The sequence below is a fragment of the Kitasatospora sp. NPDC092039 genome, assembly GCF_044756065.1.
Lineage (GTDB): Bacteria > Actinomycetota > Actinomycetes > Streptomycetales > Streptomycetaceae > Kitasatospora.
Genome location: NZ_JBIVSD010000001.1, coordinates 555,469 through 666,959, shown reverse-complemented (window position 1 = coordinate 666,959; position 111,491 = coordinate 555,469). Strand labels below are relative to the sequence as shown.

The 111,491-nt window shown below is 75.1% G+C and carries 101 protein-coding genes and 2 pseudogenes (1 of these 103 running past the window's edge); 51 read left to right on the top strand and 52 right to left on the bottom strand.

The window, feature by feature from the left end; genetic code table 11:
• Positions 1-376 carry the 5' portion of a DUF5685 family protein gene (locus ACIQI7_RS02965; protein ID WP_401104335.1) on the bottom strand. 890 nt of this gene lie to the left of the window's left edge, so 376 of the gene's 1,266 nt are visible here — the first part of the coding sequence; it begins with the start codon at positions 374-376; its stop codon lies off the left edge, out of view.
• A gap of 242 nt (positions 377-618) precedes the next feature.
• Between ACIQI7_RS02965 and ACIQI7_RS02960 the strand changes: the two genes are divergently transcribed.
• From ACIQI7_RS02960 to ACIQI7_RS02950, 3 genes are read left to right on the top strand one after another with little or no spacing between them, the layout of a single operon-like run.
• Positions 619-1,182 (top strand): helix-turn-helix domain-containing protein, encoded by a 564-nt coding sequence (locus ACIQI7_RS02960; protein ID WP_401104332.1) that lies wholly within the window; start codon positions 619-621, stop codon positions 1,180-1,182.
• A complete protein-coding gene (locus ACIQI7_RS02955) occupies positions 1,179-2,705 on the top strand; it encodes an MFS transporter (protein ID WP_401104329.1) in 1,527 nt (508 codons plus the stop codon). The genes ACIQI7_RS02960 and ACIQI7_RS02955 overlap by 4 nt, the downstream gene beginning before the upstream one ends.
• A 28-nt stretch (positions 2,706-2,733) precedes the next feature.
• Complete coding sequence (locus ACIQI7_RS02950) at positions 2,734-3,429, top strand: alpha/beta fold hydrolase (protein ID WP_401104326.1); 696 nt, start codon at positions 2,734-2,736, stop codon at positions 3,427-3,429.
• Positions 3,430-3,448: 19 nt separating this feature from the next.
• On the opposite strand, the gene ACIQI7_RS02945 is transcribed toward ACIQI7_RS02950, so the two are convergent.
• Positions 3,449-4,954, bottom strand: a complete 1,506-nt coding sequence (locus ACIQI7_RS02945; RefSeq protein ID WP_401104323.1) for a DUF2252 domain-containing protein — start codon at positions 4,952-4,954, stop codon at positions 3,449-3,451.
• 146 nt (positions 4,955-5,100) lie between these two features.
• Between ACIQI7_RS02945 and ACIQI7_RS02940 the strand changes: the two genes are divergently transcribed.
• Positions 5,101-5,544, top strand: coding sequence for a DUF2809 domain-containing protein (locus tag ACIQI7_RS02940; protein ID WP_401104321.1), 444 nt, complete (start codon positions 5,101-5,103; stop codon positions 5,542-5,544).
• A gap of 7 nt (positions 5,545-5,551) precedes the next feature.
• Here ACIQI7_RS02940 and ACIQI7_RS02935 read toward each other — a convergent pair whose 3' ends face one another.
• On the bottom strand, positions 5,552-6,334 hold the full coding sequence (locus tag ACIQI7_RS02935; RefSeq protein WP_387753669.1) for an SGNH/GDSL hydrolase family protein: 783 nt from the start codon (positions 6,332-6,334) through the stop codon (positions 5,552-5,554).
• 216 nt (positions 6,335-6,550) lie between these two features.
• Between ACIQI7_RS02935 and ACIQI7_RS02930 the strand changes: the two genes are divergently transcribed.
• Both ACIQI7_RS02930 and ddaH read left to right on the top strand, forming a co-directional pair.
• A complete protein-coding gene (locus ACIQI7_RS02930) occupies positions 6,551-7,444 on the top strand; it encodes a 4Fe-4S domain-containing protein (RefSeq protein ID WP_401104318.1) in 894 nt (297 codons plus the stop codon).
• Positions 7,445-7,660: 216 nt separating this feature from the next.
• Positions 7,661-8,488: a dimethylargininase gene (gene ddaH, locus ACIQI7_RS02925; RefSeq protein WP_401104315.1), complete on the top strand. Its 828-nt coding sequence runs from the start codon at positions 7,661-7,663 to the stop codon at positions 8,486-8,488.
• Here the strand turns inward: ddaH and ACIQI7_RS02920 are convergent.
• The 5 genes from ACIQI7_RS02920 to ACIQI7_RS02900 form a co-directional block, all read right to left on the bottom strand.
• Entirely contained in the window at positions 8,475-9,194 is a 720-nt protein-coding gene (locus tag ACIQI7_RS02920) for a lactate utilization protein C (RefSeq protein WP_401104312.1), read from the bottom strand. The genes ddaH and ACIQI7_RS02920 overlap by 14 nt on opposite strands.
• Positions 9,191-10,636 (bottom strand): lactate utilization protein B, encoded by a 1,446-nt coding sequence (locus ACIQI7_RS02915; protein WP_401104310.1) that lies wholly within the window; start codon positions 10,634-10,636, stop codon positions 9,191-9,193. Before ACIQI7_RS02915 ends, ACIQI7_RS02920 begins: the two co-directional genes overlap by 4 nt.
• Complete coding sequence (locus ACIQI7_RS02910; protein ID WP_401104308.1) at positions 10,633-11,397, bottom strand: (Fe-S)-binding protein; 765 nt, start codon at positions 11,395-11,397, stop codon at positions 10,633-10,635. The genes ACIQI7_RS02915 and ACIQI7_RS02910 overlap by 4 nt, the downstream gene beginning before the upstream one ends.
• A gap of 228 nt (positions 11,398-11,625) precedes the next feature.
• Positions 11,626-12,807 (bottom strand): globin domain-containing protein, encoded by a 1,182-nt coding sequence (locus ACIQI7_RS02905; RefSeq protein ID WP_401104305.1) that lies wholly within the window; start codon positions 12,805-12,807, stop codon positions 11,626-11,628.
• A gap of 73 nt (positions 12,808-12,880) precedes the next feature.
• Entirely contained in the window at positions 12,881-13,387 is a 507-nt protein-coding gene (locus tag ACIQI7_RS02900; protein ID WP_401104302.1) for an RrF2 family transcriptional regulator, read from the bottom strand.
• A 305-nt stretch (positions 13,388-13,692) separates the two neighbouring features.
• Between ACIQI7_RS02900 and ACIQI7_RS02895 the strand changes: the two genes are divergently transcribed.
• A complete protein-coding gene (locus tag ACIQI7_RS02895) occupies positions 13,693-15,342 on the top strand; it encodes a beta-propeller fold lactonase family protein (RefSeq protein ID WP_401104299.1) in 1,650 nt (549 codons plus the stop codon).
• A 158-nt stretch (positions 15,343-15,500) separates the two neighbouring features.
• Here ACIQI7_RS02895 and nagB read toward each other — a convergent pair whose 3' ends face one another.
• A complete protein-coding gene (gene nagB, locus ACIQI7_RS02890) occupies positions 15,501-16,283 on the bottom strand; it encodes a glucosamine-6-phosphate deaminase (RefSeq protein ID WP_401104296.1) in 783 nt (260 codons plus the stop codon).
• Between the two features lie 299 nt (positions 16,284-16,582).
• Entirely contained in the window at positions 16,583-16,990 is a 408-nt protein-coding gene (locus tag ACIQI7_RS02885) for a hypothetical protein (RefSeq protein WP_401104293.1), read from the bottom strand.
• A 416-nt stretch (positions 16,991-17,406) separates the two neighbouring features.
• Here ACIQI7_RS02885 and ACIQI7_RS02880 point away from each other — a divergent pair, with 416 nt between their 5' ends.
• From ACIQI7_RS02880 to ACIQI7_RS02870, 3 genes are all read left to right on the top strand, one after another.
• Complete coding sequence (locus ACIQI7_RS02880; RefSeq protein ID WP_401104290.1) at positions 17,407-18,168, top strand: serine/threonine protein kinase; 762 nt, start codon at positions 17,407-17,409, stop codon at positions 18,166-18,168.
• The gene (locus ACIQI7_RS02875) at positions 18,165-19,727 is read left to right on the top strand and encodes a protein kinase (protein WP_401104287.1); all 1,563 of its coding nucleotides are present in this window, start codon (positions 18,165-18,167) and stop codon (positions 19,725-19,727) included. The genes ACIQI7_RS02880 and ACIQI7_RS02875 overlap by 4 nt, the downstream gene beginning before the upstream one ends.
• A 90-nt stretch (positions 19,728-19,817) precedes the next feature.
• On the top strand, positions 19,818-20,918 hold the full coding sequence (locus tag ACIQI7_RS02870) for a calcium:proton antiporter (RefSeq protein ID WP_401104285.1): 1,101 nt from the start codon (positions 19,818-19,820) through the stop codon (positions 20,916-20,918).
• 377 nt (positions 20,919-21,295) lie between these two features.
• Here the strand turns inward: ACIQI7_RS02870 and ACIQI7_RS02865 are convergent, their stop codons facing one another.
• Positions 21,296-22,321, bottom strand: coding sequence for an LPXTG cell wall anchor domain-containing protein (locus ACIQI7_RS02865; RefSeq protein ID WP_401104282.1), 1,026 nt, complete (start codon positions 22,319-22,321; stop codon positions 21,296-21,298).
• A 433-nt stretch (positions 22,322-22,754) separates the two neighbouring features.
• Here ACIQI7_RS02865 and ACIQI7_RS02860 point away from each other — a divergent pair, with 433 nt between their 5' ends.
• The 7 genes from ACIQI7_RS02860 (at position 22,755) to ACIQI7_RS02830 (ending at position 27,678) form a co-directional block, all read left to right on the top strand.
• Positions 22,755-24,098 carry a geranylgeranyl reductase family protein gene (locus ACIQI7_RS02860; protein WP_401104280.1) on the top strand — a complete coding sequence of 448 codons (1,344 nt, stop codon included), beginning with the start codon at positions 22,755-22,757 and terminating at the stop codon, positions 24,096-24,098.
• 212 nt (positions 24,099-24,310) lie between these two features.
• Positions 24,311-24,967: a TNT domain-containing protein gene (locus ACIQI7_RS02855; protein ID WP_401104278.1), complete on the top strand. Its 657-nt coding sequence runs from the start codon at positions 24,311-24,313 to the stop codon at positions 24,965-24,967.
• Positions 24,968-25,125: 158 nt separating this feature from the next.
• The gene (locus ACIQI7_RS02850) at positions 25,126-25,725 is read left to right on the top strand and encodes a GNAT family N-acetyltransferase (RefSeq protein WP_401104276.1); all 600 of its coding nucleotides are present in this window, start codon (positions 25,126-25,128) and stop codon (positions 25,723-25,725) included.
• Positions 25,726-25,855: 130 nt separating this feature from the next.
• Complete coding sequence (locus ACIQI7_RS02845) at positions 25,856-26,302, top strand: HAD family hydrolase (protein WP_401104274.1); 447 nt, start codon at positions 25,856-25,858, stop codon at positions 26,300-26,302.
• Positions 26,303-26,367: 65 nt separating this feature from the next.
• Entirely contained in the window at positions 26,368-26,781 is a 414-nt protein-coding gene (locus ACIQI7_RS02840; RefSeq protein WP_401104565.1) for a DUF3040 domain-containing protein, read from the top strand.
• A 4-nt stretch (positions 26,782-26,785) separates the two neighbouring features.
• Entirely contained in the window at positions 26,786-27,082 is a 297-nt protein-coding gene (locus ACIQI7_RS02835) for a PRC-barrel domain containing protein (protein WP_401104271.1), read from the top strand.
• Positions 27,083-27,093: 11 nt separating this feature from the next.
• Positions 27,094-27,678: a type 1 glutamine amidotransferase domain-containing protein gene (locus ACIQI7_RS02830; protein ID WP_401104270.1), complete on the top strand. Its 585-nt coding sequence runs from the start codon at positions 27,094-27,096 to the stop codon at positions 27,676-27,678.
• A 39-nt stretch (positions 27,679-27,717) separates the two neighbouring features.
• On the opposite strand, the gene ACIQI7_RS02825 is transcribed toward ACIQI7_RS02830, so the two are convergent.
• The 3 genes and pseudogenes from ACIQI7_RS02825 to ACIQI7_RS02815 form a co-directional block, all read right to left on the bottom strand.
• Positions 27,718-28,572 (bottom strand): DNA ligase, encoded by an 855-nt coding sequence (locus tag ACIQI7_RS02825; RefSeq protein ID WP_401104563.1) that lies wholly within the window; start codon positions 28,570-28,572, stop codon positions 27,718-27,720.
• A 102-nt stretch (positions 28,573-28,674) separates the two neighbouring features.
• Positions 28,675-29,544, bottom strand: a pseudogene (ligD, locus tag ACIQI7_RS02820) (non-homologous end-joining DNA ligase); the annotation flags it as partial.
• A gap of 64 nt (positions 29,545-29,608) precedes the next feature.
• Positions 29,609-30,043, bottom strand: a complete 435-nt coding sequence (locus ACIQI7_RS02815; protein ID WP_401104268.1) for a VOC family protein — start codon at positions 30,041-30,043, stop codon at positions 29,609-29,611.
• 250 nt (positions 30,044-30,293) lie between these two features.
• Here ACIQI7_RS02815 and ACIQI7_RS02810 point away from each other — a divergent pair, with 250 nt between their 5' ends.
• Both ACIQI7_RS02810 and ACIQI7_RS02805 read left to right on the top strand, forming a co-directional pair.
• Positions 30,294-30,728 (top strand): CBS domain-containing protein, encoded by a 435-nt coding sequence (locus ACIQI7_RS02810; RefSeq protein WP_387753613.1) that lies wholly within the window; start codon positions 30,294-30,296, stop codon positions 30,726-30,728.
• A gap of 196 nt (positions 30,729-30,924) precedes the next feature.
• Entirely contained in the window at positions 30,925-31,509 is a 585-nt protein-coding gene (locus ACIQI7_RS02805) for a pyridoxamine 5'-phosphate oxidase family protein (RefSeq protein ID WP_401104264.1), read from the top strand.
• 73 nt (positions 31,510-31,582) lie between these two features.
• Here the strand turns inward: ACIQI7_RS02805 and ACIQI7_RS02800 are convergent.
• Positions 31,583-31,906 (bottom strand): annotated as a pseudogene (locus ACIQI7_RS02800) (transglycosylase family protein); the annotation flags it as partial.
• Positions 31,907-32,568: 662 nt separating this feature from the next.
• Between ACIQI7_RS02800 and ACIQI7_RS02795 the strand changes: the two are divergent.
• The 4 genes from ACIQI7_RS02795 to ACIQI7_RS02780 all read left to right on the top strand — a co-directional run bounded on the left by ACIQI7_RS02795 (position 32,569) and on the right by ACIQI7_RS02780 (position 37,285).
• On the top strand, positions 32,569-33,051 hold the full coding sequence (locus tag ACIQI7_RS02795; RefSeq protein WP_401104560.1) for a universal stress protein: 483 nt from the start codon (positions 32,569-32,571) through the stop codon (positions 33,049-33,051).
• Between the two features lie 159 nt (positions 33,052-33,210).
• On the top strand, positions 33,211-34,665 hold the full coding sequence (locus ACIQI7_RS02790) for a PLP-dependent aminotransferase family protein (protein ID WP_401104261.1): 1,455 nt from the start codon (positions 33,211-33,213) through the stop codon (positions 34,663-34,665).
• A gap of 170 nt (positions 34,666-34,835) precedes the next feature.
• Positions 34,836-35,351: a hypothetical protein gene (locus tag ACIQI7_RS02785; RefSeq protein WP_401104258.1), complete on the top strand. Its 516-nt coding sequence runs from the start codon at positions 34,836-34,838 to the stop codon at positions 35,349-35,351.
• A gap of 527 nt (positions 35,352-35,878) precedes the next feature.
• Entirely contained in the window at positions 35,879-37,285 is a 1,407-nt protein-coding gene (locus ACIQI7_RS02780) for a family 2B encapsulin nanocompartment shell protein (RefSeq protein ID WP_401104255.1), read from the top strand.
• A 953-nt stretch (positions 37,286-38,238) separates the two neighbouring features.
• Here ACIQI7_RS02780 and ACIQI7_RS02775 read toward each other — a convergent pair.
• Positions 38,239-38,913, bottom strand: coding sequence for a hypothetical protein (locus ACIQI7_RS02775; RefSeq protein ID WP_401104252.1), 675 nt, complete (start codon positions 38,911-38,913; stop codon positions 38,239-38,241).
• A 213-nt stretch (positions 38,914-39,126) separates the two neighbouring features.
• Between ACIQI7_RS02775 and ACIQI7_RS02770 the strand changes: the two genes are divergently transcribed.
• On the top strand, positions 39,127-39,894 hold the full coding sequence (locus ACIQI7_RS02770) for a hypothetical protein (RefSeq protein WP_387753595.1): 768 nt from the start codon (positions 39,127-39,129) through the stop codon (positions 39,892-39,894).
• A 170-nt stretch (positions 39,895-40,064) separates the two neighbouring features.
• On the top strand, positions 40,065-40,622 hold the full coding sequence (gene yidD / locus ACIQI7_RS02765) for a membrane protein insertion efficiency factor YidD (protein ID WP_401104250.1): 558 nt from the start codon (positions 40,065-40,067) through the stop codon (positions 40,620-40,622).
• Positions 40,623-40,734: 112 nt separating this feature from the next.
• Here the strand turns inward: yidD and ACIQI7_RS02760 are convergent, their stop codons facing one another.
• Positions 40,735-43,083: a glycosyl hydrolase family 18 protein gene (locus ACIQI7_RS02760; protein WP_401104247.1), complete on the bottom strand. Its 2,349-nt coding sequence runs from the start codon at positions 43,081-43,083 to the stop codon at positions 40,735-40,737.
• Positions 43,084-43,368: 285 nt separating this feature from the next.
• Here ACIQI7_RS02760 and ACIQI7_RS02755 point away from each other — a divergent pair, with 285 nt between their 5' ends.
• Positions 43,369-44,025, top strand: coding sequence for a class I SAM-dependent methyltransferase (locus tag ACIQI7_RS02755; RefSeq protein ID WP_401104244.1), 657 nt, complete (start codon positions 43,369-43,371; stop codon positions 44,023-44,025).
• 102 nt (positions 44,026-44,127) lie between these two features.
• Positions 44,128-45,207 carry a TolB family protein gene (locus ACIQI7_RS02750; protein WP_401104242.1) on the top strand — a complete coding sequence of 360 codons (1,080 nt, stop codon included), beginning with the start codon at positions 44,128-44,130 and terminating at the stop codon, positions 45,205-45,207.
• On the opposite strand, the gene ACIQI7_RS02745 is transcribed toward ACIQI7_RS02750, so the two are convergent.
• A complete protein-coding gene (locus tag ACIQI7_RS02745) occupies positions 45,204-47,441 on the bottom strand; it encodes a hypothetical protein (RefSeq protein ID WP_401104241.1) in 2,238 nt (745 codons plus the stop codon). The two genes, ACIQI7_RS02750 and ACIQI7_RS02745, sit on opposite strands and share 4 nt — an antisense overlap.
• 394 nt (positions 47,442-47,835) lie before the next feature.
• Between ACIQI7_RS02745 and ACIQI7_RS02740 the strand changes: the two genes are divergently transcribed.
• Positions 47,836-48,423 (top strand): TerD family protein, encoded by a 588-nt coding sequence (locus ACIQI7_RS02740; protein ID WP_401104238.1) that lies wholly within the window; start codon positions 47,836-47,838, stop codon positions 48,421-48,423.
• Positions 48,424-48,528: 105 nt separating this feature from the next.
• Here ACIQI7_RS02740 and ACIQI7_RS02735 read toward each other — a convergent pair whose 3' ends face one another.
• Positions 48,529-50,187 (bottom strand): ABC transporter permease, encoded by a 1,659-nt coding sequence (locus ACIQI7_RS02735; RefSeq protein ID WP_401104235.1) that lies wholly within the window; start codon positions 50,185-50,187, stop codon positions 48,529-48,531.
• The gene (locus ACIQI7_RS02730) at positions 50,184-51,110 is read right to left on the bottom strand and encodes an ABC transporter ATP-binding protein (RefSeq protein ID WP_401104233.1); all 927 of its coding nucleotides are present in this window, start codon (positions 51,108-51,110) and stop codon (positions 50,184-50,186) included. The genes ACIQI7_RS02735 and ACIQI7_RS02730 overlap by 4 nt, the downstream gene beginning before the upstream one ends.
• Before the next feature lie 96 nt (positions 51,111-51,206).
• Here ACIQI7_RS02730 and ACIQI7_RS02725 point away from each other — a divergent pair, with 96 nt between their 5' ends.
• Entirely contained in the window at positions 51,207-51,716 is a 510-nt protein-coding gene (locus ACIQI7_RS02725) for a GbsR/MarR family transcriptional regulator (RefSeq protein ID WP_401104230.1), read from the top strand.
• Between the two features lie 127 nt (positions 51,717-51,843).
• On the opposite strand, the gene ACIQI7_RS02720 is transcribed toward ACIQI7_RS02725, so the two are convergent.
• The gene (locus ACIQI7_RS02720; RefSeq protein WP_401104227.1) at positions 51,844-53,247 is read right to left on the bottom strand and encodes a lytic transglycosylase domain-containing protein; all 1,404 of its coding nucleotides are present in this window, start codon (positions 53,245-53,247) and stop codon (positions 51,844-51,846) included.
• Between the two features lie 545 nt (positions 53,248-53,792).
• Between ACIQI7_RS02720 and ACIQI7_RS02715 the strand changes: the two genes are divergently transcribed.
• Complete coding sequence (locus tag ACIQI7_RS02715; RefSeq protein WP_387753569.1) at positions 53,793-54,203, top strand: hypothetical protein; 411 nt, start codon at positions 53,793-53,795, stop codon at positions 54,201-54,203.
• A 17-nt stretch (positions 54,204-54,220) separates the two neighbouring features.
• Positions 54,221-54,547: a hypothetical protein gene (locus ACIQI7_RS02710; RefSeq protein ID WP_401104224.1), complete on the top strand. Its 327-nt coding sequence runs from the start codon at positions 54,221-54,223 to the stop codon at positions 54,545-54,547.
• A 12-nt stretch (positions 54,548-54,559) separates the two neighbouring features.
• On the opposite strand, the gene ACIQI7_RS02705 is transcribed toward ACIQI7_RS02710, so the two are convergent.
• The 3 genes from ACIQI7_RS02705 to ACIQI7_RS02695 all read right to left on the bottom strand — a co-directional run bounded on the left by ACIQI7_RS02705 (position 54,560) and on the right by ACIQI7_RS02695 (position 57,938).
• Positions 54,560-56,185, bottom strand: a complete 1,626-nt coding sequence (locus tag ACIQI7_RS02705) for an alpha/beta fold hydrolase (RefSeq protein WP_401104222.1) — start codon at positions 56,183-56,185, stop codon at positions 54,560-54,562.
• A gap of 107 nt (positions 56,186-56,292) precedes the next feature.
• Positions 56,293-56,934: an NAD(P)-dependent oxidoreductase gene (locus ACIQI7_RS02700; protein ID WP_401104219.1), complete on the bottom strand. Its 642-nt coding sequence runs from the start codon at positions 56,932-56,934 to the stop codon at positions 56,293-56,295.
• A 44-nt stretch (positions 56,935-56,978) separates the two neighbouring features.
• Positions 56,979-57,938, bottom strand: a complete 960-nt coding sequence (locus tag ACIQI7_RS02695) for an EamA family transporter (RefSeq protein ID WP_401104216.1) — start codon at positions 57,936-57,938, stop codon at positions 56,979-56,981.
• A gap of 110 nt (positions 57,939-58,048) precedes the next feature.
• On the opposite strand from ACIQI7_RS02695, the gene ACIQI7_RS02690 reads away from it, so the two are divergent.
• Positions 58,049-58,546 carry a MarR family winged helix-turn-helix transcriptional regulator gene (locus tag ACIQI7_RS02690; protein ID WP_401104213.1) on the top strand — a complete coding sequence of 166 codons (498 nt, stop codon included), beginning with the start codon at positions 58,049-58,051 and terminating at the stop codon, positions 58,544-58,546.
• Between the two features lie 134 nt (positions 58,547-58,680).
• Here ACIQI7_RS02690 and ACIQI7_RS02685 read toward each other — a convergent pair whose 3' ends face one another.
• A complete protein-coding gene (locus ACIQI7_RS02685; protein ID WP_401104210.1) occupies positions 58,681-59,535 on the bottom strand; it encodes a methyltransferase domain-containing protein in 855 nt (284 codons plus the stop codon).
• Positions 59,536-59,564: 29 nt separating this feature from the next.
• On the opposite strand from ACIQI7_RS02685, the gene ACIQI7_RS02680 reads away from it, so the two are divergent.
• The 5 genes from ACIQI7_RS02680 (at position 59,565) to ACIQI7_RS02660 (ending at position 63,955) form a co-directional block, all read left to right on the top strand.
• The gene (locus ACIQI7_RS02680) at positions 59,565-61,121 is read left to right on the top strand and encodes a PLP-dependent aminotransferase family protein (protein ID WP_401104207.1); all 1,557 of its coding nucleotides are present in this window, start codon (positions 59,565-59,567) and stop codon (positions 61,119-61,121) included.
• 104 nt (positions 61,122-61,225) lie between these two features.
• Positions 61,226-62,428 carry a glycoside hydrolase family 3 N-terminal domain-containing protein gene (locus ACIQI7_RS02675; RefSeq protein WP_401104204.1) on the top strand — a complete coding sequence of 401 codons (1,203 nt, stop codon included), beginning with the start codon at positions 61,226-61,228 and terminating at the stop codon, positions 62,426-62,428.
• A 300-nt stretch (positions 62,429-62,728) separates the two neighbouring features.
• On the top strand, positions 62,729-63,187 hold the full coding sequence (locus ACIQI7_RS02670; RefSeq protein ID WP_401104202.1) for a hypothetical protein: 459 nt from the start codon (positions 62,729-62,731) through the stop codon (positions 63,185-63,187).
• A 236-nt stretch (positions 63,188-63,423) separates the two neighbouring features.
• Positions 63,424-63,765, top strand: a complete 342-nt coding sequence (locus ACIQI7_RS02665) for an ArsR/SmtB family transcription factor (RefSeq protein WP_401104200.1) — start codon at positions 63,424-63,426, stop codon at positions 63,763-63,765.
• A gap of 43 nt (positions 63,766-63,808) precedes the next feature.
• A complete protein-coding gene (locus ACIQI7_RS02660; RefSeq protein WP_401104197.1) occupies positions 63,809-63,955 on the top strand; it encodes a DUF6126 family protein in 147 nt (48 codons plus the stop codon).
• A gap of 31 nt (positions 63,956-63,986) precedes the next feature.
• On the opposite strand, the gene ACIQI7_RS02655 is transcribed toward ACIQI7_RS02660, so the two are convergent.
• A complete protein-coding gene (locus ACIQI7_RS02655; RefSeq protein WP_401104194.1) occupies positions 63,987-66,548 on the bottom strand; it encodes a cytochrome P450 in 2,562 nt (853 codons plus the stop codon).
• Positions 66,549-66,889: 341 nt separating this feature from the next.
• Here ACIQI7_RS02655 and ACIQI7_RS02650 point away from each other — a divergent pair, with 341 nt between their 5' ends.
• The 5 genes from ACIQI7_RS02650 (at position 66,890) to galE (ending at position 72,839) form a co-directional block, all read left to right on the top strand.
• Entirely contained in the window at positions 66,890-67,654 is a 765-nt protein-coding gene (locus tag ACIQI7_RS02650; protein WP_401104192.1) for a sigma 54 modulation/S30EA ribosomal C-terminal domain-containing protein, read from the top strand.
• A 52-nt stretch (positions 67,655-67,706) separates the two neighbouring features.
• Positions 67,707-68,168 carry a hypothetical protein gene (locus tag ACIQI7_RS02645; protein WP_401104189.1) on the top strand — a complete coding sequence of 154 codons (462 nt, stop codon included), beginning with the start codon at positions 67,707-67,709 and terminating at the stop codon, positions 68,166-68,168.
• A gap of 400 nt (positions 68,169-68,568) precedes the next feature.
• Positions 68,569-70,770 (top strand): RICIN domain-containing protein, encoded by a 2,202-nt coding sequence (locus tag ACIQI7_RS02640; protein ID WP_401104187.1) that lies wholly within the window; start codon positions 68,569-68,571, stop codon positions 70,768-70,770.
• Between the two features lie 204 nt (positions 70,771-70,974).
• On the top strand, positions 70,975-71,682 hold the full coding sequence (locus ACIQI7_RS02635; RefSeq protein ID WP_401104185.1) for a hypothetical protein: 708 nt from the start codon (positions 70,975-70,977) through the stop codon (positions 71,680-71,682).
• Positions 71,683-71,822: 140 nt separating this feature from the next.
• The gene (gene galE, locus ACIQI7_RS02630; protein WP_401104182.1) at positions 71,823-72,839 is read left to right on the top strand and encodes a UDP-glucose 4-epimerase GalE; all 1,017 of its coding nucleotides are present in this window, start codon (positions 71,823-71,825) and stop codon (positions 72,837-72,839) included.
• A gap of 13 nt (positions 72,840-72,852) precedes the next feature.
• On the opposite strand, the gene ACIQI7_RS02625 is transcribed toward galE, so the two are convergent.
• Both ACIQI7_RS02625 and ACIQI7_RS02620 read right to left on the bottom strand, forming a co-directional pair.
• On the bottom strand, positions 72,853-73,560 hold the full coding sequence (locus tag ACIQI7_RS02625; protein WP_401104179.1) for a lytic transglycosylase domain-containing protein: 708 nt from the start codon (positions 73,558-73,560) through the stop codon (positions 72,853-72,855).
• Positions 73,561-73,632: 72 nt separating this feature from the next.
• Positions 73,633-73,839 (bottom strand): antitoxin, encoded by a 207-nt coding sequence (locus ACIQI7_RS02620; protein ID WP_387753520.1) that lies wholly within the window; start codon positions 73,837-73,839, stop codon positions 73,633-73,635.
• Between the two features lie 313 nt (positions 73,840-74,152).
• On the opposite strand from ACIQI7_RS02620, the gene ACIQI7_RS02615 reads away from it, so the two are divergent.
• From ACIQI7_RS02615 to ACIQI7_RS02605, 3 genes are all read left to right on the top strand, one after another.
• Positions 74,153-74,683: a DUF6542 domain-containing protein gene (locus ACIQI7_RS02615; protein WP_401104177.1), complete on the top strand. Its 531-nt coding sequence runs from the start codon at positions 74,153-74,155 to the stop codon at positions 74,681-74,683.
• Entirely contained in the window at positions 74,676-76,310 is a 1,635-nt protein-coding gene (locus ACIQI7_RS02610; RefSeq protein ID WP_401104175.1) for an LCP family protein, read from the top strand. The genes ACIQI7_RS02615 and ACIQI7_RS02610 overlap by 8 nt, the downstream gene beginning before the upstream one ends.
• Positions 76,311-76,439: 129 nt before the next feature.
• Positions 76,440-77,306: a GNAT family N-acetyltransferase gene (locus tag ACIQI7_RS02605; RefSeq protein WP_401104171.1), complete on the top strand. Its 867-nt coding sequence runs from the start codon at positions 76,440-76,442 to the stop codon at positions 77,304-77,306.
• 207 nt (positions 77,307-77,513) lie between these two features.
• Here the strand turns inward: ACIQI7_RS02605 and ACIQI7_RS02600 are convergent, their stop codons facing one another.
• Positions 77,514-78,503, bottom strand: a complete 990-nt coding sequence (locus ACIQI7_RS02600; protein ID WP_401104168.1) for a zinc metalloprotease — start codon at positions 78,501-78,503, stop codon at positions 77,514-77,516.
• Positions 78,504-78,956: 453 nt separating this feature from the next.
• On the opposite strand from ACIQI7_RS02600, the gene ACIQI7_RS02595 reads away from it, so the two are divergent.
• Positions 78,957-81,143: an SdrD B-like domain-containing protein gene (locus ACIQI7_RS02595; protein WP_401104165.1), complete on the top strand. Its 2,187-nt coding sequence runs from the start codon at positions 78,957-78,959 to the stop codon at positions 81,141-81,143.
• A gap of 108 nt (positions 81,144-81,251) precedes the next feature.
• Here ACIQI7_RS02595 and ACIQI7_RS02590 read toward each other — a convergent pair whose 3' ends face one another.
• The 5 genes from ACIQI7_RS02590 to ACIQI7_RS02570 form a co-directional block, all read right to left on the bottom strand.
• A complete protein-coding gene (locus ACIQI7_RS02590) occupies positions 81,252-82,988 on the bottom strand; it encodes a leucine-rich repeat domain-containing protein (RefSeq protein WP_401104162.1) in 1,737 nt (578 codons plus the stop codon).
• Positions 82,989-83,109: 121 nt separating this feature from the next.
• Entirely contained in the window at positions 83,110-83,244 is a 135-nt protein-coding gene (locus ACIQI7_RS02585) for a hypothetical protein (protein WP_401104159.1), read from the bottom strand.
• A gap of 150 nt (positions 83,245-83,394) precedes the next feature.
• Positions 83,395-84,249, bottom strand: coding sequence for a phosphotransferase family protein (locus tag ACIQI7_RS02580; protein ID WP_401104156.1), 855 nt, complete (start codon positions 84,247-84,249; stop codon positions 83,395-83,397).
• A gap of 117 nt (positions 84,250-84,366) precedes the next feature.
• On the bottom strand, positions 84,367-84,855 hold the full coding sequence (locus tag ACIQI7_RS02575) for an isochorismatase family protein (RefSeq protein ID WP_401104153.1): 489 nt from the start codon (positions 84,853-84,855) through the stop codon (positions 84,367-84,369).
• A 123-nt stretch (positions 84,856-84,978) separates the two neighbouring features.
• Entirely contained in the window at positions 84,979-85,788 is an 810-nt protein-coding gene (locus ACIQI7_RS02570) for a nucleotidyltransferase domain-containing protein (protein WP_401104150.1), read from the bottom strand.
• Between the two features lie 120 nt (positions 85,789-85,908).
• On the opposite strand from ACIQI7_RS02570, the gene ACIQI7_RS02565 reads away from it, so the two are divergent.
• Positions 85,909-86,331: a DUF4259 domain-containing protein gene (locus ACIQI7_RS02565; protein ID WP_401104147.1), complete on the top strand. Its 423-nt coding sequence runs from the start codon at positions 85,909-85,911 to the stop codon at positions 86,329-86,331.
• 22 nt (positions 86,332-86,353) lie between these two features.
• On the opposite strand, the gene ACIQI7_RS02560 is transcribed toward ACIQI7_RS02565, so the two are convergent.
• Entirely contained in the window at positions 86,354-87,613 is a 1,260-nt protein-coding gene (locus ACIQI7_RS02560) for an MFS transporter (protein ID WP_401104145.1), read from the bottom strand.
• 141 nt (positions 87,614-87,754) lie between these two features.
• Here ACIQI7_RS02560 and ACIQI7_RS02555 point away from each other — a divergent pair, with 141 nt between their 5' ends.
• The gene (locus ACIQI7_RS02555) at positions 87,755-88,198 is read left to right on the top strand and encodes a winged helix-turn-helix transcriptional regulator (RefSeq protein ID WP_401104142.1); all 444 of its coding nucleotides are present in this window, start codon (positions 87,755-87,757) and stop codon (positions 88,196-88,198) included.
• A gap of 96 nt (positions 88,199-88,294) precedes the next feature.
• Here the strand turns inward: ACIQI7_RS02555 and ACIQI7_RS02550 are convergent, their stop codons facing one another.
• Positions 88,295-89,536 carry a DUF6777 domain-containing protein gene (locus ACIQI7_RS02550; RefSeq protein WP_401104139.1) on the bottom strand — a complete coding sequence of 414 codons (1,242 nt, stop codon included), beginning with the start codon at positions 89,534-89,536 and terminating at the stop codon, positions 88,295-88,297.
• 530 nt (positions 89,537-90,066) lie between these two features.
• On the opposite strand from ACIQI7_RS02550, the gene ACIQI7_RS02545 reads away from it, so the two are divergent.
• Positions 90,067-91,422, top strand: a complete 1,356-nt coding sequence (locus ACIQI7_RS02545; protein ID WP_401104136.1) for a streptophobe family protein — start codon at positions 90,067-90,069, stop codon at positions 91,420-91,422.
• A gap of 79 nt (positions 91,423-91,501) precedes the next feature.
• Here ACIQI7_RS02545 and ACIQI7_RS02540 read toward each other — a convergent pair whose 3' ends face one another.
• The 5 genes from ACIQI7_RS02540 to ACIQI7_RS02520 form a co-directional block, all read right to left on the bottom strand.
• A complete protein-coding gene (locus ACIQI7_RS02540) occupies positions 91,502-91,915 on the bottom strand; it encodes a hypothetical protein (RefSeq protein WP_401104134.1) in 414 nt (137 codons plus the stop codon).
• Between the two features lie 172 nt (positions 91,916-92,087).
• Complete coding sequence (locus ACIQI7_RS02535) at positions 92,088-92,462, bottom strand: DUF1304 domain-containing protein (RefSeq protein WP_401104131.1); 375 nt, start codon at positions 92,460-92,462, stop codon at positions 92,088-92,090.
• Positions 92,459-93,457 (bottom strand): serine/threonine-protein kinase, encoded by a 999-nt coding sequence (locus ACIQI7_RS02530; protein ID WP_401104557.1) that lies wholly within the window; start codon positions 93,455-93,457, stop codon positions 92,459-92,461. Before ACIQI7_RS02530 ends, ACIQI7_RS02535 begins: the two co-directional genes overlap by 4 nt.
• 86 nt (positions 93,458-93,543) lie before the next feature.
• Positions 93,544-94,104, bottom strand: coding sequence for a hypothetical protein (locus ACIQI7_RS02525; RefSeq protein WP_401104129.1), 561 nt, complete (start codon positions 94,102-94,104; stop codon positions 93,544-93,546).
• A gap of 7 nt (positions 94,105-94,111) precedes the next feature.
• A complete protein-coding gene (locus ACIQI7_RS02520; RefSeq protein ID WP_401104128.1) occupies positions 94,112-96,538 on the bottom strand; it encodes an FHA domain-containing protein in 2,427 nt (808 codons plus the stop codon).
• Positions 96,539-96,696: 158 nt separating this feature from the next.
• Between ACIQI7_RS02520 and ACIQI7_RS02515 the strand changes: the two genes are divergently transcribed.
• Positions 96,697-98,046, top strand: coding sequence for an acyltransferase (locus ACIQI7_RS02515; RefSeq protein WP_401104126.1), 1,350 nt, complete (start codon positions 96,697-96,699; stop codon positions 98,044-98,046).
• Between the two features lie 68 nt (positions 98,047-98,114).
• On the opposite strand, the gene ACIQI7_RS02510 is transcribed toward ACIQI7_RS02515, so the two are convergent.
• The 11 genes from ACIQI7_RS02510 to ACIQI7_RS02460 form a co-directional block, all read right to left on the bottom strand.
• Positions 98,115-98,900, bottom strand: coding sequence for a DUF3050 domain-containing protein (locus ACIQI7_RS02510; protein WP_387753421.1), 786 nt, complete (start codon positions 98,898-98,900; stop codon positions 98,115-98,117).
• A 61-nt stretch (positions 98,901-98,961) separates the two neighbouring features.
• Positions 98,962-99,930, bottom strand: a complete 969-nt coding sequence (locus ACIQI7_RS02505) for an alpha-ketoacid dehydrogenase subunit beta (RefSeq protein WP_401104123.1) — start codon at positions 99,928-99,930, stop codon at positions 98,962-98,964.
• Complete coding sequence (locus ACIQI7_RS02500; protein ID WP_401104555.1) at positions 99,927-100,946, bottom strand: thiamine pyrophosphate-dependent dehydrogenase E1 component subunit alpha; 1,020 nt, start codon at positions 100,944-100,946, stop codon at positions 99,927-99,929. Before ACIQI7_RS02500 ends, ACIQI7_RS02505 begins: the two co-directional genes overlap by 4 nt.
• An 89-nt stretch (positions 100,947-101,035) precedes the next feature.
• Positions 101,036-103,084, bottom strand: coding sequence for a 4-hydroxyphenylpyruvate dioxygenase (gene hppD / locus ACIQI7_RS02495; protein ID WP_401104121.1), 2,049 nt, complete (start codon positions 103,082-103,084; stop codon positions 101,036-101,038).
• An 81-nt stretch (positions 103,085-103,165) separates the two neighbouring features.
• Complete coding sequence (locus ACIQI7_RS02490; protein WP_401104118.1) at positions 103,166-104,422, bottom strand: beta-ketoacyl-[acyl-carrier-protein] synthase family protein; 1,257 nt, start codon at positions 104,420-104,422, stop codon at positions 103,166-103,168.
• 150 nt (positions 104,423-104,572) lie between these two features.
• Entirely contained in the window at positions 104,573-106,189 is a 1,617-nt protein-coding gene (locus ACIQI7_RS02485; protein WP_401104115.1) for a class I adenylate-forming enzyme family protein, read from the bottom strand.
• Between the two features lie 210 nt (positions 106,190-106,399).
• Complete coding sequence (locus tag ACIQI7_RS02480; RefSeq protein ID WP_401104112.1) at positions 106,400-106,969, bottom strand: beta-ketoacyl synthase N-terminal-like domain-containing protein; 570 nt, start codon at positions 106,967-106,969, stop codon at positions 106,400-106,402.
• A gap of 11 nt (positions 106,970-106,980) precedes the next feature.
• Positions 106,981-108,138: a beta-ketoacyl synthase N-terminal-like domain-containing protein gene (locus tag ACIQI7_RS02475; RefSeq protein WP_401104111.1), complete on the bottom strand. Its 1,158-nt coding sequence runs from the start codon at positions 108,136-108,138 to the stop codon at positions 106,981-106,983.
• Positions 108,135-108,401 (bottom strand): acyl carrier protein, encoded by a 267-nt coding sequence (locus tag ACIQI7_RS02470; protein WP_401104108.1) that lies wholly within the window; start codon positions 108,399-108,401, stop codon positions 108,135-108,137. The genes ACIQI7_RS02475 and ACIQI7_RS02470 overlap by 4 nt, the downstream gene beginning before the upstream one ends.
• Positions 108,398-108,673, bottom strand: coding sequence for a phosphopantetheine-binding protein (locus ACIQI7_RS02465; RefSeq protein ID WP_380449672.1), 276 nt, complete (start codon positions 108,671-108,673; stop codon positions 108,398-108,400). Before ACIQI7_RS02465 ends, ACIQI7_RS02470 begins: the two co-directional genes overlap by 4 nt.
• A 100-nt stretch (positions 108,674-108,773) precedes the next feature.
• A complete protein-coding gene (locus tag ACIQI7_RS02460; protein WP_401104104.1) occupies positions 108,774-110,201 on the bottom strand; it encodes a class I adenylate-forming enzyme family protein in 1,428 nt (475 codons plus the stop codon).
• Between the two features lie 180 nt (positions 110,202-110,381).
• Between ACIQI7_RS02460 and ACIQI7_RS02455 the strand changes: the two genes are divergently transcribed.
• Positions 110,382-111,482: an alpha-hydroxy acid oxidase gene (locus ACIQI7_RS02455; protein ID WP_401104101.1), complete on the top strand. Its 1,101-nt coding sequence runs from the start codon at positions 110,382-110,384 to the stop codon at positions 111,480-111,482.
• The last annotated feature ends 9 nt before the right edge of the window (positions 111,483-111,491 follow it).

The window sequence follows — 111,491 nt, the reverse complement described above, 5'->3', positions numbered from 1 at the left end:
CGGCCCGGGCCCCGGCGGCGACCGGGCGGCGGGCGAAGACGCCGTCGCGGTCCTCGACGTGGTCGCGGATCTTGACCGAGGCGAGCGCCAGCGAGACGGCGGCGGCGAGCCGGGCGCCCTCGCCCTTGGCGACGGAGGCGGTCCGCATGCCGCGCAGCGGGCACGGCCCGGCGGTACGGCGCCAGGAGGCGTCCTCCTCGGCGGCCTGGGCCTCGACCAGCACGGAGATGATCAGACCGTCGTAGTTCGTCGCCGTCCGGGCGAGCTGTCCGTGGTCGTCCCGCAGTGCGAGGCAGAGCCCGCACAGGTGGGCCATCCAGGAGGTCTGCAAGCTCTCGGACAATCGGTGCCTGCACGGTTTGATGATGCCGAACACGCTGGTCCCCCTCGCCTCACGGGCCGCCGACCGGCCCCGATTCGCCGCACATCATATGATCAGCGCCCGTTTGGGGCCGAGCGCCCGTCAAACCGTGACCCGGCGGCCGACGGCGGCCCGCGTGCCCCGGCCCGGGCCGCGGCGTACGCCGCGGTGCGGCGGCCGGAGGGAGGCTCCCGGTGGTCGGGGTCCCGCGCCCGACCCCGGTGAGTGGATCTCATATCCGGGATAGCATCGCGAATATGGGAATCGAAACGGCCGCCGACGAGCGGTTGGCGCAGAGGCTCGCCGAGCTGAGGCTGGAACGCGGATGGACCCTGGAGGAGCTGGCGCGGCTGGCGGACGTCAGCCGGTCGACGCTGTCCCGGGTGGAGCGGGCCGAGGTCAGCCCGACGGCCGCGCTGCTCGGTCGGCTGTGCGCCGTGTACGGGCGGACCATGTCGCGGCTGCTCGCCGAGGTGGAGTCCGGCCCGGCCCGGCTGGTGCGGGCCGGGGAGCAGCAGGTCTGGCGGGACGGGACGACCGGGTTTGTCCGCCGCTCGGTCTCGCCGCCGCACGGCTCGCTGCGGGCGGAGATCATCGAGGGCCGGCTGCCGGCCGGTGCGGACATCGCCTACGACCGCGCCTGCACGCCCGGCCGGGAGCACCACCTCTGGCTGTTCGAGGGGAACCTGGAGCTGACCGTGGACGGCGAGCCGCAGCCGCTCGGCCCCGGCGACTGCCTGCGCTACGCCGGCGGCACCAGCCGCTTCCGCAGCCTCGGCCCGGACCAGGCCCGCTACGCGCTGGTGGTGGTCGAGCCGTGAGCGCCGCCACCGGGCCGATAGCCGACGAGCCCGACGAGCCCGGAAAGCCCGGAAAGCCCGGGGAGGCCGAGGGGCCCAAGGAGCGCTTCGACGCCGCCGGGCGCCGGGTCCTGTTGGTCTGCGTCGCGGGCGGCTTCACCACCCTGCTCGACCAGTCCGTCCTCAACACCTCCATCCCCGCCCTGCGCGAGACCCTGCACGCCGGCCCCGCCGACCTCCAGTGGATCGTCGCCGGCTACTCGCTCGCCTTCGGCCTCGCGCTGATCCCCGGCGGGCGGCTGGGCGACGTCAAGGGCCGCAAGTGGTTCTTCGTCACCGGCCTCGCCCTGTTCACCCTGGTCAGCCTGGTCTCGGCGACCGCCACCGAGCCCGGGGCGCTGATCGCCGCCCGGCTGCTCCAGGGCGCGGGCGCCGGCCTGGTCAACTCCCAGATGATCGGCACCCTCCAGGACGTCTTCGACGGGCAGCTGCGGGCCCGCGCACTCGGCATGTACGCCGTCACCGGCGGCCTCGCCTTCGCCCTCGGCCCGCCGGTCGGCGGCGCCGTGCTGGCCCTGGCCGGCCCCGAGGACGGCTGGCGGCTGACCTTCCTGCTCAACGTCCCGTTCGGCCTGGCCACCGTCGCCCTGGCGGTCCGTCACCTGCCGAGGCCCCGCCCCAGCGCCCGGCACGCGGACCTCGACATCCTCGGTCTGCTGCTGGTGGGGGCGCTCACCCTGGCCCTGATGCTGCCCTTCGTCCGGCCGCCCGGCTGGGCGGGCTGGCTCGCCTTCGCGGCCGCCGCCCTGCTGCTGTTCGGCGCGCTCGCCTGGTGGCAGCGCCGCTACGCCCGCGGCGGCGGCCACCCGCTGATCCACCCGGCCCTCACCCGCTCCGCGCCGTACGCGCTCGGGACGGCCACCGCGATGGCCCAGTTCGGCTCCTCGCTCGCCGCCTCGCTGGTCCTGACCATGTTCCTCCAGGACGGCCTGGGCCTCTCCCCGATGGGCGCCGCCCTGGTCGCGCTGCCCTCCGCCGTGGCCATGGGCGTGGCCTCCGCACTCGCCTGGCGGGTCGTCCAGCGCTTCGGCCGACGCACCGTCACCGCCGGGATGGTGGGCTCCGCGCTCGCCATGCTGCTCAGCGGACTGCTCGCGCACTGGGCGCCCGCCGCCGTCCTGCCCTGGCTGCTGGCGCTGCTGCAACTGCTCGCCGGTGCCTCGGTCGGCCTGATGGGCTCCACCAACCAGGCGTACGTGCTGCGCCACGCGCCCGCCGAGGCGGCCGGGGTGGGCGGGGCGATCCTGCAGATGGCCCAGCGGATCGCGGCGGCCGTCGCGATCTCGGCCCTGTCCGGGGTCTACCTGCGGGAGACCGCCGCGGGCGGCGGGCACCGCTCGGCCTACCTGACGGCGAGCGCGGTGTGCGCCGCGGTGGCCGGACTGGCCGTCCTGGCCTCGGTGTTCGCCGGCCGGGCCACGGCGCGGGAACAGCGCGAGGGCGAACCGGCCGCGATGAGCCGAGGGCGAACGCCGGTCCGCTAGCCGGTGGTCGGTGCGTACCGTGGCGGGCATGACCCACGACGTACGGAACCTGACCGTGGACCTGCCCGAGGTGACGCTCGCCTACCGCGAGAGCGGCCGGACCGGCGGCCCGCCGCTGGTCCTGCTGCACGCCCTCGGCGAACGCGCCGCCGACTGGGACACCGTCCTGCCCGACCTCGCCCCCGGCCACCACGTGTACGCGCTCGACCTGCGCGGCCACGGCGACAGCGCCCGCACCGCCTCCTACTCGGTGGAGGCGATGCGGGACGACGTGCTGGCCTTCCTCGACGCCCTCGGGCTCGCCCGGGTCGACCTGGTCGGCCACTCGATGGGCGGCGTGGTCGCCTACCTGCTGGCCCAGGCCGCGCCGGAGCGGATCGACCGGCTGGTCCTGGAGGACATCGCCGCGCTGTACCCGCGCCCGGCCGGCCCGCTGCCCGAGGAGCCGGACCCGGCGGTGCACTTCGACTGGACGATGGTCCGGGCGGTCAAGGCCCAGTTCGACGACCCCGACCCGGCCTGGCGGGAGGGGCTGGCCCGGATCACCGCCCGCACCCTGGCGGTGGCCGGCGGGCCGACCAGCCACGTCCCGCAGGAGCGGATCGCCGAGCTCGCCCGGCGGATCCCGGACTGCCGCCTGGTCACCGTCGAGGCCGGGCACCTGGTGCACGGTGCCCGGCCCGCCGAGTTCGTCGCCGCGGTGGCGCCGTTCCTGGCCCGTTGAGCCGTGGCCGCCGGGTGGGTCAGACGCCGTGCTCGGCGGGCAGCCGCCCGTTGCGCACGGCCGTCAGCAGGTCGGCGTGGTCGGCCTCGGTGCGGTCCGCGTAGGCCACCGCGAAGGCGGCGACCGCCTCGTCCAGCGCCTCGCTCTTGCCGCAGTACCCGGCCAGCAGGCTCGGGTCGGCGGTGTGCGAGTGCGCCCGGGCGAGCAGGGCGCCGGTGATCCGGGCGTAGTCGTCCAGCTGGGACGGCTGCAGTGCGGCCGGGTCGACGCTGCCCTTGCGGTTGCGGAACTGCCGCACCTGGTAGGGGAGTCCGTCGACGGTGGTCCAGCCCAGCAGGGTGTCGCTGACCACCTGCATGTGCTTCTGCCCGAGCACCACCCGGCGGCCCTCGTGCCCGTCCGCCGCCGGCCGGGACCCGCTCGGCAGGTACGGCAGCAGCGCGGACGGACGGGCCTCCTTCACCTGCAGCACCAGCGGCTGGTCCCGGTGGTCGGTGAGCAGCACCACGTACGAGCGGGTGCCCACGCTGCCGGTGCCGACCACCCGGAACGCCACGTCCTGCACCCGGTAGCGGGACAGCAGGGTGCGCACCTCGGCCGGCACCGTCTCCACGTACGGGCCGAGCGCGTGGGCGACGGCGCGGGCGGTCGCGTCGGTCACCTCGGTGAGCACCGGGGGCGCGGCCGTGAAGCGCCAACCGCCGTCCGCGGTACGGTCGGTGCTGCGGGCGGCGAACCGCGCACTGGTGTTGCCGAGGGCCTTCGCGCCGACCTTGCGCAGCACCTCGGTGAGGTCGTGGGCCTCGGCGAAGGAGACCAGCTGCTCGTCCGCGACGGCGTTCCAGGCGTCCAGCGAGGGCAGCTTGGCGAGCGTGCGCACGGTCCGGCGGTACGAGCCGGCCGCGTGCTGGGCGGCCTCGCGCGCGATGGACTCGCCCGCCCCCGCCTCCCGGGCGGCCAGCACCAGGCTGGCGGCGAGCCGCTTGAGGTCCCACTCCCAGGGGCCGGGGACGGTCTCGTCGAAGTCGTTGATGTCCAGCACGATCTGGCCGCGGGCGTCGCCGTACAGGCCGAAGTTCGCGGCGTGGGCGTCCCCGCACAGCTGCGCGCCCACCCCGGTCACCGGGGTGCCGGCGAGGTCGGCGGCCATCAGGCCGGCCGAACCGCGCAGGAACGCGAACGGGCCGGCCGCCATCCGGCCGACCCGGATCGGCACCAGCCGGTCTATTCGGCCGGTGTTGGAGGCCTCCAACGCGGTCACGGCCGTCGGCCGGTCGGGCGCGGGCGTGAACTCCGCGTGCCGCTCCCGGGGCAGCCGCGTCCGCAGCTCCTTGCCGCGCTCCCGCGCCCGCCCGTCCTGCGCCGGGGCGAACCCGGCCACCGCGAACCCGCGCCGGGTCCGTCCGTCCCGCCCCGCCGCCGACTCCGGCCGCGCCCCGGCCACTTCGGCCCCACCCACGTGCGCCACTCGTCCCGCCCGTCCCTTCCGGTCCTCACCCCGCCCGCGACCTGCGCGGACGTTCATCGGGGGGAGTGACGATACGGCGTGGTACGGCGGTTCCGGGGGGCGGGGGTCCGCTTGCGGGCGTGCGGGAACGCCCCCTCCGACGCTGCCCCTGCGCCCCGGCGCCCCGGCACCCTCCACCGGGGCGACCGGGTAACGTGGGCCGGATGAACGATCTCGGGGGGAACGGCCTTCGGGCACGCCGGCGCACGCGCCTGGCGGCCGCCGTGGCGGCGGTGCTGACCGTGGCGGCCGGGCTGGGGGTGCGGGCGGTGCTGGGCGGGGAGCTCGCCAAGTACGCCGGGGACGCGCTCTACACCGTCCTGCTGTACGCGCTGCTGGTGCTGGTCGCGCCGAGGGTCCGCCCCGGCCGCGCCGCCGCCGTGGCCGCCGCGCTCAGCTGGGCCGTGGAGCTGTTCCAGCTGACCGGCCTGCCGGACGACTGGGGGCGGCAGAGCACCCTGGCCCGGCTGGTGCTGGGCTCCACCTTCAACCCGCCGGACCTGCTCTGGTACCTGGTCGGCGCCGGCTGCGCCGGGGTGCTCCACCGGGTGCTGCGGACCTCCCGAGTCGCAGCACCCGGCGGAGCCGTCCGGGACGGCGCGAACTGACCCGGCGTCAGAGCGGAAGCAGGTCCGGACGCTTGGGCTCGACGTGGTCGCCCGAGGACTCCCCGCGCAGGCGCCGACCGACCCAGGGCAGCAGGTGCTCGCGGGCCCACTGGATGTTCTCCCGCCGCTGGTCGGCGGGGGTGAGCACGCGGGTGTCCGGCCAGGGGGCCTCCGGGTCCTGCTCGGTGCGCAGGCCCAGCGAGCGGGCGGCCAGCAGGGCGACCCGCTGGTGGCCCTCGCCGGACAGGTGCAGGCGGTCCTCGCTCCACGCGCGGCGGTCCTGCACCGCGCGCAGCGACCAAAGGTCGGCCACCTTGCAGCCGTTGCGGTCGGCGACGGCGCGCATGTGCCCGTTGTAGGTGGCGATCTTGCCGCGCAGGTGCTTCAGCAGCGGCACGTCCTTGGTGTCGAAGCCGGTGCAGATCAGCACCGTCCCGGCGTTCTCGGCGAGTTGGACGACGGCGGCCTCGAAGCGCTCGGCCACCTCGTCCGGGTCGCTGCCCGGTCGGAGGATGTCGTTGCCGCCCGCGCAGAAGGTGACCAGGTCGGGCTGGAGGCGCCGGACCTCCGGCACCTGCTCGGCGGAGATCTGGTCCAGCAGTCGTCCGCGCACCGCGAGGTTGGCGTAGCGGAAGGCGCCCGGCGGGCGTCCGTCGGCGAGGAGCCCGGCGAGGCGGTCGGCCCACCCGGCGAACCTGCCGTCGACGCCCGGGTCGTTCAGGCCCTCGGTGAAGCTGTCCCCGAGGGCGGCATACGAATCGAGGTCAAGGGTCTCCTGGAGATTCGGCATGAAAGAGATAGTTCACCCAATCAAGTGACCTACGCCACCGTAGGTGGCTCCGGCGGCACGTGAGATGGGCCACGTACCCCCGCCGGCCGCTGCGCCCGCAGATGGACGGCTCCCGGAAAGCACAAGATCGCCACCCCCTTCCGCTTTCCGGCCCGCCCGGCGGATGCTCGAAGGGAGCGGCCGCTCCGGCCGCCGTCCCTCTGGGGGAGGACATCCATGACCACCGACCCGCGCGCCGACGTGTCCGAGAACTGGTCCATCGACGACCGGTGCACCAACTGCGACGTGGCCCGGCAGCTCGCGCCCGACCTGGTCCGCGAGCACGAGGGCCGCTCCGAGCTGGTCCGCCAGCCGCGCGACGCGGCCGAGCGCGGGCAGCTGCTCGCCGCCGCCCACGCCTGCCCGACCCGCTCCATCCGTCCCGGCACCGGGCCGCTGGACCCGGCCGAGGACCCGTTCCCGCTCGCCCTCGCCGACGACCTGCTGCTGCTCGGCCAGAACTCCCGCCACACCGCGGGCGCCAACTCCTACCTCTGCCGCCGGCCGACCGGCTGGGTGATGGTCGACACCCCGCGCTACAGCGAGGCCCTCGCCGCCCGGTACGCCGAGCTGGGCCCGGTGACCGACGTCCTGCTCACGCACCGCGACCACGCCGCCCACGGCCGGGCGTACGCCGACCGGTTCGGCGCCCGGCTCTGGATCCACGAGGGCGACCTGGACGCCGTGCCCGACGCCGACCAGGTGCTGCGCGGCACCGGGCCGACGGAGATCTCGCCCGGCCTGGTCGCCCACCCGTTCCCCGGCCACACCCGGGGCAGCGTGCTCTACCTCGCGGACGAGCGGTACTGCTTCAGCGGCGACAGCCTGTACTGGTCCCGCGCCACCGGGGACATCGAGGTGGCGGAGTCGGTGACCTGGTACTCGATCGAGGAGCTCGCCGCCTCGCTGCGGCGCGGCGTCGGCGTGCTGCGCTTCGAGTGGCTGCTGCCCGGCCACGGCGGCCGGCACCGGATGTCCGTGGCGGAGGCGGACCGCAGGCTGCGGGCGCTGGCCGAGCGGTGCGGGGAGCTGCGGCCGAGGCCCGTGGACTTCGGCGCGGTCCGCTGGTAGCGGACGGGGCCCGTCCGCCGACCGTGGCGGAGACGGCGGAGGAGCGGTGCGCCGGTGCCTGCGCCGGGTACGCGGGGGCATGCGACCGCTGAGAGCCGCCGCCCGGGTGTGCGCATCGTCCCGCCGGGGCAACCGCCTTGGGAACGAAGGTGTTCGGCCCTGCGAACCCCGAAGCTCCGTGCGACGAACTCCCCGCGATCCAAGGATGGTTGAGCCATGCTCACGCAGACTCCGGAGCGCCACGCCCGGCCGCGGCGCTACCTGATGTGCCGGCCGACGCACTTCACCGTGGACTACGCGATCAACCCGTGGATGGACCCCTCCCAGCCCACCGACACCGCGCTCGCCCTGCGCCAGTGGGAGCAGCTCTACTGGACGTACCGCCGGCTCGGCCACACCGTCGAGCTGATCGACCCGGTGCCCGGCCTGCCCGACATGGTGTACACCGCCAACGGCGCCACCGTGCTGGGCGGCCGGGCCCTGGTCGCCTCCTTCCGCCACCCGCAGCGGGCCGCCGAGTCGGAGGCGTACCAGAGGTGGTTCCGCGAGCGCGGCTACCGCGAGGTGCGCCTGGCCGGGCACGTCAACGAGGGGGAGGGGGACCACCTGCTGGTGGGCGGCCGGGTGCTCGCCGGGGCGGGCATCCGCACCTCGCGCGCCGCCCACGCCGAGGTCGGGGAGCTGTTCGGCGTCCCGGTGGTCAGCCTGACCCTGGTCGACCCGCGCTTCTACCACCTGGACACCGCGCTGGCGGTGCTCGCCGACGACCACATCATGTACTACCCGGAGGCCTTCGACGCCGACAGTCGCTCGGTGCTGCGCGCGCTCCACCCGGACGCGATCCTCGCGGACCGGGCCGACGCCGAGGTGTTCGGGCTCAACGCGGTCTCGGACGGCCGCCGGGTCCTGCTGCCGGAGGCCGCCAAGAACCTGGCCGGCCGCCTCGCCGAGCAGGGCTACCAGCCGGTCCCGGTGGACGTCTCGGAGCTGCTGAAGGGCGGCGGCGGGGCGAAGTGCTGCACCCTGGAGCTCAGGCCGGAGTGACGGGCCCCGGCCGGGTCTCCGGGGCGGTGACCAGCAGCACCTCCAGGGTGCGCGGGCCGTGCACCCCCTCCACCCGGTCCAGCTCGATGTCGCTGGTGGCGGACGGCCCCGAGATCCAGGTCTGCGGCCGGGCCGGATCGAGCCGCGGCAGGGCGAGCGGCACCGAGGCGACGACCTGCTCCGGTGCGCGCACCACGCAGACGTGGTGGTCGGGCACGAGCGAGAGCAGCCGCCGCCCCTGGCCGGGGCCGGCGTCCAGCACGATCGTCCCGGTCTCGGCGACGGCCAGCGCGCAGCCGGTCACCACGCTGTCCACGGCGTCCAGCCGGGCGGCGGTCAACGTCCCGTCGTCCGGGAGGAGCTCGACTCCCGCGGCCTCGGCCGCGGTGAGCCAGGGGGCCGGCAGCCCGGCCGGCACCACGACCGTCCGGCTGCCCCGTTCGGCCAGCAACCCGGCGACCCGCCGGGGCAGTTCGTCCTCGGCGCAGCGGTGCACCAGGGCCCGGTACTCGGCCAGGTTGCGGTGCAGCAGGTCCAGCACCGCCGCCCGGTCGTCGGTCGGGACGTGCGCCGTCAGGTAGTCGCGCGGCAGCGGCTGTCCGGCCACGTCGGAGGCGCCGCCGAGCGCGGCCCTGATCCGGCCGAGGACCAACTCGCGGGAGCCGCCGGGCCGGTGGGGGAGGCGATTTCGGTCGGACGCGGTCATGTGCGGTTCCTCCGCCACCAGTCGCGGAACGGTTCGGCCGGAACCTCCGGCAGGTCCCGGGTGTCGGTCCAGGCCCGCCCGGGCCCCGGCAGCCGGCGCGGGTGCAGCGACCGGGTGCGGCCGGCCAGCCGCTCGGCGGCGGTGAGCGCCGCCGGGTGGTCCAGCACGAACCCGGCGGCCGCCATCGCGGCCCGCTCCAGCGGGTGCCCGCCCTGCTCGGCGACCCGCTCGCGCAGGTGCACCAGCACCTCGGGGATGTCGATCGCCACCGGGCAGACCTCGTAGCAGGCCCCGCAGAGCGAGGAGGCGTACGGCAGCGAGGCGTCCACCGGACTGGCGGTGCCGCGCAGTTGGGGCGTCAGGACGGCGCCGATCGGCCCCGGGTAGACCGAGCCGTAGGCGTGCCCGCCGGCCCGCTCGTACACCGGGCAGACGTTGAGGCAGGCCGAGCAGCGGATGCAGCGCAGCGCCTGGCGGCCGACCCGGTCGGCGAGCGCGGCGGTGCGGCCGTTGTCCAGCAGCACCAGGTGGAACTCGGAGGGGCCGTCGCCCGGCGTCGTCCCGGTCCAGAGCGAGGTGTACGGGTTCATCCGCTCGGCGGTGGAGGAGCGGGGCAGCAGTTGGAGGAAGACCTCCAGGTCCCGCCAGGTCGGCACGACCTTCTCGATCCCGACCACCGAGATCAGGGTGCGCGGCAGGGTGAGGCACATCCGGCCGTTGCCCTCGGACTCGACCACCACCAGGGTGCCGGTCTCGGCGACCATGAAGTTGGCGCCGGAGACGGCGACTTCGGCGCGCAGGAACTTCTCCCGCAGGTGCAGCCGGGCGGCCTCGGCGAGTTCGGCGGGGGAGTCGGTGAGGCCCTCGGGCGCCGGGCGGCCCCAGGCGGCCATCCGGTCGGCGAAGACCTCCCGGATCTCCGCCCGGTTGCGGTGGATCGCCGGCACCAGGATGTGCGAGGGCCGGTCGTCGCCCAACTGCACGATCAGCTCGGCGAGATCGGTCTCGTAGGCGGTGATCCCCTCGGCCGCCAGCGCCTCGTTGAGCTCGATCTCCTGGGTGACCATCGACTTGACCTTGACGACCTCCGTCGCTCCGGCGGCCCTGACCAGGCCGGCGACGATCCGGTTGGCCTCCTCGGCGTCGGCGGCCCAGTGCACGGTGCCGCCGGCCGCCGTGACGGACTCCTCCAACCGGACCAGGTAGTGGTCGAGATGGCGCAGGGTGTGGTCCTTGATCGCCTTACCGGCGGCGCGCAGCTCCGCCCAGTCGGCGAGTTCGGCGACGGCCCGGGCCCGCTTGTCGCGGATGGTGTGGGTGGCGTGCCGCAGGTTGGCGCGCAGCCGCTCGTTCCGTACGGCCTCGGCGGCGGCCCGCGGGAAGGCGGGCATGCCGAGGAAGGTGCCGGCCGGGTCTCCGGTGCGCCCGCTCCGCTCGCTCATGCGGACGGCCTCCAGGGGTGCTCCTCGGTGCTGGCCAGGATCTCCGCCAGGTGCAGCGGCCGCAGCGGCGCGCCCTTGCGGCGCAGGGTCCCGCCGAGGTGCAGCAGGCAGGAGTTGTCGGCGCCGCAGAGGATCCGGGCGCCGGTGCCGAGGGCGTTGGCGATCTTGTCCTCGGCCATGGCGGCCGAGACCGCCGCGTTCTTGACCGCGAAGGTGCCGCCGAAGCCGCAGCACTCCTCGGCTCCGGGCAGCTCGAGCAGTTCCAGGCCCCGGACGGCGGCCAGCAGCCGGCGCGGGCGCCCGCCGAGGCCGAGCAGGCGCAGGCCGTGGCAGGACGGGTGGTAGGTGACGGTGTGCGGGAAGTGCGCGCCGACGTCCTCGACGCCAAGCACGTCGGTCAGGAACTCGGTCAGCTCGACCACCCGGGGCACCAGGGCGGTGGCCAGGTCGGCGAGTTCGGTGCCCCGGCCCTCGGCGGCGGCCCGGGCGCCGATCCGGGGGTAGTCGTCCCGCACCATCGCCACGCAGGAGCCCGAGGGCGTCACCACGTGGTCGTACCCGGCGAAGGCCTTCGCCGTCCGCCGGACCAGCGGCTCGCAGGCCCTGCGGTAGCCGGTGTTGTACTGGGGCTGCCCGCAACACGTCTGCCCGGCGGGGAAGTCCACCGTCACGCCGAGCCGTTCCAGCAGCCGGACGGTGGCCACCGCGGTGGCGGGGAACAGCGCGTCGTTGACACAGGTGGCGAACAGCGCGACCCGCATCCGGGCTCCCTCCTGCCGAACCTCCGCGAACCGGACTCCCGCGAACCGGACTCCCGCGAACCGGACTCCCTCGCACGGGAGTCCGGCGAACCGGACTCCCGCCGAACGGCGCCGGTCCGCTCGTGATCGTACCGAGCGGACCGGCGCCGCGGTGGGACCTCAGCGGCGGAACGCCGGGCCCCGGGACTCAGGCCCCGGGAGTGCAGGCCCCGGGCAGGGGCGCGGCGATCAGGCGCCGAGCCAGAGGTCCGGGCCGAACACCTCGTAGTGGATGTCCGCCGCCGCGACGCCCGCGGTCAGCAGCTGCTCGCGGACGGCGCGCAGGAAGGGGAGCGGGCCGCAGAGGTAGGCGGTGGCGCCGGCCGGGACCTCGACGGTGGAGAGGTCCACCAGGCCGGTGCGCTCGGCCGGCCACTCGCCGAGCGGCTGCTCGTAGAAGACGTGCGAGGTGGCGTTCGGCAGCGTCGCGGTGAGCCGTGCCAGCTCGGCCCGGAAGGCGTGGCTGAGCTGGTCGCGGTCGCCGTGCACGGAGACGACCCGCCGGGTGGAGCCGGTGGCGGCCAGGTGGTCGAGCATGGCGGTCATCGGGGTGTTGCCGATGCCGGCGGAGGCGAGCAGCACCGGGCCGTCGCCGTCGGCGAGGGCGATGTCGCCCAGCGGGGGCGCCAGTTCGACGGGGTCGCCGGCCTTCAGGTGGTCGTGCAGGTGGCCGGAGACCTCGCCGCCGTCCTCGCGCTTGACGCTGAAGCGCAGCGCGCCGTCGGCGCCGCCGGAGAGGCTGTACTGGCGGATCTGGTGGGCGCCGTCGGGCAGTTCGGTGCGCACCGAGACGTACTGGCCGGGGCGGAAGGCGGGCACCGGGCGGCCGTCGGCCGGGCGGACCAGGTAGGTGGTGACGGCCTCGGTCTCCTGGACGCGGGCGACCACGGTGTAGGGGCGCCACAGGTCGGCCGGGTCGCCGCCGGCGGCGACCTCGGCGCGCAGCCGGTCCTCGACGGCGATCAGCGCGTTGGCCATCAGCCAGTAGACCTCGTCCCAGGCGGCGGCGACCTCGGGGGTGACGGCCTCGCCGAGCACCTCCACGATGGCGGCGAACAGGTGCTCGTGGACGATCTTGTACTGGTCGTTGCCGATGCCGACCGAGACGTGCTTGTGGGCGATGCGGGCGAGCATCGCGTCCGGCCGCTGGTCCGGGTTGGCGACCAGGGCGGTGGCGAAGGCGGCTATCGAGCCGGCCAGGGCCTCGCGCTGGCTGCCGTTGGCCTGGTTGCCCCGGTTGAAGAGGTCGCGCAGCAGCTCGGGGTGCGCGGCGAACATCCGGTCGTAGAAGCGCGGGGTGATGTCCCCGATGGCGGCGCCCACGACGGGCAGGGTGGCCTCGATGACCTCGGCGGACTTCGCGGACAGCATCAGACGACTCCTAACTGGTATCTGGGATTCGCATTAAAGGCCGCGAAGTGGCGCGCGGCCCCGGGTGGGCTGGTCAGCCGGTGGGTCCGGCGGAACCGGTGGGGCGGACGGTGCCCGAGGTGCGGGTGGCGCCGGCGGTGTCGGCGGGTCCCGCGGTGAGGCTGAGCAGGACCGGGCCGGTGGGGGAGGCCACCAGGTCGGCGATGGAGAGGTGGTCGAGCGCGGCGAAGAACGCCTCCTGGGCTCCCCGCAGCGCCCCGCGCAGCCGGCACGCGGCCCGCAGCGGACACGGCGGGTCGTCCTCGCAGCCGACCACGTCGCCGACCCCCTCCAGCTCCCGCAGCAGCAGCCCGAGCGAACCGGTCCGCCCGGCGAAGGTGAGCGTCAGCCCGCCGCCGCGACCGCGCCGGGCCTCCACCACCCCCAGGTGCTGCAGCCGGCTGACCACCTTCGCCGCGTGGGTGTACGGCACACCGACCGACTCGGCCACCTCGCGGGTGGTCGGGTTGTCGCCCTCGCCCAGGACGGCCAGTCGCATGGCGATCCGCAGGGCGATGTCGGTGCTCTTGGTCAGCCTCACGTTCGGAACGCTATCGAATACGACTCTGCAACTCCAATTTCCTGCACGACTTCGATCGAGACGCTGGTCACGTCGTCCCGGGAGCCCTCGACCGGTCGGATCCGGCCGCCCTCTGGTGGGCTCCGGCCGGGGGCCGCTCCCGTGCCGGGCCCCGGCAGTCGCTCGCCCCGTGATCGGAACCGAACAGTTGGCGACATTACCCACCACTACCTGACGTCGCGTCAGGGCTGCTTCTACGCTTCCCCCGGCTCCGAACCCACCACGCACCCCGCATGTCCGGACCTGCCGAGCAGTTGGAGAGACCCGTGAGAAGAATCCGTACACCCCGTTGTGCCCGGACGGCCGTGGTCGCGATAGCCGCGACCACGGCCGCCCTGCTGTCGCTGCCCGCGACGGCAGGGGCCGTCACGCCGCCGCCGACCGTCGCCGCGCACCTGGCGGTGGTGCCGTACCCGGCGGGCGTCGCGCTGACCCCGGACGGCGGCCACGCCTACGTGACCAGCCAGAGCAGCGGCGCGGTCAGCGTGCTGGACACCGCGGCCAACACCGTGTCCGGCACCTTCACCGCCGGGAGCGGCTCGTACGCCGTGGCCGTGTCGCCCGACGGGCGCCGGGCCTACCTGACGCACCACCTGGACGGCACCGTCAGCGTCGTGGACACCGCCACCGACACCGTCACCGCGACCGTCCCGGTCGGCGCCCAGCCCTGGGGCCTGGCCCTCTCCCCGGACGGCTCGCGCGCCTACGTGGCCAACGCCGGGGCCGGCACCGTGAGCGTGCTGGACACCTCGTCCGCCACCGTGACCGCCACCGTCCCGGTCGGCGCCGAACCGCACGGGCTGGCCGTCTCCGCGGACGGCTCCCGGCTGTACGTCGCCGCCTCCGGCGACAAGGCGGTCACCGTGGTCGACACCGTGAGCAGCACGGTGAGCGGCACCGTCGCGGTCGGCCACGGCGCCTTCGGCCTCGCGCTCAGCCCGGACGGCACCCGGCTGTGGGCCGCCGACGGCGACGACGGCACCGCCGCCGTGATCGACACTGCCGCCGGTACCGTCCTCGGCACCGTCGCGGTCGGCTCCGGCCCCTACGCCGTGACGCTCTCCCCGGACGGCGCGGCGGCCTACGTCTCCAACTACGCCGACGACACCCTGAGCGTGGTGGACACCGCGAGCCGGACGGTCACCGCGACCGTCCCCGTGGGCGCCGGCCCGTACAGCCTGGCGCTGACCGCCGACGGGCGGCACGGCTACCTCGCCGACTTCACCGGCGGCGCCGTCGACGCGGTGCACTTCCCGCTGCCGGTGCCGGACGTCACCGCGATCAGCCCGAACGGCGGCTCCGGGGCGGGCGGCACCACGGTGACCGTCACCGGCACCGACCTGGCCGGCGCCACCGCGGTGACCTTCGGCGCGGCCGGCGCCGCCACCTCGTTCAGCTGCACCAGGACGAGCTGCACCGCGACCGCCCCCGCCACCACCGTCACCGGGCCGGTGGACGTACGGGTCACCGCGCCCGGCGGCACCAGTGCGGCCGTCGCCGCCGACCGCTTCACCTACACCGCCCCCGCCGCCCACCTGGGCGTCGAGCTCACCGCGACCCCGGTGGCCGGTCTGTTCTCCAGCCGGGTCGACTACACCGTCACCCTCACCGGGCAGGGCCCCGACCCGGTCCTCTCGGCCACCGTCGCCGCCGACCTGCCCGCCGGGCTGACCGCGACCTCCGGCGACTGCACCGTCTCCGCCGGGAAGCTCGGCTGCGCGCTGACGGCGCCGCTGGCCAAGGGCGCGAGCACCACCCGGCACTTCTCGATCGGGGTCGGCCTGTTCTCGCTGCTCCGCAGCTGGGACGTCACGGTGGCCCGCACCGGCGGAGCGCCCGCCGACCCGTCGCCCGCCACCAGCCGGGCGACCCGCAGCTGCACGGCGGTGCTCGGGCTGCTGATCACCTGCAGGTAGCGCCCGGCCCTGCGCGTGGCGCCCGTCCCGTCGCGGGCGGGCAGCCGGCCGGGCCCCGCCGAATCCTCTCGGCGGGGCCCGGCCTGGCGTTGCGCGGGCTCGCTCAGCGCGTGCTCAGTGCGTGCTCGACGCCTGTCCGGTGCCTGCTCGGCGTCGGCTCAGAGCTTCTGCCAGACCGGCTTCGCCGCGTAGGTGTCGCGGAAGTAGTCGGCGAGCTTGAGGCGGGAGGCGGCCGCCTCGTCCACCACCACGGTGGCGTGCGGGTGCAGCTGGAGCGCCGAGGCGGGGACGACCGCGGACAGCGGGCCCTCGACGGCGAGCGCGACGGCCTCGGCCTTGGCCTCGCCGGTCGCGAGCAGGACCAGGTGGCGGGCCTCCAGGATGGTGCCGATGCCCTGGGTGATGACGTGGTGCGGGACCTCGTCGATGCTGTCGAAGAAGCGGGCGTTGTCCACCCGGGTCTGCCGGGTCAGGGTCTTGATCCGGGTCCGGGAGGAGAGCGAGGAGCAGGGCTCGTTGAAGCCGATGTGGCCGTCCGTGCCGATGCCGAGCAGCTGGAGGTCGACGCCGCCGGCCTCGGCCAGCGCACGGTCGTAGGCGGCGGCGGCCGCGGCGATGTCGGAGGCGTTGCCGTCCGGGCCCAGGAAGGACTCCTCGGTCAGACCGAGCGGCTCCACGACCTCGCGCAGCACCACCGAGCGGTAGGACTCCGGGTGACCGGCGGGCAGGCCGACGTACTCGTCCAGCTGGCAGACGCGCGCCCTGGTGGCGTCCAGCCGGCCGTCGCGGACGCGCTCGGCCAGGGCCTGGTAGATCGGCAGCGGGGTCGAGCCGGTCGCGACGCCGAGCAGGGCGTCGGGCTTGTCGGTCAGCAGATCGGTGATCGCCGCGGCGATGAGTTCGCCGGCCGCACGGGCGTCAGGGACGATCACGATTTCCATACTGGGTCCACCGTTCTGAGGCGAGGCTGAGGTCTAGACCTCCGAGGTCTAGACCAGTTTGCCGTGAAGGGGTGCCCCAGGTCCACCCGGGTCCGGTGCCCGGACGATCTTCCGTCCACCGCCTCCGGCCGCCCTTCCGCCTGGTGGGGCGCCGGGGCCGGCCGTCGGGACGCGGTGTCCCGGCGGCCGGCCCGGTGGTGGTGCCCGCTACTGCTTCCCGCTCCCCGGCCGTCCGGACGGCTGCCCGGTCGTACGGACGGTGTGGGGGCGGTGGGCGCGGCGCTTCGGTGGCCCCGCGGTCAGAACGGCCTGGTGCAGGTGGTGACCTGCTGGGAGACGTCCAGTGCCGGGCCGGCGGTCGCGCAGATCAGGCGCGGCGCGGTGGCGGTCACCCGCGGAGTGACCGCCGTGGCGGAGCCGTACCGCACGGTGGTCGCGGAGGCGACCGTCTCCCACGGGCTGCCCCAGGCCTCCTGGGTGCGGATCTCGACCCGAACCAGCGTCAACTGGCCGGGGTCGGCGCTGACCTGGGCGACGCCCACGATGCCCTCGCCGTCGGCCTGGTGCGAGACGCAGGGCTGGTTGAGCACCGCGGCGCAGGCCACGGCGTCGGTGCCGGACGTCGCCGGGGCTGCCATGGCCGGAGCCGCCGTCAGGCCGGTGATCCCTGCCGCGGCCAGCGCCAGAGCTGCGATCCGAGCGCGCATAATGCGAACCTCCTTGGAAATTAAGGGAATCTCACTCCTTGAGATGAGTCTTGCACACATCGTGGAGGTCGTGCTGTGTGCGTTGCGTCACACCCATGGTGACCGTTCAACTACATCCTGCAACCATTCGCCCCCTGTTCAGCGCGCGGACAACTCCCGTCCTGACGGATGATCAGTTGATGGGAGCGGCATCCGCCCTGCGGCCCGCACGTCGGTGCCGGCGCCTTGACCGGTCCTTGAACCGCCCTTTTGCCCACCGTGTACGCGCCGCCGTCCGGCCGGGCCCGCTCGGCTGCGGAGGACGGCAACCCGGGCCGGGGCAGGCGGGGTTGGCCGTACCTCACTCGTCCGGGTGGCGGTGCGCCTGCGGAGCGGATCGGACGGATACCATCGACCCGATCCCACGGAGGTGCCGCGTGGACACGGTCATCGTTCAACTTCCCTGCCCCGGGCCCGGGATGGCGCCCGGCGACGCCCCCCGCCTGCTGCGCATGGGCCCGGGCGAGGCCGCGGTGTTCGGGCGCGGGGAGCCCGGCCGTCCGGCCCCCATCCCGCTGCCCGACCAGGGCGTCTCCCGCCGGGCGGGGGAGGTGGTCGCGGCCGAGGACTACTGGCGGCTGTCCAACTTCAGCACCTCGGCCACCTACGTGGTGGAGAACCTGGAGGGCGCGGGGGAGCACGTCAAGGTGGCGCCCGGCCGGCTCGGCGCGCCCGTCCCGTTCGAACTCTCCCGGGTGCTGCTGCCCGCCCTCGGCGAACCCGCCGCCTTCAAGGTGTTCGCCCCGCAGCACGCCTACCTCGACGGCCCGCCCGGCCGCGCCGACGGCGAGCGCACCGTCAGCCCGTTCGCCCTGGACCCGACCGCCAAGTACTTCCTGGTCCTGCTCGCGCTCTGCGAGCCCCGGCTGCGCTCGCCCTCCGCCGCGGCCGTCCCCGGGGTGACCGAGGTGCTCGCCCGGCTGCGCGCCCTGCCCGGCTGCCGCGGACTGAGCCGCTCGGCGGTGAACTACCACATCGACTACCTGGTGGAGACCAAGCTGCGGCTGCGCGAGCCGTACGAGGAGGGGGCGGGCGGCGGCAAGCGCGAGGAACTGGTCGCGCTGGCGCTGAGGTTCGACCTCGTCCGGGAGGAGCACCTGGCGCTGCTCCCGTCCCGGCGCGCGGCCGCCCGGCCGTGACGCCCGCCGCCCCGCCCGGGCCGGAGCCGACGGCGTCCGGGCCGGAGCCGGAGTCCTCCGAGCCGACGGAGCCCGGGCCCGAGCCGCCCGGCGGTCCGTCCTCCGAGGTCCCGGAGGGCTACCCGATCGCCGGCTACCGGCTCGGCGCCCTCCTCGGCGCGGGCGCCTGGGGCAGTGTGCACGCCGCCGAGGGCCCCGACGGCAGCCGGGTCGCCGTCAAGCTCCTCGGCGCGGCCCGGTTCAGCCCCGGCCAGCGCCGGACGGTGGCCCGGATGGCCCGCAGCGAGCAGCGCTTCAGCCGCCGCGCCGACCACCCCCACCTGATCCGCACCCTCGCCGTGGTCACCGTCGAGGACCCGGACCACCCGGCGCTGGACGGCGCCGTGGCCCTGGTGATGGAACGCGCCGCCCGCAGCCTCCAGGACCTGCTGGCCGGAGCCCGTCCCGGTACGGCGGTGCCCGGCGCCGAGCGCATCCTCACCGAGGTCTGCGCCGGGCTGACCCACATGCACCGGGCCGGCTGGGTGCACGGGGACCTGAAACCGGCCAATGTCCTGCTGATGCCCGACGGCACCGCCAAGATCGCCGACTTCGGCCTCACCGCCGAGCTGGAGGGCACCCACGCGTACGCGCCGCCGCTGGGCTCGCCCGACCACGTCCCGCCCGAGTGGTGGTCCGAGCGCACCGGCGCCCGGGGAGTCGTGGTGCGCCCCAGCGCCGACGTCTGGGCCTTCGGCGTGATCGCCCACCAGGTGCTCACCGGCGGCCTGCACCCCTTCCTCGGCGCCACCGCCCGGGCCCGCTCGCTGGCCGCCCAGGCGTACGCCCGGGGCGCCGCGCCGCTGCGGCTGGACGAGGCGTTGCCGGTGCGCTGGCGGCCCGTGGTCGCCGCCTGCCTCGCGCCCGGACGGGAGGAGCGGTCCCGGACCGAGCCGGCCGTGCTGGTGGCCCGGGCCGTCGCCCGGCCGGCCCGGCACCGCCGCGCCGCCGTCCGGGCCGGGGCGGGCCTGGCCGCCTGCGGGCTGGCCGTCCTCGCCCTGGCGGGCGGGCCGGAGCCCGGCGGACCGGGTGCCGCCCACCGGGCGGTGCCCCCGCCGCCCGGCGCGATCCCGGCCGGCTCGGACGTCCCGACGGCGTACCGGGGCATGATCGAGACCGCGGCGCGGCGCTGCCCGGAGCCGGAGGTCACCCCGGTGCTGCTGGCCGCCATGCTGAAGGCCGAGAGCGGCTTCGACCCGAACGCGGCCCGTCCGGAGACCGGCGAGTACGGCATCGCCATGTGGACGCCGTCCGTCTTCGAGGCCTGGGGCAGGGCCGCGACCCACCCCGGCCCGAAGTCGTACTGGGACCCGGGTGACGCGATCGCCGCGTTGGGCAACTACGCCTGCTGGCTCGACCAGCGGATGAGGCACCACGGCTTCACCCGCGACCTGCCCGCCCTGGTCGCGGCGGCGTACCGGACCAGCGACAAGACCGTGACGGCCGAGGGAGGCGTCCCGGAGCGCGTTCGGAAGCATGTCGACACAGTGCTCCAGTACCTCCACGACTACGGCGGGTGAGCGGAGAAACGGGATGAGTTGTGCCACAACGCCACGAATCCCGGCGCGGGCACCCGGGGGACGGGCCTCCGGTCTGGGATCCTCGGCGGCATGATCACGAAGCTCCGCTCCGCTGCCGCGCGATGGACCGTCGTCGTCCCCGTGGTGTCGTTCCTCGTCCTCGCCCTGACCTGGCACAAGGACCTGCCCGGCTGGGTGGTGGCGGTGGTCGCCTGCTTCCTGGTGGGCGCCGTGCTGTCCGCCGTGCACCACGCCGAGGTCATCGCGCACTGGTCGGGAGAGCCCTTCGGATCACTGGTCCTCGCGGTGGCGGTCACCGTGATCGAGGTCGCGCTGATCGTGACGCTGATGGCCGACGGCGGGGACAAGTCCTCCACGCTGGCCCGGGACACCGTCTTCGCCGCCGTGATGATCACTTGCAACGGCATCCTCGGCCTGTCCATCCTGGTCGCCGCCGTCAGGTACCGGACCGCCGTCTTCAACGCCGAGGGCACCGGCGCCGCGCTCGCCTGCATCGCCACCCTGGCGACCCTCAGCCTGGTGCTGCCGACCTTCACCACCAGCTCGCCCGGCCCGCAGTTCTCGACCACCCAGCTCACCTTCGCGGCCACCGCCTCGCTGGTGGTCTACGGGCTGTTCGTCGCGACCCAGACCGTCCGGCACCGGGACTACTTCCTGCCCGTCACCCCCGAGGGCCGGGTGCTGGACGAGGAGGACCACGCCTCCCCGCCCACCCTCCGGGCCGCCGGGGTCAGCCTGCTGCTGCTGGCCGTCGCCCTGGTGGCGGTGGTGGGCCTGGCCAAGGGCGTGTCGCCGACCATCGAGAAGGCGGTGGACGACGCCGGGCTCCCGCACGCCGTGGTCGGCGTGGTGATCGCCATGATGGTCCTGCTGCCGGAGACCATCGCGGCGCTGCGCGCGGCCGTCCGCAACCGGGTGCAGACCAGCCTCAACCTCGCCCTGGGCTCGGCGCTCGCCAGCATCGGCCTGACCATCCCGGCAGTCGCGATCGCCTCCAGCTGGCTCTCCGGCCCCCTCGTCCTCGGCCTCGACCCGGCGCACATGGTGCTGCTGACCCTGACGATCGTGCTGCTCACCCTCACGGTCATCCCGCGCCGGGCGACCCCGCTGCAGGGGGCGGTGCACCTGGCGGTGCTGGCGGGATACGTGGTGCTGGCGCTGAACCCGTGACGGCCCGCCGGCCGTAGTCGGGAGTGGAAGCCCCTGGCCCGTTCCCCCCGTGCAGGCCAGGGGCTTCCGGCGTACCCGGGGCCGTACCGGACGGTGCCGGTGGGGCCGACGCGTCCGAGGGGCCGACGGTGGACCCCGGAGGGCGGCGGTGAACCCGGGAGGGGGCGGCGGCCGTGGTTCCGGATGAGGGCCCTGGCTCACCCCCGTGGCCAGGGCCCCTCGTCGAGCCGGGCGCGACCGCCGGTGAACCCCCGAGGGGGTGCGCGCCGTGGAACGACAGGGAGCCCCTGGTCCCGCAGCTGCTCGCGGGACCAGGGGCTCAGTAGCGCCGCGGCTCAGTCGCGGCGCGCCGCCCGGGACGCGCCCGGGCGGGTACCTCAGGAGCTGGTGCGACGACGGCGGGCGTAGACCACCGCGCCCGCGCCGCCCAGCAGCAGCACGGTGCCGGCGCCCGCGTAGAGCAGGGTGCCGTCGCTACCGGTGGTGGCCAGCTTCTTCCCGTCCGAGGGGGCGCCCGGGATCGGGGTGGGGACGCTGACCTTGTCGGGCATGACCAGCGGCTGCTCCGGGTTGACCGGGGTCTCGGTGGTCGGGACGTGCACCGGCACGGTGGCGGTCGGCGCGTCCGACGGGGCCGGGCTCGGGGCGCCGGTGGCGGTCGGCTTCCCGGTGGGCTGCTCGGTCGGCTTCTCGGTGACCGGAGGCGTCACCGGGGCGGTCGCCGCCGGGGTGGTCGGGGTGGCACTCGGCGTCACCGGGGGCTTCGGCGTCTCGGTCGGCTTCGGGCTCCCGCTCGGCGGGGCCGGAGTCGTGGCCGGGGTGGTGGCGGGCGTCGTGGCCGGGACCGACGGGGTGTGCGAGGGCACCGCGGTCGGGCTGGTCGGCGGCGTCTTCACCGGGGTCGGCGTCACGCTCGGCGAGGGCTTGCCGGTCGGGGCCGGGCTCTGGCCGCCGCAGTCGACCTTGAAGACCTTGTGCTTGGGGTTGTTGAGCTTGGCGTCCTTCGGCAGCTTGCCGTCCACCAGCTCGACCGACTGCCAGTAGAGCTTGTAGTGGCCGTCCGGCAGGTGGATGTCCTCGGTGCGCACGTGGCCGTGCGGGTCGACCGGGATGTCGCCGAAGGCGGCGAGCGTCTCGCCCTTGGGGCCGACGGTGGAGATCGCCCAGATGACGTCCTGGTTGGCGTCGAAGCCGAAGGAGTCCAGGTAGAAGGTGCAGACCTTGGGCTCGTTGCGCACGTCCTCCTGGCCGGTGCCGGCGTCGTGGATCTTGACGGTGCCGTTGTTGCCGGGGGCACCGCCCTTGCCGCCCGCGGCGGCGTGCGCGGCGGGGGCGAGCAGCATGAGCGCGGCGGCGGTCGGGACGGCCACCAGGGAGCGCGCGGCGGTGGAACGGAGGTGCATCTGACTTCCATCGGGTACGGCAGGCCGGGACGGGCCCGCGCGGCGGCAGGGAGCCTCTGGTCGGCCGTTCGGCGGGAGCCGGTGTCGTGCGACGGGAGGGGCACAAAAGTTCCCGCAGCCGGGAACGTGACGCAAGGTGGGTTTGGCCGAAATGCATCGCTCCAGGCGATTGGTCCGACTAGTTCATTACAACGATCTGATTACCCGGTTGTCGGGGCTTCGTGTGCGTTCGAGCCGGTTGGCCGGTCAACTCCGGGACATGGTCCGGCGGGTGAACCCGGACCACCGCGGTGGCCGGTATTGACCGGTTCGCGGCGGCGGCCTGCGTGTCGGGGCGGCGGGCGGGTGCCGGGGTTCTCTATCGTCCGTCCGGAACCGCCCAGTCCGACGCTTCCGTCGCGCGGACAGCCGATCCGACCCGTGGGAGAGTGCGATGCCCGGTCCAGAGCAGACCGTCCGGCCCGAGCAGACGGCCCGGCCCGAGGAGGCCGCCGGGGGCGGGGAGGCCCTCCGGGCCGCGGAGAGCGCCGACGTGATCGTGGTCGGCGCCGGCCCGGCCGGCTCCACCGCCGCCGCCCACCTGGCCCGGACCGGACTGGACGTGCTGCTGCTGGAGAAGTCCGCCTTCCCGCGCGAGAAGGTCTGCGGGGACGGCCTCACCCCGCGCGTCGTCAAACAGCTCGCGGACCTCGGCATCGACGTATCCGAGGAGGCCGGCTGGCTGCACAACCGCGGCCTGCGGCTGATCTCCGGGCACCGCTCGATCGAGTTCGACTGGCCCGAGCTCTCCGCCTACCCCGGGTACGGACTGGTCCGGCGCCGCGCCGACTTCGACGAACTGCTCGCCCGCAGGGCCGCCTCCTGCGGTGCCAGGGTGGTCGAACGCGCCAATGTGACGGGCCCGTTGCTGGACGAGCGGACGGGCCGGATCACCGGCGTCACCGCCAAGCTGGGCGAGGAGCGCAGGCCGGTCGCCTACCGGGCCCCGGTCGTGGTCGCCGCCGACGGCAACTCCACCCGGCTGTCGGTGGCGATGAAGCGCTACCGCCGTACCGACCGCGCGATGGGCGTCGCCTACCGGACGTACTTCACCACCCCGCGGCACGACGACCGCTACCTGGAGGCCTGGCTCGACCTGCGCGACCCCAAGGACCCGGCCCGGCGCCTGCTGCCCGGCTACGCCTGGGTGTTCGGCATGGGCGACGGCACCGCCAACGTCGGACTCGGGGTCCTGGACACCGCCAAGACCGAGGTGGACTGGCGGGAGCTGCTGCGCCACTGGTGCGACGGCCTGCCGCCGGAGTACGGCTACGGCCCCGACGCGGTCACCGAGCCGATCCGCGGCGCCGCCCTGCCGATGGGCCTCAACCGCCAGCCCCACTACGCCGACGGCCTGCTGCTGGTCGGCGACGCGGGCGGCACGGTCAGCCCGGGCACCGGCGAGGGCATCGCCTACGCGATGGAGTCCGGCCGCTACGCCGCCGAGACGATCGTCCAGGCCCTCGCCCGCCGCACCGACCGCGGCCGCGAACTCGCCCTGCGCGCCTACCCGCAGGCGCTGCGCTCCGCCTACGCGGGCTACTTCGCCCTCGGCCGCCTGGCCGCCGACCTGCTGGGCCGCCCGAAGCTGCTCGGCGCGGCCGGGGCCGCCGGGCTCGGCCACCCGGCGCTGCTGAAGGTGGCGTTCCGGCTGATGGTCAACCTGACCGAGCCGAACTCCAAGGACGCCCTCGACCGGCTGCTCCACCTGCTCGGGCGGGTCGCCCCGGGGAGGTGACCCGGCGGCGCCGGACCGCTCATCCTCGCGGGTGGGCGGGCCCGGCGTCCCGGGTTCGGCCGAATCCGCAGGGTCGAACGCTCGGACGTACGGGTCATGTTGACGAATGATCAGGTGATCCGATTGCTTGGTGTCGAACCAGCCGCGGAGGGTGAGCACACCGCCCCTCCGCGGCTCCTTTCTCGACCGCTGACCCGTTCGACGGAGACACCATGCGCCTTCGCCTTCGCCTGCTCGTAGCGCCGCTCGCCGCGGCCGCCGCCCTCACCGCCGTGAGCACCCCCGCCGCCGTCGCGGCCCCGGCGGCCACCCCCTCCGACCAGTGCTCCGCCGCCTTCCGCGACGACGACGCCCGCCTCGGCCCCGCCGACCTCCCGACCACCGGACCGGTCGGCCGCCAGCTCGCCGGCTACCAGCGCACCGGCGGGGCGAGCGACCAGGACTTCCTCGCCGAGTACTACGACCCGGCCGGCAACGGCGGCAAGGGCGGCTGGACGTACCCGCCGGCCGACGGCTACGTCACCCGGCCCGACGGCACCCCGATCGAGTTCGACCTCACGCTCCACCCCGACCAGAACATCGACCGCTACGGCAGCGAGTACGGCGCCTTCCTCGCCCCCGAGGGCCTGCCCTACGCCAACCGCGCCATCCCGCCGCAGAGCCTGGACGGCAACCCGCCGGCGGCCTGCAACTACCACGACTACAAGGTGGTCAAGGCCTTCACGGTGCACGCCGGCCCGATCGCGCCGTGGTTCAACCAGCCCGGCTGGGGCCTCCAGTACCAGCTCGACGGCGCCCTGCTGCCCGGCGGCCCGGCCAGGCTGAACGTGCTCTGGCTGGTGGAGAACGGCTACCTGGCCCGGATCTGACCCGCTCCGCTCCCCGTACGGCGGCGTCCGGGGGCGCCCGGTGCGAGCCGGCCACCGCGCGCCGCCGCCACGCCGGGACCGCCGGACGCCGAGCCGCGGCGTCCCGACGCCGGATTATTCGCTGGCGGACGCCGGGCGGCGGGGGATAGGAAGACCGGATGACCATCAGCGATCCCGTCACCGACCGGCGCGTCTTCCGCCCCACCGTCCTCGACCTGGGCGACGCCACGCTGCGCCCGTGGGGCCGTGCCCTCGACGTGCCCGGTGGCGTCGTGCCCGCCCTGGTCGCCGCCTCGCGGGACCCGGCCGTCGCCCGCTGGAGCCCGCTCGGCGGCACCGGCCCGGTGGTCCCCGAGACGTACCTCGACCGCTGCGAGGAGCGCTGGGCCGCCGGCACCGCGGCCTCCTTCGCCGTCCTCGACGCCGCCGACGGCAGCCTGTGCGGCAACGTCTACCTGGGGTGGACCGACCGGGAGGACGGGGTGGCCATGATCGGCTACTGGCTGGTCGCCGCCGCCCGTGGCCGGGGCCTGGCCTCCCGGGCCGCCACCGCCGTCACCCGCTGGGCCGTGGAGCACGCCGACGTCCGCCGCGTCGAGCTCTACCACGCCGTCGCCAACGCGGACTCCTGCCGGGTCGCCGAGCGGGCCGGCTTCCCCTACGAGGGCACCCTGCGCGGCTCCTACACCTACGGCGGGGGCGTCTACGTCGACGAGCACCTCCACGCCCGGCTGGCCTCCGACCCGTTCCCGGACTGAGGGCCCGCCCCCGGCCTCCCGGGCCCGTGGACCCGCGGGGCCGGGGGCCGCAGGCTGCGCGCGAGGCGGGGGAGCGACCTAACCTGGAAGGGAGCGTCCGGTGTGTCGCCCGCGAACGGAATCGGTGGTCATGACGGTGATCTCGGCGGCCCTCTTCGGTACCGACTGGTGGCAGCCCGCACTGCCCGGCGGTACCGAGTTGCTGCGCGAGTGCGCCGCCCGGGGGTGGACGGTGGTGCTGACCGGCCCCGGGCCGGCCGGGGCGCCGGCCCTCACCGTGGCCGATCCCGGGGGCGACCCGGTGCGGGCCGCGCTGGACCTGGTGGACGGCAGGCCCTCGCACGCCGTGGCCGTCGCCGGGAGCGTGCGCGAGGTCCGGGCGGCGCGGCGGGCCGGACTGCCCTGCGTCGCCCTGGCGGCGGGCCGGGACACCGGCCCGGAACTGCGGGCGGCGGGCGCGGCCGAGGTCCACCGCGACGCCGCCGCGCTGTTGGGCGTCCTGGACGACAGCCTGCTCGCCCGCCCCCGGGCCTTCGGGCCCGTCGGCGCCGGAACAGCCGGCGCCCCGAACGGTTAGCGCCCGCCCGTACCGGGCAACCGCCGGGTGCGAGCACGTCACCGGAGGTGTCGGAGGTGACCGAGATGGACGGCCCCGCGTTGAGCGGATGGGAGCGGCGGCTCCTCGAGGAGATCGAGTCCGATCTGCGCCAGGACACACGGCTCGACCGGAAGTTGAGCACGATGGGCGCCAAGCCGCCCAGCCGGGCCCGGGGCGTGCTGCGCGCGGTCGGCCGCAGGATTTCGGCGGGGGTGGTGCTCACCGCCCTGGTGATGACGGTGATCTGCCTCGGCGTGGGCGTACGGACGCCGGTCACCTCCGTGCTGGTCGCGCTCGGCGTGGTCTGGGTGGCCACGGTGGCGGCCGCGGTCGCGACCGCCGAGCTGCTGCGCCGCCGCAGGGCGGCCCACGGCGGCACCGGACCCGTGGACCCGGCACAGGCCCGGGAACACCGGGAGCGCCGCGAGCGGCGCCCCTGGGACCGACCGGAGGCGTGACGCCATGACCACCGACCTGTGGGAGTACCGCCCGGGCTCCCACCCCGCCGCCGACCTCGCGCTGACCGGGTACGAGGTGCACGCCACCGACGGCCCGGTCGGCCGGGTCGTGGAGGACGCCGGGGACCACCTGCTGGTCGACGCCGGGCCCTGGGTGCCGGGCACCCGGGTGCTCGTCCCGGCCGGGCTGATCGCCCGGCTCGACCACCTGGACCACGCCGTCCACCTCGACTGCCCGCGCGCCAGGCTGAGTTCCGCCCCGCCCGTGGCCGTCGACCTGACCGCCCCGCTCCCGCGCTGAGCGACCGAACCATGGGCTGGCCCGCCACCACGCTCACCGGCCGGACGATCGCCTTCCTGGTCGCGCCGGACGGGGTCGAGCAGGCCGAACTGACCGACCCCTGGCAGGCGGTCGCCGAGTCCGGCGGCACCCCGCGGCTGCTGTCCACCGCCGAGGGCCGGGTCCGGGCCGTCCGGCACCGCGCCCCGGGCGACACCTTCGCCGTGGACGCCGTGGTCGCCGAGGCGGACCCGGCCGACTACGACGGGCTGGTCCTGCCCGGCGGCGTCGCCAACCCCGACCAGCTGCGCCTGGACCGCCCGGCGGTCGCCTTCGTGCACGCCTGCTGCGCCGCCGGCCGGCCGGTCGCGGCGATCTGCCACGCGGCCTGGACGCTCATCGAGGCCGACGCCGTGCGCGGGCGCACCCTCACCTCCTGGCCCAGCCTGCGCACCGACCTGGTCAACGCCGGCGCGCAGTGGGTGGACGAGCCGGTGCACGTCTGCCACGACGGCCCCGGCCCGCTCGTCACCAGCCGCAAGCCGGGCGACCTGCCGCTGTTCGACGACGCCTTCGTGACGGAGTTCGCCCACGTGGCGCCGAAGCGGCGGCGCTGACGGCGGGCGGGCGCGTCGGCCCCCCGGTCGGCCCTCCTGTCAGTCCCCCCGGAGCCGGACGAAGGTGGCGGCGGGCGGTCGGCCCGTGAGGGTGAGTTCGGCGCGCAGGGGAGAGGTCAGCGGGTGCACCGGGCCGTGGTCGGGGTCGGTGGCGGGCGGCCCGAGCAGCGGGCGGACGATCTCGGCGACCTCGCGGGACTGGACCGCGGTGAGCCGCGGGGTGGTCAGGAACACCCGGCCGTCGTCGAGCTGGAGGACCAGCGCGTGCGGGTGGGCGGCCGGGCCGGTGACGGCGCGGACGGTGGCGTCGAGGGTGTCGCTGCGGCGGTACTTGACCCAGACCCGGCCGGCGCCGCGCGGGCGGTAGGAGGAGGCGGCGGCCTTGCAGACCAGGCCCTCCACACCGGTGTCGGCGAGCCGCTCCATCCACTCCAACGCCTCCGCCCGGTCCGTGGTGGCCATCACCGGCTGGACCGGCGGCGGAACGTCGGCGAGGGCGGCGAGCAGCAGCCGGCGCCGGTCGGTGAGCGGCAGTCGGCGCACGTCGCGGCCGGGCAGCGCCAGCACGTCGAAGGCGATCAGGCCGAGCGCCACCTCGGGCGCGGCCGCGCGGGCCTGGCGGGTGCGCAGCAGCTCGCCGAAGGCGAACCGGCCGCCGCGCCAGGCGACCAGCTCGGCGTCCAGCACCAGCCCCTCGGGCAGCCGGGCGACGGCCGCGGCGACCGGCGGGAACTCGGGGGCGAGGTCCCGGCCGCTGCGGGACTGGAGGTAGGCGGGCTCGTCGCCGCGGGCGAAGGCGACGCAGCGGAAGCCGTCCAGTTTCAGCTCGTACAGCACGCCCCCGCCGCCCAGGCCGTCGGCGGGCGGGACGGCGGTCACGGCGGCCGGGCGCATCACCTCGACGGGCGGGTGCAGCACCTGGCGCGGCGCCTGCGCCCGGCGCGGCCGCGGCTGCTGTTCCGGTGCCGGTGCCGGTCCGGACGCCGAGGGCGCGGCGGGCAGCGGCCGGGCCCGCTCCCGGTCCAGCAGCGGGGCGAGCAGGTCGCCGTGCGCGGCCAGCCGGTCCGGCACCTCGGCGAGGGTGAAGACCAGGTCCCGCTCGGCGGCGGCCCGCTCCAGCTCCGCCCAGTCCAGCGGGGTGGAGACGGTCGGCAGCGGCCGGGCCCGCAGGGTGTACGGGGCGGCGGTGGTCTTCTTGGCGTTGTTCTGCGACCAGTCGACCAGCACCCGGCCCCGGCGGCGGGCCTTGGCCATCGTGTGCACCACCAGGTCCGGGTGCTCGGCCTCCAGGGCGGCGGCCAGCGCCTTCGCGTACGCGGAGACCCGGGCGCTGGGCGTGGGCTCGATCGGGACCAGCAGGTGCAGGCCCTTGGAGCCGGACGTCTTCACCCAGGCCGCCAGGCCGTCGGCGGCGAGCCGCTCGCGCAGCAGCAGCGCGACCGTACGGCAGGTCAGCACGTCGGCGCCCTCGCCGGGGTCGAGGTCCAGCACCAGCCGGTCGGCGAGGGCGGGCGCGGCGGCGTGCCACTGCGGGACGTGCAGCTCCAGGCAGCCCAGGTTGGCGACCGCCAGCAGGGCCGCGCCGTCCTCCAGCACCACCTGGCGCAGCTCGCCGGTGCTGCTCGGCACGTCGACCGTGCGCACCCAGTCCGGGGTGCCGGGCGGTGGGTTCTTGGCGACGAAGACCTCCGCCTCGACCCCGTCCGGGCAGCGCAGGAAGGAGACCGGGCGGTCGCGCAGGTGCGGGAGCAGCGCGGTGTGCACGGCGGCGTAGTAGCGCAGCACCTCGCCCTTGGGGGTGCCGGTGCGCGGGTAGTACACCTTGTCGAGGTGGGAGAGGGCGAGGGTGCGCCCGTCCACCGTCATCTGCGGCACGGTCCGCCTCCGGTGCGTCGGATCGAGTGGCCCCCGCGGCCGTGGCGCACCCGCGTCACCCCCGGGGGCGGGCGACCGGCCGGGGCGCACCCGGGTAGGTGCCGAAGTACCAGCGGTTGCCCTCCGGGTCGGCGGCGGCGAAGTCGCGCGAGCCGTAGTCCGTCTCGTACAGCCCGGTGGTGATCCGCGCCCCGGCGGCCACCGCGCGGGCGTGCACGCCGTCCGGGTCGGCGGTGACCACGTACGCGGAGAAGCCGCCGGGCCGGCCCGGCCAGGGCTCGGCGCCCTCGGGCGGCTCGCGGTCGGAGCCGAGCATCACGCCGCCGCCCTCGGGCCAGGCGAGTTCGGCGTGCGCGACGAAGTCGCCCTCCCCGTAGGTGACGACCTCCTGGAAGCCGAAGGCGTCGACCAGGAAGCGGATCAGGGCCCGGGCGTCGGTGGCGCGCAGGCTGGGCCAGACCTGTGGGGCGGGGGTCTCGGTGGCGTCCATGGATCACTCCTCGGGAAGCGCGGGTCGTCCTGCCTCCCACTCTGCGGCCGTCCCCCGCGCCCTGCCCTCGGACGCGCCGGACCGCGCTGCTCCGGCCCCTGCGCCGTGGGCCAGGGGTCGCGGGCGGCGGCGGGGTTGCTTATGGTGATGGCGCGGTCACACCGCTTCCGCTCGGACGGCGGGAGCCCGGGAGCACCGCCGGGGGGACGCGGGGGGACCGGCGGGGGGAACCATCGACGAAGGAGTCCCCGTGACCACTGCCCGAGACATCATGCACACTGGCGCCCAGTGCATCGGCGCCCACCAGACGCTGGCCGAGGCCGCGCAGATGATGCGCGACAAGAACGTGGGCGCGCTGCCGATCTGCGGCGACGACCAGAAGCTGAAGGGCATCATCACCGACCGCGACATCGTGCTGCGATGTATCGCGGAGGGCAAGGACCCGGCCCGGATGACGGCCATGGAGCTCTCCGGCCACCTGCACTGCGTGCGCGCCGAGGACAGCATGGACACCGTGCTGCGCAAGATGGAGCAGCACCAGATCCGGCGCATCCCGGTGATCGACGGGGAGCGGCTGGTGGGCATGATCAGCGAGGCCGACCTGGCGATGGGGCACCGCGACGGCCAGCGGTTGACCGACCAGCAGATCATCGAGTTCATGGACAGCGTCTACATGATGCGGTGACCGGCCGGCGCCCGCGCGCCCCGTCCCCGCCCCAGCCCCCGTGACCGGCCGGTCCCCGTACCGGCCGGGCCCGGGGGTGTGTCGTGCGGCCCGGCCAGGAGTCGTACGGTCGGGCCGGGCCGTCCAGGGTTCGGACGGCCGTCCAGGGTTCGGACCCTTCTTTCCCGCCCGCCGGGACGCGGGCACAATTCGGCCCATGGGACAGCAGTACGAAGGAATCGACGGCCGGCTGCGCCGGTTCATCGAGCGCCAGCCGGTCTACTTCGTGGCCACCGCTCCGCTGGCCGCCGACGGACACGTCAACCTCTCCCCCAAGGGCCGCTCCGGGACGCTCGTGGTGGTCGACGAACTCACCCTCGCCTACCTGGACTTCGGCGGTTCGCAGGCCGAGACCGTCGCCCACCTGCGGGAGAACGGCCGGATCACCCTGATGTGGTGCTCCTTCGAGGGCCCGCCGACCGTGGTGCGGGTGCACGGGCGCGGCGAGCCGGTGTTCCGCGACGACCCGCGGTTCGCCGGACTGCTCGGCCGCTTCGACCCGGCCGCGGACGGCTCCGGCCTGCGGGCGATCGTGCTGGTCCGGGCCGAGCGGGTGAGCGACTCCTGCGGGTACGCGGTGCCGTTCATGGACTACCGCGGCGACCGCGACCTGCACGCCCGGTACTTCGACCGCAAGGACGAGGAGGAGTTCGGCGCCTACTGCGAGCGCAAGCCGCTGGTCGGCACCAGCCTCGACGGCCTGCCGGCCGTCCCGCTGCCGCTGCCGCCCCGGCCGTCCTGAGTGCGGGCGCGGAACGCGACGAGGCCGCCGCACCCCGAGGTGGGGTGCGGCGGCCTCGTGGCACACGGTCTTACTTGGTCAGACCGGCCTTGACGGAGCAGACCGGCCAGGCGCCGGGGCCCTGGGCGGCGAGCACCTTCTCGCCGATGGCGATCTGCTGCGCCTTGCTGGCCTGGTGGGCCTGCGGGGCGTACGCGGTGCCACCGAAGGCGGCCCAGGTGCTGGAGGTGAACTGCAGGCCGCCGTAGAAGCCGTTGCCGGAGTTGATGGCCCAGTTGCCGGTCGCCTCACAGGCGGCGACCTTGTCCCAGACCGACGCCGGCGCGGCGGAGGCGCTGGTGGCCGTGACGAGGCCGGCCACCGGCAGGGCGGTGAGCGCCCCGGCCATCAGAGCCATCCGGACGCGGTTGCGGCGCTTCGGGGTGGCGGTGGTGGTGGCAGCGGCGGTCTCGTTACGGAAGGTCATGGATTTCCTTTCGGAGGGCTTTGCGAGCGCGCGGAACCAGGCCCTCGGAAGGCCGTCGGTTTCGGGGACACGTCACTCGCGTGGTCCTGCACCGTCCTGCCCGGGGGCGGTTGGCCCGGCCGGAGCGGATCGCTCGGTGCAACGGGTTCGAAGTTACGGGGGTGGCCGTGGCGGTTTCAAGGATTCGAAGGTTTAGCCACGTCAGAGGGCTGTTACCGGGCGTAAAGATCAAGGAAATGTGGCGATTTCGCCTGATTTCCCACCTTTTCCAAGATCAAATCGGCGCTGGAAGTGGCCCGCGCCACTCCGAACGGGCCCGGAAACCGCTGTGAGGCCGCCCACACGATCGACGGTGCGTGACGACCGGCCAGCCACCGGTGCCGATTCCGCCGCCCCGGCCGTCGGCCCGGGTGGCCCGCACCACAGCCCTCACCCGGAGCGCCCCCTGCCGTCACTCCCGGTGGCGGGCATAGCCTCGGCCCATGAGCAACGAGAGCGATGCGGCGGACACGGCGGACGCGGGAGAGGCGGCCGCCGGTGCGGGTGGAGCGGCGGGCGCCGGTGGGGGAGGAGCGGCCGAGGCCGGGGGGCCGATCGGCGCCCAGGACCACGAGGCGGCGGCCGCGCCCGCGGGCTTCGAGCTGGGCACCGACGGTCCCAGCGTGGTCCTGGCCGGTCTGGACGGCTCCGACTCCTCCTGGCGCGCCACCGCCTACGCCGCCGGACTGGCCCGCCGGCAGGGTGCCGTCCTCGCCGTGGCGTACATCCAGCCGATCCTCGGGGCGGCGACCGCCCTGGCCGGGGCCGCGGTGGAGGAGACCACCCAGGAGATCGCCGAGGAACTGCTGGCCGCGCTGCGCGAGGCCGAGCAGCGGGTGCGCGAGGTGTGGAAGGTGGAGTGGCGTTTCCTGACCAGGCGCGGCGACCCGTACACCGGTCTCGCCAAGCTCGCGGACGAGCTGCGCGCCGACGCGGTGGTGGTCGGCGCCTCCGAGCAGGCCGGGCACCGGGTGATCGGTTCGGTGGCGGTCCGGCTGGTGAAGGCCGGCCGCTGGCCGGTCACCGTGGTGCCGTAGCCGTAGCCGTAGCCGTAGCCGTAGCCGTAGCCGTAGATGTAGTGGTGGCCGTGGGCCCTGGGCCGTGAGCGGCGCGGTCGTGCGGCCGCGCGGGCCGTGGTCGGTGAACGGGCGGCCGCCCGCAGGGGGCCGGGGCGGCGGCCGGTAGGGTGCGTGACCATGACGGACACGCGGGGCACGCACCCCTCCGAGCCCGCCCACCCGACCGGCAACGACCTGCACCTGGACCTCCCCGCCACCGGCGGCCGCCGTGCCGCGCTGATGTCGGCGCTGCGCGAGGCGATCCGCAGCGGCAGACTGGCCCCCGGCACCCGACTGCCCCCCTACCGCGCCCTCGCCGCCGACCTCGGCCTGGCCCGCAACACCGCCGCCGAGGCCTACGCCGAACTCGTCGCCGAGGGCTGGCTCACCGCCCGCCAGGGCTCCGGCACCACCGTCGCCGAACGTGCCGAACCCGTCCCGCGGGCCCGGGCCCGCCGGCCCTCCCGCCGCCCCGGTCCCATCCACGACCTGCGCCAGGGCCAGCCCGACGCCTCCTCCTTCCCGCGCACCGGCTGGCTCGCCGCCGCCCGCCGGGCCCTCACCGCCGCCCCCAACGAGGCCTTCGGCCCGGGCGATCCCCAGGGCCGGCGCGAACTGCGCACCGTCCTCGCCGACTACCTCGCGCGCGCCCGCGGGGTGCGCACCGACCCCGACCGGATCGTGGTCTGCTCCGGCTTCGCCCACGCGCTGCGGCTGCTCTTCGACGGCGCCTCGCCCGTCCTGCCGTCCGCCGAGCACGGCCCGCTGGCCGTCGAGGCGTACGGGCTGGGGTTCCACCGGGGGCTGCTGGCCGCCGCGGGCGTCACCACCGTGCCGCTGCCGATCGACGAACGGGGGGCCCGCACCGGCGAGTTGGCGCGGCACCCGGACGTCCGGACGGCCCTGCTGACCCCCGCCCACCAGTTCCCGACAGGAGGCCCGCTGGAGCCGGGCCGCCGCGCCGCCGTGGTCGACTGGGCGCGCGGGCGCGGCGGGCTGGTCCTGGAGGACGACTACGACGGGGAGTTCCGCTACGACCGCCAGCCGGTCGGCGCCCTCCAGGGGCTCGACCCCGAACGGGTGGTCTACCTCGGCAGCGCCAGCAAGAGCCTGACCCCCGCGCTGCGGCTCGGCTGGATGGTGCTGCCCGACCACCTGGTGGACCGGGTGCTCGCCGCCAAGGGCGAACGCGAGGGCTGGGCCAGCGCCCTGGACCAGCTCACCCTCGCCGAGTTCATCGACTCCGGCGGCTACGACCGCCACGTGCGCCGGATGCGCCGCCGCTACCGGGAGCGCCGCGACCAGCTGGTGGCCGCACTCGCCGCCCGCGCCCCGCACGTCGAGGTGTCCGGCATCGCGGCCGGGCTGCACGCGGTGCTGCGCCTGGAGCCGGGCACCGAGCGCTCGGTGCTCAAGGCCGCCGCCTACCGGGGCCTGGCCGTCGACGGGCTCGCCGACTACCGCCACCCGGCGGTGGGCGAGGAGGCGATGCCCGCCGTCGACGGCCTGGTGGTCGGCTACGCCACGCCGCCGGACCACGCCTACCCGGCGGCGATCGGCGCGCTCTGCGACATCCTGCCGCCGTGCGGGTGAGGTCGGTGGCAGGGCCCCGGGAGGGCGGCGAAGCATAGGCCCCCGGGCACACCGGCGGGGGCGGAACGCGGGCGGCGTGGTGCCCGGTGTCCGCTCGCCGCTCCTGCGTCGGTACGGACCGGAGCCGAGGAGCGGAACCCTGGCGGAAGCGGGGCCTACGCTCCTTGGTCATGCGCAGAACACATCCGCGTCGCATCGCGCTCGCCGCGTGTCCGGCCCTCGTGGCCGGTCTGCTCCTCTCCGCCGCCCCCGCGGCCCGGGCCGACGGCCGGCTGCCCCTCACGGTCGTCTCCGACCGGCAGACCACCGTCCGGGGCGGCGGGTTCACGCTCACCCTGACGCTCACCAACCCGCACGACACCCCGATCCAGTTCGTCTACCAGAGCATCCAGGAGACCTACGGCACCGGTCGGCAGGCCGGTCTCAAGTTCACCGCGACGGCCTGCGGCACCCAGACCAACGGGTGCAGTGACAACGTCCACGGCGGCATCGCCCGCTACAACGTGCCGCTCGCCCCGGGCGCCGGCAGCGCCTTCACGGTGACGTACACCGTGGCCCCCGATTCGGCCTGCGGCCCGGACGTCCGGATCGACTTCTACTCCTACCTGTACTACGAGTACCAGGGCGGCGAGTCCAACGACTCGGGCATCGTCGGCATCCCCGGCACCCAGGTCGCCTGCGTCTGACCCTTGGGCACCGGCGGCACCGGCGGTGCGACCGCCGGACCTCCCCGGCGCAGGGGCCCGACCGCGCACCCCCCGATCACCCGTCAGGTGCCGGCTTCCCCCGTGCCGGCGCCTGGCGGGCCGTTCGCGTTTCCCGGAGGGGCCGCGCCGCTGCCGGGGCGGTGTGCCGGGTTGACGCCGGGCGACGGCTCCGGACCGGCCCGGCCGGGCGGCGGCCGGGGCGGGAAGGCCGTTGGCAGTACGGGGATCGCAGCGGCGAACGGATGTTCCCGGAGTCCTCGGGGCCATAGGGGCGGACCGGGCGAGATTCACCCTATCGGGGGGTAGTGGGCCTTCGTTCGGGCTCCGCCGGGGCCTGGTGATCTAGGGTTCCGGATGGGCCGCCGCGAGAGGGTGGCCGGTACTTCGCGAAATTCGCCAACGCCCCCACCGAGAAGCGGATCTGACGGTCCGCCATGCCATGCGTCAGGGCGGGCCGGTACGCCCCTGGACGCGTGACCCGATCACAGGAATGGAGAGCCCTGCCGATGACCGTGGACACGAGCCCGGAGGCAGTGCAGGCCAAGCAGCAGAGCCTTGCGACGGCTGCTGCCCGGAACCTTGCCACCACGACCAAGTCCGCACCGCAGATGCAGGAGATCACCTCCCGCTGGCTGCTCAAGGTGCTCCCCTGGGTCCAGGCGGCCGGTGGCGCCTACCGCGTCAACCGCCGGCTCACCTACGCCGTCGGCAACGGGGTGGTGGAGTTCATCAAGACCGGCTCCCAGGTGCGGGTGATCCCGGCCGAGCTGGGCGAGCTGGCCCTGCTGCGCGGCTACGAGGACGAGGACGTCCTCGCCGCCCTGGCCGACCGCTGCCAGCAGCGGGACTTCGGCCCCGGCGAGGTGCTCACCACCCAGGGCGACGCCGCCGACAGGATCTTCCTCATCGCCCACGGCAAGGTCAACAAGATCGGCACCGGCAAGTACGGCGACGAGACCGTGGTCGGCGTGGCCGGCGACGGCGACCGCTTCGGCGAGGACGGGCTGCTGAACCCCGACGCCGTCTGGGAGTTCACGGCCAAGACCGCCACCGCCGGTGTCGCCCTGACGCTGAGCCGGGCGGACTTCGCCACGATCCGGGACAACGCGCCCGGCCTCCAGGAGCACCTCCAGGCCTTCCTGGCCTTGCCGCTCCAGGCGCAGAACGAGCGCGGCGAGGCCGAGATCGCGATGTCGGCCGGCCACCACGGCGAGTACGAGCTGCCCGGCGCCTTCGTGGACTACGAGCTCAAGCCCCGTGAGTACGAGCTGAGCGTCGCGCAGACCGTCCTGAAGGTCCACACCCGCGTCGCGGACCTGTACAACCAGCCGATGAACCAGACCGAGCACCAGCTGCGGCTGACGATCGAGGCCCTGCGCGAGCGCCAGGAGCACGAGCTGGTCAACAACCCGGAGTTCGGCCTGCTCAACAACGCCGACTTCGACCAGCGCATCCAGACCCACTCCGGCCCGCCCACCCCGGACGACCTGGACGAGCTGCTCAACCGCCGCCGTGACCCGGACTACCTGCTCGCCCACCCGCGGACCATCGCCGCGATCGGCCGGGAGCTGAACGCCCGCGGGCTGTACCCCACCCACGTCGACCTCGGCGGGCAGCAGGTGCCGGCCTGGCGCGGGGTGCCGATCCTGCCCTGCAACAAGATCCCGATCACCAAGGAGAACACGAGCTCGATCCTGGTGATCCGTACCGGCGAGGACAACCAGGGCGTCATCGGCCTGCACCAGACCGGCATCCCGGACGAGTACCAGCCGTCGCTGTCGGTCCGCTTCATGGGCATCGACGAGAAGGCGATCATCTCGTACCTGGTCAGCGCCTACTACTCGGCCGCCATCCTGGTGCCGGACGCGGTCGGCGTGCTGGAGAACGTGGAGATCGCTCACACCCGCCACTGAGCGCGCGGAACGGCGAGCACGGGCCGTAACCGGTCGGCTCGAAGATCGTTTGACCTGATGACGGACGGCCTGCCCCCGAGGGCAGGCCGTCCGCCTGACCATGTCTGATCACTTCTGGTCGCGCCCGATGGGTCTTCCGTCATGGGTGCGACCGAATTCGACAGCTATGTCTGTTCTGTCCTGCCACCCGTTCCCTCGCGGCCGGTCGGCCCGAGCCCGTTCCGTCCTCCCCGGACGACCCGAGAGGTGTCCGGACGACCCGAGAGGTGTGTGGAGCCCATGCCCCAGCGTCGGCAGATCCGCCGGATACCGCCCGGCGGCGGTGGGGGATCGGCGCCCGGGCGGCGGGCGCGGCTGGGCGGGGCGGCGGCCGGCGTGGTCGCTCTCTGCGCGCTGGTCGGCGGGGCGACCGCGTCCGGTGCCGGGAACGCCGGCGGGTACCCGCACGGCCCGCACGGCCCGGTGGTGGACGTCTGCGTGTGCAACGAGACCGACATGTCGATGTCGGTGCGGCCGGGCGGCCAGGTGACGGTCGACGTGGACGTGGACGTCCAGGTCGGGGTCGACGTGGCGCCGAGCGTCGGGCCGGGGCATCCGGGGCCCCGGCCTCCGCACGGGCACCACCCCTGCCCCACGCCCAAGCCCACCCCGAAGCCGACCGGCCCGCCGAAGCCCACTGTGCCGCCGAAGCCGACCGGGCCCTCGAAGCCGACCACGCCGCCGAAGCCCACCGGCCCCCCGATCCACTCGCCGTCCTTCTCGTCGCCCGCCGTCCCCTCGCCGCCGTTCGCCTCGCCCTCGCGTCCGGCGGGCCCGCGCGGTGGGACCGGGCAGCCGGTCGCGGCGCAGACCGGGTCCGGGCAGGTCGGGCCGGGCCACGGCGGGGGCGACGAGGACGACGACTGGTACGACGACGACTGGTACGGCGGCCACGGCTGGCACCACCATCACCATCACCCCTGCCCGAGTCCGAGTCCGAAGCCCACCCCCACCCACACGCCGTCGCCCACCCCGACGCCCACTCCCACGCCAACACTTTCGCCGACGCCCACCCCGACCCCCACGCCGACACTGACGCCCACCCCGACTCCCACGCCCACCCCGACCCACACGCCCACCCCGACTCCCACGCCGACACCGACCCCCACGCCAATACCGACGCCGACGTCGACTCCCACGCCAACACCGACTCCCACGCCGACGCCCAGCCCCACCCCGAGTCCGACTCCCACCCCGACGCCGTCGCCGACCGTGCCGTCCCCCAGCCCGACCGCGGCCCCTAGTCCGACCACGGCCCCCACCTCGGCGCCTGCGACATCCGCGCCCCCGGCGTCGCCCGCCCCCGCGCCGCCACCGGCACCCGCACCGCCACCGGCGCCCGCCCCCGCACCGGCTGTACCCGTCCCGGCCCCGGCGGCCCCCGCGCCCGCGGCCCCCGCGGCGCCGAGTGCGGCCGTGCCGAACCCGGCGGCCCCCAGCCCCGCGGCGTCGCCCAGTCCGGCACGTCCGAGCCCGCTGTGGCCGACCCCGTCGGCGCGACCGGTGTTCCACGCCCCGGCGGCGAAGGCCGCGCCGATGGCCCGGCGCCACCAGGGCCTCTCGATGACCACCACGATGGTGCTGGTCATGGTCCCCGCCGTGATCGCGGCGGCGGCTCTGCGACCGGGCCGTGGTGGCCGGGGACGCGGCGGCCGCTCGGGCCCGTCCTGACCGCCCCCTGACGGCCCGCCGCCCGACCCGGGCGGCGGGCCGGGCGGAGCCGGCCCGGACCGACCCGACCGGGGTTCGCCCCCTTGACCCTTTACTTTCCGTCACGAGCCAAGTCAGAGAAGGGAGTTGCCATGTCCGAGTGGGTGGCGTTGATCATCGCCATGGCGTCGGCCTGTGCCGTCGTGGTGGCGGTGGTGGTGCTCAGGCAGCGCCGACCGATCGAGGAGAGCAGCGACGAGACCCCGGACGTCATCGAGTACATCACGATGATGATCGGGGTGGTCTACGCGATCGTCCTCGGTCTCGCCATCGCGGGTGTCTGGGAGGCGCGCGGCGCCGCACAGGACGACCTGTTCCGCGAGGCGCAGTCGCTGCGCGAGGTGAGCGACCGCGCGGTGGTCTACCCGGTGGAGTTCCGGGACCAGGTCCGGGCCGACGTGGACGCCTACGTCTCGTACGTGGTGAACACCGAGTGGGACTACATGAAGAAGAACGGTGCGATCACCGAGAAGGGCGACCAGCTGCTCGAGAAGCTCCGGAACGACGTCGCCACCCGGCCGCCCGCCTCCGACCTGGAGGCGCAGTCCTACCAGCCGGTGATGGACCGGATCGGCCAGACCTCCGAGGCCCGCGACTCGCGCGGACAGAACGCCGGGCCGACGATGCCCGGGGTGGTCTGGCTCGGGCTGATCGGCGGTGCGGTGGTGACCGTCGGCATGCTGTTCGCGCTCCAGATCCGGCGTACGCCGAGGGAGTTGACCCTGGCGCTCTGCTTCAGCGTGCTGATCGCCTTCCTGTTGTTCATGATCTGGGACTTCGACAATCCGTTCTCCCGGAGCGTGTCGGTGACCACCCAGCCGTTCGAGGACCTCTTCCCCTCGCTCAACCTCGGCGACTGAGCGGGTCGGCGGGTCGGCGACCGCGGTGCTGCGGGCCCGCCGTGCTGCCGGTCCGCTGGCCCGCTCAGTCACCGGTCCGCCGGACCGGTCCGGGCAGATGATCCTCGGATAATCTTGCCCGGATCGTCGGGGGCCGGTCCCCGACGGAGCCAACGAGGGGACCGTCAGCAGTGTCCGAACCGACGCCGGATCTCGGCGCCCACGTCCCGCCGGCCCGCCCTGAGCGCGCCTGGTGGTGGCTGCCCGCCTCGGAGCGGATCCGGCGGAAGAAGCAGCGCCGGGCCTGGGAGGAGTACCGGGAGCGCTACCGCAAGGAGGACCACGTCAAGGCCAAGCGGCGCAAGCGCCTTCGGAACGAGGGGATCGACTGCTGCGGCGACGGCTGCTGCGAGATCGCCGACCCCTGCATGATCGCCCTGATCCCCGTGATGATGGTCTCCGGCGTCCGCTTCGCCCTCACCGGGGTGCGCGAGCGCCGGACGGCCGACCCGTCCGCCCCCGTCCCGCGCGGGTTCGCGGCCGGGGTGCTGTACGGCGCGGTGCGCTACTACCGCACCGAGGTCAGCCCCCGACGTCCGGCCTGCTGCCCGTACACGCCGTCCTGCTCGACCTACGCGGTGCAGGCGCTGCACCGGCACGGCGCGCTGCGCGGGGCGCGGCTGACGGCCGGACGGCTGCTGCGCTGCCGCCCGGGCGCGGGCGGGGCGGACCCGGTGCCGCCGCGCTGAGCCGCGGCCGGCCGTGTGGAGGGCGGAGTCACGGCTCGGCCAGGGTCACGGCCGGTCGCGGACGGCCCGCGCGGAGGTTCCGTGCGGGCCGTCGCTGGTTGCCGACCGTCCGTCAGCGAAGGCCGGCGTCCATCGAGTTGAGCATCGTGCCGGAGGCGTCGTCGTTCTCCAGGGAGAACGCGAACAGCCCGCCCAGGCCCTTGCTCTTGGCGTAGGCCCCGCGCGCCTGGACGGCCTGCGGAGTGTCACCGGTCCAGAAGTTCGTGCCGTCGTAGACCCAGCTGCTCTCGGTGACCGGGTCCCAGTGGGTCTGCGCCGCGGTCGGGTTGAGCTCCTTCCAGGCGGCCAGGCCGGCCTCCTGGCTCAGCGGCTTCTTCGCCGTCGGGCCGGTCGCGCTCTGGTACAGGCCGTAGTCGGAGCCGGCCGGGACGCCGGTCCAGCCGCGCCAGTAGAACGGGATACCCAGCACGATCTTGTTCGCCGGGAAGCCGCCGGGGATCCCGTACTCGGGCAGACCGGTGGTGTAGGCGGCGAGCGTGGTGTCCACGTTGTACTTGCGGGTGCCCGGGGTGATCGGCGTGGTCGGGTCGGCCGGGCTGTCGTGCAGCGGGTCCTGGTGGTTGGTCGGGCCCTTGGCGTCCCACGCACCGTGCATGTCGTAGGACATCACGTCGGCGAAGTCCAGGTAGGCGCCGATCTTGTCGGTCTCCAGCTGGGCGACCTTGTCCTGGCCGCTGGGCAGCGCGGCGGTCAGCAGGTAGCGCTTGCCCTGGGCGGCGCCGAGGGCGTCCAGCTGGCTGCGGAACTCCTTGAGCAGCAGGGTGAAGTTCTGCTTGTCGGCCGCGGAGTAGTGGTTGCCGGCGTGGCCGCCGGCCGAGCCCGGGTACTCCCAGTCGAGGTCGATGCCGTCGAAGAGGCCCGCCGCCGAGGCCGGACCGCCGGAGGCGTCACCGGCCACGCCGGTCGGCAGGTTCCCCTTGAGGAACATGTCGACGCAGGAGGAGACGAAGGCCTTCCGGGAGCTGTCGGTGGCCGCCGCGTCGGAGAAGTACTTGGAGTACGTCCAGCCGCCGATCGAGATGGTGAAGCGCAGGTTCGGGTACTTGGCCTTCAGCTGGCGCAGCTGGTTGAAGTTGCCCTTGAGCGGCTGCTCCCAGGTGTCGCCGGTGCCGTCCACGCTGGTGCCGGAGTTGTAGTCGGCCTGGTAGTCGGCGTAGGCGTCGCCCGCGCCGTCACCGGCGTTCGGGTTGGACTCGTTGGACGAGTCGGAGGCCTTCACCGCCTGGAAGCAGGTGAACCTGGTGGGGTCGATGTTGGCGAACGCGTAGTGGATGACGTCCAGTTTGCCCGCCGCGCCGCTGGTGTCGACGTTCTTCGCGTGGTACGCGTTCTCGTAGACGCCCCACTGGTCGAAGTACGCCGAGCGGATCGGCCGTTGCGCGGGGGCGGCCGCGGTGGTGGTGCTCACCGGCGCGGACTGGGCGGAGGCGTGGCCGCCGGAGTAGCCCTGGACGCTGAAGGTGTAGCTCCTGCCCGGCAGCAGCGAGCTGACCGCGACCGAGGTGCCCATCGAGGTGGCGACCAGCTGGCCGTTGGACCACACCTTGTAGGCGACCGGGCCGTCACCGCTGGTGAGGGTGGACGGCTGCCAGGTGAGCACCACCGCGTCGGACGTCGTCCTGGTGACCGCGAAGCCGGTCGGGGTGGTGACCTTGCCGTCCCCGGCCGGGCCGGTCGCGGTGGCCGTCGGGGTCGGGGTGGTGGTCGTGGGGGTGCCCGTCGGGCTGCCGGTGGCGGTCGGGCTGCTGGTCGCGGTCGGGCTGGCCGTGGGGCTACTGGTCGCGGTCGGGCTGGCCGTCGGGCTCGCGGTGGCCGTCGGGCTGGCGGTCGAGGTGGGGCCGGCCGGGCCGGTCAGCGTGAGGTCGTCCGCGTAGTACGTCCCGGTGCCGTACCAGCCGTGGGTGAAGACCGTGACGGAGGTCGTGGCGGCCCCCGTGGTGAAGGTGGTGCTCAGCTGGTTCCAGCCGGTCCCGCCCGGCGTCCAGGCCGAGGAGTTGACCCCGCTGCCGGTGGCGCCCAGGTAGACGTAGCTGCCCTGGACCCAGCCGGCCAGGGTGTACGTGGTGTTCGGCCGGACGGTGACGGTCTGCTGGCACTGGGCGGTGTCGGCGGCCGAGGCGGCGCCGCTGAGCGCACGGCTCCCGCCGTGCACCGGGGTGGTGACGACGGAGCCGTTGGAGCAGCTCCAGCCGGCCAGGGTGCCGGTCTCGAAGCCGCCGTTGGCCAGCAGGTCGACCGGGGCGGCCGAGGCGGAGCCGAAGGTCAGGGCGATGGCCGCGCCGCTGGTGGTCAGGGTGGCGGCCAGCGCCAGCGCGGTGGCCCTTCTGCGGTGGGCGGCCCGGCGGCCGGCGCGCTCCCCGGAGGGGTGAGCGGGCCGTGCGGGCAGGACACGGTCGTGCATGCGGTGGGTCCTCCGGATGTGTGGGGGTTCCGGCGGTGCGGTGGCCCGGGGCGGGCCGAGGGGAGCCGGCCCGGGCGCGGTGGGGGCGCGCGGGCTGGTGACGCGTGCTGACGAACGGTGCGCGGACCTGCCGGGCCGTCGACCCGGGCACGTCACGACTGAACAGATTGGACTGGACCAATATTCGCCGTCAAGGGTGTCCGCCCGCTGGACCGTTCCGGGCCGGGCCGGCGGCGGCCCGGTAGGTTGGCCGGTACGAGCAGGCCGTCGAACGGAGGAGGCGCGATGGACAGCCAGGACTGGGACGACCGCTACGCCGCGAGCGAGCTGGTGTGGGGCTCCGCGCCCAACCGGTGGGTGGTCCGCGAACTGACCGGCCACGCCCCCGGCCACGCCCTCGACCTGGCCGCCGGGGAGGGCCGCAACGCCATCTGGCTGGCCGCCCAGGGCTGGGAGGTCACCGGACTGGACTTCTCCGCCGTCGCCCTGGAACGCGCCGAACGGCTCACCGCGGAGCTGCCCGACGAGGTCGCCGACCGGCTCACCTGGCGCCACGGCGACGCCCGCGCCCTGGAGGTCGCCGCCGGCGGCTACGACCTCGTCCTGGTCGCCTACCTGCACCTGCCCGCCGCGGACCGCCGGGTGGCGCTGCGCCGGGCCGCCGACGCGCTCGCCCCCGGCGGCACCCTGCTGGTCATCGGGCACGACCTGAGCAACCTCACCGAGGGCGTCGGCGGCCCGCAGGACCCGGCCGTGCTCTTCACCCCGGACGACGTCCTGGCCGACCTCGCCGACCGCGGGCTGCGCACCGTCCGGGCCGAGCGGGTGCACCGTACGGTCGGCGGCGAGCCCGGCCACCGGCGTGACGGGGGCGGCCAGGCCGAGCAGGGCGGCCGGGTGGCGGTGGACGCGCTGGTGCGGCTGGAGCGGAGCGCCGGCTGACGGGTCCGGCGCTCCGCCCGTCCGCGGTACCTGCCGGACGGGCGGAGCCGGATCCGCCCGGCGGCGGACGACGGCTGACGTGGCGTCAACTAGCGTGTGGGCATGAGGACTCGTGCGCTCACGGCGGTCGTGGCTGCCGCCGTGCTGCTGGCCGGATGCGGCGGCTCGGACTCCGGGGCCGGCGGCCGGGAGGAGCCGGCGCCCGGCCCCACCGGTGCGCCGGCGACCACCGGCGCGCCGGCGGTCACCGAGGCCCCGGCCGGTGCCGAGCACCGCGCCGACGCCGCCCGGCTGCTCTACCACGCCGGCGGTGGCCGCAGCGCGCAGAACCCCGCCTTCGCCCCGGACGGCCGCTCGGTGCTGCTGACCGAGTTCAGCGGGGGCTACAACCAGGGCGCCGCCGCCCTCGGCGTCCTGCCACTGGACGGCGGCGCCCCGCGCACGGTGCTGGAGGACCCCGACCGGACGGCCGTCAACCTCCCCGGCTCCAGCTGGAACGCCGCCGCCGACGCCTTCGTCTTCGCCACCGACCGGGAGTCCGGGCACGACGAGGTCTGGCTGATGAGGCCGGGCGGCGTCCCGGAGCGGGTGACCAGCCACGCCGACGGCAGCGGCTACAGCGAGCCGAGCTTCTCCCCGGACGGCGAGTGGATCGTCTTCCAGCGGAGCAGGGAGCCGGAGCACGCCGCCGCGCGGGGCGACACGGCCGAGCAGGACTCGCTCTGGAAGGTCCGCCGCGGTGGCGGCGCGCCCGTGCTGCTGGTGGACGGCCGGGGCACCGGCAGTGACAACCGGCAGCCGAACTGGTCCCCGACGGGCGACCGGATCGTCTTCCAGCGGCGGAGCGCCGGCGGCGAGGACTGGTCGCTGTGGACGGTGGACGCGGACGGCGGCGGGCTGCGCCGGGTCGTCGACTCACCGGGCGAGCACACCGACCCCAGCTGGTCCCCGGACGGCCGCTACCTGGTGTTCTCCTCCACCCTGGGCGACCTGCCGAACGCCCAGGTCTTCGTGGTGGACGCCGCCGGCGGCACTCCCGTCCGGGTGACCCGGGACGACACCGCCTACGACGGCGCGCCGAGCTGGTCCCCGGATGGGCGGTGGATCGCCTTCGAGTCCGCCCCGGGCGGCGAGGCCGGGCCCGCCGCCCTCTGGCTCATCCGGGCCCCGAGCACCCGTTAGCCGACGGTGATCGTCACCACCGAGTACTGCGCGACGGTCAGCGGCACGCTGACCGTCCCGGCGGTGACGGTGTACGGGACGGCCTTGGGCGCCGGGTCGGTGCCGTCCGGGCTGGCGACGGTGACGGCGGTGACGCCCGCGCTGGCCGGGAGCGCGTAGGAGAGCGTGCAGTTGGCGGGTGTGCTGCGGAACGCCGCCGGGGCGTCACCGAAGTTGGTGAAGTTCACCAGGTGGACGACGGTGTCGGCGCCGAGCCGCCGGGCGTCCAGGAAGATCCGGCGGTCCCCGGCCAGGGTGACCGCGGGCGGGGCGGACTGCCGGACGGCGGTGAGCAGTTGGTCCGCCGAGGCCTGGTCGGTCCTGGCGAGGTAGCTCAGCCCGGGCAGCCCCTTGACGTACCAGCAGCTGCCGCTGCCGTAGGAGTTCTGCCTGCTGGCGGGCAGCGGGTCGGCCCTGCGCAGGCCGAGCACGTCGGAGAGCGCGAACTCGGCCCGCCGGCCGCCCAGTTCGTCCAGCGCGGTGGGTGCCGGGCCGGTGATCACGATCGTCCCGCCGGCCGAGACGAAGCCGCGCAGCAGCGCCGCCTCCGCGTCCGAGACCGCCTGCAGGTTGGGCAGCAGGAGGACCTTGAAGCGGGCCAGGTCCTCGGCGGTCAGGCCGGGACTGGGCACGGTGTCGAACGGGACGTGGGCGTAGACCAGTGCTTTGACGGTGCCCCGGAACTCGCCGAGCCAGGGGATCGAGGCGCAGCTCATCTCCGGGTCGTCGCCGCCCCACCAGTCGGTGATCCCGGCCGGCGCCGTGGCGTTGACGTACATCCCGTTGCCCTCGCCCGGGGCCACGTAGTCCCGGGACGGCGCCGAGTGGTAGACGCCGACCTGCGCGATCGGGGCCGGGTCGTAGAGCTTCGCCTGGTTGGTGCGCACGAAGCGGTACATCCGGGTGCGCATCGCGGCGTCGACGGTGTCGTTCTTGAACGGGGTCTTCACCTCGTACGGGTTGCAGCCGGCCGCGATCAGCTGGGACATCACCAGCGAGGCGTCGTCGGCCTGCCAGCCGTAGGAGAAGGCCCAGGCCGGCTTGGTGCCGCTGGCGGCGCGGGCGTACTTGTACATGGAGATCAGGCAGACCCAGTCGGAGGCGGTGGCGTGCCGCATGCCGTCGTAGTTGCCGAGGATGTCCACCTCCCAGACCTGGCTGACGGCGCCGGGGGCCTGGCGCAGGTAGCCGCCGTCCAGGCCGATCGAGGTGGCGTAGCGGTAGTCCATCGAGACGGTCTCGACGAAGGTGACCAGGTCGGGGTTGACCGAGCGGCCCGCTTCGGCGATGTCCAGCTGGAACCGGAGCAGGTTGCGGTGGCGCCACTCCACGTAGCGGCGGAAGACCGGGTCGGCGAAGTCCGCGGCCTTGGGCAGGGCCAGGCCGGTGTCGGCCTTGAACGCGGCCGCGCCCCAGGTGGAGGCGTCGCACCAGGAGAGCACGCCGTCGAAGTAGATCGGGACGTCCGGCCAGATGCCGTCCACGCCGGTCGCGGCCACGCCCTTGATCCGCTTGAGGTAGTAGTCCCGCCAGGGAGAGTTGGGGCTGAGCCAGACGCTCTCGTCGCCCGGGTCGACCCAGACCACCACGCTGCCGTAGAACACGTTGGGCTTCCCGGCGAGGTCGCGCTGGACCCAGTTCCCGCCCTGGTCGTTCTTGTAGAAGGAACGGCCCTTCTCGCCGCCGGGGGAGATCAGCTCCAGGGACGGGTAGTACATGACGACCTTGAGGCCGGCGGCGTGGGCCAGGCCGGTGAACGTCTTCACCTCGGCCATGTGGGCGGCGAACTGGGCGTCGGTGAGCCAGTCGGAGAGCAGGGTGTCCAGCTCGATGACGCTCACCTCCTGCGCCTTGAGGGCGTCGATGTAGCCCTGCATGTCGGCGGGCTCGTTGAAGGTGCCGTCGGCGATGCGGGCGTAGCGGGCCCAGTCCGGCCAGACCTGCGCGGTGGTGGCGGTGCCGGTGCGCGGGCCGGCGTTCCGCGTGGCCGGCCGGCTGCCGTCGTACTGCGCGGTGCCGTGGTCGGTGTCCGGCGCCGCGGCGGCCCGGGCGGTGCCGCCGGGCAGCAGCCGTACGGTGGCCAGGGCGCCGCCCGCGCCGAGGCCGGCCCGGAGCAGCCGGCGGCGGCCGAGGCGGGATCCCCCGGGTCGTTGCGGTGTTGCGTGCCGTTCGGTTCCTTCGTGCTGCTCGGGCATGGTTTTCCCCCCAGCGTGAGCGGGCCGGCGCGGGTCGGCGTGGCCCGGGAACGGTCGTGAGCACTGCGAGTCGTGAGCACGGCGAGTGGTGAATGCCGCGGGTCGTGAGCACGTCGGGTCGTGAGCGCCGCGACGGGTGCGCGGGCGGCGCGTCGGCTCCGCCGGGCGCCGTCCCGGGGCCGACCCTAGACTGTGCGCTGCCCCGGTCGTCCGGTCGCGGTCCACGGCTACGCCAGACGTCGGACCGCTGGTTCCCTCAGTGTGCGGACCGTTGTCGGGGTGAGGGTCGGGGGAGATCGGGGTACAGGTGCTCCCAGGACGCCGTCGATGATCATAAATTCTCTACAGTGCTGTAGATTCGCGGCACGGGCGGTGGCAGAACGAGGAGGACGCGATGAGCGTTTCGCTGGCCAAGGGACAGAAGATCAGCCTGGAGAAGCCGGGAGGTGGGCAGCTGAGCCTGGTCCGGATGGGCCTCGGCTGGAAGGCCGTGGAGCGCAAGGGCTTCATGGCCAAGCTGCTCGCGGCCGGCCGGGAGATCGACCTGGACGCGTCGGCGGTGCTGTTCGCCCAGGGGCGGCCGGTGGACGTGGTCTTCTTCCAGCACCTCAACAGCGACGACGGTTCCGTCCGGCACAGTGGGGACAACCTCGTCGGGGGCTCGGGCGACGCGAGCGACGACGAGTCGATCACGGTCGACCTGACCAGCGTCGCGGCCGAGGTCGACCAGATCCTCTTCACCGTCAACTCCTTCACCGGGCAGACCTTCCAGGAGGTCGAGGCGGCCTTCTGCCGGCTCGTGGACGAGACCACCGGCGTCGAGCTGGCGCGCTACACGCTCACCGGCGGCGGCCCGTACACCGCCCAGATCATGGCCAAGGTGCAGCGCACGGCGACCGGTTGGCAGATGGCCGCGATCGGCCAGCCGGCCAGTGGGCGGACCTTCCAGGACCTGATGCCGGAGCTGGTCAAGCACCTCTGAGTCCCCGTCCGGGCCTTCGTCCGGCCTTCCCTCCGAGGCGCCGCCGAGGCGCTTCGGAGGGTTCCGGTGTCCGGTGTCCGGTGCGCGGTGCCCGGCGAACCGGCGTCAGTCGATGTCGCGGCGCCGGAACCCGGCCAGGGCCAGGGCGAGCAGGGCGGCCGCGACCAGGGTGAGCACCACGAGCGGCGTCCAGTCCATCGCGGCCGCCGGGAGCCGGGGCACCCGGCCGTACGGGGAGAGCCGCTCCAGGCCCGCGGGGAGGTCGAGCAGCGGGCCCAGGTAGCCGATCACGAAGGCGTACGCGGGCACCAGCCAGGTCAGCGGCGCCGCCCGGGGCAGCCAGCCGTACACCGCGGCGGCGAAACCCACCGTCACCCACTGGGCGGGCGCGAAGGCCAGCGCCGCGCCGGTCAGACGGAGGAACGCGCCCCCGTCGCCGCTGGACAGCGCACCGGCCAGGCCGAAGCCCGCACCCGCCGCGAGCAGCACGGCGGTGGATCCCAGCAGCGCCGCCGCCAGGTGCCCGCCCAGCCAGGCGGACCGCGACACGCCGGTGGCCAGTACCGGCACCGCCCGTCCGGCGCTCTCCTCGGCGCGCGGGCGCAGCGTGGCCAGCACCGCGTGGACGCCGCCGACCACCGCGACCACCAGCATGGTCAGCGCGGCGTAGGAGTCGGCGAGGGTGTGCCCGCCGAGCCGGTCCAGCGCCTCCCGGATCCGGTCGACGTCCTTGAGCATCGAGTCGGCGCTGCCGAGCAGTGAGCCGTACATCGCGCCGACCAGCAGCAGGGCGGCCGCGAAACCGCCGAGCAGGCCGCGGTGCAGGCGCAGCGCGAGGCCGAACGGGGTGCCCAGGGCCGGGCCGCCGGTGGCCGGGCCGGGGCGGGCGGCGCGCAGGCCGGCGCCGTGGTCCCGGCGGCTGCTGAGCGCGAACCCGGCGGCGCCGGTCGCGGCGGTCAGGACGAGCGCGGGCAGCAGCGGCCACCAGCGGTCGTCCACGAAGGGGTAGCCGCGCTGCAGCCAGCCGATCGGCGAGGCCCAGGAGAGGGCGCCGGAGCCGGCGTCCCCGGCGGCGCGCAGCGCGTAGGCGGCGCCGAGCACGGCGAGGGCCAGTCCGGAGGCGATCCGGGTGTGCGCGCTGAGCTGGACGGTGACGGCGGCCACCGCGGCGAACAGCAGCCCGGCGAGAGCGGCCGAGGCCCCGTACAGCGCCGATCCGGCGGCGCTGAGGCCGGGGATGCCGAGTGCGGGCAGGCCGGCGGCGAGGAGCAGGCCGAGTGCGAGGTCGGTGACGGCGGCGGTGGCCAGGGCGGCGGCGAGCGGGGCGTGCCGGCCGACGGCGGCGGACCGGAGCAGTTCGGCGCGTCCGCTCTCCTCCTCGCCCCGGGTGTGCCGGGTGACGGTCAGGACGCTCAGCAGCGCGGTCAGTACGGCCAGCAGGCCGAGCAGCCGGTGGCCGAGCATGGCGCCCCAGGTGTAGTCGGCCAGGTAGTGGGCCGGGCCGCTCATGGCGAGCAGCGCCGGGTTGTCCGAGCCGTGGGCGATCGAGGCGCGGTCGGCGGCGGTCGGGTAGACGGTGTGGACGCTGTCGGCGGTGGCCAGGGTGACCAGCCAGAGGCCGAGCACCCAGGCGGACAGCCGGAGGCGGTCGCGGCGCAGGGCGAAGCGGAGCAGTACGGCGGTGCCGGCCAGGGTGGTGCGGGCCGCCGGGCGGCGGGGTGCGGTGGCGCGGCCGGCGGCCGGCTCGGCGGTGGTGGCGGTCATCGCGCGGCCTCGTCCTCGACGCGGTGCCCGTCGGCGGCCGACCCGCCGCCGTAGTGGCGCAGCATGAGCTCCTCCAGGGTGGGCGGGTGGCTGATCAGGCCGCGCAGTCCGGCCGCGCTCAGCGCACGCACGGCGGCGTCGAGTTGGGCGCCGTCCACGGCGAACCGGACCAGGTCGCCCTCGGTGCGCAGGCCGTGCACGCCGGGCAGCGCGTCCAGTCCGGCGACCGGGCGCAGGGTCCGGGCCTCGACGGTGGTGCGGGTGAGGTGGCGCAGCTCGCCGAGGGTGCCGCTCTGCACGACCCGGCCGTGCCGGAGGATGCTGACGCGGTCGCCCAGCTTCTCCACCTCGTCCAGGATGTGGCTGGAGAGCAGGACGGTGCGGCCCTCGTGCTTGGCCCGGCGCACGACGTCCTGGAAGACCACCTCCATCAGCGGGTCGAGGCCGGAGGTCGGCTCGTCGAGGAGCAGCAGCTCGGCGTCGGAGGCGAGCGCGGCGATGATGGCGACCTTCTGCCGGTTGCCCTTGGAGTAGCTGCGGCCCTTCTTGGTCGGGTCGAGGTCGAAGCGCTCGATCAGCTCGTCCCGGCGGCGGCGGTCGAGCCGGCCGCGCAGCCGGGAGAGCAGGTCGATGGCCTCGCCGCCGGTGAGGTTGGGCCAGAGTTCGACGTCGCCGGGCACGTAGGCGAGGCGGCGGTGCAGCTCGACGGCGTCGCGCCACGGGTCCTTGCCGAGCATCCGGGCGCTGCCGCCGTCGGCGCGCAGCAGGCCGAGCAGGATGCGGATGGTCGTGGACTTCCCGGCCCCGTTGGGCCCGAGGAAGCCGTGGACCTCGCCGGTCTCGACGGTGAGGTCGAGGCCGTCCAGTGCGGTGGTCCGGCCGAAGTTCTTGCGCAGGCCGGACAGGGTGATGGCCGTGGTCATGGTTTTGAAGCTATCGTAGTTTCAGAAAAACGTGAAGGTTGCGAAGGCGTTAAAGTTCGGGAGCAGGGACGAGTGATCACCGGAAAGAGGTGCAGGGTGGTGCAGGGGACGGAGGCGGCGGAGGGTCCGGAGCGGGAGCGCGGGGACAAGGCGGTGTCGGACTTCGTCGAGCGCTTCGCGGCGGAGCTGGTGGTCGCGGGCATGGGACGGATGCCGTCCCGGATCTTCTCCTGCCTGATGGCGGAGGAGAGCGGGGTGCTCACCTCCGCCGAGCTCTCCGAGCGCCTGCGGATCAGCCCGGCCGCGGTCTCCGGTGCGATGCGCTACCTGACCCAGGTCGGTCTGGTCGCCAAGGAGCGCGAGCCCGGCTCCCGGCGGGACCGCTACCGGGTGCTCAACGACGTCTGGTTCGAGTCGCTGACCCGGCGGGACGAGATCATGCTGCGCTGGATCCGGGTGCTGCGCGACGGCGAGGCCACCGTCGGCGCCGGGACGGTGGCGGGGGAGCGGCTGGCGGAGAGCGCCGACTTCTTCGAGTTCATGATCGACGAGCTGCACGGGATGCTGGGCCGCTGGCGCGAGCACCGCGCGGCCCAGGCGCGGTAGCGGCCCGCGGGCGGCGCGGAGGGAACGCGCGCGTCGTCGACGCCTCCGGGCGGTCGGGCCGGACGGCGCCGCGAGTCGTGAACAGCGGTGGGGCGCGGCCCCCGGAGCGGGAACCGCGCCCCCGGGCTCACTTCGTCGGGGCGGCCGACGGCGAGAACGCGGCGCTGGGCGTGCTCCCGGGCGCGCCGCTCGGGGTGGTGGCGGCGGTCGGGGTGGCGCCGGCCGTCGGGGTGGGGCAGCCCGGGAGCGGCGTCGCCGTCGGGGTGCCGGTGGGCGTGGCGGCCGGGGACGGGGTTCCCGTCGGGGTGGGCGTGCCGGTGGGCGTGGCCGTCGGGTCAGGGCAGGCGGTGGGCGTTCCGGTCGGGGTGCCCGTCGGCGTGCCGGTGGGCGTACCGGTCGGGGTCGCCGTCGGGGAGGTGCCGCCGCTGGGAGTGGTCGTCGGCGTCGCGGACGGCGAGGTCGAACCGCCGGGCGTGGGCGTGGCGGTGGCGCTCGGGCTCGTCGTCGGCCGGGCGCTCGGCGACTGGTCCGGAGCCGGGGTGACCGGGGTGGTCGGCTGCGGCTCCGTGGTGGGCGTGCCGCCGGCGCCCGCTCCCGAGCCGCCGGCCGACGGGCCGGGGAGGTACGGCGTGCTCGGTGAGGTGGGCGGAACCGGGGAGCCGGGACGGTTGGGGACGGTCGTCACCGTGCCGCTGCCGAAGTGCGCCATCCAGTTGCGCACCGTCCGCAGGTACTCGCCCGAGTTGTTGTAGCTGAGCACCGCCCGGTCGAGCTGGGCCGGGTCGGCGAGGTCGCGGCCGCCCGCGCACAGGTAGCGGCCGGCGCTCTCGGTGGCGTCGAAGACGTTGTTCGGGTCGGCCTTGCCGTCACCGTTGGCGTCCACGCCCCAGGAGGCCCAGGTGGACGGGATGAACTGCATCGGCCCGACGGCGCGGTCCCAGCGGGCGTCGCCGTCGTAGCGGCCGCCGTCGGTGTCGGATATCGCGGCGAAGCCGTTGCCGTCCAGGGCCGGGCCGAGGATCGGGGTGAGGGTCGTGCCCGCCGTGTCCACCCGGCCGCCGTTGGCCTGGCCGGACTCGACCTGGCCGATCGCGGCGAGCAGCTGCCAGGGCAGGTGGCAGCCAGGCGAGCGCTGCGCCAGCGCGGCCTCCGCCTGCCGGTAGGCGGCGAGCACGGTGGCGGGCAGCGCGGGCCCGGTGGCCGCGAACGGGCCGGCCGGGGGCAGGCCGGGCAGCGCGCCGGGCGGCTGAGGGAGGTGGACGGTGCCGCCGCCGTCGGCCGGGACGCCGGTGCCGAAGGTGCCGGGGAGGTCGGTCGAGGGGCCGCCGGTGGGCAGGGCGCGACCGGCGCCCTGGCCCGCGGCGCCGTTCGTCGGGCCGGCGTCGGCGGCCGCGACCGGGGCGAGCCCGATGCCCGTCACCTGAGAGCCGGTCAGCGCGGCCAGCGCGGCGAAGGCCGCCGCGGTGCCCGTGAGCCGCTTGCCGATCCGGAGCCTGCGCCCGCCCCCGGCCTTGCCGGTCCGCGCCGTCATCCGCTACCCCTCCCCGTCGCCGCCCGGACCCTCCCGGAACGGTTGAGCTGCCGTCATCGTGCCCGCCCCACCGAGGGCTGGGCCCACCACCGGACGATTAGTATCACGACGATCTGACAGGGACAGGGTGACCGGGAGGTGGACCGGAGCCCGCCGAGGGGTTGAATCGGCACTTCGGCGGGGGTGCGGCCGGAGTCCGCGGAGTTCCGGGACCTCGGCCGCCTGCCGCTTCGTCGGCCGTGCCCCGCCGCAACTCCCTTCCCGGTACGGAAAGTTGACCGAGAGATCAACTGCGGTGGGACGGGCGCTCCCCGGCGCCGGACCGGCGGTTCGGAGCGCGGGGGTGGTGCGTGCGCGGTGTTCCGGGCCCCCGGCGCCGCCCGTGACCGACCCTCCTGACCTGCCGGAACACCGGGTGCCCGGCCGGCGCCCTCTACCAGGACGGGCGCCCGGACGCCAGGGGGTGGCCCCGAGTCCGCCCTGGACGGGTGACGTTCTGGTGAAAATGGGCATGCCAGGAAACACCGCCCGGCATGCTGTGCCGCGTGACGATGCGGATGGAGGACCGGACCGTGAGCGCGAACCTGCCGGAGACCGTCGCCGAGGGAGCGGTCGTCCTGCCGGCTCCCCCTCGGGTGGTGGACGACCTGGCCCGTGACCTGACCCAGGCCGCCGCGGCCGTCCGGGCGGTGTCGCGCACCTGCCGCTCCGGCGGGGACGTCGCGGTCGCCGCGTACACCGCCGTGGTCTGCACGGCGCGGTCGGCGGCCGGCGCCCTCGAGGAGGCCGCCGCCTGGTGCCGGCAGGCCCCCGAGGCCGAGGTGCACTCGCTGGCCTGGGCGCGGGTGCCGGGGCACCGGGAGGACGTCCACGAGTACCGCGTCACCATGGCCGTCAGCTTCCCCGACGGCGACACCGGCGAGCACCTGGGCGACACCCACCACGCCTGGCGCTGAAGTCGTATCATCGCCCCATGGTTGAGGGGGGTACGAACGAGATGGTGAACAGCCCGACCGCCGAACCGGAGGGCACGGCCACCGATCCGGACGGCACGGCCGGCGGGGAGCGGGCCGACGGCCCGCGGGAGCTCTCGCGGGCCGCCGCCGTCCTGGCCACCGTGCTCGCGGCGGCGTTCGGCGCCGCGGTGCTGCTGGCGGTGTTCCACTGGCTGGGGTGGTCCGTGCCGTGGATCGGCTGGATCGTCGCCAAGGCCGGGATCAAGCTCGCCGTCGGCGGCTTCGCCGGGCTGGCCGTCGCAGCGACGTGGCTCCGGGCCAGGCTGCGGGCGCGGCGGAGTTGACCGCCTCCGTGGTCAGTCCGCCTGCGGCGAGGGGCAGGTGAGGTCGCGCTCGGGTGCCCGGTCGGCCAACAGGTAGCGCTCGACCACCTCGGTGACGCAGGAGTTGGGGCCCGGGTACTGGCCGTGGTCGCCGTTGCCGGTGACGGTGACCAGCCGGGAGCCGCGCAGCGCGCGGTGGGCGCCGAGCGCCGCCTCGTAGTACGTCGACGGATCGTGCACCGAGTTGAGCATCAGCGTCGTCGGCAGGTGGGCGCCGGTCACCTCGACCCTCGGCGCCGGGGCGGCCGGCCAGGCGGCGCAGACCGCGCTGAAGGCGAGCGTCCGGGCGCCGGCCAGCGGCCGGCGGGCGGTGTTCTCGGCGCCGCGCTCGATCCAGGTGTCCAGGTCCCTGGTCCACGGGGTGTCGTTGCAGGTCACCGCGAAGTACTCGGCGAGGAACTCCGGGCTGAGGTAGCCGTCGAAGGCCTTCGCGGCCGCCGCGCGGGTGGCCGGGTCCGCGGCCTGCCAGTCGTCGACGGTGGCCAGGATCCGGGCCAGGTCAGGAAAGTTGGACGCCCGGTAGATCGCCGACATGGCGAGACTGTCCAGCTGGTTCGGGCCGATCGTCACCGCGCCCTCGACGATGGGCGAGTCGTGCAGCGCGGCGCGCCGCCGCTCCCAGTGCGCCCGTACCTGCTCCGGCGTGGCGCCCCAGTGGTAGGTGGCGTCCCGGGCCGCGAGCCAGGGCACGAAGTCCTCGTCGAAGCGGCGCTGGAAGCTCATCGGCTGGCCCAGCTCGTACCTCTCCCAGGTGCCGTCGAAGCCGATGTTGCTGTCCAGCACCATCCGTTCGACCCGGTGGGGGAAGAGCGTCCCGTAGTAGGCGCCGATCATCGAGGCGTAGGACGGGCCGTAGTAGCTGAGTTTGCGCTCGCCGAGCAGGCCGCGGAACAGGTCGATGTCGTGGGCGGTCTGCTCGGTGGTCAGGCGGGGCAGCAGGTCGCCGCTGCGCTCCCGGCAACTCGCGGCCAGCTTCTTGGAGTTGGCGATCACCCGGTCGATCGCGGCGGGGGACCGGTCGCGGTAGTCGCCGGCCAGGAACTCCTGGAACTCCTCCTTGGTCTGGCAGACCGCCCTGGTGCTCTCGCCGACCCCGCGCTGGTCGAAGCCGACGATGTCGTACGCGGCGGCGACCGCCGGGGCGCCCGCGGCCAGATCGGCCGGGCGCAGCAGCCCGGTGCCGCCGGGGCCGCCGGCCGCCATCAGCAGGATGCCCTTGCGCCGCGCCGGGTCGGTGGCGCGGTGCCGGGAGACGGCGATGGTCAGGTCCGCGCCGACGCCCGGGTGGTGCCAGTCGCGCGGGACGGCCATGGTGGCGCAGTCCAGGGCGGGCCGCCGGGCGCAGGGCTGCCAGTCCAGGATCTGGCGGGTGTAGCGGGCGGGCGCCGGGTCGGCGTCGCCCGGGTTGCGGCCGGTGGCGGCGTCGGCGGTGGCGGGTGCGGGCAGGCCGGCCAGTACGGCGGCGGCGACGGCCAGGGCGGCGCGCCGGGCGCGGGGTGCGCGCCCGGCGGCCGGGGCCCGCCGGGTCGAGGTGCGGTGGGCCGGGGCCTGCTGGGCCGCGGCGGCCCGGGCCGGGGCCGGGATCGTGGTCGTGGTCACGGGGACGATCCTCTCCGCGCCCGGCCCGGTGATCGATCCTGCCCACTGCCGTCTTCGGAGTGGTGCTGGGTACACCCCCGCCGGGGCGGGGGCCCCAGGGCCCGCCCTCAGTAACCGGCGGTGAAGCGGGCCCTGCGGTGGGCGGGCTCCTCGACCTCGTCCAGGAGCGCGACGGCGAGGTCCTCCATGGAGATCGCCGAGTTGCCCTCGGCGTCGACCAGCAGCTCGTCGCGGCCGGTCCGGAACCGGCCGGTGCGCACGCCCGGCTCCAGCAGCGCGGCCGGGCTCAGGTACGTCCAGTCGACGTCCGGGCCGGCGGCGCGGTAGTGGTCGAGCTGCTCGCCGCAGGCCAGGGCGATCGGCCGGATCGCGTCGGGGAAGCCGGGGCTGTCGACCAGGACGGTCCCGTCGCCGCCCGGGACGAGGAGGCTGCCCGCGCCGCCGACGGCCAGCAGCCGCACGCCGGTACCGGCGATCCCGGCGAGCAGGCCCTTGGTCGCGACGGCCAGTTCGTGCTCGCTGCCGGGCACCGGACGGGTGGCGGTGACCACCACGTCCTGTCCGGCGGCGATCCGGGCGACGTCCTCGGGGTCGCGGGCGTCGCCGACGACCAGGGCGACGGTGGCCGGCAGGCCGTGCGGCTTCGCCGGGTCCCGGACGACGGCGGTGACCTGGTGGCCGCGGGCCACGGCCTCGGCCACGACCCGGCTGCCGACGTTGCCGGTGGCGCCGAACACGGTGATGCGCATGGGGTACTCCCTGAAGGTGGTGGAAACGGTGGGGTGGGACGGGGTCAGACGTTCTCGCGGACGGACCGCGGGGTGGCCGCCGGATCGGCCTCGGGCGCCGCGCCGGCTTCCGGAGTCGGTGTCGCTCCGGGCGCCGGCACCCGTGCGGTGCGCGGCCGTTGGGTCTGGGCGGCGACCAGCGAGCCGAGCACGACCAGTGCGCCGAACGCCTGGAGCGGGCTGAGGTCCTGGCCGAGTGCCAGCCAGCCGAGCAGGGTGGCGACCACCGGGCTGAGCAGCGCGAGGAAGGAGACCGACGTCGGCGGCAGCTCGCGCAGCCCCCGGAACCAGAGCGCGTAGGTGACGGCCGCGCCGATCAGGCAGAGGTAGGCGTAGCCGAGCACGTTGGCGAGGGTGTAGTGGGACGGCGGTGCGCCCTCGGCGATCAGCGTGACCGGGACCAGCAGCAGTCCGCCGGCGGTGAGCTGCCAGCCGGTGGTGGCGAGCATCGGTGCGGGGGAGACCCAGCGCTTGGAGAGGACGATGCCGGCGGCCATCACCACGGCGCCGCCGAGCGCGGCGAGCACCCCGACCGCGTCCAGCTGGGCGTTGGCCCGCAGCACCAGCAGGCTGACGCCCGCGACGCCCGCGATGCCGGACAGCACGGTGCGCAGGGTGAGCCGGTCGCCGAGCACCAGGGCCGAGAGCCCGGCGGTGACCAGCGGTCCGACGGCGCCGACGGTGGCCGCGATGCCGCCGGGCAGACGGTAGGCGGCGATGAAGAGCAGCGCCTGGAACACCCCGATGTTGAGCGCGCCGAGGACCAGCGAACGCCACCACCAACTGCCCTGCGGCAGACGACGGGTGAGCGCGACCAGGAGCAGCCCCGCGGGCAGGCAGCGGATGACGGCGGCGAGCAGCGGACGGCCGGGCGGCAGCAGCTCGGTGGTGGCCAGGTAGGTCGTGCCCCAGACCGCCGGGGCGAGGGCCGTCAGCAGGACGAGGGCGAGGCGATTTCTTAGCACTAAAGCAATGTATCTCAGCGCTAAGGCATTCTTCACCGGATCGGGCGAGTGATGTGGCCCACAGTTACCTCACCGCTAAGGGATTCGCCCGGATCGCCTACCCTGAACACGTGGCAGATCACGTGGACCGCATCGTCGCGCAGTGGGGGGCCGAGCGCCCCGACCTGGACGTCTACCCGATGGAGGTGTTCGGTCGGCTCAAACGCCTCTACCGGCTGGTGGACGCGGCGCTCAACCGCACCTTCGCCGAGCACGGCCTGGACGCCGCCTCCTTCGACGTCCTCGCCACCCTCAGGCGCAGCGGCCCGCCCTACCGGCTGACCCCCACCGGCCTGATGCGGTCCGCGATGGTCACCTCCGGCGCCATCACCCAGCGCCTGGACCGGTTGGAGGCCCGCGGCCTGGTCACCCGCACCCGCAGCGACCAGGACGGCCGCAGCCGCGAGGTCGCCCTCACCCCCGAGGGCCACGCCCTGATCGACCGGGCCCTGCCCGACCATCTCGCCACCGAGCACCGCATGCTGGCGGGCCTCGACGAGGCGCAGCGGAGCGCGCTCGTCGAGGTGATGCGCACCCTGCTGGCGGACCTCGGGGACGGCCCGGAGTAGCCCGGACCGCCGGACGGCGCGGCCCGCGGGCGCGGTCGAGACCCCCGTCCACCACCCCGCCCGCGGGCCCCGCCGCTGCCGCGGCCCGTCCTGGCCGGGGCCCCGCCGCTGCCGCGGCCCGTCCTGGCCACGCCTCAGGGCCTGACCGCCACCGCCTTGAAGAAGGTGTAGTGGAACGTCCCGCCCGGCTCGGCCGCCCGGCGCAGCTCCGCGATGCCCCGGTCGAAGTCCTCCCGGCTGGTCAGCCCGGCGGCCAGCGCGTCCGCCCGGACGGCCTCGACCATCGCGACGAAGGTCCGCCGGGTGAAGCCCTCCACCAGGGCCGGGCGGGCGTCGTCGGCGTAGACCGTGCGCGGGCGGACCGCGACCCGCGTGAAACCGGCCTCCGTGAGCAGCGGGTGGAGGCGGCGGCCGAGCAGGCCGTCCCCGCCCGCCCGGGCCTGCAGCCCGACCAGGTGGTCGACGGTGCGGCGGGCCGCCGGGGTCTCCGGGTGGAAGAACGCCGAGCCGTGGTCGCCCTCGATCACCGTGATCGTCCCGCCCGGCCGCAGCACCCGGCGCAGCGCCGCCAGCCCGGCCGCCGGATCGGGCAGGTGCTCCAGTACGAAGCACAGGAAGACGTGGTCGAACGAGCCGTCCGGGAACGGCAGTCGGTGCAGGTCGCCGTGATGCCAGGTGACGTCCGCGGCGGGCGCCTGCGCGGCCACCCGGGCGCGGGCCTGGTCCAGCGACGCCGCCGAGAGGTCCGCCGCCGTCAGCCGTACGCCCGGGCTGGCGGCCAGCAGGTGCACGGTCTGCGCCCCCACCCCGCAGCCCGCCTCCAGCACCCGGCTGCCCGCCGGGTACGCCGTGCCCGCGTGCAGCAGCTCGGCGAGGGTGTCGGCCTGGTCGCCGAGGCGTCGCGTCTCGGCGACCGAGTAGCCGTGGACGTAGTCGTCGTGGGGGATCGGCGCTGCCGCTTCGGTGCTCGTGGGCGTCTCTGTGGTCATGACCCCACCCTCGCCGCCACTATGGTCCGGTGAACAGGTCCAAAGCAGAGGCATCGGACAGGTCCAAAGAGCGGTCCGAAGAGCAGTCGGGGGAGCGGCCCGCAGCGCGGTCCGAAGGACGGCCCGCGGAGAGCGGCGCCGACTTCCTCCAGCTCGACACCGCCGACGCCCCGCCCGGCGGCCTCACCGACTGGCTCGCCCGCCGGCTGCGCGAGGCCGTCGCCGACGGGCGGCTTCCGGTCGGCGCCCGGCTGCCCGCGAGCCGGGTGCTGGCGGCCGAGCTCGGTGTCTCCCGCGGGGTGGTGACCGACGCCTACCAGCGCCTCGCCGAGGAGGGGCAGGTGGCGGGCCGCGGGAGGGGCGGCACGGTCGTGGTCGCGGCCTCCGCCGGCCCCGAGGAGGCGCCGGCCGCGGACGCCCCTCGCCCGGCACCCGCACTGTTCCGGGACGACCCCGACCCCGAGGTGTTCGACCTGCTGCGCGGCACGCCCGCCCGGATCGACCTCACCCCCGGCGTGCCCGACCTCGCCGCCTTCCCCCGCGCCGCCTGGCTGCGCGCCGAACGCGCCGTCCTCGACGGCCTCGCCGCGTCCGACCTCGGCTACGGCGACGTGCGCGGCACCCCGGCCCTGCGCCGGGCCGTCGCCCACTGGCTGGCCCGCAACCGGGGCATCCGCGCCGAACCGGACGAGGTGCTGATCGTCGCGGGTACGGCCCAGGCCCTCGCCCTGCTCGGCCGCGCCCTCGGACAGGCGGGCATCCGCGAGGTCGCGGTCGAGGACCCGGGCTCGCTCGGCGCCCGCCAGCACCTCGCCCACTGGCTCGCCGCCACGCCGCCCGTCCCGGTCGACGCCGAGGGCATCCGGGTGGACGCGCTGCGCGCCACCGGCGTCCCGGCCGTGCTGCTCACCCCCGCCCACCAGTACCCGACCGGCGTCGTGCTCGGCGGCGACCGGCGGCGCGAACTGCTGCGCTGGGCGGGCGCGGGCGGCCTGGTCGTCGAGGACGACTACGACGCCGAGCACCGCTACGACCGTCCGCCCGTCCCGGCCCTGCGCGCAGCCCTGCCGGACCGGGTCTGCTACGCGGGCAGCGTCTCCAAGCTGCTCGCCCCCGCGCTGCGCACCGGTTGGCTGCTCGTCCCGGCCCGGCTGCGGAACGCCGTCCTGGACGCCAAGCGCTTCGCCGACCTCGGCAACCCCGTGCTGCCCCAGCTGGTCCTCGCCCGGCTGATGGAGTCCGGTGACCTCGACCGCCACCTGCGGCTGCTGCGCCGTCGGCACCGCCGCCGCCGGGACGCCATGATCGCCGCCATCCGCACCCACCTGCCGGACGCCACCGTGCACGGGGCGGCGGCGGGCCTCCACCTGATGCTGACGCTCCCCGAGGAACCCGGCCGCACCGACACCGGGCTGGCCGCCGCCGCGCTGGCGGAGGGGGTGAAGATGCAGCCGCTGTCCTGGCACGCCCGGCTCCCGTACCCGCCCGGGCTGGTGCTCGGCTACGCGGCGGGCTCGGTGGCCGAGATCACCGAGGGGGTGGCGGTCCTGGGCCGGCTGGTCCGCCGCGCGTCCTCGTCCCGGTGAGGCGGCGTCGGGACATCGGATGAAACCGGCGTGGGGAGAGAGTGCCGAGCCGCCCCCGCGGGTAGGTTGACATGCCGAAGTCAAATGCCGAGCCGGGAGGCGTGATGGCCCCGTTCCGAAGTATCGCCCAGCTCGGGGTGCTGCTGGCCGTCATGGGCGCCGCGCTCGGTCCGGTGCCGCTCGGCCCGCCCGCCCCGCGGCACGGCGCTCCGGGTGCGTCGGGCGCTCCGGGTGCGTCGGGCGCTCCGGACGTTCCGGGCGCGACGAACGGGAGGAGCGCGGCGACGGCCGGCCAGGAGCAGGAGGACTCCCGGGAGCTCGCCGGGCGGCGGATCGTGCTGTCGTACTCCGGGCCGACACCGCCGGCCGGAGTGCTCCGGACGCTCCGCGAGGGGCGGGCCGCCGGGGTGATCTTCTTCGGCGAGAACGTCACCGGCCCGGAGCAGTTCGCCCAGGCGGTCGCCGACCTGAGGCAGGCCGCGGCCGAGGCGCCGCACCCGCGCACCCTGCTGCTGATGACGGACCAGGAGGGCGGCAGGATCCGCCGGCTGCCCGGCGCGCCCGAACTCTCCGCCCGCCGCGCCGGGCAGGCGGCGGACCCGGTCGGCGCGGCGGCCCAGTCCGGGGCCGGCGCCGCCCGGACCCTCGCCGACGCCGGGCTGAACCTCAACCTCGCCCCGGTGCTCGACGTCTACGACGAGCCGGACAACTTCATCGACCACTACGAGCGCTCCTACAGCCAGGACCCGGCCGAGGTGGCGGAGCTGGGCACCGCCTTCCTCACCACCCAGCAGGGTCTCGGCGTGGCCGCGACCGCCAAGCACTTCCCGGGCCTCGGCGCCGCACCCCGGGGCGGGAACACCGACGAGCGCCCGGTCACCCTGGACGTCCCGCTGTCGCAGCTGCGCACCCGCGGCGAGGCCCCGTACCGGGCGGCGATCGCGGCGGGCGTGCGGCTGGTGATGGCCTCCTGGGCGGTCTACCCCGCGCTGGACCCGGACCGCCCGGCCGGGTTCTCGCCCGCGATCATCCAGGGCGAGCTGCGCGGCCGGCTCGGCTTTCGCGGCGTGACGGTCACCGACGCCATGGAGGCCAAGGCGCTCGCCGCGTACGGCGGCACCGGCGACCGGGCGCTGGCCGCCGCCCGGGCCGGGATGGACCTGCTGCTCTGCTCCGCCCGCGACCCCCAGCAGGCCGAGGAGGCCACCGAGGCGCTGGCGGACGCCCTGGACGACGGCCGCCTGGACCGGCATGGGTTCACCGAGGCCGTCGCCCGGGTCGACGCCCTGCGCGGCTCGCTGGGCTGAGCCGGCGGCCCGGTGCCGCTCGGGCCGGTCACCGGCCGAGTGGGGGCGCGCCCGGCCGTGGTTCGGACGCGGTTCACCTGGGCTCAAGGTGGGCGTCGCATGGGCGGGTACGGCAGTTCGACTGCTGGAAGGTGATTGCGCCATCGAAGGTCGCATTTCGGCCGAAGGTTCGATTTAAAGGGTAAATCGCGGCCATGGCACAGGAATCGCATGGCAAAGTTCCTGTCGTGGACCTATGAAATGTCATATGTGCCACGCCACCTGTCACAGTCCGTCCTCGTCCCTCTCAAGGAGGAACCCATGAACAGGATCGCCCGGATCGCCGTCGGCGCCGTCGGCGCCGCCGCCCTGCTCTCGGCCCCCGTCCCCGCGTTCGCCGCGGCTCCGGCCGCCACCGCCACCGTCACCACCTGCGGCAACTCCAGCCTCCAGGCCGGCCTGGCCACCTACGCCTGCGCCGACGTGACCGGTGACAGCGTCGCGATCTACGGGAAGATCGGCCTGGCGGGCCCGCCGTCCCCGGGCAGCCCGTGGCCGCCGGCGCCGAAGGAGCTGGTCACCCACCTGTCGGCCGACGTGGCCGGCGGGGCTTCGCTCGGCACCGTGAACGGCCGCACCGTGTTCCAGGTGTCCACCGTGCGGGTCGACGGCATCTCGGCCACCGTGCCGTGCGGCTCCACCGTGCACGTGTCCTTCGCGGTCGAGGGCTTCTGGAGCGGTCAGGTGCCGGCCACGGTGAATGTGCCTGTAGTCTGCTGACGTCTCGTCACCATGACTGCCGAGCCCGGGAGTTGGCAGCGTCCCGGGCTCGGCGTTCGCATGCCCCGGCGCGGCCGCGGCCGAACGGCGGACCGACGGGCCAGAGTCGGCCGGGGGTGACGCGCTGTGACGACTTGAAGAAATCTTCATCTGTCGCGATGATGCCTACCGGCCGCGGCATCGATTCCCGCCCGGCCGGACGACCACCGAGCCGGAACCGAGGGAGAGCGCGGACGATGCCGGTACCGCTGTACCAGGCCAAGGCGGAGTTCTTCCGCACCCTCGGCCACCCCGTCCGGATCCGCGTCCTGGAGCTGCTCCAGGACGGCCCCCGGCCGGTGCGCGAGCTGCTGGCGGAGATCGAGGTCGAGCCGTCCAACCTCTCCCAGCAGCTCGCGGTGCTGCGCCGCACCCAGCTGGTCACGGCGACCCGTGAGGGCAACACCGTGGTGTACGCGCTCAGCACGCCGGACGTCGCCGATCTGCTGCGCGCGGCCCGCCGGATCCTGACCGAGCTGATCACCGACCAGGGCGCGCTGCTCACCGAGCTGCGCGCCCCCGGCGGTCGGCCCCGCTGAGCCGCGCCCGGCCCGTCCGCCAGATCCGAGGAGAAGCACCACCATGAGCGACAGCACCAGTGACGACAGCACGAACGAGGAGAAGCGGCGCCGCAAGGCGATGCTGATCCGCGCGGGCATCTACATCTTCGCCACGCACCTGTTCGCCGGCTTCGTGCTGCTGCTGTTCGCGCTCGGCGGCCGGAAGTAGCGGGCCGGGGGCGGGCCGTTCCCCGGCGCGCTCACCGGCGCCGCGCGCCGTCCGGCACCAGGTAGCGGTCGCTGGTGCTGGTCCAGGCCTGCACCCCGGCGACCAGCTCCCGGGTGCCGTCCAGGTACCAGCGACCGGCCGGGTGGCGGTGCAGCAGCTCGCGGCGCAGCTCCTCGCTCTCCTGCCGCAGCCGCGCCACCCGGGCGCGCACCGCGTGGACCGCCCGCAGCCGGGTGCAGCCGTGCGCCCGCTGGAGGGTGAGCACGGTGTTGAACGCGGCCCCGGCCTGCCGTTCCTCGCGCTTCAGCGAGTAGAGGTCGTTGATCAGTGTGGCGGCGTCGGCGGTGTTGGCCCGCAGCCGGTGCAGCGCGGGGTCCGCGTGCAGCGCGGCCGGGGCGTCGGCGCCGTGGACCCGTTCCAGTATGTTCATGAACGGATACAGACAACTGCCGTGCCGGCGCAGCAGCATGGTGTCCGTCAGGTCGAGGCCGAGGGCGGGGACGGTGCCGCGGGCGCGGTGGTCGGCCTCGGCGGGGAAGGTGGCCAGGCAGGCCCGCCACTCCCGGGCCGCGCGGGCCCGCCACTCGGGGGACATCGAGGCGGTCTGGCGGTCCCACAGCTCGCGCCAGGCGAGCAGGAGCCGACTTTCGGAGCGGCTGCCGCCGGAGGACCCGTCGAGGACCGCGACCAGCGGGTCGACCAGGGCGTGGGCCTCGCCGGGGTGGCGGCCGGGCGGGCCGTCGAAGCGGTCGTCCAGGATGGTGAACCAGCCCAGCACGTCCACCAGGAGGTCGAGTTCGGCGCCCCGCGCGCGGGGGAAGGCGTGGCCGATCAGCTCGTGCAGCGCGTAGGCGCGGTAACGGGGCAGTTCCGACGGGGTGAGCAGGCCGCGGCGGACCACCCAGTCGGCGTGCCGGTCGGCGGCGAGCCGCAGCTCGTCGTGCGGCCGGGGGCCCGCCGGCACGGTGGGGGCCGTGACGGCGGCGGGGGCGCTCGCGGGGGTGGTGCCGGTGAACGGGCACCGGCCCGGCGTCGGCTTGCTGGACGAGGACGGCGAGGCGAGCGGGGAAGCCGGGGAGGGCGAGGCGGCCGGGGAGGGTGAGGAGGGCGAGGCGCCCCCGGGTGAGGAGGCGGAATCGCCCTCGGGGGAGGCGGCCGAGGCGCCCCCGCGCGGGGAGCGCGCGCCGCGCGGCGCGAGCCGTACCCGCAGACCCTGCGCCTGGACCGTCGTCCACACCACCTCGCGGGCCCGGGCGCCCGGCACCGCCACCGGCCGCCAGCGGCGCAGGATCGCCGCGGCCGCGACGGTCAGCTCGGCCCAGGCGAAGGCCTCCCCGATGCACTTGTGCTTGCCCGCCCCGAACGGCAGGAAGGACGGCCGCCCGGTGCCGCCGCCGTCCTGCCAGCGCTCGGGCCGGAAGCTCATCGGCTCCGGGTAGCGCACCGGGTCGCGGTGCAGCGCGGTGAGGCTGTACAGCAGCTCGGTGCCGGCCGGGACGCGGTAGGGGCCGAGCTCGACGGGCACCTGGGCGGTGCGCATCAGGAAGGCGTTCGGCGCGTGCAGCCGCACCACCTCCTGGGTGACGCTGCGGGTGTAGGTGAGCCGGGCCAGCGCCTCGGGGGTGGGGACGCTGCCCGCGGGCAGGTGCTCGTCCAGCTCGGCGAGGATCCGGGCCTCCGCCTCGGGGTGGCGCAGCAGCTCGTCCAGCAGCCAGGTGAGCGTGGTGGAGACGGTCTCGGTGCCCGCGCCGAACATGGTGATCGCCTCGGACCGCACGTCGGCCTCGGTGAGCGGGCAGCCGGTGGCCGGGTCGGTCGCGGCGCGCAGCAGGGCGGGCAGGGTGCGCCGTCCGGCCCCGGCGCCCGCGGTGGCGGCGCGGCCGTTGACGGCCTGGTCGACCACCCGGTTGAGCACCCGCACGGCATCGTCGAAGCGCCGGTTGACGGGCAGCGGCAGTCGGGCGAGCGCCGGGTTCGGGTAGAGGGACTGGACGATCTGGCCCTTCACCAGGTCCGGCAGCGCCCGGTGGAAGGCGACGGTGGCGTCCTCGCTGAGCCGGGCGTCGAACAGCGAGCGGGTCACGATCTCCAGCGCCAGGTGGTTCATCTCCTTGGCCACGTCGAGAACCTGGCCGGGGCGCCACCGCGCGGCCCGCTCCTCGGTGACCTGCTGCATCACGGCCAGGTACTCGCCCATCCGGTCCGGGCCGAAGGCCGGCTGGATGATCCGGCGGCGGTCGCGGTGGGCCTGCCCCTCGGACATCAGCAGGCCGTCGCCGAAGGCCGTCCGGAGCGTGTCCTGGACGGCGCCGCGCGGGCAGTCGTGGGCCAGCGCGACGAGCAGGGTGTGGACCAGCCGGGCGTCGGTGACCACGCAGACGGTGCGCGGTCCGAGCCGGATCCGGACCACCCCGCCGTGACGGCCGAGCGAACCGAGGAAGCCGAGCGGGTCGCGCAGCAGGGCACCGGCGTGCCCGAGGCCGGGCAGGGCTCCGGGGGCCAGCGGGGGGACGGCGGCGCGGGCCAGCGGGGACGGGCCGGGTGCGGTTCTCGGGGGGACGATCAGCTTCCGCGTTTCGGTCAGCAGGGACATGACACTACCTCTCACCAGAGTGGCCGGCGCGGGCGATGCCGGGTGGCAGCGGCGGCCCGGCCCGGAGACGGGGGACCGCCCAGCGCGGGCCCCGCGCGCGCCCCCGGGGGGAGGGCGCACGTTTGGCAAACGCGCCGGTTTCCCGAGCGTTGCGCCGAACGTGCGGGGATCACTCCAACGGCCGAGTGGATCGACCCTTTCGTGCGTGCTCGAAACCCCGTGTTGACCTGCGTGGATGCGGCCGTCCGGGTGGTCCCCGACCGGTCCGTGGGGCAGGGCCTTTGGACCCTCGCCGTACGGGCGTGCGAGGGACAGCATGGTGGCGGAGAAGGAGGAACCTGATGACCCGTCTGCGCCACCGGCCGGCCCTCGACGTCCGGGTGGAGATCCGCGGCGAGCTGCCGCGCGAGGACGCCGAGTACGCCCGGGCCCGGGCGCTGGCCACCGCCGCGGCGCTCGGCTCCGACGCCCACGCGCTGCGACTGCGGCTGACCCGCGTGCGGAACCGGTCGGTGGCCAGGCCCGCGCTGGCCCAGGCGGACGTCGAACTGGCCGGGGTCGGGCCGGTCCGGGTGCAGCTGGCCACCGGCACCGCCCGGGAGTCCGTCGACCTGGTTCTCGGCACGCTGGCCGGGAGGGCCGGCCGGCTGCGCGAGCAGGGCGACATCGGCTTCGCCGCCTCGTACGAGAGCGCCTACCGCCCGCAGTTCGCCGACCGTCCGCTCGCCCAGCGGCGGATCGCCCGCCACAAGGCGGTGGTGCCCGCCCGTCGCACCCCCGAGCAGGCGGAGTTCGAACTGCTCGCCCTCGACCGGCGGTTCCACCTCTTCGTGGACGCCGCGACCGGGCGGGACGGCCTGGTCCACCGCTGCTCCCCGGGCGGCACGGTGCAGCGGTGCGCGGCGGGCACCGGCGCGATGCCGCCGCTCGACCTCGCCGAGGCGGCCCGCCGACTCTGGCTCACCGGCCGCCCGTTCGTCGGCTGGACCGACCCCGGCGACCAGCGGGCGCGGGTGCTCTACCGCCGGTTCGACGGCCACTACGGCCTGATCGTGCCGGTATCGGACGGCCGGATCGGGGCAGGAACCCCCTCGGCACGGGACTGACACCGCGACGCGACGACCAAACCACGAACTCTCCACGACAGGGGCCGGAACCATGGACTGCGACGAGGTCATGCTGACCGTCCGGATCACCGCCGCCGAGCGCGCGCTGCTGCGCGAACTCGCCCGCGGGCACGGCGGCGACGTCTCCGACGTGGCGGTGGACGGGCTGCTGGAGGTCATCCCCGCGCTGCACGACGACGCCTGCGTCCTGCCGCTGCTGCGGGTGCTGGCCAGGCCGGCGCCCTTCGCGCTCACCCTCTGGCTGCCGGCTCCGGTCGCGGACCTGCTGCCGCTGCTCGGTGAGCGGCTCGTGCGGACCGGCGGCCCCGCGGCCGGGTCGGCCAGTGCCGCGCTCTCGGCGGCCCTGCGGCTCTGGCTCGCCGGGGACCGGGCCGCCCTGGCGGCCGGGCTGGCGCGGTTGCACGGGGGCTGCGGCGCGGGCGCGGTGGCGGTGATCCGGCCCGGGGCGCGCCCGGCGGCCGCCGCGGCGGAGCCGGTGAAGCTCGCGGCCTGATCCGTGGTGGGCTGCCTGACGATCCGTCATATGCCTGTCGCAGATGGCATGTCCGGGGCGGAAAGTCTCCTGGTCGGGGCACTGGTCAGGGCCCGTCGACGGGTCTAGCATTCCGTCACGGCCGACGCAGTCACCTGCCCCGGGACTCCGGCCGGGTGGCCGCCACCACCCCTGCCGGGGAGCGCGCACCCCCCGATCGCGCTCCCCGGCTCCGCCCTGCCCGGAACCCTCTTCGACCGGCCTCGGCGGGCGCCCGTGCCGCCGTCCGGTCGAACGGTCCGGGGAATTTCGCAAGAGCTTTCTGTTATTCCCGGCCGCCCGTCCCGCTCTCCGGAGTGTCGGAAGGTCCGAGCCCCCTTCACCACAGGGGCACGGACCGTCGCACGAGGAGAGGAACGCGATGGGACACCGGAGCAGCGGGCTCCGGCGGCGCAGGCGCCGCAGGCTCACCCGCAGGAGCGCCCTGGTCGCCGTGGCAGTGGCGGCCGGGCTGATGGCGGGGACGTTCGGCATCCGCACCGCGCTGGAACCGGCCGCCGTGCACGGCGCCGCTACGGCCTCGGACGCCGCCGCCGGCCGTACGGGCTCGCAGGCCGGGCCGGTCGGGGACGACGGGTCGGGGGAGACCGGCACCGCCGAGGGGGCCACCCGGGCGCCCGCCCCGAAACGGGACGAGAAGGCCGCCCCGCTCACGGCGATACCCAAGGACCAGCCCGAACGCGGGCTGGTCTATGCGGGGTTGAGCCTGCCGAGCAGCGACCGCTGCGGCGGCACCCTGGAGGTCACCGGCAGCACCCAGTGCAGCCACGGGCCGGACGTGCCGCCCAAGGGCGTGGACATCCGCCAGGACGTCCCGCCGGTCGCGGCCCCGGCCGGCCAGGCGCCCGCGCCCACCCCCGCCGCCGGTGCCCAGGCGCCCGCCGCCGCCGACCTGTTGAAGGGGGCCCCGCCCGTCCTCGACGTCACGCAGCGGGCCCTGCTGGACGGCACCGGCAGTGCCGCCGCCGACCCCGCACCGGCCGCGCCCGCCGGGGCGAAGCTGGTCTGCGAGGGAGACGGCAGCGGCGGCAACCGGGTCCAGGTGGTCTACGTGCACGGCCCCGGCAACGACCGCTACGACCGGTACCTGTCCTCGTTCAAGAAGTGGGCCGCCGACGTCGACGTCATCTACAACGCCAGCGCCGCCGAGACCGGCGGGGAGCGGCACGTCCGCTTCGTCACCGAACCCGACTGCACCGCCTCGGTGTTGAACGTGCAGATCTCGGACGCCGAGATCCAGGACTTCAACGCGGGCAACCGCGCCCTGGCCGCGCAGGGGTTCAACCGCAAGGACCGCAAGTACATGATGTTCACCGACGCCAAGGTGTACTGCGGCATCGGGACCTTCGCCGGTGACGAGCGCCCCGGCCAGGACAACCTCAGCAACTTCGGCCCCTCGTACGGCCGGACCGACGCCGGCTGCTGGGGCGGCAGCACCGCCGCGCACGAACTCGGGCACAACCTCGGCGCGGTGAACAACAGCTCCCCCAACTCCAGCAAGGCCGGGCACTGCACCGACGAGTGGGACGTCATGTGCTACTCGGACGCCCCGAACTACCCGTCGATGCGGACCGTCTGCCCGGACCGCGCCCAGGACGAACGGCTGGACTGCCACCACGACGACTACTACAACACCGCGCCCGCGCCCGGCAGTTACCTGGCGACCCACTGGAACGTCGCGAGCAACCGCTTCCTCATCGCCGGCGGCGGGAACGGCGGCGGCACCGGGCCGAGCCCGACGCCCACCCCGGGCGGCACGGGCACGCCCACCCGCACGCCCACGGCCTCCCCGACGCCCACCGGCGGCCCCACCGCCACCCCGACCGCCACGCCGACCGGCACCCCGTCGCCGACCGCGACCCCGACCCGGGGGAACGGCGGCCCCGAGGTGGCCATCAGCCAGATCACGCCGAATTCCGTCGTCCTGAGCTGGCCGGCCGCACCCGCCGCCGCCGGCTACGACGTCCTGCTGAACGGCCAGGTGATCGGCACCGTCCGGGCCACCGTGGTCCGCCTGGTCGGCCTCGCGCCCGCCACCTCGTACACCGTGGCCGTCGCCGTCCGCGACGCCGCCGGGGCAGTGGGCCGCCCGGGCGCCCCCGCCACCTTCCGCACCGCCGCGGACCCCGGGCGCCCGCAGCCGGACGCGCGCTACACCCTGGTCAACGGCCTCACCGGCCAGGCCGCCGACCTGTGGGGCAGCTCGCTGAACGACGGCACGGTGGCCATCGCCTACCAGCGCACCGGCTACGCCAACCAGAAGTGGCGCTTCGAGGACGCCGGCGACGGCGCGGTGCGGATCAGGTCGGCGCGCTCCGACAAGTGCCTCCAGCCCGGCGGCGCGGCCGTCCCGGGCCAGTACGTCGCCCAGCAGCCGTGCTCCGACACGGCCGCGCAGAAGTGGCGACTCACCGCCGCGGGCGGCGGGTTCACCCTGACCGCGGACGGCGGAGCGCTGGTGCTCGGGATCGGCGAGCGGTGGTACTACGGCGGCCGGCTGCTGGAGCTGCAGCAGCCGAACGGCTCGCCTTACCAGAACTGGTCGCTGTCGAAGACCTCGTGAGCGGTTCGGGGTAAGGCTGTTCCCGTGAGTCCGTGATACCGGTCGGCCCGTACGCCGGCCGACCCTTCGACCCGAGCCGCCGACGCCCGCGGGCCCCAGGACCCGTGGGCCCCAGGTCCGTCGCGTCGGGAACGGCCGCCGCCCACCCAGTGGCGGCCGTTCCCGACGTCCCTGCCCCCACACCTGCCCCGAGGACCCTCCCGTATGCGAACCCGCCCCCACCTCACCGCCCTCGCCCTCACCGCCGCGGCGCTGCTCGCCGCCGCCGCACCCGCCGCCGCCCACGGCGACAGCGTCCGCCTGGACGTCACCGGGCAGCAGAACGGCCGCGTCAGCACCGTCGCCACCTGGGAGAACGACCACGACCCGGTGACCGGTGAGTTCGCCGGCACGCTCTCCGCGACGGCCTCCGACGGCCGCGCCGTCGGCCCCTGGCGGCTGGTCACCGTCCCCGGCCGGCCAGGGACGTACACCACCCGGGAGATCCTGCCCGTCGGGCACTGGCGGGTCACCGTGGACTGTGCCTTCCCCGCCCTCGGGCACGGCGAGCGCGAGCTCGACGTCGACACCGTCGTGATCGACGACCCGGTGCCCCAGGGGACGGCGGCCTCGCCGCTGCCCGAGACGCCGCGGTCCGTCGAGGCGGCCCCCACCCCGCTCCGGGAGACCGCCGGCGGGACGGCGACCGCGGGCGGGACGGGGACCGCCGCCGGCGGGACGGATACCGCCGGAGGGGCGGGGACCACCGGTGGCACAGGGACCACCGCCGCCCCCGTCGCCGCCCGGGCGGCCTCGTCCGGCCCCGCCCGCGCGACCACCTCCGACGCCACCACCTGGGCGGCCATCGGCACCGCCGCGGCGGCCGTCGTCCTGGTCGCCACCGGGCTCTGGCTACGCCGCCACCGCGGCTGAGCCGACCGGAACCGCCCGGAACCGCCGGGCCGGGGGCGCGCGCACGCCCCCGGCGCGGAACCGGCCGGGTGCGAACCGACGTCCCTTCCGGTCACCGGGCGCCACCGGGCGCCCGGCCGACCGTGAGGGAGCATCCGCGCATGAAGAAGGTCCTGATCACCGGTGGCGCGGGATTCATCGGCAGCACCGTGGCCTCCGCCCTGCTCGACCGGGGGATCACCCCGGTCGTGCTGGACGACCTCTCCCGGGGACGCGCCGAGTTCGTCGAGGACCGGGTCTTCTACCGGGGCGACATCGCCGACGCCGCCCTGCTCGCCCGGATCTTCGCCGAACACCCCGACATCGACGCCACCGTGCACTGCGCCGCGAAGATCGTCGTACCGGAGTCGGTGGCCAAGCCGCTGTACTACTACCGGGAGAACGTGGCCAAGACCGTCGAACTCCTGGACGCCCTCCAGCGCCACGGCTGCACCCGGGTCGTCTTCAGCAGCTCCGCCTCGATCTACGCCCCCACCCCCGACGCCCGGGTGGACGAGAGCAGCCCGGTCGACGCCGGCAGCCCGTACGCGCGCACCAAGCAGATGATGGAGCAGGTCCTCCAGGACTGGACCCGGGGCGAGGGCGCCGAGCGGCAGCGCGTCATCGCCCTGCGCTACTTCAACCCGATCGGCGCCGACCCGCAGCTGCGCACCGGCCTCCAGGACCTCCACCCCACCCACGCGCTCGGCAAGCTGATCGAGGCGCACACCACCCGCACCCCGTTCACCGTGACCGGCACCGACTGGGCGACCCGCGACGGCTCCGGCATCCGCGACTACGTCCACGTCCAGGACCTCGCCGAGGCGCACGTCGCGGCGCTGCTGCGGTTCGACGAGGTGATCGCCCCGGGCGTGGCGGACCGCTACCGGGTGATCAACGTCGGCACCGGCGACGGGACCACCGTGCGGGAGCTGATCGCGGCCTTCGAACAGGCCGTCGGCACCAGCCTGGACGTCCGGGAGGCGGGGCCGCGGCCCGGGGACGTGATCGGCTGCTACGCCGTCGTGGACACCGCGCGGGACCTGCTCGGCTGGCAGCCGCGGCGCGGCATCGCGGAGGGGGTCGCCGACGCGCTGGCCTGGCGGCGGGTCTGGTCCGCCCGGATCGGCGTCAGCTGACCGCCGGGCGGCGTCACTTGACGGCCTCGCCGGACTTCGACCAGTTGTCGCGCAGCCGGTCGAGGTAGGACTGCGCCTGGGAGCCGATCCTGACGCCCCGGGCGAAGGCCAGCATGTTGCCCGCGCCCGCGTTGTAGCCGAGGGCGACCAGTTCGTCCCGGCTGAGCGGCACGCCCGGGCGCGCGGGCAGTTGCCCGGCGAGGTCGTGCAGGTGCCAGGCGGCCGCCTGGATCGCCAGGTTCCGGTCGTCCGGGAGCTCCTCCCACTGCCGGGAGGCGAAGGGGCGGCCGGGCCTGGTGTCCTCGAAGGCCGCCCGGTGCATGTTGGCGATCCCGAAGGAGGCGTCCGGCTTGCCGCGCTGCCAGGCGCGTTCGAGTTCGGGGTCGTGCGGCTTGTACGCCTCGTTGTAGAGGATCGCCATCAGCAGCTGCGGGTTGACACCGGCCTCGGCGGCGTACTGGCGCACCGGCGCCGCGTAGTCGGCCGGATCGTAGCGGCCCGGGGGTTTCGACGGCTTCGGCGCGTTCGGCGGCGTCGCGGAGGAGCCGGCCGACGGTGCGGCGCCCGAGCCGGGGCCGGACGGGGCGGCGGCGGTCGGGGAGGGGCCGGCGGAGGCCGCGTCGTCGTGGCCGTTGCCGCGGACCAGGCCCAGCCCGGCCACCACCACGACGCCGATCACCAGCCAGCGCCCCGGGCCGGACCCCTTCTTGTCCTCACTCACCGCTGCCGCCCCTCCCCGTTCGCCCCGTGCGCTCGTTCGACCGCCGCGCGGCTGATCGTGCCCTGCGGCAGGTTACTCGGCGGCCTTCCGGTCGCCGTCGAGGTTGCGCAGGAAGTCCTTCGCCTTCTCGACGCCGGTGTCGATCTGCCCGCTGTACTTGCCGTCCGTGCGGCCGTCGATCGCGTCGCCGACCTTGTCCAGGCCCTGTCCGATCACGTCGCCGTGCTCGCGGGCGAGGTCGGTGGCCTTGTCCGCGAGGTTCTTCAGACTCTCAAACATGGTGACGCTCTGCTCCTCTGATGCGTTCCTGATGGTGTGCCGACGTGGGCGGGGGATCACGAACCATCCTAACGACGGCCCACCGGGCGGTTCGTCGCTGCCGGGTGACAGCGGATGACTTTGCTGAAATGGGTTGTATGCTCCAGCCCATCTTCTACAGCGATGTAGAGGCCGATCGAGGGAAGTGCGCATGGCCGGTCAGCGGGCGAGAACTCCGTACCAGGACGCGGGACCGCGCACCGAGGACCGCGCCGTGCCCGTCCAGCTCCCGTGGGTGACCGGCGCGGTTCCCGGGGCAGCCGCCGGTGTCCCCGTGAACCTTGCCGGTGCCCCCGGGGCACCCGTCGGCCCCGGCGCGCCCCGGCAGGCCCGGGCGCCGCGCCCCGGAGCCGCCCGCCGTCGCCAGCGGGCGCGCCGGCGCGGCGGTGCGGCGACCGCGCTCTCGGCGGTCGGACTGCCGCTGCTCGGGGCGGTCGCGGACGAACTCGACGGGCCGGGCGTCGGCCTCCTCTTCACGGTGGGCTCGGTGCTCGGGACGGCGGCCGCGGCGCTGCTGTGCGGCCGGGCCGGCCGGTGGTGGGTGGTGACGGCCGCTCCGGTCGTGGTGCTGCTCACCGCCTCGGGCGTCGAGTACCTGGCGCACCCCGGGAACTACCAGGGGAAGAACCTCGGCACCGGCGCCCTGCGCTGGGTGGTCGGGGCGTTCCCGGTGATGGCCGCGGCCGTGGCGGTGGCGCTCGCCGTGGTCGCGGTCCGCGCCGTACCGGCCCGCCGCCGGCCGGCGCCGGAGCGCCGACCAACCGGCAGGACGGCGGCCCCGGCCGGGAGGGGCCGCCGTGGCTGAGCGCGGCAGCAGCCGTACCCGCGGCCGCCGTCAGCGCGGCCGACGCGGCCGCGCCCCGCGCCGCGGCACCGACCCGCTGACCGTCGCCGGGCGCACCCTGGCCTGCACCGTCTCGGCCGCCGTGCTCGGGGCCAGCGGCTTCACCTGGTACGAGTACCGCAGCCTGGACGACGGCATGATCAAGTCCAGCGCGCTGAGCGAGGCCAGGAAGAACGCCCCGCCGCACCTCGACAAGTCCGTCAACCTGCTGCTGATCGGCCTGGACAGCCGCAAGGACATGGACGGCAACGACCTGCCCAAGCAGTTCGTGGAGGCCGAACTCCACGCCGGCTCCAGCGCGATCGGCGGCTACAACACCAACGCCCTGATCGTGCTGCACATCCCGGCCAACGGCGGCAAGGTCACCGCGCTCTCCGTCCCGCGCGACGACTACGTCCAGACCGTCGGCGCGGACGGGAGGATGCACAAGATCAAGGAGGCGTACGGCATCGCCAAGGAGGCCGCCGAACAGAAGCTGGCGGGCAAGGGGCTCTCCAAGGCGGCGGTGGAACGGCACAGCCGCGAGGCCGGCCGCTCGGCCACCATCCAGACCGTGCAGAGCCTCCTGGACGTCCCGATCGACCACTTCGCGGAGGTGAACCTGATCGGCTTCTACGACATCGCCAAGGCCGTCGAGCCGATCCAGGTCTGCCTCAACCACCCGGTGGACGACCCGATCACCGCCCGGACCGCGACCCGCGAGGGCGGCGGCACCGGCCTCAGGCTCCCGGCCGGGATCAGCTCCCTCACCGCCGCGCAGGCGCTCTCCTTCGTCCGCCAGCGCCACCACCTCGCCAACGGCGACCTCGACCGCACCCACCGGCAGCAGGCCTTCCTCTCCTCCGTCGAGTACAAGCTCAAGCAGCAGGGCATCCTGAACGACCTCGGGCAGATGCAGAAGCTGTTCGCGGTGGTGAAGAAGGACGTGGTCATCGACAACGAGTGGAACATCCTCGACTTCGCCCAGCAGGCGCCCAACCTGACCGGCGGCAACGTGGAGTTCAACACCCTGCCGATCAGCGGCTTCAAGACCGTCGGCGGGCAGGAGGTCAACACCGTCAACCCGGACCTGATCCGGAAGATCGTCCGGCAGCTCTTCAACCACGAGCCGATGCCGCCCGTACCGGCCGCGACGCCCGGGGACGCGCCGGGCGAACCGGCCCCGTCGCCCACCGTCGGCCCGAGCGCGGCGGCCAGGACGGCGGTGGTCGACGTCAACGCGGCCGCGGGCGCGGGGGCGGCGGCCGACGAGTCCAGGGCGCTGGCCGAACTCGGCTACCAGACGGGCCGGATCGGCGACGCCCCGGCCAGGACCCGGTCCACCACGGTGGCGTACGGATCCGGGGCCAGAGCGGACGCGCAGCAGCTCGCCGCCCGCTACGGGGTGAACGCCGCCTTCTCGACGGCCGTACCCGCCGGCCGCATCCGGCTCACCCTGGCCGTCTCCCGCACCCCGAGCCCGACGGCCGTCCCGTCACCGGCGCCGTCGGCCGCGCCGACCGTGGGCGACCCGTCCGCCGACCCGGCGGCCGGACTGCCGATGCAGGGGCCGGCCGTGAAGGCGGGCGGGATCCCCTGCGTGGACTGAGCCGCCGCCGCGCGCGGCGGTCAGCCCGGACCGGAGGGCCGGCCGCAGGCCCCGGCGCAAGCCGTCACCGCGGCGGCCGGGTGAAATTCGGGTGCGGCCGGTCGCCGCGATGGGGTGGGATGCGGGGACATGACGATCGTTTTGAACGAACCCGGCGTCGACGGGCTGACCGCGGCCGTGGACGCGCTCCGCGCATGGCAGGACGACCGGACGCCGCTGCAACTCCACCCGGGGGATCTCGGCTGGGCCTGGGCGCTGGGCGCGGAGAGGCTCGCCGCGGCCGTCCGCACCTGGAGCGCGGACGGGCGGATCGTCGCCGTCGGATACCTGGACGGCCCCGACGTGCTGCGCCTGACGACCGCGCCGGACCTGCGACAGGACGAGGACCTGGCCCGTCGGTTGGCGGCGGACCTCGATGATCCGGCGCGCGGGGTCCTGCCGCCCGGGAAGGTCGGCCTGGAGGTCCCCGACGGCGCACGCCTCCGTGAGGTCCTCTCGGAGGCGGGCTGGCAGCCGGACGAGCCGTGGACGCCGTTGCGCCGCGACCTCTCCGAGCCGGTGGAGGGCTCCGGCCTGCGGATCGAGGTGGCTGGTCCCGAGACGGCGGAGGTGCGCACCGCGGTGCACCGCTCGGCGTTCGGCAGCCCGAGGTTCACCGAGGAGGTCTGGCACGTCCTCGCCGCCGGACCGGTCTACGCCGACGCCCGCTGCCTGGTCGGCTACGACGACCGGGGCGACGCGGTGGCCGCGGTGACGGTCTGGTCGGCCGGCCCCGGCCGGCCGGGCCTGCTGGAGCCGGTGGGCGTCCACGCCGACCATCGCGGACGCGGCCACGGCGCCGCGATCTGCGTCGCCGCCGCTGCCGCGCTGCGGGGCATGGGGGCGTCGAGCGCGCTCGTCTGCACCCCGAGTTCGAACGCCGCCGCCGTCGCCGCCTACCGGGCGGCGGGGTTCGAACCGTCGCCCGAGCGCCTGGACCTCGGCCGACCCGCCTGAAGACGTCCAGGCGGCGGTACCCCGGTGCGTTCGTGCCGGGCGAGCCGCCGGCGCGGTCGAGGCCTGGGCGGGAACAGGAGTACCGGCGGGTGCGCGGCGTCATCGCCACGCACCCGCCGGTGTCTGGGGCGCCTGGCCGACCACGTCGGTGACGGCCAAAGGGCGGCGGTCGCCGGATCGGTGCGGACCGCCGGACCGGGTCCGGCGTCAGGCCCGGTAGGCGGCCCAGGCGCTGGACATCCGGGCGACCTGACCCGGGGTGAACTGGGTCATGCAGGAGTCGTAGGTGTAGTCCATGAAGTTGTGGATCGGGTCGACTCCGGTGGCGGTGCAGGTGTCCCGGCCGGCCGGGCACTGGTAGGCGGCGCTCTTCTCGGCCGGGGTGTCGGAGACGTAGTCGCCCTGGCCGCCGCAGCCGCCCTGGAAGGTGTGGTACAGGCCGAGCCAGTGGCCGACCTCGTGGGTGGCGGTGTCGCCCTCGTTGTAGTTGGCGGACGAGCCGCCGGGGAACGAGCTGTCGAGGATGACCACGCCGTCGTCGGTCGGGTTGGACTGGTAGCTGCTCGGGAACGTCGCCCAGCCGAGCAGCGACTGCCCGAGCTTGGCGGTGTAGAGGTTGAGGGCGTTGGCACCGCCCTTGCGCAGCGTGCTCTTCATCGACTTCTCGGCGGTGGAGCCCGGTGTGACGCCGCTGTACCAGGTCGCGTTGTCGGTGTAGTCGGTGGAGACCAGCTGGAACTGGAACTGGCTGGGGGTGTTGCCCGCGCCCTGGCCGCTGTAGGCCGCGTTGAGGACGGCTATCTGCTTGGTGATGTCGGTGGCCGTCAGCTTGCCGGTGGTCCCGGAGTGGACGACGTGCACGTACACCGGGATGGTGGTGGCCGTCAGCGTGCCGGGGGCGAGGTCGCCGCCCTGGGCGGAGTTCGCCAGCCGGGAGACGCGGGCCTTGAGGTCCGCGTCCATCGCCTTGGCCTGCGCGTCGGTGACGGCGTTGGGCTCCTGGCCACCGGGGCTGCCGGCGGGCTTGCGGGCCGCGGCGTCGTCGTGGCCCGCCGCCTCGACGCACTCCGTGGAGGCCGCGGCGGTGGTGGCCGTGGAGGGGGCGGCGAACTGGGTGAGGCCGAGGGCTGCGACCAGTGCCGCGGCACTGAGGAGTCTGCCGGCGGCACGCGAGGGGACGCGAACGGAACGACGCATCTGCGCTCCTGGGGGAGTCGTGGGGGACGGCGGCCGAGGGGGACCGCCGGGCCAAGGCTACGCAGAGGCGCGTGTACGCGTCAGACCCGTTCCGGTCTGGAGGTTCTGACGGCAAATCGGACATAATCCGGAAGTTCTGGTGCCCCGACCCGGCCGCACATGGAGCATCTCCCGTCATGCGTGCGCGCGGTACCGGCTTCGGAATGTCCGAAAGTCGTCGCTCCCGCCGCCCGGCCCGTCCGCCCGGCCGGTCCGCCCGTGGACTCGTGAGGTCGCGCGTGTGCGGTCGCACTTGTGAGGTCGCATCCGAACTTGTTGCGATTTCCGGCCCGTTCTCCGTCACACACACCGGTGAATGTGCCCGGAAGCGCGGGCGTGGACGAGCGGCCGCCGCTCTCCTGGGGGTCCTGTCCGGATCGGGCGTCCGCCCGTCGATCACGAGAGTGGGGCCCAGTGGGGAAGAGAAGACGAAGGACGGGCGTCGCGCGGGCCGCGGTGCTCGGCGTCGTGCTGACCGGCAGCGGGCTGCTGTCGGCGCCGGAGGCGTTCCCGCAGAGCGCGGACGGGACGGTGACGGTGCGGGTGGTCCGGGCGGTGGACGCCTCGGGCGCGTGGACGCCCGCGCTGGAGCCGGGGCTGCCGGGGGTGAAGGTGACGCTCACCGGCGGGGGCCGGGTCCACGTCGAGGGCACCACGGCGGCCGACGGGACGGTGACGCTCGCGCCGCCGCCGCGGAGCCGGGAGCACGGCGGCACCTACCGGGTGCGGGTGGTGAACCCGAAGCCGGGCGTGCTGTTCCCCGCCTTCGCCTCGCGGCAGGGGCTGGCCGGCGGGCCCGGCCTGTTGAGCTCGAACGAGGAGTTCGTCGACCTCTCCGACGGCGCGGACGTCTCGTACACCACGGGGCTGTGGAGCCCCGGTGACTACTGCCAGAAGAACGCGCCCGTGGTGACGGCCTGTCAGAACACCGCCTGGCAGGGCGGTGGGCAGCGCACGCTGGTGTCGTTCCCGTACGGTGCGCACGGCCAGGCCGGCGTGGACGTGGACGTCGCCGACATCGCCACCGCGGCGCAGACCGGCACGCTGTTCGGCGTCGCGTGGAACAGGACCGACCGGCGGGTGTTCTCGTCGGCGGCGGCCAAGCGCACCACGGCCTACGGCCCGGGCGGCCCCGGCGGGATCTACCTGACCGACCCGGCGCAGCGGAGGACCACGCTGTTCACCACCGTCCCGGACGCCGGAGGCACGGCGCACGGGCCGGGGGCGGACGAGGCGTTCCTGGCGGTGCCGGGCAAGGAGAGCCTCGGCGGGCTGAAGGTGACGGACGACGGCCGGGACCTGTTCGTCGTCAACCTCAACGACCGCCGCCTGTACCGCTACGACGCCACGGTGGCGAGCGCGCCGGCGCCGAAGGCCGTCTATGCCGTCCCGGATCCGGGCTGCCCCTCGGCCGGGGACTGGCGCCCCTTCGGTCTGGGCCTCCAGGACGGGACCGGCTACCTGGGCGGTGTCTGCTCGGGCGAGTCGACGGGCCGGGCGGCGGACCTGCGAGCGGTCGTGCTGCCCTTCGACCCGGCCACCGGCCGGTTCGGCCCGGCCGTGCTGGACCAGCCGCTGGACTACCCGCGCGGGTCGACGGTCGGCGCGGGCCCGTGCGACGGCGCGGGCTGGTTCCCGTGGACGGACACCTACCCGGTCGTGCAGAACGGCCAGGCCTGCTCGGGCTTCCGCGCCCAGCCGGAGCCGGAGTTGGCGGAGGTCGGCTTCGAGACGGACGGATCGATGCTGCTGGCCTTCCGCGACCGCCTCGCGGACCGGGCGGCCGGCCAGGCGGCGGCGGGCGGCGCGATCGGCGAGGTCCTGTCGGGCGGGGACCTGAACAAGGCCTGCCCGGCGGCGGACGGCGGCTACGTGATGGACACCAACGGCGGCTGCGGGCTCCCGCCCCGGGGCAACCGCTTCTTCGACACCAGCCGGATGGGCTTCCACCGCAACGCTGCCTACGCCGGGATGGCGCTGTCCAAGGTGGAGACCACCGTCGGGATCTCCGGCTTCGACCCGAACAGCACGGCGTTCGGCTACGGCACGTCGTTCCTGCGGCGGGCGGACGGCGGACAGGACCCGGTGTCCGGGCTGCGGCTCAACCCGCCGGACGTCCCCGCGCCGTTCGGCAAGGGCGCCTCGATGGGCGACCTCGAGGTGCTCTGCGACCGGGCGCCGCTGCAGATCGGCAACCGGGTCTGGTACGACCCCGAGCGCACGGGCGTCCAGCGGCCGGGCCAGCAACCGGTGCCGGGCGCGACCGTCCACCTGTACGACGGGGCGGGCACGCTCGTCGGGACGGCGCGGACGACGGCGCGCGGCGAGTACTACTTCGACGACTCGAACGTGGACGGCGGCCTCAGGCCGCACACGGAGTACACGATCCGGCTGGACGAACCGTCCGACTACGCAGAGGGCGGTCCGCTGCACCGGTGGGTGCCCACCAGGCGCGGCGTCGGTGACGATCCCTTCATCGACTCCGACGGCGCCGCCCCGCCGGGCGGACGGTACCCCGGGCGGGCGCTGACCACCGGCGGGCCTGGCGAGAACGACCACACCCTCGACTTCGGGTTCCGGCGTTGCGGGTGCGGCCACTGACGCAGGGCGTGCGCGGCCGGGACGGGGCCACGGTGATCGCGGACACGACGACCACGGACACGGTGGCCGCGGAGCTGTGATCACGGACGTGGTGCTCCGCGACCGCGCCTAGCCCTGGAAGTCGATCCGGGCGGTCGGGTGCGCGGCGGTGATCCGGTCGCGGACCGTCTGCGGAAGCCGGTTGTACCGCAGGTCGACCACCGCCAGGTCGGGGAGCGTGTCGAAATCGGCCGGCAGGTCCCTGAGTTCGTTGGAGGACATGTCGACGGTCCGCAGCCGGCGGAACGTCCCGATCCCGGTGAAGTGCTCGGGCCCGGGCTTGTGGCGCTTGGTGTTCCGGCACCACCGGTCGATCCGGAGCTCCTCCAGCCCGGCCAGCTCCATGGCGAACAGCTCCCGCAGGAAGACGTGCCCCGGCTCGGGGGCGCTGAAGCGGCTGGTGTGCCCGCTGAAGCCGAGGACCCGCAGGGCGGGCAGGCGGCCGAGGTCCGGCAGCGGGTCGCGCACCAGGCCGAGGCTGCCGCCGAGGTCGAGCTCCTCGAGCCGGGTCAGCCGGAGCAGGCTGTCGGGGACGGTGTCGAAGAAGTTGTCGCTCAGGTCGAGCCGCCGCAGGTTCGGGAAGGTGGTGACGGCCTCGGGGAAGGTCCGCAGGCGGCCGTGAGTCATGGACACCTCCTCGATGCCGGTCAGGCCGTGCGCGGAGTCGGGGAACACGACGTCGGTCACGTCGGCGACCAGCTTCCGCAGCGCGACCAGACCGCCGAAGGTGTCCGGCAGGACGAACCGCGTCATCTCGGGGAGGTCCCACTCGGTCGTCGTCGCACCGGTGGTGACGGACAGGTAGGAGATGTCGAGTTCCTCCAGGGCGGTGAGCCGGCCGACAGCGGCCGGCAGGGAGAACTCGACCGTGACCCCGTCCGGGTCCCGGTTGCCGGCGACGCACAGCACCCGGAGCGCGGCCAGGTCGCCGACCGACTCCGGCAGGGCGGTCAGTCCGCAGTAGCGCACCGACAGGTGCTCCAGCCGGGTGAGCGTCCCGAGCGCCTCGGGCAGCTCGCCGATCGGGTTGCCGTCCAGGATCAGGGTGCGCAGCCACGGCATCCGGAGCACCTCGGCCGGGAACGCCCGGAGTCTGCGATCGGTCAGGTCGAGGTGCTCCACCCGGTCGGCCAGGGCCCGGGACAGGACGTCGCCGGCCGACTCGGCCGCCGACCGGGCTCCGGGCCGAAGGACCGGGATCCCGGCCCGCAGCCGGTCCAGGAAGGCGTCGACGTCCAGGCAGTGGTCCTCCGCGTCGACGACCTCGGGCACGAACGCCTCGGCGATGCCGTCCCCGACGGCGAAGTCGGCGTCGTCGTCATCGCCGTGGTTGTCCACCCAGCGTGCGCCGGGGGCGGAGAGCTCCATGTGGTGGTCGGAGTAGATCACCCAAGGGGTCTCGACGATCCCGGCCACCAGGGAGCCGTGGTTGTAGTAGCCGTGGACCAGGTGGGTGAAGGCGCCGTCGTGGATGTGGATCTCCGCCTCGCCGCCCTCCAGGGTCTCCGCCTCGGTGCGACCGCCGACGTAGAGCCCGGGCCGGTCGTCGTAGAGCGCGATCCGGCCGTCGACCGTCAGGTCGCCGGTGACCACGATCAACTCGATGTCGCCCTCGGCGTCCCCGCCGCGCAGTTCGTCGACGGCGGCCAGGAAGTCCCCGTCGAGGGTGAGGTCGCCGTCGAAGAACAGCACCTTCCGGTAACCGGGCGACGCTCCGGCCCCCTCGAACACGGTGGACAACGCGCCGCCCAGACGGGCGTCGGCATCGGCGTAGGACAGGGACGCGGGAACGGCGGACGTCGGCATGCGGCCGAGCATAGGTCCGCGCTGTGACAGCCGTGCCGGACCGTCCGGAGCCGGAGCCGGAGCCGGAGCCGGAGCCGGCGCCCTCGCCGGCGGGCGGCCGGGTGGCCTCGGCCGACCGCGCTCAGAGCCAGCCCCGGCGCTCCGAGAGCCAGTTGAGGACGACCTCGCCGGACCAGGTCTGGTGGCCGCGCAGCGCAGGCGAGCCGACCGGCGGGGGCTGGGCGCCGGAGCGCAGGAAGAGCCCGGCGAGGGCCACCAGGGCGTGTCTGACAATTCCCGCCGGGTGCGCGACGCCGGGGCACGCACCTCGCCGCGTTGTCGTCGGTCGCCAATGCTCCGCAGTGGCTCCCTCCTCCGCCTTGCGATGCACGCACCCCAACGCCGCGCCCTGATCCGACGCGAATTGTCAGACACGCCCTAACACGGCGTCCAGCTGTTCGGGGGCGACGCCACGGGCGGTGGGGTGTTCGGCGAACAGCCGGGAGGCGTCGTGGCCGTCCGCGTGGGCGGTGGCGAGCAGTACCGTGAGGTCGATCCAACTCGGGCCGAGGCAGGGCCAGTTCCAGTCGCAGACCCAGGTGCGGCCGCGTCCGTCGAAGAGCACGTTGTCGCGGCGCAGGTCGAAGTGGAGGACGGAGTCGCCGGCGGCCGCCGGTGCCCAGCCGCTCTCCAGCTCGGCGAGCGGTTCGATCAGCCTCCTGGGGAACCACTGAGGCAGGTCGTCGGCCCGCTCCCCGGCGGCCAGTCGGCGCCAGCCGTCGAGCGACCGCTGCTCGGCGAACGGCTTGAGCCCGATGTCGAGCAGGGCGCGGTTCGGGTGCTCCAGCTCCCGCGCGATCGCCGTCCAGGTGTCGAGGACGGCGGCGAGTTCGGCGGGGCGCCACGGGTCGGCGGGCATCCGCGCGGCGTCGACCGCGTCCAGCCCGAGGACCACCCAGCCGTCCTCCTCGTCCAGCCAGCGCAGCCGGGGCGCGGGCACGTCGGCGGGCAGCGCCCGGTTGATCAGGGCCTCCCGCCGGTAGCAGTCGGCGATGACCGGGTCGCTCGCGCTGTTGGCGGCCTTCACGAACCGCGGCCCCCGCGGGCCGTACAGGACGGCCGCGAAGCCCGGCGTGAACCCGCTGCCCGCGCTCGGCCCGGCCACCACCCGGCCACCGAGCCGCCGCTCGACCGACGAGCGGACACCGTCCGGCAGTTGCGACCAACGCGGCCGGACGGCGGTGGCGCCGGCGGACGGCTTCGGCGTGCGGGTGCTGGGCATGCGCACCATGCTGCCGCGCCCGCGGGGCGGTCCGCCAGCGAGATTCCGCGCAGGACGGCGGCCGCGTGGCGTCCCGAGGCGGGTCGGTACCTGCCGGACCGGCTCGCCGGACCGGTGTCAGCTGTAGTCGGCGGTGTTCCGCACCTCGCCGAAGCGCGGGAAGACCCGTTCCACGGCGAACTCGTGCTCGTCCGCGGCCAGTCCGGACATCGCGTCGGCCACGAACTCCAGTTCGTAGCCGTGGTCCGCCGCGGCCCGCGCGGTGGACTCGACGCCCATCGTGGTGACCAGTCCGGCGATCACCAGGGTGTCCGCACCGAGTTCGCGCAACCGCTCGTCCAGGTCGGTGCCGTAGAAGGCGCCGATGGTGCGCTTGACCACCACGACGTCGCCGTCGTGCACCAGGCCGTCGGCGAAGTCGCTGCCCGGCGGCTGCTCGGCGACGTTCGGGCGCTCCACCCGGACCAGCACCACCGGCCGCCCGCTCGCCCGGAAGGACTCGGCCAACTCTCGGCAGCGGGCGAGCACTTCGTCACCGGTGTGCGGGGCGAGGGGGAGGGCGATGATGCGCGGCATCAGGTCGACGAGGATCAGTGCGGAGGTCATGACGAACGATCGTAGGGCCTCGGGCGGGCCGGGAGCCGGGGCGCCCGTCACCAGCCGGTGGGTGCTCGGCGGCGCGGACGGCTGTCCGGCCGGCCCTGGTGGACCGGCGGTGCTCCGGCGCCGTCATGGGCGGGGCGCCTTCACGCCGTGGACGGCGGCGTACTCGGCGGCGAGCCAGGGGCCCAGGTCGTCGATGAGTACGGCCAGGGCGGCGCGGTCGGGGGTGGGGGTGCGGGCGGTGTCGGCGGCCAGGCGCAACTGGGCGGCGCGGTCCGGGTAGTAGCCGGCGAAGGCCTCGGCGGAGGTGGCGAGGTCGCTCGTCCAGCCGCCCCAGCGGGGCATGACCAGGGTGAAGCCGGTGCGGACCAGGCGGCGGGAGACGACGCGGGCGAGGCGGCGCAGGTCTGCCTCGGTACGGGCGGTGGCCAGGCGTTCACGCCAGTGCGGGAGGGCCAGGGCGAGGTCGCCGTTGGTCTCCCGGGCGAGCAGTGAGGTGGGGCGGTAGCGGGGCAGCCGGAGGGCGAGGTCCTCGCCGAGCAGCGGGGTGCAGAGGCAGGCGACGAACCAGCCCAGGTCGTGGCGCTCCAGCTCGCTGAGCAGTGTGCCGGTGCCGGAGAGCAGCACGCCGACGCCGTCCACCTGGGCGAACCCGGCGTCGAGCGAGGCTTCCAGGGCGTCGGCGGCCGCCCGGTCCGCGGCGGTCGGGTCGTGGTGCAGGGCGAGCAGCAGGTCGAGGTCGGAGACGCCGGGGGTCGCGGTGCCGCGCGGGATGCTGCCGTAGAGGTAGGCGCTGTGCAGCCGCTCCGGGCCGAAGGCCCCGCTGATCCGCTCGCGGGCGGCGGTGACCACCGGCGCGAACGCCGGCGGCACCCGGTCGAGCGAGCCCTCCCGTGCGATGTACCCGTCCCGGTCGAGCCCCTGCGTGGTCGTCATGACCGTACGATGCCCCATCACTGCCGCGCTGACCAGCGGATATCCGTCGGCCCGGCGGATTGTCAGTGGGGTGTGCAAGCATCCGTCGCACACGAACACCAGCGGCGTGAGGGGATCGGCATGGGCACCTGGGACATCGGGCACTTCGACAACGACACGGCGGCGGACTTCGGCGGCGGCCTGGACGACGCGGCGCCGGGCGAGCGCGAGGCGCTGCTGCGGTCGGCGCTGTTGTGCGCCGTCCGGGCGGAGGTCTTCCTGGACTCGGACGAGGCGGGCGAGGCGGTCGCCGCCGCCGCGCTGGTGGCGGCGCAGTGCCCCGGCGGGGCGGCGGTGACCACGGCCTACGGCCCCAGGGAGCCGCTGCCGCCGCTCGCCGCGGAGCTGCGCCCGCTCGCGGTGCAGGCGCTCGACCGGGTGGTCGCGGAGGAGTCGGAGCTCGCCGAGCTGTGGGACGAGACGGCGGAGGGCCCGGCGTGGCGGGAGGGCATACGGGTGCTGCGCCAGGTCCTCGCCACGGCCGCGCCGGGGGAGGGGAGTTGAGCGGTGCGGAGCCGAGCGGTCGTCACCGGCGGGCCGCCGCCCACCAGTAGCCGAGCGCGGTGAGGCTGGTGGCGGCGCCGAGCAGGCAGACGGCCGTCCAGCCGCCGTGGTCGTAGACGACGGTGGACAGGATGGCGCCCGCGCCGCACCCGGCGGAGTAGAGCAGCATGTAGCCGGCGGTCAGGCGGCTCTGCGCCTCGGGTCGGACTTGGTAGAGGAGGTGCTGGTTGGCGACGTGGACGGACTGCAGGCCGTAGTCGATCACGACCATGGCGAGCACCAGCCACCAGACCGAGTGCGGCAGCAGGGCGGCCGGGAGCCAGCCGACCAGCATCGCCGACAAGCCGGTTCCGGCGGTGCGTTCGGCCCGGCCGCGGTCGGCCTGGCGGCCGGCGTACCCGGCGCCGAGGGCTCCGGCGGCGCCGGCGAGGCCGAGGAGCCCGATCTGGGTGTGGCTGAGGTCGAAGGGCGGTGCGGCGAGCGGGAGCACCATCGGGGTGAGCAGCACGGTGATGGAGGTGAAGCTGAGCAGCGCGAGGACGGCCCGGACGCGGAGCACGCGCTCCTGGGCGAAGAGCACGAACACCGAGCCGACCAGGCGCGGGTAGCCGGTCCGTTCGGCCGTCCGGTGCCGCTCGGACGGGACGGCGGCCGCGACGGCGAGGGCCATGGCGGCGGTCGCGACGGCGGAGGCGACGTAGACGGCGCGCCAGCCGGCCAGGTCGCCGATGGTTCCGGCGACGGTGCGGGCGAGCAGGATGCCGACCACGATGCCGCTGGTCACGGTGCCGACCACCCGGCCCTGGTCGCCCGGCGCGGCGAGTTGGGCGGAGTAGGCGACGACCACCTGGGCGACGACCGCGAGGACGCCGACGGCGGCCATCGCGGCGAGCAGCAGCGGAGCGGAGGGGGCGACTGCGACGGCGAGGAGGGCGAGGACGGACAGCCCGAGCTGGGCGGTGATCAGGATGCGGCGGTTGACGTGGTCGCCGAGCGGCACGAGCAGCAGCAGGCCCAGGGCATAGCCCGTCTGGGTGAGGGTGCCGACCAGGCCGATGGTGGCCGGGTCGATGCCGTGGTCCCGGGCGATCAGGTCGAGCAGCGGTTGCGAGTAGTAGACGTTGGCGACGGCGAGGCCGCAGGCGACGGAGAGCAGCCAGGCGACGACGGGTGACAGGCCGCGCGGTGGGGCCCCGGAGGTGGTCCCCGACGTGGCGGACGCGGCAGCCGTCTCGGAGGTGTCGGAGGTGGCGGAGGCGGTGGTGCGGGCGGGAGAGGTCATCGGCGGGCTCCCTCGAAGGGCACGGTGGTTTCAAAGTGCTACCACGACACCCTGGCATACCCTGGTTTCAATAAGCAACCACGACGTGATCGGTACGCTGGGCGCCGACCGGAGACAGGCGACAGCCGAGAGGTGGGAGAAGTGCCGAAACGCACCACGCACGAGGAATCGGCCTGCCCGGTCGCCCGTCCGCTCGATGTCGTGGGCGACGGGTGGACGCTGCTGATCGTCCGTGACGCCTTCGACGGGCTGCGCCGCTTCGGGCAGTTCCAGAAGAACCTCGGCCTGGCCAAGAACATCCTGTCCTCCCGCCTGGCCAACCTGGTCGCCAACGGCGTGTTCGACCTCGCGCCGGCCGCCGACGGCAGCCCCTACCAGGAGTACGTGCTCACAGAGAAGGGCCGCGCGCTGTTCCCGGTGATCACGGCGCTGCGGCAATGGGGTGACCAGTGGTTCTTCCAGGAGGGCGAGCCCCGGGCGCGCCTGGTGGACCGCGAGTCCGGCGCGCCCGTCGCGCCGGTCGAGGTGCGCTCGGCGGACGGCCGGGTGCTCGGGCCCGAGGACGCGCGGGTGCTGCTTCCCTGAGGCGCGCCGCTGCCACCGGCCGGGTGGCGGCCGGTGGCAGCGGGGGCGGGGTGCGTCGGGTCGGCTCTTCGAGGTGGGTCGGCTCTCCGCGTGGGGTCAGCTCTGGGTGGCGGCCGGCGTGGTCGGGCAGGGCGGCAGGGTGGACGGCGCGGTGGTCGCGCAGGTCGCGGTCGGGGTGTTCGGGCCGGTCGCGGTGGTCGTCGTACCTGTGGTCGTCGTGCCCGCGCTGGTCGTGCCGGTGCCGGTACCGGTCGCCGTCGGGGCGCCCGAGGTGGTGCCGGTCGGTGACCGGGTGGCCGTCGAGGTGCCGGTCGAGGAGGAGGGCGTGCCCGTCGTGGCGGTCGACCCGGACGGCTGGCCCGAACTGGTCGAGGAGGTGGCCCCGGAGCTGGTCGCGCCCGAGGAACTCGGTCCGGACGAGGTGGCCCCGGAGCTGGTCGCGCCCGAAGAGCTCGGTCCGGACGAGGTGGCCCCGGAGGTGGTGGCGCCGGAGGCCGTCGCCGAACCCGAGGGGGTGGACGGCTTCCAGGGGCCGGGCGCCGGGATGCCGGGCACCAGCGGCCCCTTCGGCGGCTCGACGTGCCGGTCCACGATCTCGATCCGCCCGGTCAGCCGGGCGAACCACCCGCCGGTCTCGATGTTCACCAGGATGATCTCGGTCACCGGCCGGGGGGCGGGCACGACCACGACCAGCGTGGTCGGCTGGAAGCCCGTCCAGGGCTTGCCGGTGTACTTGGCGTTGCTCACCAGCTTCGGCGGCTTCAGCGGGTTGCCGCAGGAGCAGCGCACCCGGGGCACGCCCTGGGAGTCCACCAGGACGGCGGTTCCGGCCTGGAGCGCGGACTGGTACTCGACCACCGCGCCGCTCTTGTAGCTGTGGTTGGTCACCCGGGTGTCCACCCGCAGGTAGGCGGAGGTCAGCGAGCGCAGATAGCCGGGGATGTCGGCCTGCGCGATGCCGGCCGCCGAGGCCCAGGCACGCCCGGCGTCCCCGGTCGAGACCATCCCGATAAGGCGCTCGGTGTCGCAACTCGGCTTGTTCATCGTCCCGCCGTACAGCCCGGCGGAGCCGCCCTCGACGCTGTGGAGCGCCGCCGGCGAAGTGCTCTTGGGCGAGGTGCCGCCCGGCTGCTGCGCCGTCGGGGTGACGGGGGCGGGCGCGGGTGCGCTCACCCCCTGGGTCTCCACCGACGGGGTGAAGGGGGCCGGCCCGGGGTCGGCCGGGGTCTGCAGGGCGACCTCGTTCGCGGTCGGCACGCTCGTGTCGTGGCCGCCCTTGTTGTTGGTGGTGATCAGCACGGTGGCCACCACGGCCGCCGCCACCGCGCCCGCGGCCACGGCCAGCCCCTTCCGGGACCGCCACCACGGGGTGTGCGAGCCGCGCCCGGAGCCGCCGGCCGACGACCCGCCGGGCCCGCCCGCACGCCCGCCGCCGCCCGACCCGGAGGCGCCGGAGCCCCCGAACGGACCTGAGGGCGGCGGGGGCGTGGACGTCGGTCCGGACGCACCCCCGCCGGACGGTGGACCGGCCAGCGGCCCGGAGGGGGGACCGGACGGTGGACCGTGCGGGGGCTCGCCGGCCGCGCCGGACGGAGGCGGTTGGGACGTCATCGATGCTCCGTTTCGCAGGTGGCCGGCCGAACGGCCGACCCGGGAAGCTCCTGCCACTGGCTTCCCTTTGTCCCCCGCCGACCCCTTCGCCGCAACAGCAGGTGCTCGGGGCGTCGCCGAGCGTGGCCACCGAACGTCGGCCACCCTGGAAACCCCACCGGAAGCCGGTCGGCAGCCGAACGGGAGTCCTCCGGCGGCCGTTCGAGCCCGGGCCCCGGGCCGGACCCGGGGCACCCCGCGAGCGACGAGGAGGCGGCATGCAGCAGCCCACCACCCGGGCCGCAGGCCCGCCCGGCGCCGTGCGCGGCTGGCTGGACGCGCTCGCCGTCGTGCTGGCCGGGCTGGTCGCGATGGCGGCGGTGGCCGCGCTCGGCCTCTGGCTGGCCGGCGCCGACGACCTCCCGGACGGCGGCTTCCCCGCCGTACTGGCCGCGACGCTCGCGCTCGCCGTCGGTGGTGACATCCAACTCGACGGCGCGGCAGGGAACTTCGCGTCCGTCGAGGCCGGGATCAGCGCGATGCCGCTGAGCGTCTCGGTGGTCGGCGCGGTCGTGACGGCCGAGGTGTTCCTGCGTCAGCTGCGCTTCCGCGCGGTCGCGGGCGGCGGTGAACTGCTCGGGCGGATCGGCCGGACGGTGCTGCTCTGGCTGCTCGCCTTGGTGCTGCTCACCGTCGGCGCCCGGCACAGCTTCGTCGTCCCGCTCGGCGGCGACCTCGCGCAGTCGCTCAGCGGCGCGCTCGGGCTCACCCCGGAGGTCGGCTTCCACGCGGACGGCCCGACCACCGTCGGCATCGGGCTGGCCTGGCTGCTACTGGTGCTCGCGGTCACCTTCGCGGTGTCCCGGCGCGCCCCGCTGCCGCCTGCCCTGGTGCGCTACCAACTCGCCGTCCGACCGGCCGCGTTCGCGCTCTGGACGGTCCTGCTGGCGTACCTGGCGATCGGCGCGGTGGCCGGGGTGCTGACCGCGGTCGTGCACGGCAACGCCCGGCAGAACCTGGCCGTGGTCCTGCTCGCGCTGCCCGACCTGGTCTGGCTGGCCTTCGGCGTCGGACTCGGTGCCGAATGGCACGGCCGACTGGTCGGCGCGCTCGGCCTGCCCGTCCCCGAACCGCTCAGCGCGGTGCTGCGCGCGCCCGGGGGCGGCCAGGCGACCATCGACCTCGGCACCCTCGCGGAGCAGGACGCGCGCAGCTGGTGGCTGCTGCCGCTGGCCGCCGTGCTGCTGCTGGCGGCCGCCTTCCTGGCGGCCCGCCGCTCGCCGCGCACCGTCCGGCTCTGGCAGCACGCCGTCCGGTTCGGGCTCGCCACCGCCGTCACCGTGCTGCTGGTCGGCCTGTGGACCCGGGTGGACGCCGACTACGGGCTCTCCGTGCTCGGCGTCGGCCTGGGCCAGGGCGGCCTGGGCGACCTGCTGGGTGCCGTGCTCGGCGGCGACAACCCGCTGTCCGGGCTGGGCAGCGGCAGCCTCACCCTGCGCCCGGTGCTCTGGACGGCGGTGCCTCTCGCGGCGGGCTGGGGGCTGCTGACCGGCGCGCTCGGCGCCCTGCTCGCCACCCGGGTGCGGCACCGCGGCGAGGTGCCGGCGGGCGAGGCGTCGGCGGGCCCGGGGTGACGGGCCCGGGGTGACGGGCGCGAGCTGCCGAGCAGGGGGCGACCGGCGCGCGCGGGCTGACGGGCGGCGCGGCCCCGGCTCAGAACAGCCGGTGGCCCTGCACCCATCTGGTCTTGCGGCCGTCCGTCCGGATGAGCCGGAGCTTCCCGACGCCGTCGTGCATGCTCGCCCCGAACAGCAGCGACGGGCCGACGATCACGCCCGCGGCCGCCAGGCCGAAGAGCAGGCCGATGTTGTCGACCGCCTGGTCGTCGCCCTCCTCGACGGTTCGGCCGCCCAGCTGGATCAGCAGGGGGACGGTGGCCAGCAGCGAGAGCACCAGCAGCCAGCCCACCACCCGCTGGACCCGCTGCTTGACCCTCGCCCTGGTGGCGGTCTCCACCCGGACCGAGAAGGACCGCAGGCAGCGCGGGCAGATCAGGCCGATCTCCTGGTTGCCGCCGGTGGGCCGCGATGAGCCGCCCTCCGGCAGGTGCGCGACGTGCCAGTTCACCTTCGTCACGGTGGGCCCGTGTTCGACGCTCACTCGGCAACCGAGACCGACGACGTACCGGTCGGTGATCGGGATCTTGACCACTGCTGTCTGCCACCCCCAGCCTCCGCGACCTTCGTGGGGTAGGCGGAGTGTAGCCCCGCCGGACGGCGGTGAAACCGGTGATGCGGAGTCAGAAAACCTCGGCCAGAAGGATGATGGCCGCCGGGACGGCCTGACCGAGCGCCCCGCGCCACAGCCTCGGTTCCGAGACGAACAGGGTGGTCCCGCCCGCGACCATGAACGCGGCGATGTAGAGCACCATCGCCCGCCCCGCACCCGGGTGCCCGGTGTGCAGCAGGACCAGGCCGGTGACCAGGCCGAGCGCCAGGAACAGGTTGTAGAAGCCCACGTTGACGCGCCACAGCCGGACCTCCGGGGCGTCCGCCGTGCTGCCGGTCAGCAGGCGGCGCACCCGTGGATGCCCGTACAGGAAGCTCTCCAGCGGCCAGACGATCAGGTGGACCGCCGCGGCGACCACCGCGAAGACCTGACTCAGGGCGTTCACGGCGGACGGCTCCCTCCGGACGGGTACGGCGGCGGGTGGACGACCGCCGCGGCCCAGGCGGGCGGCCGTGGCACCGCCGGAGGGTCGGCGGCGAGCGCCGGGACCACCCGGGTGGGCGGCCCGTCCGCGCGCCACGGCTCCGGCGCGTCGGCGGTGCTCGCCGCGCGCAGCTCGGCGACGAACCCCAGGCAGCTCGGGTACCGCTCCCCGGGCCGCTTGGCCAGCGCCCGGGCCACCACCGCCTCGACGGCGGCCGGCAGCTCCGGCCGGTGCTCGCGCAGCCCGGGCGGCGGGTCGTTGAGGTGCGCCCAGAGCAGCGCGAGGTCGCTCTCCCGGCGGAACGGCGGGGCGCCCGCGAGCATCTCGAACACCACGCAGCCGAGGCCGTACTGGTCGCAGCGCCCGTCCAGCGGCTTGCCGGAGATCTGCTCGGGCGCCGCGTAGTCGAGCGTGCCGACGATCTGGCCGACGCTGGTCAGGCCGCTGAGCGACAGGGACTTCTTGGTCAGGCCGAAGTCCGCCAGGTACAGGTGCTCCGGGTGCTCGCTGTCCGTTCCGGCGGCGACCAGCACGTTGCCCGGCTTGACGTCCCGGTGCACCAGGTCGTGGCCGTGCGCGGCGTCCAGCGCCGAGGCGATCTGGAGCGCGAGCCGGACGGCCCGCCCGACCGGGAGCGGGCCGGAGCGGTTGATCAGGGCGCGCAGGTCGCCGCCCTCGACGTAGCGCATCGCGAGGAACAGGATGCCGTCCTGCTCGCCCGCCTCGAACACCGGGATGATGTGCGGGTGGTCGATCGCGGCGGCGGCCTCCGACTCGTGCATGAAGCGCTGCCGGAACACCTCGTTGCGGGCCAGCTCGGGGGCGAGCAGCTTGATCGCGACGGTCCGGCCGAGCCGCAGGTCCTTGGCCCGGTAGACCACGGCCATGCCGCCGCGCCCGATCTCCTGCTCCAGCCGGTAGCCGGCGACCTGCCGCCCGACCAGCCCGGCGGGCAGGACGGGGGCGTCCCGTCCGGCGGTGGACGGGTCGACGGCAGGCGTCCCGGCGGTGGGTGCCTCGTCGGACGGCCGCTCGGCGGAGGTCACGGCTCACCGGTCCGGGTGGGGGCGGACGGGCTGTGCACGGGCGACGGGCCGGGCCGCGGGGAGGCGGGCGCCACCGGGTGGTCGGTGGCCGCGTACGTCTGGAGCTGGAGCCCGTCGCCGTAGCACCAGCGGTCGTGCACCGGATCGAACAGCCAGACCGCCTCGCCGTCGACCACCAGGCCGATCCGCAGGCCGCGGGTGCGCTCCCGGAAGGCCTCCAGGTCGAGGGCGCCGGTGGCGAGGTCCTCCAGCAGGGCGCGGTAGCGGGCGAGTGCGCTCCCGGCCTCGGCGAGCGCCGGGCGCGGGTCGGCGGTCCGCGCGGGCGGGGCCCCGGCGGTGGGCGGCGTCTGCGGCAGGGCGACCAGCAGCCGGCCGTCCACCCAGGCGGTCCAGCCGTTGGAGCAGAGGATCCGGGCCCAGTCGCCCCGGCGGTCGAGCAGCCGCAGCGGCAGCAGCGGGTCGAGGCGGGTGGCGGGCCGGGCCGGGTCCGGGGCCTCCCAGGAGGCCAGCCCGTCCGGCGGGGCGACATGGGTGGGGCGGAAGGCGAACTCGTCCACGGGAGGGTCACCGCCGCATGATGCTGGGCTCGTGCCGCCGCAGCAGGGCCAGTACCACCAGGCCGTACAACAGCGACAGCGCGGGCAGCAGCACCATGCTCAGCAGCCAGCCGGAGCGCTGGTGGCGGAACATCGGGTCGGCGGTGATCGCGTTCGGGAAGATGCCGTGCAGCTCGACGGTGCGCGCCATCGCCGACAGGCCCCAGCGGGACGGGATCAGCCAGGCGAACTGCTCCAGCCCCGGGACGCCGTGCAGCTTGAGCATCAGACCGCTGAAGACGATCTGCACCACCGAGAGGAGCACCAGCAGCGGCATGGTGGCCTCCTCCTTGTCCACCAGCGCCGAGACCACCAGGCCGAGCATCATCGCCGAGAAGGCGAGCAGCGCGACCGCGATGATCAGCTCGGGCAGCTGCGGCATCACCACGCCGGTCGGCACCGCGAAGGACAGGTCCACCCCGGCCAGGCCGACCACGGTCAGGACGACGGCCTGGGCCACCGTGACCGTGCCCAGCACCACCACCTTGGAGACCAGGTAGGCCGATCTGGAGAGCCCGACCACCCGCTCCCGTTGGTAGATCGCGCGTTCCTTGACCAGTTCGCGCACCGAGTTGGCGGATCCGGTGAGCAGCCCGCCGATGCAGAGCGTGAGCAGGCAGTTCACGGCGTTCTCGGGGGAGAGCCGGGAGCCGGCCATCGCCCGGCACATCAGGCCGATCACGAAGGGCAGCACCACCATGATGGTGAGGAAGAGCCGGTCGGCTGCCAGCACCGCGGTGTACCGGCGCACCAGGGTGCCCAGTTGGGAGAACCAGCTCTGCGGCTTCTCCCGGCCGATCGCGGGCGCGACCGGTTCGGGCCGGGACGCGTACGGCTGCGGGGCCGGGTACGGCGCCGCCCCGTCCTCGGCCGCGACGTAGCGCGCGTACTGCGGGGACTGCCGGAACCGCTGCTGCCAGGCCGCGTGGTCCTCGTTCTCGAAGGCCTCGAAGGCCTCCGGCCACTCCTCGAAGCCGAAGAACTCCAGCGCCTCGCCGGGCGGCCCGTAGTACGCCGTCCGCCCGCCCGGGGCCAGCACCAGCAGCCGGTCGCAGACGTTCAGGCTGAGCACGCTGTGGGTCACCACGACCACCGTCCGGCCGTCGTCGGCCAGCCCGCGCAGCATCCGCATCACCGAGCGCTCCATGCCGGGGTCCAGGCCGGAGGTCGGCTCGTCGAGGAAGAGCAGGGACGGCTTGGTGAGCAGCTCCAGCGCGACGCTGACCCGCTTGCGCTGGCCGCCGGAGAGGCTGGCGATCACCTGGTCGGCCCGGGCGTCCAGGCCCAGCTCGTGGATCACCTCCAGGACCCGGGCCTCCCGCTCGTTCGGATCGGTGTCGCCCGGGAAGCGCAGCTCGGCGGCGTAGGACAGGGCGCGGCGGACGGTGAGCTGGGTGTGCAGGATGTCGTCCTGCGGCACCAGGCCGATCCGGCGGCGCAGCTCGGCGTAGTCGCGGTAGAGGTCGCGGCCGTCGTACAGCACCGTGCCCTCGTCGGCGGGGCGCAGCCCGGTGAGGGCGTTGAGCAGTGTGGACTTGCCCGCGCCGCTGGGGCCGGCCACCGCGAGCAGCGCCTTCTCGGCGAGCGGGAAGCCGACGTCGTCCAGCAGCACCCGCCGGTCGGGGCCGACCCGGACCACCAGGTTGCGGACGTCCAGGGAGATCTCGCCGGTGTCGGTGTACTCGACCAGCCGGCCGTCGGCCAGGCAGAGCGCGGAGTGGCCGATGCCGACGATGTCGGCCGGGCCGACCGGGGCCCGGCGGACCGGGCGGCCGTTGAGGTAGGTGCCGTTGTGGCTGTCCAGGTCGACGATCTCGTGGCCGCCGTCGGGCAGTTCGCGCAGCTCGGCGTGGTGCCGGGAGACCACCAGGTCGTCCAGGACCAGGTCGTTGTCGGGCGAGCGGCCGATCCGTACGGTGTGCCCGGGCAGCTGCAGGACGGCGCTCGGGCTGCGGAAGGTGCCGGAGAGCCGGGGGGCGACCAGGGACGGGCGCTCCCGCGCCGCGAGCACGGGATCCGCGGCGGCGTCGAGGACGGAGGCCGAGGGGGCGGGGCCGGGTGCGGGCGCCGGGTCGGCCGGGTCGGCGAAGGTCACGCAGGGGCCGGCGGCCGGATCGCCGAAGCGCAGCCGGGTGCCCGGACCGACGTCCTCGCTGCTGACCCGCAGCCCGTGGTCGTAGGTGCCGTTGGTGCTGCCGACGTCCTCCACCCGCCAGTGCCCGTCGGTGGCGCGCAGGATCGCGTGGTGCCAGGAGACCCGGGGGTCGTCCAGCACGATCTCGCTGGTCGGGTCGCGGCCGAGGCGGTAGGCCCGGGCCGGGTCGATCAGCTGCGAGTCGATGTCGGTGACCAGTACGAGGGGCGGCGCGGAGGGTGCGCCGGGGCGCTCTCCCATGCTCGGCATTCTATCGCCGCCGCTGCCGGCGCGGCGCTCCGAAGGCCGTACCGGAGTGCGGGATTGGACTGGACCACTGCCTCCGTACGCCACTATCGTTCGGCGTGCCCGCGGATCGCGCGGCGCCGGAGGTCGTCGACTGCTTCGGAACGGAACCCATGAGCATCTGGCCGCAGTTGCGACGGTCCCGGACCGTCCGGGCCCGCCGCGCCACCGACCGGGTACTGCGCTGCGGGCTGATGGACACCATGCTCGCCGACCTCGCCGTCTCGGTCGTGCTCTGCTTCGAGCACCCGCTGGACGACGAGCGGCTCGCCGCCGGCCTGGCCCGCGCGCTGGAACGGGTGCCGGTCTTCGCCGGACGGCTGCGCACCGTCGAGGGCGTCCTGGAGGCGGTCTGCGACGACGCCGGCGTGCCGTTCGAGGTCTACACCGTGGAGGGCACGCTCGCCGAGGCGATGGGGCGGGTGACGGCGCCCGGCTCCGGACTGGTCGCCCCGCTGGACGCCCCCGCCGCGCGCCACGGCGGCGTCCCGCTGCTCACCGTGCGGATGACCCGCACGGCCGACGGCGGGACGGTGCTCGGCTGCTCCTGGCACCATGCGGTCGGCGATCTGCACAGCTTCATGCTGCTGCTGCGGATCTGGTCCGCGGCGGTCGAGGGCGAGCCCCTGCCGGAGGCCGAACTCGTCGACGACCAGGACGAGTTGCTGAACGAAGTGCTCCCGACCGAGGACTGCGGGCGGCCCGGGTTCCGGGTGCCCTCGGCGGCGGAGGCGGAGCTGCTGGCCCATGAGGTGGCGGTCGGCCCGCGCGCCAACCGGATCGTCCAGATCGCCTTCACCGACGCCGAAGTGGCCAGGATGCGCGAGGAGTTCGGTGCCGCGGCCGGTCGGCCGCTCTCCGCCGGGGACGTGCTCTGCGCCCATCTCGTCGGCACTCTGCGGGAGTTGGACGGGGACGACGCCGAGCGGATGCTGACCGTGCCGGTCAACGCGCGCCGCTGGCTGGGCCTGTCGCCCGCACTGGTGGGCAACCTGCTGAGCGAGGTCCATCTGCCGCACCGCCCCGCGGACGGCCCGGCGGTACTGGCCGGCGCGCTGCGCACGGCGGTCGAGGAGTTCCCGGCCGCGCACCTCAACCTCCGTGCCAACCTGTGGTTCCTGGCCACCCTCGGCCGCTCACGGCTGCGCGACTGCGTGCCGCTGGGATTCGACCCGGGCGCGCGCCGGTTCAGCTTCTCCAACTGGAGCGGCTTCGGCGCCTATGCGGTGAGCTTCCAGGGGCGGCGCCCGGTGCTCTTCAGTCCGGCCGCCAACTACCCGGTTCCCTGGGTCAGTTGGACGGTCGAGGGGTTCCGGGGCGAGGGCCGGCTGGCCACCGTGGTGCTGCCGGCCCGGCTCGCCGCCCGGGTGCGCGGGGCGCAGGGCCGGGCGGCACTGCACCGCTTCCGGCGGGCCGAGGACCGGCCGCCCGCCTCGGAGGCCGTCCTGCCCAAGGTGATCTGAGCCGCTCCCGGCGGCCACGGACGCCGTGGTCGCGCGGCGGCCGCCGCGCGACCGTACCGTCGCGGGTGTCAGAAGGAACGCTCGATCGCGCTCCACAGCTGGAGCCGGGCGCGCAGTGCGCTGCGGACCGTCTCGGCGCAGGAGTCCCACTTGGCCTGGTCGTCGCCGCACAGGTCGATCAGCATCTGCATCGCCATCGGGGTGTGCTGCTCGCCGTCCACCTCGATGTGGCGGGCCAGGTAGTCCTTGAAGACGGTGAGCGAGCCCTCGGGGTCGTCGATCCGGACGACCTGGGTGAACATGTCCGGGATCAGGTCCTCACGGCCGAAGGCGAAGGCGGCGGCCCGGCCGTGCACCGGCGCGTTCTCCACGATCGACCAGGTGGTGGAGGTGAAGTCCAGGGCGGGCTGCGGCACTCCGGCGCGCTTCAGGGCATCCGGCACGGCGGTGCCTGAGCCCAGCAGGGCCAGGAAGTCCTCGATCGGGCGCGGGTCGGCCCCGGCCTGCCGCATGCCGTCCAGGTACAGCTCGAAGTGGCTGGTGTAGCCCTCGCCGAGCTCGTCGCTCTCCTCGACCAGCACGATCTCGTTGATCAGCCGGCGGCTGGCGGTCGGGCCGTTCGGGACCCACGGCACGTCGACGCAGGTGAGGTCGCGCTGGAGGCTCTTGAGCAGCGACATGAAGTCCCAGACGGCGAAGACGTGGCTGCCGAGGAAGGTGCGGACGCGCTCGATGCCGGTGAGTGCGCGGTACACCGAGTGCTCGACCACCTCGCGGCGCAGCGGGTCGACGGCCTGCTGGAGGCTGGTCAGCCCGGGGTGCGAGCGGTCCCAGTGGTAGCGGTTCGTGGACAATGCGACTCCTCGGTCGGGTCATGGGAACATGGGGGGCCTGCGGGGGCGTGAATCCGTGCGGTCAGCGGTGCTTCATCACGAGGTCCAGCGCGTGCCGCAGCTGCTCGCGGCCGGGCTGGACGGCGCGGTCGAGGGCGGGGGCGAACGGCAGTACGGCGCCGTCCGGGCGGGTGATCCGGCGGGGCGGGGCGGTCAGGCGCATCTCCTCGGCGGCGGTGGCCAGCACCTCGGCGCCGAAGCCGCAGCTGCGGTTGGAGTCGTCCAGGACGACCAGGCGTCCGGTGCGCTCCAGCGAGTCGGCGAGCGCCTGCCAATCGAAGGGGTACACCGTGCGCGGGTCGAGGACCTCCACCGAGAGGTCCGGCGCCAGCTCCTCGGCCACCGCGAGGGCGTCGTGCACCAGGTGCCCGAGGGCGACCACGGTGACGTCGGTGCCCGGCCGGTGGATCCGGGCCCGGCCGAGCGGGACGGGGGCGAGGTCCCAGGTGACGGTCTCGCGCACCGGCATCGCGGCGGCCGGTGCGAACACCACGACCGGGTCCGGGTCGCGGATCGCGGATCGCAGCAGCCCGTAGGCGTCGGTCGGGGTGGCGGGCACTACGGTCTTCACCCCGGCGTGCGCGAACAGGCTGTACGGGTGGTCGGAGTGCTGCCCGGCCCAGCCGTCCCGGGAGCCCGAGCCGGGCACCAGACAGGTCAGCGGGACGGCGGCCTGGCCGCCGGTCATCAGCGAGAACTTGTGGGCCTGGTTGACGAGTTGCTCGAAGACCAGGAACAGCAGGGACGGGATCTGGAACTCCAGCACCGGGCGCCGGCCGGCCAGCGCGGCGCCGACCGCCATCGAGGTGAAGGCCTGCTCGGACAGCGGGGTGTCGACGATCCGCTCCGGCCCGAAGCGGTCCAGCAGGCCGAGGGTCGGCCCGGCCAGGCCGGCGCCGATGTCCTCGCCGAAGACGCAGACCGCCGGATCGGCGGCGAGCTCGTCGGCCAGTGCCCGGTTGAGCGCCTTGGTGTACGAGAGCCTGGTCACGAGGTCACTCCCGCCCTGGGCCGCAGCCCGTCGGCGTACAGGTGGTCCAGCGCGCCGGTCGGGTCCGGGTGCGCCGAGGCGAGCGCGAACTCCTCGGCGGCGGCGAGCTGTTCGGCCACCGAACGGTCCAGGTCGGCGACCGTGGCCGGGTCGAGCGGCGCGGCGGCCCGGGGGAGCGGGTCGCGCTCGCGCCACGCCCCGACCTCCTCGGCGGAGCGGTAGCGCAGCTTCATCCGGCGCTCCATGGTGTGGTGGCCCTCGTAGCGGTAGGTGCGGCAGTTGAGGAAGCCGGGGCCGCGGCCGCTCCGGGCCCGCTCGACGGCGCGCAGTGCGGCGGCGCGGACGGCTTCGGTGTCCATGCCGTCGACCTCCTCGGCGGGGATGCCGAAGGCGGCGGCCCGGCCGGTGGCGCTGCCCGCGACGGCGGTGGCGGCGGGCAGGGTGGTGGCGTAGCCGTTGTCCTCGCAGACGAACAGCACCGGCAGCCGCCACATCGCGGCGAGGTTGAGCGACTCCAGCAGGACGCCCTGGTTGAGCGCTCCGTCGCCGAAGAAGGCCACCGCGACCGCGGTCCGGCCGACCGGCGCGGGGTCGGCGCCGGAACCGTCGGCGGCCACCCGGTCGGGCGCCGCCCGTTCGAGTGGTGGGGCGGCCGAGGCGGCCCGGGCCGCCCAGGCGGCGCCGACCGCGATCGGCGCGCCGGCGCCGACCATGCCGTTGGCGCCCAGGATGCCCAGTGAGAAGTCGGCGGCGTGCATGGAACCGCCACGGCCGCCGTTCGACCCACCGACCCGTCCCAGGAGCTCGGCGAGCAGCCGGTGCGGCGCGGTGCCCCGGGCGAGCACGTGGCCGTGGCCGCGGTGGGTGCTGGTGAGCCGGTCGCCCGGGCCGAGCGCCGAGCAGACGCCGACCGCGACGGCCTCCTGCCCGATGTACGGGTGGATGCCGCCGGGGACCGCCCCGGACTTCACCAGGCCGAGCGCCAGCTCCTCGAAGCCCCGGATCAGCCGCAGCATCCGGTAGCGCTCGGCCGGGGTGTCCAGCGGGGCGGGACCAGGGCAGCCGGGCGGGGGCGCGTGCCCGTCGGCCGTGTGCGCGGGAGCGGTCACGGCCGTCCCCGCCAGACCGTCGGGCAGAACCGCGGGTCGGCGTAGTCCGGGCGGCCGTCGTCCGTGCGGCGCACCAGCACGTCGTGGTTGTACACCACCGGCTCGCCGTCCGGCCGGTCGTGCCGGCGGTACTCGTTGGCGCCGTCCTGGAGGTGCAGCGAGACCGCCCGGCGCGGGTGGGAGGCCAGGTTGGGGCCACTGCCGTGGTAGGTCAGGCAGTGGTGGAAGGACATGTGGCCGCGCGGGATCAGCATCGGCACCTTCCGCACCCGCTGCCCGTTGTGGGCGGCGTTGGCGGCCAGGATGCCCTCCAGCTCGGAGCGGTCGCGGTCGGCGAAGTGCCGGGTGGAGTCCTCGCCGGAGGGCAGCTCCCGCCAGCGGTGGCTGCCGTCGACCATGGTGATGGTGCCGTTCTCCTCGCGGCAGTCGTGGAACGGGATGAAGGCGGTGAGCATCTCCTCCGAGGTGCAGGTCTGCCAGTAGTGCTTGTCGAAGTGCCAGGGCACCCGGTTGCTGGGCTCCTCGGGCACCGGGGGCTTGTAGATGAGCGTCGACTGGAAGATCCGGATCTCCTCGGCGCCGGCGAGCAGCGCGGCCACCGCGCCGATCAGCGGCTTGCGCAGGATCGCGCCGATCGCGTCGCTCTCGAAGTGCACGTAGTCGTTGTGCCGCTGGACCGGCCCGTCCCCGGGCCGCCAGGAGGCCAACCGGGGCGGCCGGACGGGCAGTTCGCGGTCGCGGTGGCCGGCGTAGTACCGCTCGGTGGCGGCCTGGAGGGTGTCCAGTTCCTCGTCGCCGAGGAGCTTGCGGGAGAGGTACCAGCCGTGCTCGCGGTATTGCGCCACCTCCTCGGGGGTGGGCAGCAGGGCGCGCTCGGCCTCGGTGAGCCGGAATGCGGGGGCGGCGGCCATCGGACGGGCCTCCGTCGGATGTGCGGGAGCGGGCCGGTCGACGGCGGTGGGGCGGTCGAGGGCGATGGGGCCGTGCCGGTCGACGGCGGTGGGGCGGTCGGCGCCGGTGGGGCCGTGCCGCTCGACGGCGGTGGGGCTGTCGGCGCCGGTGGGGCCGTGCCGCTCGACGGCCTCGTAGAGGGCCTTGATGTTCGCGGTGCCGAAGGTGCCCGCCCCCTGCCGCTCGATCAGTTCGAGGAAGAAGGTGCGCCGGGGGTGCGTGGAGCGGGCGAAGATCTGGAACAGCCGGCCGCCGTGGTCCTGGTCGACCAGGACGTGCAGGTCGCGCAGGCTCGCCACCGGGATGGCCGGCCCGCCGAGGCGGTCGGTCAGGGCGTCGAAGTAGGCGGCCGGGGTGGTCAGGAACTCCACGCCGCGCTGCCGGGCGGTCCGGACGGCGCCGGCGATGTCGGGGGTGCTGAAGGCGAGGTGCTGGACGCCGGCCCCGCCGTGGGCGGCGAGGAACTCGTCGATCTGGCCGGGACGGCGGGTGGGGTCGGGCTCGATCAGGGTGAAGGTGACGCCGCCGGAGACGCTCTGCACCACCTTGGAGTCCATCGCCTGCTCGCCGACCTCGATGTACTCCTCGAAGACCGTGCGGAAACCCAGCGCGGTCTCGCAGAACCGTACGGTGTCCGCGAGGGTGCCGGCCGGCAGGCAGACGGCGACGTGGTCGAGCCCGTCCAGCAGCCGGGGCTCCGGGGCGGGGTCCGGCGCGGGCTCGGCGGCGGGCAGCGGCACCAGGCGCAGGGCGGTGTCGCCGAAGCCCTCGATTAGCGCGCCGGCCCGGTCGAGCACCCGGGCGCCGTGCCGTTCGGCCCGCTCCAGCGCGGCCGCCGGGTCGGCGCAGCCGAGCGCGAGGACGGCCACGCCGTCGCCGTGCCGGGCGACGTACTCGGCGACCGGGTGCTCCGGGTCGGTGGCGGAGGTCAGCCGCAGCCGGATGGCGCCCTGGCGCAGCCCGACGGTGCGGGTGCCGTCCGGTGCGGTGGTCGGGGCGTCGGCGGTGAAACCGTAGTCGGCCTGGAGTCCGGCCGCGGTCTTGTCGGCGTCCGCGCAGTGGAACTCGACATGGGTGATGGTCTGGATGGACAACGGGATCTCCCCCCGGAGGGATGGTGGATCGAGGGATCGGCGGGCTGCCGCCGCGCGGCGGTGGGCGGCGGCGGGCGGTGACTACCGGGCCGAGCGGGTGGAGGCCGGGCCGAGGATCAGGCTGAGGTTGTGGCCGCCGAAGGCGAAGGCGTTGCTCAGCGCGGCGCGCACCGGGCCGGTCCGGGCGGCTCCCCGGACGTGGTCCAGGTCGCAGGCCGGGTCGGGATCGGTCAGGTTGAGGGTCGGCGGCAGCGTCCCCCGCGCCACCGCCAGGGCGGTCACCACCGCCTCCAACGCGCCCGCGGCGCCCAGGAGATGGCCGGTGGCACCCTTGGTGGAGCTGACCGCGGGCGGCTGCGCGCCGAACACGGCGTGCAGCGCGGCGGTCTCGGCCACGTCGCCGAGCCGGGTGCCGGTGCCGTGGGCGTTCACGTAGTCGATGTCGCCCGGGGCCAGGCCCGCGTTGGCGAGTGCGGCGCGCATCGCGTCGGCGGCGCCGGTGCCGTCCGGGCGCGGCGAGGTCGGGTGGTGGGCGTCGGTGGAGGCGCCCCAGCCGAGGACGTCCGCGTACCCGGCGGCGCCGCGCGCCTCGGCGTGCTCGGCCCGCTCCAGCACCAGGACGGCGCTGCCCTCGCCCAGCACGAAGCCGTTGCGGCGGGCGTCGAAGGGCCGGCTCGCCTGCTCCGGGTCCTCCCAGCCCTGTGCCAGCGCGCGGGCGTTGGTGAAGGCGGCGGCGATCGTCGGGTGCAGCGAGGACTCGGTGCCGCCGCACACCACCACGTCGGCGTCGCCGGCCCGGATCAGCCGCAGCCCCTCGGCGATCGCCTGGGCGCCGGCCGCGCAGGCCGTCACCACGGCGGAGCTGTAGCCCCGGATGCCGTGCTTGATGGCGATCCGGGCGGCCGCCATGTTGGAGAGCATCCCGGGCAGCAGGTACGGGCTGACGCCGGGGCGCCCGCGTTCCAGCCGGCGGTGCGACTGCTGCTCGAAGGTCTCCAGTCCGCCGCCGCCGGTGGCCAGCACGACGGCGGTGCGGTGCGGGTCGGCGTCCCGGCCGACGGCCAGGCCGGCGTCGGCGAGCGCGTCGTCGGCGGCGGCCAGGGCGAGCAGCACGAAGCGGTCGACGCAGCGGGTCTCGGTGGGCGGCAGCACCTCCCGGCCGTCGACGGCGGGGGCGATCCCGGCGGCGGGCAGCCAGCCGTGCGCGGGGTGGCCCTCGGGGACGGCCCGCAGGCCGGAGCGGCCGGCGGTCAGCGCGTCGAACACCCCGGCGGGTTCGCGGCCGAGCGGGGAGACCAGGCCGATGCCGGTGACGACGGCACCGGGTCGCGGGCTCATGCGCCCCCCTCGCTTCGCTCGGCAGCCGCTTCGCACGACGCGCACCTCTGGACGGTTCGCTCGCTTCGGCCGTTCACATACCCACCTCGCTTCGCTCGGCGGCCGCTTCGCACGACGCGCACCTCCGGACGGTTCGCCCGCTTCGCCCGTTCACGCGCCCACCGCCGCGAGGTGGTTCTCCCGCAGCAGGACCTTGCGGACCTTGCCGGTCGGGCCGAGCGGGATGTCGTCGGGGGAGACCACCAGCACCTTGCGGACGGTCGCCGCGGCGGCCTCGTCCAGGGCGGCGACGACTGCCGCGGTGCGGTCCGCGGCCTCGTCGGCGCCCGCGGCGAGGAGCAGCAGCACGTCGGTGACCACGCGGTCGCCGTCCCGTACCGCGACCACCGTGCAGTCCAGCACGTCCGGGCAGGCGGCGAGTACGCGCTCCTCCGACATCGCGGTGAACAGCCGTCGGCCGTCGGCGAGTTCGACCGAGTCGACGGCCCGGTCGACGTGGTAGTAGTAGCCCTCCTCGTCCCGGTACATCAGGTCCCCGGTGAGGAAGCGGCCGCGCAGCCGGGTGCGGAAGGTGGTGGCCGAGTCGTTCCAGTAGCCGAGTGCCAGGGTGGGCGAGGCGGTGGCGAGTTCGCCGACCTCGCCGGGCCCGAGCGGTTCGCCGTCGGGGCCGACCACCTCGCAGTCGACGAAGGCGTGCGGGCGGCCGACGCAGCGGCCGTAGCGTTCGGTGCCGGGGCCGTGGGTGATGAAGAAGTGCGAGTGGCCCATCTCGGTGGAGCCGAGGCCGTCCACGAACAGCGAGCCGGGCACCCGGGTGCGGCCGTCGCGGGTGACGGTCTCCCGGCTGCCGGTGGCGATGAGGCGGCGGATGTGCACCTCGTGGGCGCAGTCGCCGGTGTTCCACCAGAGCGCGACGGAGGTCAGGTCGCGGGCGGCGAGGTCGTGCCGGGCGAGGTCGGCCCAGGTGGCGGCGAAGCCGATCACCCCGGTGGGCCGCCACCGCTCGACGGCCGCCAGCACGCCGTCGCCGGACTGCCGGGAGAGCACGGCGAGTTCGGTGTGCGAGCTGAGTGCGAGGTTGAGGGCGATCAGGGTGGCGGCGTGCGGGGCGGGCAGTGCGCTGAGCATCCGGTCCTGGCCTTGCGGGCGGGGCAGCCGCAGCCGGTGGCGGATCGCCGCGTACAGGCTCGCGTGCGAGTGGACGACGGCCTTGGGCATCCCGGTGGTGCCGGAGGAGTGGGTGATCGCCACCGGGTCGCCGGACCAGTGCCGGTACGGCTCCGGGGCGGCGTCCGGGTCGCCGGTGCCGAGGGCGGCGATCTCGGGCAGCAGCGGCGCGCCGGTCCGGTGGCCGGCCAGCGCGGCCAGGTGGGCGGGGTCGGCGAGGACCCCGGCCGCGCCGAGGCGGGCGATGTAGCGGGCGGCGCGCTCGCCGTCCAGGTTGGGGTTGAGCAGTGCGGGGACGGCGCCGAGCCGGGCCAGGGCGAGGAAGGCGAGCACGTGGTCGGCGGCGTCGCTCGCGTACACCACCACCGGGTCGCGCCGGGTGATGCCCAGGCCGTGCAGGGCGGCGGCGCGGGCCCGCACGGCGCGGTCCAGCTCGCGCAGGGTGAACGGCTGCCAGGCGGGGTGGTCGTCCACCGGGGTGTCGAAGCTGAGCAGCGGCACGTCCAGATCGAGCCCGAGGGCGATCCGGGCGGTCAGGACGTTGCCGGCGCCCACGTCGGGGTCGTCCGCGAGCTGAGTGCGGAGACTGCGGATGGTCACGGGGGCGGGTCCCTCCCTCGGGGCCGGTGGACGGCCCGGGCGGTTGATCTGGTGGCGGGGTCGGCCGCGCGGGGCGGCGGAGGCGGTGTGCCGCGCGGGCGGCCGGGGCGGTGTGCCGCTCGGGCGGCGGGTGTCGGGAGCGAGGCGGTGCCCGGGAGGGGCGCTGGTGTGCCGGGTGCGGCTGCGTCAGGCGCCGGGCCTCGATGGTTCCTACGGCCGGCGGTGCCCGGGTGGTTCAGTCCGGTCGGGTTCCGTGCCCGGACCGGCGAGCAGGACGGCGGCGGCCCGGTGGTCCCCGTCGGGCGTCCGCTCGACGGCCACGGCCAGCACCAGGTCGGCGTCGCCGTCCTCGAGCAGCAGTGCGGCGAGTTCGAACGCCTCGGCCGGGACGCGACCGGGGTCGGCCTCGGCCGGGCAGACCGCCACGACCGGGCCGGTCAGGCCCCAGCGCGCGGAGACGTGCCCGAGGACGGCGTTCGGGTTGGACTGGAAGAACAGCAGCGGGCCGGTGCGCTGTCCGGGCTCGGCGCTGTGTTCGATGGCCCGCGCGGTGTCGAGGTCGCCGCTCGCGCTGGCGAGCAGCAGGGCGGTCCGTCCGGGGGCGGGCGGCTCGCCGTGGTGGGCGCGCAGACAGCGCTCGGCGGTGTCGGCGACCAGCGGGTTGAAGCCGGAGGCGGCGAAGCCGGGCAGCGGTGGCGGCGGTCCGTCCAGGCCGGGGGCGGGGCGGCGGGCCTCGGCGAGGATCCGCAGCCCGTGGGTGTGGTCGGCAGGGGTGGTCATGGCGGTGGCTGTCATCCCGGGGCCAGCAGCAGCGCGGTGTTGGCGCCGCCGAAGGCGGAGTTGAGGCTGAGGACGTACGAGGGACGGGCGGCGCGCGGGCCGTCCAGGACGAGGTCGAGTGCGAGGTCCTGGTCCGGGCCGAGCCAGCCGGCGTTGACCGGGAGCAGCCCGGTGCCCAACGCGCCGACGGTGACGACGAGTTCGAGCAGAGCGGAGGCCTCCAGGGCGTGCCCGTGCACGGACTTGCTGGAGCTGACCGGCAGGCGGTCGGTGTGCGCGCCGAACACCCGCCGAAGGGCGCGGGCCTCGGCCCGGTCGGCGAGCGTGGAGCCGGTGCCGTTGGCGTTGACGTAGCCGACCTCGGCCGGATCGACGCCCGCCCGCGCGAGCGCGGCCCCGATCGCCCGGGCCGCCCCGTCGCCCTCCGGTTCCGGGCGGCAGACGTGGTGGGCGTCCCCGGCCCGGCCCCACCCCGCCAGCCGGGCGAGCGCGGGCGCGCCGCGCCGTTCGGCGGCGGGGGCGGATTCGACCAGGACGGCGGCGGCCGCGTCGGCGAGCAGGGTGCCGGTGCGGCCGGCGCTGAACGGGCGGACCTCGCCGTCCCGGGCCAGCGCCCGTCCGGCGTCGAAGACCGCGAAGACGCCCGGTTCGACGAGGTGCCCGGCCGCGACCAGGACCCGCTCGTGCCGTCCGGCGGCCACCAGGGCGCCCGCGTCGGCGACGGCGGTCGCGGCGGCCACGCAGGCACCGTTGTAGACCCGGGTGACGCCCGGCGCGCCCCAGTCGGCCCGGACTCCGGCGGCCACCGCGTCGGCGGTCGCGCGGGTGTGTCCGTCACTGTGCAGGGCGAGCAGCACGGGCAGGCCGGCGCCCTCGGCGGCGGTCAGCCCGGCCTGTCGGCAGGCCTGGCCGATCGCGTCGAGCACGGCCCCGGCCAGCGGGTGGCGGCGGGCCGGCGGCCCGGTGTCGGGGAACAGCGCGGCGCGGGTGGTGCGGCGGGCGCTCACGTCGAAGCGGGTGACCGGGCCGAACAGGGACTTGCCGTGGGCGGTGGCCTCGGTCAGTGCGCCGAGCCCGCGCCCGGCGGCGCTGAGCACCCCGGCACCGGTGAGCACCGGGCGACCGGCCGCCCGGCCCGGCGGCCCGGAGCCGGTGCGGGCGGGGATCACGGCCGTGCGCCCGCGCGGTCGGCGAGGACGGCCTCGCGCAGCAGGCCGGTGGCGTCGTCGACGGTGCGCACCGCGCCGAAGCGGTCGTCGTCCAGGTCCAGCTGGAGCCCGTACCGCTGCTCGAACTCGGCGACGAGCCAGGTGAGTTCGAGTGATCCGAGGTCCTCCGGCACGGTGTCGACGGCGCGCTGCCCGAACGCCGCCAGCATGGTCAGGACCTCGGCCCGGTCCGGCAGGCCGTCGGGGATCGGGGAGCCGGTCACGCGGCGCTGCCGGAGGTGGTGGCGAGGGCGTCGATCCGGCGGGCGACGTCGGCGGTGAACTCGTCCAGCGTCATCAGCGCGGTGGTCTCCATCTCGTCCAGGTCGAACTTGATCCCGAACTCGTCCTCGACCTGCACGGACAGGTCGGCCAGCGCGAGCGATTCGAGGTCCAGCCCGGCCGGGCCGAGGTCGGTGTCCCCGGTGACCTCGGAGACGTCGTACTGCATCTCGGCGAGTGCGGCCAGGACGAAGGCGCGGATGCGGTCCTGCATGGTGGTGGGCTCCTTGTCGGGGTGGTGGTGCGGACGGAACGGGGTGCGGCCGGCGACGGCCGGGCGCGGGTAAGTCGGGCGCGGGTCAGTCGGGCGCGGGTCAGTCGGCGGCGGCGGCGGTCGCGCGCAGGGCGGCCGGGTCGCGCAGCAGCTTTCCGGTGGCGGTGCGGGGGAGCCGGTCCAGCCGGGCGAGCCGGCGCGGCCGCTTGTAGGCGGCCAGGCGGCGGGCCAGCCCCTCCTGGACGGAGGCGAGTTCGGCCTCCGGCTCGGTCGACAGGTAGGCCTCGATCGCGCCGCCGTCGAAGACCACGACGGCCTCGCGGACCTCGGGCAGCGCGGTGAGCGTCTGCTCGACCTCGGTGAGGTCGACCTTCAGCCCGCCGATCGAGACCTGCGAGTCCAGCCGGCCGAGCACGGTGACCAGGCCGTCGGCGGCCAGCTCGGCCGCGTCCCGGGTGTGCAGCCAGCCGTCCGACCAGCGGGTCGGATCGTCCAGCCCGGGGTACGGGGAGGACGTCGCACCGATCTGCAACTCGCCCTTCACCAGGCGCAGTTCCATGCCGTGCACGGGCCGCTTGGCCGGGTGGAGCGTACCGGAGAGATCGGTGGCGATCACCCCGGTCTCGGTCATGCCGTACATGGTGCCGAGCGGGACGCCGTAGCGCTCGGTGAACAGCGCGGGCAGTCCCGGGCGGACGAGTTCGCCCGCCACGACCATCCGCCGCAGCCGGGGCAGCGGCGGGGGAGCGATCGCCCCCGCCAGCAGTTCGGCGTGGAACGGCACCCCGATCACGGTGGTCGGCCGGTCGCCGGCGGCGACCTCGGCGAGGATGCCCGCCGCCGTCATCCGCTCCGGCACGGTGAGCGCGGCCCGGGCGTACAGGCTGTTGAGCAGCCCGCCGACCAGGCCGAGCACGTGCACCACCGAGGAGAGCAGGACGACCCGCTCGCCCTCGCCGGGGAACTCCACCAGCCTTCGGTAGCAGTCGAGTTCGCGCAGCAGGTCGGACGCGGTGCGGGCGATGACCTTGGCCGGACCGGTGGATCCGGAGCTGAGCTGGATCAACGCGTGTCCGGTGCGGGCCGGGCGCCCGTCCGCCAGCGGAACGGCCACCGGCTCGACTTCGGAGAAGCCGCGCAGGGCCGCCGCGGACCGATGGGCGGAGCCTACCAGCACCTGCGGGGCCAGCCGCGCCACCGCGGCGTCGACCTCGTGGTCGGTCAACCGGTGGTCGAGTAGTGCGACTTGGGCACCCAGTCGCCAGCATGCCAGCAGCGCCGCGACGAACGCCACCGAGGGCGGCAGCCGCAGCGCCGCCGTCCCGCCGGGGCCGAGCCCGGCAGCGGAAAGCCGGTCGGACTGCTCCGCCACCAGGGCGCGCAGGGCGTCCCGGTCGAGCGGTGCGCCGAGGCGCAGGCACTCCTCGCCGCCGGGGCCGGCCAGCAGCAGCCGGTCGACCCAGGAGTCCGGGGCGTCCGAGTGCGGCAGGAGGGCAGCCGGAAGTACGGAGGGGGAAAAGCCGGTCAACGCGGCTCCACACAAGTGAGGGGATTTGACATGAACGCCGTTAAAGCAAACCCAACGGTCAATTCCGTGGCCAGACCATGGCACAGACGTTTGGTCAAATCAAGGTCTATACCAATGTGGTCGTTGCTCCTACGCTGCCCAACCAGGACCGGCCCGCGCGTGGCCGTCCCGGAACGAGGAATGCCCGTGGGAGTTCTCACGATGGCCGGGATCGAGCGTGCGGCGCACGCCCGACTCCCCCCGGAAATCTGGGATTTCATCGAAGGCGGCAGTGGCGCGGAACGCACCCTGGCGGCCAACCGGGAGATGTTCGGCCGCCATGCGCTGCGCCCGCGCACCCTGGTCGACGTCTCCGCCTGCGACCCCGCCCTGACCCTCCTCGGCGCGCCGCTGCGCCTGCCGCTCGGGATCGCCCCGATGGCCTACCACCGGCTGGTCGACCCGGAGGGCGAGACCGCCACCGCGCGCGCCGCCGGGCGGGCGGGAGCCCTCCTGGTTGCCGGGATGTTCGCCAGCCGGACGGTGGAGGAGATCGCCGCGGCGGCCACCGGCCCGCTCTGGCCCCAGCTGTACTGGCTGCGCGAACGTGCCGCCCTGGCCGCCCTGGTGGAACGCGCCGAGGCGGCCGGCTACCGGGCGCTGGTGCTGACCGTGGACGCCCCCAGGATCGGCCGACGGCTGCGCGACCTGCGCAACGGCTTCGCCGTCCCGCCCGGCGTCCGCGCGGTCAACCTGGACCAGTCCCTGATGACCGCCAGCCACCGTGCCACCGGCGGAAGTTCGGGCATCGCCGAGCACGCCCGCGAGCAGTTCGACCCCACCCTGACCTGGTCCGACCTGGCCTGGCTGCGCGAACGCACCCGGCTGCCGCTGGTCCTCAAGGGCGTCCTCACCGCCGAGGACGCCCGGCTGGCCGTCGAGCACGGCGTCGACGCCGTCCTGGTCTCCAACCACGGCGGCCGTCAACTCGACGGGTCCGTGCCGGCCTTGGCAGCCCTGCCCGAGGTGGTCGAGGCCGTGCCCACCGAGCTGCCGGTGCTGTTCGACGGCGGCGTGCGCAGCGGCACCGACCTCGCGATCGCCCTCGCCCTCGGCGCCCGCGCCGTGCTGGTCGGCCGCCCCGCCCTCTGGGGCCTGGCCGCCGACGGCGAGGCCGGGGTGCACCGGGTGCTCGACCTGCTGCGCGAGGAACTGGAGCACGCCATGGCCCTGTTGGGCCGCCCCCGGCTCGCCGACCTGGACCGCACGGCCCTGGCGCCCTGGCCCTGCCCGGCCGGCTGACACCCGAAC

Coding starts and splice junctions, on each gene's coding strand:
- ACIQI7_RS02720 (WP_401104227.1), bottom strand. CDS start 53,247: ATGACGGCGCGGACCGGCAAGGCCGGGGGCGGGCGCAGGCTCCGGATC.
- ACIQI7_RS02860 (WP_401104280.1), top strand. CDS start 22,755: ATGCCCGGTCCAGAGCAGACCGTCCGGCCCGAGCAGACGGCCCGGCCC.
- ACIQI7_RS02490 (WP_401104118.1), bottom strand. CDS start 104,422: ATGAGCCCGCGACCCGGTGCCGTCGTCACCGGCATCGGCCTGGTCTCC.
- ACIQI7_RS02560 (WP_401104145.1), bottom strand. CDS start 87,613: ATGACCTCTCCCGCCCGCACCACCGCCTCCGCCACCTCCGACACCTCC.
- ACIQI7_RS02750 (WP_401104242.1), top strand. CDS start 44,128: ATGAGGACTCGTGCGCTCACGGCGGTCGTGGCTGCCGCCGTGCTGCTG.
- ACIQI7_RS02685 (WP_401104210.1), bottom strand. CDS start 59,535: ATGACCACAGAGACGCCCACGAGCACCGAAGCGGCAGCGCCGATCCCC.
- ACIQI7_RS02930 (WP_401104318.1), top strand. CDS start 6,551: ATGACCACCGACCCGCGCGCCGACGTGTCCGAGAACTGGTCCATCGAC.
- ACIQI7_RS02465 (WP_380449672.1), bottom strand. CDS start 108,673: ATGCAGGACCGCATCCGCGCCTTCGTCCTGGCCGCACTCGCCGAGATG.
- ACIQI7_RS02775 (WP_401104252.1), bottom strand. CDS start 38,913: ATGACCAGCACCATCGTGGTGGTCATCGAGAGGCCCTGGTGGCGCCGG.
- ACIQI7_RS02520 (WP_401104128.1), bottom strand. CDS start 96,538: ATGGGAGAGCGCCCCGGCGCACCCTCCGCGCCGCCCCTCGTACTGGTC.
- ACIQI7_RS02780 (WP_401104255.1), top strand. CDS start 35,879: ATGACCGTGGACACGAGCCCGGAGGCAGTGCAGGCCAAGCAGCAGAGC.
- ddaH (WP_401104315.1), top strand. CDS start 7,661: ATGCTCACGCAGACTCCGGAGCGCCACGCCCGGCCGCGGCGCTACCTG.
- ACIQI7_RS02655 (WP_401104194.1), bottom strand. CDS start 66,548: ATGTCCCTGCTGACCGAAACGCGGAAGCTGATCGTCCCCCCGAGAACC.
- ACIQI7_RS02575 (WP_401104153.1), bottom strand. CDS start 84,855: ATGACCTCCGCACTGATCCTCGTCGACCTGATGCCGCGCATCATCGCC.
- ACIQI7_RS02855 (WP_401104278.1), top strand. CDS start 24,311: ATGCGCCTTCGCCTTCGCCTGCTCGTAGCGCCGCTCGCCGCGGCCGCC.
- ACIQI7_RS02455 (WP_401104101.1), top strand. CDS start 110,382: ATGCCCGTGGGAGTTCTCACGATGGCCGGGATCGAGCGTGCGGCGCAC.
- ACIQI7_RS02740 (WP_401104238.1), top strand. CDS start 47,836: ATGAGCGTTTCGCTGGCCAAGGGACAGAAGATCAGCCTGGAGAAGCCG.
- ACIQI7_RS02565 (WP_401104147.1), top strand. CDS start 85,909: ATGGGCACCTGGGACATCGGGCACTTCGACAACGACACGGCGGCGGAC.
- ACIQI7_RS02755 (WP_401104244.1), top strand. CDS start 43,369: ATGGACAGCCAGGACTGGGACGACCGCTACGCCGCGAGCGAGCTGGTG.
- ACIQI7_RS02545 (WP_401104136.1), top strand. CDS start 90,067: ATGCAGCAGCCCACCACCCGGGCCGCAGGCCCGCCCGGCGCCGTGCGC.
- ACIQI7_RS02480 (WP_401104112.1), bottom strand. CDS start 106,969: ATGACCACCCCTGCCGACCACACCCACGGGCTGCGGATCCTCGCCGAG.
- ACIQI7_RS02710 (WP_401104224.1), top strand. CDS start 54,221: ATGGTTGAGGGGGGTACGAACGAGATGGTGAACAGCCCGACCGCCGAA.
- ACIQI7_RS02590 (WP_401104162.1), bottom strand. CDS start 82,988: ATGCCGACGTCCGCCGTTCCCGCGTCCCTGTCCTACGCCGATGCCGAC.
- galE (WP_401104182.1), top strand. CDS start 71,823: ATGAAGAAGGTCCTGATCACCGGTGGCGCGGGATTCATCGGCAGCACC.
- ACIQI7_RS02785 (WP_401104258.1), top strand. CDS start 34,836: ATGCGCAGAACACATCCGCGTCGCATCGCGCTCGCCGCGTGTCCGGCC.
- ACIQI7_RS02770 (WP_387753595.1), top strand. CDS start 39,127: ATGTCCGAGTGGGTGGCGTTGATCATCGCCATGGCGTCGGCCTGTGCC.
- nagB (WP_401104296.1), bottom strand. CDS start 16,283: ATGGAAATCGTGATCGTCCCTGACGCCCGTGCGGCCGGCGAACTCATC.
- ACIQI7_RS02850 (WP_401104276.1), top strand. CDS start 25,126: ATGACCATCAGCGATCCCGTCACCGACCGGCGCGTCTTCCGCCCCACC.
- ACIQI7_RS02635 (WP_401104185.1), top strand. CDS start 70,975: ATGCGAACCCGCCCCCACCTCACCGCCCTCGCCCTCACCGCCGCGGCG.
- ACIQI7_RS02885 (WP_401104293.1), bottom strand. CDS start 16,990: ATGCGCGCTCGGATCGCAGCTCTGGCGCTGGCCGCGGCAGGGATCACC.
- ACIQI7_RS02500 (WP_401104555.1), bottom strand. CDS start 100,946: ATGCTGCGGCTGATCCGGGGCTTCGAGGAGCTGGCGCTCGGCCTGGTG.
- ACIQI7_RS02645 (WP_401104189.1), top strand. CDS start 67,707: ATGGACTGCGACGAGGTCATGCTGACCGTCCGGATCACCGCCGCCGAG.
- ACIQI7_RS02815 (WP_401104268.1), bottom strand. CDS start 30,043: ATGGACGCCACCGAGACCCCCGCCCCACAGGTCTGGCCCAGCCTGCGC.
- ACIQI7_RS02805 (WP_401104264.1), top strand. CDS start 30,925: ATGGGACAGCAGTACGAAGGAATCGACGGCCGGCTGCGCCGGTTCATC.
- ACIQI7_RS02675 (WP_401104204.1), top strand. CDS start 61,226: ATGGCCCCGTTCCGAAGTATCGCCCAGCTCGGGGTGCTGCTGGCCGTC.
- ACIQI7_RS02840 (WP_401104565.1), top strand. CDS start 26,368: ATGGACGGCCCCGCGTTGAGCGGATGGGAGCGGCGGCTCCTCGAGGAG.
- ACIQI7_RS02835 (WP_401104271.1), top strand. CDS start 26,786: ATGACCACCGACCTGTGGGAGTACCGCCCGGGCTCCCACCCCGCCGCC.
- ACIQI7_RS02905 (WP_401104305.1), bottom strand. CDS start 12,807: ATGCTGTCCGCGAAGTCCGCCGAGGTCATCGAGGCCACCCTGCCCGTC.
- ACIQI7_RS02760 (WP_401104247.1), bottom strand. CDS start 43,083: ATGCACGACCGTGTCCTGCCCGCACGGCCCGCTCACCCCTCCGGGGAG.
- ACIQI7_RS02915 (WP_401104310.1), bottom strand. CDS start 10,636: ATGAGCGAGCGGAGCGGGCGCACCGGAGACCCGGCCGGCACCTTCCTC.
- ACIQI7_RS02745 (WP_401104241.1), bottom strand. CDS start 47,441: ATGCCCGAGCAGCACGAAGGAACCGAACGGCACGCAACACCGCAACGA.
- ACIQI7_RS02735 (WP_401104235.1), bottom strand. CDS start 50,187: ATGACCGCCACCACCGCCGAGCCGGCCGCCGGCCGCGCCACCGCACCC.
- ACIQI7_RS02515 (WP_401104126.1), top strand. CDS start 96,697: ATGAGCATCTGGCCGCAGTTGCGACGGTCCCGGACCGTCCGGGCCCGC.
- ACIQI7_RS02945 (WP_401104323.1), bottom strand. CDS start 4,954: ATGAACGTCCGCGCAGGTCGCGGGCGGGGTGAGGACCGGAAGGGACGG.
- ACIQI7_RS02960 (WP_401104332.1), top strand. CDS start 619: ATGGGAATCGAAACGGCCGCCGACGAGCGGTTGGCGCAGAGGCTCGCC.
- ACIQI7_RS02845 (WP_401104274.1), top strand. CDS start 25,856: ATGACGGTGATCTCGGCGGCCCTCTTCGGTACCGACTGGTGGCAGCCC.
- ACIQI7_RS02600 (WP_401104168.1), bottom strand. CDS start 78,503: ATGCGTCGTTCCGTTCGCGTCCCCTCGCGTGCCGCCGGCAGACTCCTC.
- ACIQI7_RS02830 (WP_401104270.1), top strand. CDS start 27,094: ATGGGCTGGCCCGCCACCACGCTCACCGGCCGGACGATCGCCTTCCTG.
- ACIQI7_RS02665 (WP_401104200.1), top strand. CDS start 63,424: ATGCCGGTACCGCTGTACCAGGCCAAGGCGGAGTTCTTCCGCACCCTC.
- ACIQI7_RS02660 (WP_401104197.1), top strand. CDS start 63,809: ATGAGCGACAGCACCAGTGACGACAGCACGAACGAGGAGAAGCGGCGC.
- ACIQI7_RS02920 (WP_401104312.1), bottom strand. CDS start 9,194: ATGACCGCGTCCGACCGAAATCGCCTCCCCCACCGGCCCGGCGGCTCC.
- ACIQI7_RS02865 (WP_401104282.1), bottom strand. CDS start 22,321: ATGCACCTCCGTTCCACCGCCGCGCGCTCCCTGGTGGCCGTCCCGACC.
- ACIQI7_RS02910 (WP_401104308.1), bottom strand. CDS start 11,397: ATGCGGGTCGCGCTGTTCGCCACCTGTGTCAACGACGCGCTGTTCCCC.
- ACIQI7_RS02570 (WP_401104150.1), bottom strand. CDS start 85,788: ATGACGACCACGCAGGGGCTCGACCGGGACGGGTACATCGCACGGGAG.
- ACIQI7_RS02730 (WP_401104233.1), bottom strand. CDS start 51,110: ATGACCACGGCCATCACCCTGTCCGGCCTGCGCAAGAACTTCGGCCGG.
- ACIQI7_RS02950 (WP_401104326.1), top strand. CDS start 2,734: ATGACCCACGACGTACGGAACCTGACCGTGGACCTGCCCGAGGTGACG.
- ACIQI7_RS02580 (WP_401104156.1), bottom strand. CDS start 84,249: ATGCCCAGCACCCGCACGCCGAAGCCGTCCGCCGGCGCCACCGCCGTC.
- ACIQI7_RS02640 (WP_401104187.1), top strand. CDS start 68,569: ATGGGACACCGGAGCAGCGGGCTCCGGCGGCGCAGGCGCCGCAGGCTC.
- ACIQI7_RS02605 (WP_401104171.1), top strand. CDS start 76,440: ATGACGATCGTTTTGAACGAACCCGGCGTCGACGGGCTGACCGCGGCC.
- ACIQI7_RS02670 (WP_401104202.1), top strand. CDS start 62,729: ATGAACAGGATCGCCCGGATCGCCGTCGGCGCCGTCGGCGCCGCCGCC.
- ACIQI7_RS02650 (WP_401104192.1), top strand. CDS start 66,890: ATGACCCGTCTGCGCCACCGGCCGGCCCTCGACGTCCGGGTGGAGATC.
- ACIQI7_RS02825 (WP_401104563.1), bottom strand. CDS start 28,572: ATGCGCCCGGCCGCCGTGACCGCCGTCCCGCCCGCCGACGGCCTGGGC.
- ACIQI7_RS02620 (WP_387753520.1), bottom strand. CDS start 73,839: ATGTTTGAGAGTCTGAAGAACCTCGCGGACAAGGCCACCGACCTCGCC.
- ACIQI7_RS02940 (WP_401104321.1), top strand. CDS start 5,101: ATGAACGATCTCGGGGGGAACGGCCTTCGGGCACGCCGGCGCACGCGC.
- ACIQI7_RS02700 (WP_401104219.1), bottom strand. CDS start 56,934: ATGCGCATCACCGTGTTCGGCGCCACCGGCAACGTCGGCAGCCGGGTC.
- ACIQI7_RS02870 (WP_401104285.1), top strand. CDS start 19,818: ATGATCACGAAGCTCCGCTCCGCTGCCGCGCGATGGACCGTCGTCGTC.
- ACIQI7_RS02935 (WP_387753669.1), bottom strand. CDS start 6,334: ATGCCGAATCTCCAGGAGACCCTTGACCTCGATTCGTATGCCGCCCTC.
- ACIQI7_RS02790 (WP_401104261.1), top strand. CDS start 33,211: ATGACGGACACGCGGGGCACGCACCCCTCCGAGCCCGCCCACCCGACC.